This is a genomic window from Pleionea sediminis (assembly GCF_007570825.1).
Taxonomy (GTDB): Bacteria; Pseudomonadota; Gammaproteobacteria; order Enterobacterales; family Kangiellaceae; genus Pleionea; species Pleionea sediminis.
In genome coordinates this window covers 1,038,087-1,153,429 of sequence record NZ_SUNB01000001.1, presented here as the reverse complement: position 1 = coordinate 1,153,429, position 115,343 = coordinate 1,038,087, and the positions used below count along the sequence as shown (strand labels likewise).

The window sequence follows — 115,343 nt, the reverse complement described above, 5'->3', positions numbered from 1 at the left end:
AATTGGTTTAATGCTGATGCCTCAAGATATTTGAATTCAATTCATTTACCTAACGGACGTGTCGATTTAACTGACGTCGATTACGACTCTTCTAATTTTGAAGGTTCAGAATACTCTGACTCTGTAACAGGCTCAATAAATAGTGACTTTGTAAGTACCGGTGGTGGTAATGACATTGTTGAAGCGTCAGGTGGTGATGATGAAATTATTGCTGGAGCTGGTAACGATCGAATTTCTGGAGGAGCTGGTAACGACACCTATTATTTTAATATAGGTGACGGACAAGATGTTATTAGAGATTCTTCCGGGAATGATCGTATTATATTCGGAGAGGGTATAAAACCAAGCTTGTTGAAGGTATCTGAAAAGCCTTCTGGACTTTTGATTGAGCTGAATGATACTGGCAGCGATTCAATATTAATTGCAAATTGGTCAAACACATCTGACGATAAAATTGAATCTTTCGTTTTCACTGATGGAACAGTTTTGTCTTCTTCTGATATTGAAAGTTTAATTCAAGGAAACCGAGCTCCTAAATCTATTGCGATGATCGAAGATCAAACTATTGCGATGGGTGAGCAATTGGAGATCGATTTGTCTAATGGCCTTTTTTCGGATCCCGATGGTGACAAGCTTTCGTATCAAGTTAGTGCTCCAAAAGGACAAACTCTACCCACTTGGTTGCAGTTTAACTCTGAAACTGGAGTATTAACTGGTCGTCCTGATTTTGGCGACATAGACTCTTTTGATGTTGTTGTAATTGTGACCGATACATCTGGATTCTCAACATCTCAAACTTTTTCGGTTTCTGTAAGTGAAGAACTAGGGTACCTGGGTACTAATGGTGACGATGTCATTATGGGTACAGATAAAGTCGATAAGATAAACGCATTAGCCGGTAATGACATTGTTAACGGTAAAGCTGGTAATGATATTATTATCGGAGGAAAAGGTGACGATAGACTTTACGGCAACTTTGGAAATGACACCTTTATTTTTTCTCTAAATGATGGTGTCGATACTGTCACAGCGAAAGAGTGGGATTTCTCACAGTTTACCTATCATGACATAATCAAGTTCAACGAGGGTATATCTTCTGAAAATATCAAGTTGACACGAGGACAAGAAGACTTTGAATCTCTAGTTATTGATTATGGTTTTATTGGTGACCAAGTCATTGTTCAACACTTTTTTGATGGAAATAAACCGCGAAATTCAATCGATAAAATTGTTTTTTCAAATGGTGTTGAGTGGGATGTTGATACGATCATTCAAAAAGTTGAGCATACCATTAACAATGATGATAACAAGATAGTACAACTAACATCTGACTCCGTTACTATTAATGCTTTAGCAGGAGATGACCGAGTTTATGGAAACGATGGAGATGATCATCTGTTAGGTAATATGGGGGATGACTTGTTATCTGGAAGTTTAGGTTCAGATTTATTAGAAGGTGGACCTGGAGAAGACCGGCTTTTTGCTGGGTTAGGTAATGACACTTTGATTGGTGGAGAGGGTAATGATCGTATCGAGCCAAATGGTGGAAACAATCTGATTCAATTCTCGAAAGGTCATGGAATGGATCTTATCAAATACCGGCTAGAAGAAGGTCAAGATGTCATTTATTTTGATGAAACGATAGATCCTGCAGATATCGAATATTATCGATATGGCGATCACATGGTAATTTCTACTGGTGATGAAAACTATGTCATTGTCGAATACATGTTTGGTCGTTATGTTCAATCGAAAGATATTAGAGAAAACATTTCGCTTAAAATTGGTGAAAATCAACCCGTTGCTTTAAAGGAAATTGAAATAACAGGTGGTTGGTTTGACTTAAAGAAACAACAACCAGTCGATACTCGAATATTTAGTGTGTTCAATTATGAACATGGTTACATGGGCGACAGTAATATAAGCGAATTTGAAAATCGAGTTAAAACACCTGACGGCAATAGTGTGGTCTATGGTTCTGATCAAAATGATTCAATATCAACAGGTTATGGCGATGATCTCGTTAGAGCTGGAGCGGGTGATGACCGCATCGATGGAAAAGGCGGCGTAAACCGACTTTATCCTGGTGAAGGGAATGATAGGATTTCAGCCTCAGGTACTACCTATTTGTATTTGGAAGAAAATGCAGGGAATGATAGCGTAAGTCGTGCTTCTCGGGGACTGGACAATCTGTTTATTAATTTGCCAAAAGGAATTCCATTAGACTCACTGAAATATTCATTAGGTGATAATAGCGATGATATTATGGTTTCTAACTTTAATCGAGACCTGAATATTGAATATGGAAATTCTGGTGAAACAATCACATTGGATAATATGTTAAAAATTGAGGATGACAATGTCTCAATTAAGTACGAAGTATCAGTTCAAAATGAAATTGGAGCAATTTTCAACGAGCAGTTAATAGATGGTTTTTTAAGCCAGCATAACTTTGCACCGAAAGCGAATGATGATACTGGTTATTCGGTAGCTTCTGGTAAAGTTCTTGAACTAGCTGTTTCTGATATTCTTTCAAATGACTTTGATATGAATAGCGATGAGCTCTCTATCGGAAGCGATTTATCAAGTGAAAATGGAAGTGTTGAACTAGATGCAGTTAATGCTGTTATCCGATTCACTCCTAATAGCGGATTTGTTGGACAAGCAGTAATAAATTATTTTGTTACTGATGGAGAGCTTCGATCGGAAGAGTCTGCTTCGATAGCGATTGAGGTGACAGTACCACAAACGGAAGCGGATAATGATTCAGATGAAGAGACAACTGTTACAGATGGTACAGGCAGTGATTCTGGTGATTCCGGAAATGTAGATTCTGGAAATACTGGTTCTGGTGACGTTTCTAACGGTGATTCAAATCAAGGAGATGACTCAAGTACTGGCGACGATGCTAACCAAGGCACTGGAACACAAGATCCTTCAAGCTACACGCATCATATTGTTGGTTCTGATGTTGCAGAACAACTCTATCGCTCAAATGACTCTGATTATATCGAGGGACTTGGCGGTAATGATCAGTTGTTTGGACTAGGTGGCGACGATTACCTCGATGGTGGAGAAGGTGATGATTACCTGGATGGTGGCCAAGGAAGCGATATCTTGATAGGTGGTGAAGGAAATGACCAGCTTGGTGGTGATGCGGGAGATGACATTTTGATCGGCGGTAGCGGCGATGATATGTACGTTTTCAAACCAGGAACAGGTCACGACATCATACGTAACGGAATCGGTGAAGATGGTACGGACTGGCTGATTTGTTCTGGTGATATTACAGAAGACCGTCTGATATTTGTTCGAGATGGCGACAACTTGATTATTCAAGTTCAAGGTTCGGAAGATCAAATTACCGTTGAAGATTGGTTTTTAGGCGATGCTTATCGAATCGATTATATTCAACCTTCGGGAGGAACTGGAATTCCTGCTTCAGAAATTGAAAATAGACTCACAGAGTCTGATGACTCCACTGAAGAAGAGGATACTCCAGTGGAAGATAATACATCTGAAGACTCTGATTCTGAAACTACTGAAGATACGAACGAAACAACTTGGTCGATTCCTGACTCTTCGGAATTTACGAATTATGTTGAAGGTACTGAAAATCCGGAGCAGCTTTATCGAAGTCACAGTGATGATTTTCTCGATGGATTAGGTGGAGATGACCAGTTGTTTGGTTTGGGTGGAGATGATTTCTTACACGCCGGAGCTGGTAATGATTATTTAGATGGTGGTGCTGGCAACGATACTCAATTCGGCGGTGCGGGAGACGATCAACTCGGTGGTGATGTAGGTAATGACTTACTAGTTGGTGGAGCAGGAGATGATCGCTATGTTTTCAGGCCTGGAGCTGGTCAAGACATAATCGATAACTCCGTAGGAGAGGACGGAACGGACTGGTTATTGTTTACTGGTGACATAACTTCCGATCGACTCAACTTTAGTCGTTCGGGGAACGATATGGTTATAACCATTTCTAATTCTGACGATAAAGTAACTGTGAAAAACTGGTATCTAGGTAACGAATATCGTATTGATTACATTCAACCTTCAGGCGGTTCGGGAATATCTGCTTCAAGGATTGAGACTATGGTTAGTTCTTCTAAGCTGGGTTCTATTGAAATGAATCATTCAATAGATACTCTAGCTATGAATGTAGAATTGATTTCTGAGCCTGAACTAGATCAGACTGAGATGGCTTTGTCATCGATCGATGAAACTATCATTAATATTATTCATGAGCGTGCGTTGGTTTCTTCTAAGCAAGGGGATGAGTTAAGCATGCAGAAAAATGATAATGTTTCTAATGACTTAGATTGGTTCTCCGTACTTTAAGCAAGCTAAGAAAGCCCAATAGCGAGAATTTATTTTTACTATTGGGCTATTTTTTAATGAGATGAGCGTATTCCTTCATCTTAACATTAGGAAACCTTAATTCTCACTACTCTCATGATTTCCATATCAAACCCAGCGACTTGCTCTTTATCGGGGTAGTAGGTCAAATTCACACGTTGTCCTTTCAAATCTCTATACTTCTTCTGGCGTTTATACTTAAAAGGTACATCGTAGCCTTCAAGCATGATTGTATTTATAAACCACTCTCCTTCTTCGCGTTGAACGTGAGAGGCTACTTTTTTAAAGTCTGATTGAATTAAGTTTTGATGATTTTTTAACAGTTTATCGACGTCATTTTTCATAATATAGAGATTAAAGCTACTTAGTTTGAGTTATAGCAGGCTGGTTTCAGCCTGATATGGACGAGGAGTGATAATGATAAAAGGTCTGTCCGTCGTTTTAAAGGTGATTATGGTCATTGCCATTGTTGCTGTAGGCATGTATGCCACTGTGAAAAACAATTGGCTCCCTCAACCTGTTGCCGAATTCTTTGGCAAAGGAGACTCTGATTTGCGGACCTATTATCAATGGCAAGATGGTCGAGGTAATTTACGCATCAGTCGCGAACCACCCGCTGATGGCAGGGTTTATTCGACCTTTCTTGGTAGTCCTGACTTGGTCACAAATGAGGATATTGAGCGGCTTTCATCTCAAGCTGTTGAAGAAAAATCTTCAAAGCAGGACTCATTTGAGCTAACAGAGCAGCCTAAAATAAAAGTGATCAAGAGTTATCGCGATACTTTACGAGAGAGGTTGGTTCAACGTGAAGTAACCACTCAATGTCGATGGTTAATTAATCAACTATTTGAGATTGAAAGAGAGGTCATTAATTATACTCAAAGAGAAAATAAGATAGATACCAGCCAGTTATGCCGAGACTATCGGGCGCAAATGAACCTTCTTTCGGTTAAAAACTGCAAGGTGAGAGAGGAGGATATTCAGGGAAAATATTGCCGATAAACAAAAAAGATTGTCACACTTACCGACTTCATGGTGACTCAGTTATAAATTCAGTCAATTAATGGAGAAAAAAATGTTTGCTAACCTTCGTCGATTTGTGTGTAAATCATCTTTACCACTTCCCGTTTTAATAGTTTTAATCATAATAATGACGACTCAACAGTCTAATGCTGCAAAATCTTTTCAAGTAAATAAGGTTGGATCTGGAACTCCTATCATCTTAATACCTGGTTTAATGTCAGACGACCGTGTGTGGAAGCCTATAGTCGACTCTCTTGCGCAAAAATATGAACTTCACTTAATCAATATTGCAGGTTTTGGCCGAACTCCACCGATTGAAAACTTTTCATTAGAAAAAGTAAGAAATGAATTACATGGGTATATACAAAAAAATCAATTGAGCTCACCGACCGTGATTGGTCATAGCCTCGGTGGAATGATCGGTTTTTGGTTAGCAAGTATTTACCCTGAAAATATCGGTGCAGTCATTTCTGTCGATGGATTACCATTTATTGGGCCTGCTTTCACTCGTTCGAACATGACAACTGCAGAATCTTTAATGCCACAGGCACAGCAGTTTCGCATGATGTACCAAAACATGACGCCACTGCAAGTTCGTGCACAGACGGAAATGGGACTTAATATTCAAGCGGCATCTGAAGAGGGAAAGAAAACTGTTCTAGAGCTGGCCTCGCTATCCGATCCTTCGACGATTGGCTCTGCCATGTATACGATTATGACAACCGATTTACGAGGAACGATTGAAGGTTCGAACGTTCCTATGCTTCTACTGGGGGCGTCGGGAGGATTTTCAGGCGAGTTTCAACATCAACAAGCTGAAGAACTTTATAAAGCTCAGTTGGAGTCTGTTCCAAATGCCACTGTAAAGATGAATCGTCATTCTCGGCATTTTATTATGTATGATGATCCTGATTGGTTAATTGCAGAGATATTAAGTTTTCTAGGTACACCCAAATGAATTATTCAAATGTGTCGGCCTTTGAAATTGATGTATCTCTAGCACAACAGGGAGACCAAAAAGCATTTACTCGACTTATTGAGTCCACAAAAAATACGGTGTCCAGTATTGCTTTAGCAATTGTCAAAGATATTGATGCGAGCGAAGACGTTGCTCAGCAGGTTTATATTGCAGCATGGAAAGGGCTGACTTCACTTAAAAATAACGCGAGCTTTTTACCTTGGTTGCGACAAACAACTCGTTATAAAGCTTTTAATTATCTTAGAGATAATAAAGTTGCTGATCGAATAAACAGTGACGAAGCCGAACTGCTGATAGAATCTTTTTGTTTAAGCGATGACTTACCTGATGAAGCAATGCATCGCCAAAATCAAACTGTAATTTTAAAGCAAGTACTTGATGAGTTACCGGAAGAAAGTCGCGAAATAGTTCTACTTTATTATCGAGAAGAACAATCAACGCGTCAGGTTGCTGAATTACTCGAAATCCAGGAAAGTTTAGTAAGAAAACGGTTATCTAGAGTACGTGAGGTGCTAAAGTCTCAACTGCTAGAAAAATATGGACGCATGATCTTATCAACAGCGCCAACGATTGGTTTTGTTGGCGTTGTTGCTAGTGCGTTAACTGGAACAAGTCCTGTTGCGGCGGCAACCATCGCTACATCAATGGCAAGTGGGAAAACGACTCTGGCCAGCAAAGTCATTGCATTTTTAGGAGGCGCTTTTATTGGAATAGCCGGTGGTATATTGGGTGCTTGGTGGGGAGCAAAGAATCAAATTGATAGTGTTAATGATGCAGAAATAAAAGAGCAATTGATTCGCAATCGTAATGGATTAATTGTGTGGATAGTTTTGTTTGGCGCGTTGTTTTCTTCAAGTTATCAATTTACGACAGGCTGGGTAGGCCCAATGATTTCTTACTTGTTATTTTTCATTGGTCTTATCGGACTTATATGGAGAAATAATCTTTATTATGACAAGAAAAAGTACGGAAAACGTGAGTTAACAATCAAAGAGCAAAAGCGCCGGCGCTTTGAGTGGTTTTGTGGTCGCTGGGGTAGTTTGCTCGGAGGAATAATGGGATTTGGCGGTTTGATTGTCGGACTATTATCAAGCGGTCGTTTATCGTTGTAATTTATTAAAGTTTAAACGGATTGGGTCAACGGATACTTTTTGGTGATGTTATCTTTGTCGACTCCTTCCAATAGTAATGTTGATTGAAGGGAGATTTCTGCAAGATGTGCGGCTAATTCAAGTTAGTTTGATAAGAAAATCTCCCTTCGAGCTAGTTATTTGTAAATAAAGCTGTTCGGAAATCAACTCTTTAATGTCTTGATACATTTTCTTCTGTAAAGAAACATGATTTTTTAGTACTAGCGGGTAATATCTTGGGATACACCAAAATTACTTCTAACTAAAAAAACAGGAACCATTATGAGACAGCTCTTTCAATTATTGGGCCTCGCTATAAGTAGCGTTACTTTGATTAGTACCGTTAGTGCAACGGATATTCCAACCGGACAGTTACCGACATCAGTAGAGCCAACGCATTATGATCTCGAAATAAAACTGGATCCAGAAAATGAGCGATTTTCTGGCTTGGCAACAATCGACATTGTGGCGCACAAATCCCTTCCTTATTTTTATATGCATGGGCAGGAACTGAAGGTTGATCAAACTTGGTTAATGTCTGGAAATAAAAAAATACCTGCGACGACTGAAATGACCAAAGTAGAAGGGGTTATTAAAATTATTCCAAAGGAAGTGCTTAAAAAAGGAGAGTATGAAGTTTCATTTGAATACAACGCTCCTTTTAATGAGAATTTACAGGGACTTTATCGTGTAAAAGATGGCGACCAACATTATGCCTACACTCAAATGGAGTCCATCTACGCTCGATATGCATTTCCTTCTTTCGATGAACCGAGATTTAAAACTAAGTTCGATCTTGATTTAATCGTACCGGAAAAATTAACGGCAATAGCAAATACGCCAGAAGTTAAAACTGAGACACTCAATAATGGTTGGAAAAAAGTTTCTTTTGTTACCAGTAAACCTATGCCAACTTATCTTTGGGCAATAGCCGTTGGCGAGTTTGACGTTGTCGAGTGGACTGCGATTCCTAAAAATGACGTTCGGGATTTTACAATACCGTTGCGTGGTATTGCGACAAAGGGAAAAGGAGAAAAGCTTAAATATGCATTGGAAAATACAGAAGCTGTACTTTACTCATTGGAAGACTATTTTCAAAGCGCGTACCCTTATCGAAAGTTAGATATTTTAGCGGTTCCCGATTTCGCTGCTGGCGCCATGGAAAATCCTGGAGCAATTACTTACAGAGAACAGTTATTATTACTCGACGAAAATGCATCAATAGGACAAAAGCGTCGCTATATGTCGGTACACGCTCACGAATTGGCGCATCAATGGTTTGGTAATTTAGTGACGCCCGTTTGGTGGAATGACATTTGGTTAAATGAAGCCTTTGCAACCTGGATGGCCGCAACCGCTCTTGATCGCCATTTTCCGGATCAACAATGGCGCCGCAGTCAGAGTCGAAGTTCTAAAAACGCAATGAATGCCGACTCGATCCCCTCTGCTCGAAAAGTACGTAATCCTATAGAAACCAATGGCGATATTATTACGGCTTTTGATGGCATAACTTACTCGAAAGGTGGTGGCGTATTGTCAATGATAGAAAGCTTTATGGGTGAAGAGAACTTTCGTAAGGGTGTACAAAAGTATATGGATAAGTATGCTTGGAAAAATGCTGACGCCATTGACTTTTTTGAAACTATAGCAAGCGTGCTGGAGCCAAAACGTGCAGATAAAGTTGTAGCATCATTTAGAAATTTTGTGGAGCAAGCCGGAGTTCCTCTATTAGATATTGATAAAACCTGTGATGATGAACGTACAGTCTTGAATATTACTCAAGAAAGGTACGCTCCTGTTGGCACCGAGTTTAAAGAAAAGACTTTATGGAATATCCCGGTTTGTATGAGTTATGAAGTTGATGGTGAGGTTTCTCAACAGTGTCAAGTGATTGCTGAAGCGCATCAAAAAGTAAAGTTGGAAATGTCGGGTTGTGCTGAATGGGTCATGCCTAATGTTGCTGCAGCGGGTTACTACCGTTTTAATTTTGATTCAGAAGGCTGGAAAGACTTAATTGCGAATTTAAATAAAGTATCCGCTGAAGAGGCTAATGCAGTTATCGATAGTATGTCAGCGGCATTTGGTAGTGGCACTTTAAAAGTAAAAGAATTGGTTGATGTGATTCCAACAACTTTACAATCGGACTCATGGGAAGTCATGGTGTCAGGTATGGGAACATTAGGGACATTAGTTTCATACGCCGATGAAAAAGATAAACCTCTATTTCGTAAAATGGCCGGAGATATTTATAGGGACGCTGCAAATAACTTAGGCCTCGACAACAATACTGAGTTTGATAAAACAAAGCCATTAGATGCAACTCAGCTACGAACTCGCCTAGTCTCTTTTATGGCAAATACCGCTGAGGATGCTGCAGTTAGAAAAACTTTAACAGAGAAAGCTAAAGATTATGTGGGTTATAAAGGTGACAAGCAGTTTCATGATGAAGCAATTATTCCTTCTCTTCGTTCGACTGCAATGGGAGTCGCTGTTCAAGAGTTAGGACAGCCATATGTTGATTTTTTGATTGAAAAACTCAGCACCATAAATGATGGTACATTGCGAGGGCGTATTATCTCTGCATTGACTGCAACTAAAGATCCAGAAATAGCCAAGCAACTTATAGAATTAAGTTTATCTCCTGCGGTTCGAGATAATGAAAAGCCTTCCTTTTTGTTTGGGTTAATGGGTAAAAAGGAATTGGATGCAGTGATGTGGCCTTGGTTGCAAAATAATTTCGACAAGTTAATTACTGGTTTGCCATCAAACTATCAAGCTTTCGCTCCTTATTTATTTATGGGAGAGTGTAAGCAGGAAAAAGCAGAGCGCTTAGATGGTTTTTTGAAGCCTCGCCTGGATAAACTAATTGGTGCTGATAGAAATTTTGTTAAGGCTAAAGAATATTTAAACCAATGCTTGGCGCAAAAAGAGCAAGTTAAACCACAAATTGCAGATATGGTTAAAACGATGCGCTAAGAAACTTATTTAGTATCTGAATAAAAAAGGAGCCTTTTGGCTCCTTTTTTATAATAAGCGGCAATTAAACCAAGAAGCTCAAGGTAACGCAGAATGCGATGTGTTGCACAAAAAGTCAATAAATTTATTGTGGTTAAACAGGCGTTTTCAAATGAAGGGACAATTGATCCGACCTGACATACCGGTTATTGGTCCTTATAATGTGCCAAAATAAAATCTTTCGGAAATAATAATGCGCATAAATGGTCACGGGCACTTGTTGCCAAAACCCAGCCAGATTCCTGCTTTCATGCGGGAGAAGAAATATTTTTGGATTGATGATGATTGTCAGTTTATGCATCAAGGCAATTGGAAGCGTCCAATAACGGATCCCAGTTTTTTTCTTGAAAGAAAACTAGAATGGATGGCTGAAAATAACATTGCACATGAAGTGGTATTAACGCTTTCACAACTCTATTGCAATGGCCTAGCCGAGTCCGAAACAAGCGATATTCTTTGTTTTCAGAATGATTTTAATGCAGAAGTTCAACGACAACACCCTAATGAATTTACAACGGGATTTGTTGTGCAGCCTGCCCACTTGGATCTAGCGCTTAAGGAAATGAAGCGCTGTGTTAAAGAGTTGAACATGAAGATGCTCTGCCTGAGTACTCATTACCAAAATCATTCGGGAGAATGGGTTTCCGTTGCTGATGAGTCGGTAGCACCCATTTGGCAACTGGCTAACGAAATGAACTTAGCTTTAGAGATTCACCCTTATGATGCCGGTAAAATGGTGAATTTAAAGGATAAGTTTTGGCGGAATCATCTTGTCTGGATGATGGCACAAACCGCTGATACCTATTTGATGTTTACGCTTAATGGGTTTGCCAGTAAGTACCCAAACGTACGAACCTGCTTTGCTCACGGTAATATGTTAGGACTTGCTAACCATGGGCGAGTAATTCAAGGGGTTGAAGGGCGACCCGATCTGTTTCCTGGTGTACATCACCCAAACGAAACGAAAGGCCAACCGAATGTTTTCTTTGATACTCTGGTCCACGACATCCATACACTCGAATTGATGCTCAATCGTTGTGGGGCATCGCAAATGGTTTGGGGCGTCGATGATCCTTATCCACTTGGCGAAATGGATACTGTCGAGGGATGCTACCCAGGTATTTTTCTTGATGAAGCAGAAAAGTCTGGCGTCTTAACCTCTGACGATAAACAAAAAATCATGAATTCTAATGTACAACGCTGGCTAGGCATTGATTTATAAGCAGCTTTTAAAAGATATAACTTATGTTCGTAAAATGCGAACATTTCTATTTTTATAATCTATTATACAGATGGTTCGCGTTTTTCTATTATGACTCCTGAAACTTGTTAAACGTTTTTTCAGGAGTCATCCATGACACAATCAATTATTAACACAAAGCTAAAACCATTTAAATCGACTGCATTTCACAAAGGCGAGTTTGTTGATTTAACTGAGAAAGATGTCGCCGGAAAATGGGGTGTTTTCTTCTTCTACCCTGCCGATTTTACTTTTGTTTGCCCAACGGAACTGGGTGATATGGCAGATCATTATGCTCAATTGCAAGAAATGGGCGTGGAAGTATATGCCGTATCAACCGACAAACATTTCACTCACAAAGCTTGGCATTCAAGCTCCGACACCATTAATAAGATTGAATTTCCAATGTTAGGAGATCCGACAGGAGAGATTTCTCGAAACTTTGGCGTCTTGGTTGAAGAAGATGGTGTTGCTTTACGTGGAACTTTTGTGATTAATCCAGAAGGTGAAATTAAAGTGGCGGAGATTCATGACTTGGGAATCGGTCGTTCGGCTTCTGAGTTAGTTCGTAAAATTCAGGCTGCTCAATACGTTGCTGATCATGATGGCGAAGTTTGCCCTGCAGCTTGGAAGCCAGGTGAAGAAACATTAACTCCTTCTTTAGATTTGGTCGGTAAAATCTAGTTAACGGACCGACGTTAACCAAGCACATGTTTTGGGCCGGTCTTGCTTATCGTTGAGAGCTCAACGAGCAAGCATCCTCCAATTGTTAAAAGGCCGGCCCGTTTTCTTATTCACAAAAGTTTTTCGTTCAGGAGTTCGTTATGTTAGATCCAAACATGAAAACACAACTCAAGACTTATCTTGAAAATTTAAAAAATGAGATTGTTCTAACACTGACTCTTGATCAGCAGAAAACCTCTCAAGATTTGAAAGCTTTGGCCAAAGAGATAGCTGAGCTGTCTTCAATGGTCAGTGTGGAAGAAGATGGTAGCAGAAAGCGCAAACCTCTAATGACTGTCAGTCCAAAAGGTGGAAGCACAAAAGTTGCATTTGCGGGTTTACCAATGGGGCATGAGTTTACATCGCTGGTATTAGCGTTACTGCATGCGGGTGGCCACCCGATGAAGCTTGATAATGACACGATTGAGCAGATAAAAGCTTTAACGGGTAATTTCGAGTTTAAAACTTATATTTCACTATCATGTCAAAATTGTCCTGACGTTGTTCAGTCATTGAATATGATGGCTCTTATAAATCCGAATATTAAACATACAATGATTGATGGTGGTTTGTTTCAGGAGGAAGTTGATCAACTCGGTATTAAAGCGGTGCCTTCAGTGTTTTTAAATGATGAGTCTTTCTCTCAAGGCCGAATTACTTTAAAGGAAATCTTAAACAAAATAGATTCGAGTGCAGCGAAAAGAGATGCTAAAAAGTTATCAGAAAAAGACGTTTTCGATATGTTAATTGTCGGTGGTGGACCAGCTGGTGCATCTGCTGCGATTTACAGCGCGCGAAAAGGATTAAATACAGGCATTGTCGCAGATCGGTTTGGTGGTCAGGTAGCCGATACAGTCGGTATTGAAAACTTTATTTCAGTACCTTATACCGAAGGTCCAAAGCTGGTTGCGAGTCTTGAACAGCATGTGACTGACTACGATGTTGATGTTATGTCGGGACAAAAAGTCAAAGCAATTAATAGAAGTGATTTATTCGAGATAGAGACGGAGTCGGGAGCTAAGCTTAAAAGCAAATCCATCGTTCTGGCAACGGGCGCTCGATGGAGAAAAATGAACGTCCCTGGAGAACAGGAATACTCAGGAAAAGGAGTTGCTTACTGCCCCCATTGCGACGGACCTTTATTCAAAGGAAAGCGTGTTGCGGTTATCGGTGGTGGTAATTCAGGAATTGAAGCTGCAAGTGACTTAGCGAATATTGTTGAGCACGTTACTGTTTTAGAGTTTAGCGATGTGTTGCGTGCGGATGACGTTTTACAGCGGAAGGCCAATTCTATGAGTAACATTGAAATTATTATGCAAGCACAAACAACTGAGGTGTTAGGCAATGGCAATGAGGTGACGGGATTACGTTATATAGATCGAGTAACAGGAGACTCCAAAGACATAGAATTATCAGGAATCTTTGTGCAAATTGGTCTTGTCCCGAATAGTGAGTTTTTAAAAGATACTATTGAATTGAGTGAGGGTGGTGAAGTGATTGTTGACGAAAGAGGACAATCGTCACTTCCAGGATTATTTGCGGCGGGTGATGTAACGACCGTACCTTTTAAGCAAATTATTATCGCAATGGGCGAAGGTTCGAAGGCCGCCCTCAGTGCTTTTGATTACTTAATGAGATTAGAGCCCTCTGAAAAATCCAAAGAGCAAAAAGCAGCGTAATAGTTTTTAGGTTTTGATGAGTTGTATCCAACCCTGAAAGCGCTTGAACAAGGATGTTCATTTTTTATATTTTTTTAATTCTTTATTAAAAAATACTCCAATAGCCTTGCAGTAAAAACTTTACTTAGCTAACTTCTGTTTTTTCTATTTAACTAGAACTCTATTGTGGATCAAATCTTTGCGCTTATAAAAAGCGGTATTGATAGATATATCGATGCTTTGTCATTTTTAATACCAATCTCTGACATCATTTTTATTAGTGTTGGCATTCTGTGGTTGACTGCCTCTGGTATTATCCTTTTCAAATTGATGCCGCGTGGTGTTCAGCTGCCTGACCCGAGAGATAGTGAAAGCTATTTACTGTGTAAGCCTGGAAGAATCGATTGGATTGTGGCTATAACGCTATTAACCTCAGCTCTTCTTATTGTTATTTGGTTATTTTTGAATGTGGTTATCTCTCCCTATGTCTTATTGATAGTCATATCTGTATTATTCTTTCATCTCATTTTCTTTGGTTGGCATTTTAAAGTTACCGAAAATATAGAAAGAAATTATTCTAACTCGACAAAGTGCTTAGACAGTACTGGTAAAGAATTGCGTGATAAAGGTGGTTTTTGGGTCAATGCGCTCAATGAATCTTTGTCGGTGCGACTTCCATTGAGAATGCCAAAGAAAGCATTAGAGATAGATAATTTTTATGGCGAATGGTTGATTCTTGAAAAAGGAGAAGCCATTGTAAATCCAGGTAAGCTTTTGGTTAAAAATCCCGAATCAATGCAAGAGTACGACTTTAGCCAAACACGTTCGTACGCTTGGAATGGCTGTTCACCAAAGTTTCGGTTTATGTGGTTTTTGGTGGGAACACCTGATTTATGGCCAATAGTGACTGCATTTCAATCTCAAAGAAATGAAGCAAAAAAAGTAATTCGACAAAAACGTTGGCAAGCAGCTCTCCGTGCTTCATTGGTTCATGACGCTTTTTATCAATATTTAAACTACTTTAAAGAGCACTCTGAAATTAACAAACTATATATTGACCGATTATTTTATACTCACTTACTTGAAGATGGTGTGCCATCTTGGCTTGCAACCATCTATTACTTAGCTGTGAGAGTTGGCGGGGGACGTGATTAATTTTTATCTTTTTCCTTGTTTGAGCAGAACTGGCCCCGGACCATCTTTGGCGACGATATCTTCTGGGTTTCTTAAATTGCATTTCTTTATAGATAAGCAACCACAGCCAATACAATCATCAAGTTGATCGCGTAGTCGTTCTAACTGCTCAATTCGTTGTTGCAAACTTTTCCGCCAGTTTGACGATAGCTTTTTCCAGTCGGAAGTTGTTGGAGTTCGATTGTTTGGTAACGCTTGAAAAACATTTTTAATCTCTCTTAAAGATACTCCAAGTGTTTGAGCCGTTTTTATTACCGATATTCGTCTGAGTACATTGGGTTCATAACGACGCTGATTACCGGCATTTCGGCGACTGCTAATAAGCCCTTCTTTCTCGTAATAGTGCAGGGTAGAAACCGCAACACCTGTACGTTCCGATACTTGGCCTACACTCCAAAGAATTTTTTCCTTCGTCATAAAAATATCTTGACCTCAAGTTTACTTGAGGTTTTACACTGTTTCGTAAACGTTATCAAGAGAAGCAGAGAATGAAAAAGTCATATAACAATGCGAAATCAAAACATTGTCAAACAACAGATTGTCAATGTAAGAATAAATGGATAACAGGAAAGTCGATTGACAATAGTTTTAAGTCTAAATTTCAAAAAGTATTTAATTCATTAATGAAAAGTAAGTGAGAGTGTGATGATAGTACCTATGCTACAAGGCATCGATCATATCCATATCTATGTGCCTGATAAAAAGAAAGCTAAAGATTGGTATTGCGAAAATCTCGGGTTTTCTCCTGTTAAAGAATTTCAGGACTGGGACAATGAAGAAGGTCCTCTGGTAATCAAAAGCGCTACTGGAGAGATCGTTTTCGCATTATTTGAACGTGATAAGTATTCAAAAATAACGTCAATAGCTATGAAAACTGATGGAAATGGCTTTAACCAATGGCGACAACACTTAATTAACTTGGGTGTTTTAGAACGGGTCAGTGATCACGGAAAAACATGGTCGTTGTATTTTCAGGATCCTTTTGGACATAACCATGAAATTACTAGCTGGGACGTAGAGTTAATAAACGAGTCAAATATTAACTAAGGTTCAAATTTTGACAGCTCTTTTTCTAGATCTCATTGTTTTGAGATAAATAATTATAATTTAACCCAGTTGGTTTATTCACTCGTTAACAAGGATGTTTTTATTTATTAAAGAGGGCAGAAAAAATGGGAAAAATTAACTTGGGCATTCTTTTTTTATTTATGGTTTCAGAAATAAGTGCGGCACCCATAAATAAAAATATTTCGGTAACTTTTGGCTTTGGAGAAAGTACTTATGAGAATAGTTTGTATCCTCCTCATGGACAAGACACATCCGCAAAGTCGTTCGAATTTCTGGTAGATTATTCTGTTAATGAATATTTATCGGTAGGTGCCGGGTATCTTGATTTTGGGAGAGCAAAACTTGGCAGTTATCCTACATCCTATAGTGTGGGCGGAGAATTATTTTGGGGTGACTCAGATACATATACTGATGGCGATGGCTTTATTTTAAATGCTTCGTTATCAACTGGCGACTTGTTTTCTAAGGTGAAGGCTTTTATTAGAGGAGGATATTTAGATTGGTCTTTCGAGGAATTGACTAAGGGGGTTTTAGAGAGTCAAATGGGGGAAAGGAAATTATTAAATCATAACCGAAAGTATAATGGTCTAGATCCCTTTTTAGGGTATGGCATTAGCTACCAGTTATTTAATAATACATTGATAAATATTACCTATGATAAATTTGATGTTAAATTGGACGAGTTAAAATCGATTAATTCTACGGATGGCACCAGTCGGACATTTAACTACAAACAAAACTTCGAAGTTTGGGCCTTTAAATTCAGTTATTTATTTTAATAGATTAAGCTCTTAACGAGCGAGACCTTTCAAAACTTGGTTGGGAAGGTCAACTATTTTGGAATTGATTTCAAGGATAGATGAGTGTTAAACAAGGATGTTCTATGAACTTGTATACTCTTAATTAATTTTACTAAGGCAATATTTCCTTTTTGTCCTCCAATGGTAATCACCTTATATTATTGTGTGTGTAGAGCAATTTTGTAATAGAAAATGGTATTAATTGACTGGTTATTTGTTGACTTGTTTATTATTGTCGCAAGGAAAATTATAAAGAACTAGGATCGCAATATGATTTCTAACAAATTCGCGGGCATTATGTTTATAACCGCCGCATCTGCATTTGCCGTGGCGGGCTTATTGGCTGAGCAAATACCCTTTTACGGAGTGACTGCCGTCTTCTTAATTGTCGGTGGAATGTTACTTCGAAAGCGGAGAAAGCCATCTTAAAGATAAAGGGTGATGTTTTTAAATACTGATAGCGGTATTATTTAGTCGATAAAGACTACTTGTTGGATAAATAATGCTCAATTTAGTCAGTACTTTGAATATTGGATTTTCATTAGTTATTGCTGCTGTTTTATTCATTTGTTTCTTATTTTTTCTAAAAGGTGAGAACAAAACTCCATTAACTTTAACCAGTTGCGGATTATTTCTGGCTTGCAGTGCAGCCCTTCAGGTTGAACACCTGACTTTCATGCAGTTTGGCGCTGAACCTTTGGATACACTGTATTACAGAGCCTTGTTGTTTTTGGCTCCACCTCTATTTTACTTTTTTTGTCGATTCTTATTGTTCTCTGATTATCGATTCAAAACCTATAGTGTCTCGCACTTTCTTCCGTTTTGCTTTGTGTGGTTTTTGCCTCGAGAGATAGCGGTTCCGTTTGCTTTCGTTTTAGGCGCTGGCTATTGCTTGTGGATGTCGCACGTTATTTATAGTCTTAAAAGTCATCGACGTAGGTTCGAAGTAGAATTTTTCTTCTTAGTGGTATTTTCCGTATTCGCTATTGCGGTGCTTATGTTCGGATTTTCTGCAACTTATGTTGATAGTGCCTATTTCTATCACTTTTATGCCAATGGTATTGCTTTGGCGTACATGCTTGTTACCGCAGCATTAGTCATTTATCCCGATCTTCTCAATGAAATAACAGATGTGGTAAGCATGAGTTACAGTAAATCAACGCTTACTAACATCAATGTGGATAAGCAAGTAAAGCGACTTGAGGAGTTAATGCAGCAATCACGTCTTTACCAAAATGAAAACCTAAATCTTTCAAGATTGGCTGAGGCGATGGAGTTATCGAGTCATCAATTGTCAGAGTTGATTAATACTCGGTTCGGAATGAATTTTTCTCAATACCTCCGAGACATTAGAATCAAGGAAGCCAAAGAACTGCTCAAAAATGAACCTGATGCTTCGATTTTGTCGATTAGTATGGAAACGGGCTTTAAATCGCAATCTAACTTTTATGCCGCTTTTAAGGACATAACAGGAATGTCGCCAGGCGCCTTTCGAAAATCAGTAGATTAGGTTCATATACTTCTATTTATCCACTCTTGTTTTCCCAGTTTATCATTCTGGAACTTTTTATCTTATTGATTAATAAGAACTAAATAATTTTTTAGTCAAAGTTTATCAAACCGGAATTTTTGTCATTCTTTACTCGGTAATCTGCTCTTCATTCGCAGTTTAAATGGCAAAAGGATGATAAAAAGTGAGTACTGTTACAACATCAAAAGATTGGCTCAGAAAAGGTAATCAATATCATAATCCTCGAATTGTAGAGGACTCAACCTCCAATGCATTCGATGGCAGGGTGAGTCTTTCTCTTACCAAAGCAGCTTGGGTAGTTGGCCTTTATTTAGTCGCTATTATCGGCGGCGTACTGACGTTTTCTTGGGATGCTCTGGTCGTTTTTCTTATTAGTACAGCAGTTACCTTGTGCTTGGGACATTCACTGGGAATGCATCGGTTATTAATTCACCGTAGCTACGAGTGTCCCAAGTGGTTGGAATATTTCTTGGTGCATCTTGGTGTGTTGGTTGGACTCGCAGGACCTCGTGGAATGATGCATACACACGATATGCGCGACTGGGCACAAAGACAGGAAAAGTGTCACGATTATTTTGCTCACCAGCAACCCATGGCTATTGATGGTTTGTGGCAACTGTTGTTTGACGTGCATTTAGATCATTCACCTCATTTTAAACCTGAAGTCGAATTTGAACAGGACCGTGTCTATCAATGGATGGAGAAGACCTGGATGTGGCAACAACTCCCTTGGGCAATTTTATTATTTGTATGCGGCGGTTTAACTTGGGTGATCTGGGGCATTGCAGTAAGAGTTGCAGTATCAATTACTGGTCATTGGCTGATCGGCTATTTCGCTCACAACGAAGGTGAACGCGATTGGCATGTGAAAGGGGCTGCTGTCCAAGGCTTTAATATTAAGTTTGCTTCACTCATTACCATGGGAGAAAGCTGGCATAACAATCATCACGCCTATCCTGGTTCTGCGTTGTTGGGAATTAAAGAAGGCCAGCTCGATCCTGGTTGGTGGGTTCTCAAGGGACTGAGTATTCTTAAATTGGTATGGAATATTCGATTGCCTGCCGACCTGCCTCAACGAGAAGAATTAGTGCGTGTTATGAACCGCAAACAAATTATGAAATGGAGTCAGCAATGAGAGTTTTAGTGATAGGTGGTTATGGCAATTTCGGCAAACGCTTAATTAAAAGTTTGTTGCTTGATCGTCAAATTGAAGTCGTTGCAGCAGGACGTACTCGTGCGCGACTGGATGGTTTGCAAAGTGAATTGCTAAAAACGACCGGACGGACAATTGGTTGCATTACTTTGGACGTGTTTGATCAGCAACTGAGTTATCAACTTGCATCGATTGGCCCTGATATTGTTGTCAATGCTGTTGGGCCGTTCCAAAAACAAGTTAATATAGGCGTTAAAGAAAACCATTATATTGTTGCTCGGGCTTGCTTAGCTTTTGGTTGTCACTATGTGGATCTTGCAGACGATCGATGTTTTGTTTCCGGTTTTTCTAAAGAGTTAAATAACACCGCTTTAAAAAGGAATGTTTCATTAATTACTGGCGCAAGTACAGTACCTGCTTTAACGGATGCGGTACTACGTTGCTATGAACCACAATTTGCAAATATTGACTCTCTTTATTACGGCATCTCTCCTGGTAATCGTACAGAACGCGGTGAGGGTACGATAGGCTCTATTTTATCTTATACCGGACAATCATTTACAACATTAGAGAAAGGAAAAGACAAACGTATCTGGGGTTGGCAAGATTTAACACGATATGATTTTGGTTATCCGTTGGGTAAACGCTGGATGAGTAACTGTAATATTCCTGATATTGAATTACTTCCTCAAGAATTCCCTTCACTAAAAGACATTAAATTTCAAGCAGGCCTTGAAGTTACGGTATTGCATGTAGGTCTTTGGATGCTTTCTTTTTTGACTCGATGGAAAGTCATTAAGAACTGGCAGCATTACACCAAGGTTATCACAAGTATGAGTCGTTGGTTTGAGAGTTGGGGGTCTGATAGTGGCGGTATGTTCATTGATCTTAGTGGTATTGATAAAACCGGAGCTCCTAAAAAGTTGCATTGGCAATTAGTTGCTGAAAAAGGAGTTGGCCCCAACGTGCCAACAATCGCTGCTGAAATTGTAGTTAAAAAGTTGATGGCCAAATCGCTACCTTTTGGAGCACAACCTTGTATCAATTTATTTACTATGGAAGAGTTTTTCAATATCGCCAAACGATGGGGTATCTATTACCGAGTCGAGCGACATTTCGATAGATCTTCAGCGCACACTGTTAATAAGCAAGGAGAAGTGTTATGACTTACTGCCCTCCTAAACTAGCTGAAAAGAATAAATCAGAAATTAATAGTGCACATAGTTATCGCACTTTAATGGGCGAAGTCGATTGGAATCGTTTGCACCCCGCTATCAAACAACGTTTTGAAGAAAAAGTGAGTGATAGTGTGACTTATTCCGGAGTTATGCGAAATGTATATTTATCATTTGCAGGTAAAGTCTTGGCACAAGTCTGTCGACTAATTGGTACCCCTTTAGCATTGTATGAAGGAAATGACGTCCCAATGACAGTTAATGTTTATCCAGATCAAAAGCAAAATGGCATGACTTGGGATAGGTTTTATCATTACCCAACTAAGCCTGTTAATCGAGTGAAATCAACGAAATGCATTTTAAAAGATGAAGGTCTGGTGGAGTTAGTAGGATTTGGTTTTGGAATGAAACTGAAAGTATATGAGAAAGAACACGCCATGTACTTTGAGAGTACCGAGTTCTTTTTATTGGTTGGAAATAAAAAGCTGGTTATTCCAGATTGGCTTACTCCTGGAAAAACTTTGGTTTATCAACGAGCACTCGATGATCAGCGTTTTGAGTTTGGTCTTGATGTCACACATAAGTGGTTAGGAAAAGTATTTCATCAAGTTGGTGAGTTTGTTGCGAGAAATTAAGCTTGAAGAGAATTGATAAGTGAATATTTATTATAGAACAGCAGTAAATATATTTTTAATAGTAGTTTGTCTAGCACCAACGGTGTTCATCTTGAGTATCGGTTTCTTATGGGGCTTGTTGGCTATATACGGAAGTTTGAAAGAATTTACTTTATTTATTGGCGTCATTCTCTTTCCTGCTTATGCTATTTATTGTTTGCTTTGGCTGGCTTTTAAACAATGTCGATTATCTATAAATAAAATAACGTACGCTATTTGGATTGGTCTATGTATTGGACACATAGTTCTGCTTATTATTGTTGTATTAATGAGTGGCGAAATGAATTCATTAACAAGTGCAATTAGCTTGAGTTGGATAGCCGGTCTTGGCCCCGCTGTTTATAGTTGGATTTTATTAATCGACATCTATTTAAGACAGAAAAGTAGCCCTGCTAATGGAAAGGCATGTATTAAAAATCTATGAAATAGCGTAAACAATGATAGCCATTTGAAATAAAATATTTTTTATTAAATTGTTGAAAAACAATGGTTTTATTGATTGTTTTGAGTAGGTTTTCTGAAATATATATTGTTTCGGTTTACATTCAAGTCAATAAATAACGTATTTTTTTGGTTAGGGAAGTATCATAAATTAATACAAAGGGTAGTTTTGGATTAAACCTGATTCATAATTGTGGCATTTTAAAGTCAAGCCTTCAAAATACGCACTCCTTACATGGATTGAGAGTAATAATGATGCAGATACCTAAAACCGTAAAGATTCTTTATACCCTTTTTATGGTCGTGTTAGTTCCGTTCTATTGGATCACTTATGGCCCTACTAACTTTCTCTACTTTTGTGATGTCGCATTATTTTTAACACTTATCGGAATTTGGCGTGAAGATAAGCTACTCATTAGTATGGCCGCTGTTGGTATCTTACTTCCACAATTTGCCTGGGTTGTCGATTTTATTGCAGGCTTACTTGGGTTTTCGTTGTTAGGTATGACGGACTATATGTTTCAGGAGTCTATTCCTTTATTCGCTCGAAGCTTATCTCTTTTTCATGGATGGTTACCCTTTTTATTAGTCTTTTTGGTGCTGCGGTTAGGTTATGAACGAAAAGCCTTTTTATACTGGACTGTATTGGCTTGGGTATTACTTATTGTGTGTTACTTATGGATGCCAGCGCCAGGTGACCAATTAACGAATCCAAATGCTCCAGTCAATATTAATTATGTTTATGGACTAGACGATAATAATGCACAAACTTTTGTCGGAGCAAATACCTGGTTCTTTATATTGTTTTCAGGAATGCCGCTTTTACTTTTTTATCCATGTCACCTTCTCTTAAAGAAGTTCGCGGTTAAACCTGTAAAGAAAGATGATTTGATTCCGGAATAAGCCTACTAAAAAATTATGCAGAGCAGATCATAAAACTTATTATTGAATAATTTACTCACAAACTAAAAAAGGCGGTAGCCGAAGAGCTGCCGCCTTTTTCTTTGTTATCTAACTTAGTTAGATGGCTCTAACTCTATTTGACTGGTGTAAATATCAAATCCTCTGATATTACTGCTATACACACGCAAACCAATTCCTGTCACTAAAGTATTAGGTTCATCGATATTATATTGCATTTCAATGCCACTTGAACCATCTACTTGAGTCGTTTTATTGCTAGTTAAGTTGCTGCTAAAGCTATTATATTGACGACCATGAGCAGTTAATCCAATAAAATTGTTTCTTTTAGTATGTCCAGCAAATCCTGTCATCACGTACCCTTCAGGTAGAGTCACCATTTTTTCTAGTGCGCTAGGCGTTCCACACATTTTTTCCTTTCTTGGCCCTAACTCACCACTTTGCAATAACTCTCTTACTTCAAGCACGATAGTAGAAACATCTTTGTAAACTCGACCACCATAACCGCTAATTACATGACCTTCTGGCGCTTGACAAGTAAGGGTTGTATTCCATCCTTCGTGATACATTTGTTGATTTCTTAGTACAATTCTATCAGGAGCTATAAATAGATCACTTGGGGCATCATATAGGTCGTTATTTATCTGATTTGAAAGAACTACACAGGTTCCATTGGTTACTGAGAGAGGTGTGTAGCAGGTTTCAGTTGCATACTTAATGTCTTCGATATTTAATTCAACTTCGTTAATCGCATTATCCAACTGAGTCTTTTTGGTGTTTGATAAGCGAGGCGCGTAGTATTCTCGAATAAATGTTAGATCTTGTAAGTTACTTTTATTCTCGTCAAGATTTCGTCGAAGTGTTGAACGAGCATCTGCGATATCTCGTGGTAGTTGTGGAGCATCTACATTGACTCCAGCTAACAGATATGGAGAGGTGGCATACTCTGTTATGGCGGGTAAGCTATTTACGCTATTCGAAAATTCGTTTTGTGCATAATTAATCATTTGAGTGATCATATCGTTACATTGATTAATATCTTCAATTCTGCAATTTCCTGCTGCGTAAAATCCTGTCCCATTATTTTGCGCACCGAGTACATCTGCAAGTCGCTCTGGAGAGCCGCCCAACTGATAAGCAACAATGGTTAATGACGTATTCTTTTTCAATTCCTCTGAGAATGATTCAATGTCAATGCTCGCATCAAAAACTCCGGGTACCCCGCCAGATGCTTCCAGGTTAAACTGATTTTTATAATACTCAGACGAAAATTTGAACTTTAAGGCAATCGCAAGTTTTCCACCAAGCGCGCGATTATTCACAAAATGATCGCCACAGGTTCCTCGGAAGTACCCACCATTGAGAGCTCTTTGACCTGCAGTTGTTAGAGGATTTTCATCGTCAACAATAAATCTTACGTTTCTTGTATTAATATCGTAAAGGAAGTGAGCACTTAAGCTTAATCTAGAGTCTTTAGTCTCGTTCAAGTAGTCGATGGAGCCGCCCGCATTGAAGTCTCCTGTGTAAGATGCATTAACATTTATTTTTAATCTTTCTTCCATTTCTGAAGCAGATATGCGCTGTCCAAAAGTGATGATTCCTTCACCACCAGTAACTTCGGTTCCTCCTTCTCTCAAACACATGACACTCGAATATTGGTCATACCAAGTATCGTATCCACCGCCAAGTAAACCCGTTGAAATATCTGATTGACGATGGTCAGGTTCTGTCGGAAGTCCAACGATTGGACCTTCTAGCTCAATCGGTTCAAAACCGCCGAAAGAACCGGAGCCTCCCGATAAACCACCGGCACTCGAAATGCTTAAAGTGCTGCATACTATAGTTGTTAATAGACTCACTTTTTTAAGTAATGGGGATTTCATGTTTATCTCCTTTCAATCAATTCACATGATGTTTTTTAAGTAATCGACATTTGTCGTGACGGTGGAGATTCTATGAACTTTCGGAACGGAAAAACTTCAAAAATGCGTCAAGTAGGTGCTCAAATACGTCATGACGTATTTTTGAAGCAAAATTGATATGAAAAAGGAGTTTTTGACCGTTTTTATTAGTGAAAAGGAATAACAGGAGAGGTTGTTGCGAGATTCAGAATACAAAAATGAGTATACAACAACTTATTTGTATTTTGGCTTAAGTACAGGCAAGTTTTCATGTGAAGGGAGCTTAAGGCTTTAAAAATTAATAATGATTTTTTAACTGTGCTTTAGGGTGCTTAGAAGCAGATTGTTATAATTTTTCAGATGAATGAATTACACTTCGCTCGGTGAAGTACCAAAGTGTGCTTTAAAGCAGGTTGAAAAATAGTTAGACGATTTAAAGCCTACTTCAAAGGCAACAGCGGTAATTTTTTGTCCTGCCAATATAAGATCTCTAGCTTTATTTAACCGAAATACTCTAAGGTATTCATTGGGTGTATAGTCGACAACGGCTTTTAGCTTGCGTTGTAATTGCCTTTCGCTGATAGCCAGATTACTCGCCATTTGTTTTAAGTTGAGATCAGGGTCGGAGTAGATATCTTCAAGTGTTGAGTTCAGCTTTTGCAAAAAAGCTTGTTCCTTTTCATCAGCAAGAACTCTGGCTGAAGATGTCTCGTCTGGAAGTTGCGTCGGCAATTGAGGACTATTGAACAGTGCTGTAATAAACCGATGTTGTAGTATTTTGCGAATGCCAAGTAAATTCTCCACTCGAATTTGTAGTTCATCCTCATCAAATGGCTTCGTTAAATATTCATCCGCCTTGTTTTTCCAGCCGGTCATGCGACTTTGTTTATCACCTCGAGCTGTCAATAAGATAATTGGAATATGTGAGGTTCGCTCATCCTCTTTTAATATATTAGTAACTTCAAAGCCATCTTTTTCAGGCATCATAACGTCACTAACGATTAAATCTGGTATGTATTCGATGGCGTAATCAATTCCTTTTTGCCCATTTTCTGCCATTATGCAGTGAAACTGTTCTGAAAGAGTCTCTTGAATGTATGCCCGCATATCGGGATTGTCTTCGATAATTAAAACGGTATCGAGTGTATTATCGAGAGGTTTTAGCGTTTCATTAGGATCTTGTTCTATGGTAGCTGACAAGCTCTCTTGTAATGATTCGAGCTCCATACTTATCGCTTCATCAAGTAATGTGACATCTCTCTCCTGATTTCTTTGTGGCGCCTCAACAGTGGGTAGTTTTATGGTAAAGCTGGAGCCAACATTTTCTTCGCTTTTCACTACAATGGTTCCGCCATGCTCTTCGACCAGCTCTTTTACCAGTGATAAGCCGATTCCCGCCCCAGTCACTTTTTCACTGTGTTCATTCATTACACGCTGATAACGGTCAAAAATAGCCGTTAGTTTATCTTCTGGAATGCCAATACCGGTATCTGTAATGGTTAACTCACAACTATTATCTCGTAAACGTCTTGAACTTACGTTTATTCGCCCACCGGAATTTGAGTATTTAATCGCGTTTGAAAGTAAATTGAGCAAAATCTTTTCTATGGCATCGGGTGTCATGCTTAGCCAAAGGTCATCATTTTGCAGCAAGTGTAACTCAATACCTTTCTCTTCACTTAAGTCACGAAAAGATTGGCTGATATGGGTTATTAATTTTGGAAGATGGATAGACTTACGCTGTACTTGCTTTTCAACACGTGCTTTTTCCATATATAATAATTGATCGACCATTCGCATTAACCGATAACTGTTTCGTTTGACGACTTCCAGTTTGTCGCGCACTGGCTGTTCAATATTGTTCTTTAATAAAGACTTAATTGGGCCCAACACTAAAGTTAAAGGCGTTCGAAACTCATGTGAGACATTGGCAAACTCTTCATTTTTATGTTGCAGTAAACGTTCAACAGTTTGCTTTTCTAATGCTAGCTCGTGAGTACGCTTATCAACTTCGGACTCTAAAAATTCTGATCTTTTCCTTAGTGAGTGAATTCTTAAGCGATAAGCTAAATATGTGAGTGAAATAAATGTTAAAGCATAAATAACTTTTGCCCACCAGGTTAGCCAGATGGGGGGATGCATGGTGATATTTAGAGATACTTTTTTGTCAGTCCAGTTGCCATGAATATCAGAACTATTGACGATGAGTTGATAGTTGCCGGGGTTTAAGTTAGTAAAGGTTGCAAGTCGATATTTATGGCTTGTTTCAATCCAATTATCTTCAAATCCTGTTAATTTATAGCGATAACGTATCAACTCTGGCTGAAAGAAATTGGGTGCAATGAACTCGAGACTAAAGAGTTTGTCGGTATAAGAAAGCTCTAAAGAGTCAGCTGTAAAAATAGATTTTCCATTGGTATATTCTGTATTCTTTAATAGTGAAACCGGCTGGTTTGATTTCAGAAATCCGGTAAACATGGGGCGATTACTTTTAATCTCGTCGAAAGCCGTTTGAGTATCAATAATATTGATACCATCTAAACCGGCGAATACTACTTTTCCAGAATTATTTAAGGTTGTGCTCGCGGGCGTAAACTCTTGTCCTTGTAACCCGTGTACTTCATTAAGTGAAGCAAGTGAAAAATCATCAACGCTTACTCGAAAAATTCCTTGGTTTGTTGAGCCATAAATAAAGCCATCGATTTCCTCTAGTGCATAAACTTTATTGTCGATTAACCCATTGTCTAAGTTTAAATGCTTTATTACCTCGCCATTACGTATAACGAAAAGTCCTTTTGCTGATGTTCCTATCCAAAGTTGTCCTTTAGAGTCAACATGGAGGCTACCAACTTTATTATTGATGACGTTTGAGATGACATCAAATATCTCGTAGTTGCCAGTATTGTTATTAGTACGGAGTCCTTGAACCCCTGCAGCATGGCCTAACCAAAGAATTTGGTTTTCATTATCGAAATAAAGAGTCGAAATTTCATCGCTATGTAAATCAATATTGTTACCACGAGAGAAGTGTTGGGTCTGCTGGATTTCGGTATTAAACTGAGATAAACCTCCTTTGGTAGCAAACCAAAGATTACCTGAAGTATCACTTTCTATATCAAGCACATCAACATGAATTAAACTTTTATTCTTGTCTTTTGATTTAGTAATATGCTCAATAGTTTTAGAATTTATATCGTACTTAAAGGCTCCAGCCCCTGAGGTACCAAACCAGATGATTTCAGAATTTAGAATTTTCACTGAAATAATTGAGCGAACCGCGTAACGTGTAAAATCATTTTGAGCGGAGCCATCAAAAAACTCACATAAGCCATCTGGGTGAATTATATGAAATCCTTTACCCCAAACCGGAATAACTAAAATATCTTCAAAACTCTCAATTTGGTAGACGCTATTACTGGACAGGCATTCTTTTGACTGTAACTTTGCATCAACTAAGCCTAATGAGTATTGGCTTATATTAAAATAAAGTGCGCCATGAAATTCGCTACCTAACCAAACATTATTATTTGAGTCAACAAAAACGGATTTTAGTCTTGGGAGTTTCAAATTATCATTATTAAGAGGTATGTTTTTAAGACTACGGCTATCTACTTGATACTGATAGAAGCCTTCTAAGCTAGCAAGATAAATAGTTTGATTTTTAATGTATAAACTGGTGAATCTAATTTTATTCGGATTATTGTCAAGGTCTCTTACATTAACTTTAATAAGTTCTTTCGAATTCATATTAAAATCAAAAAAACCGAGATAGCCAGCAATAAATAGGCGGTTATTGTGAACAGAAATAGCCTGGATTGGCTTGCCAACAAAGTAATTCAAATGCGACTCGCTGACCAGCTCAAGACTTGCCTGACTCATCGAATCTAGGTTTGCTTTGTATAAGCCCTGATTTGTTGCTACCCAAAGGTGATTCTTATCATCGATATCAAATTCATTTATCCAGAGTGATGTCTGCAATTGATTTGAGTTTTCAATTGCGATTGTTTGTTTATCCTCAAGATTATGAATATATATTCGGCCTTGGTTAGTGCCTAAAATTATCAGGTTTTCATCAACAGTCTCCAATGCTGAAAATGTTTCGCTTTCTTTGAGGGCTATTATTAGTTCGATCTGTTGAAAACGGTCTTGATTTTTGATGTATTGATGAAGAGTTTTTTGAGTTAATGTGTATAAGTTGTTATACGTATCATTATGAACTGATACGATATGATTGTTTGCGAGAACTTCCCGTTCATAAAGAGGATAATTTTTTACCTCGAGTCCATCAAATTTATTTAATCCATTTTGGGTTCCTAGCCAGATGAATCCTGCGTCGTCCTCAGCTATTGAGGTAACGGTGAGCTGAGAAAGCCCCTTAGAATTATTGAGTTGCTTGGCTTTGACACTATAGTCAAAGCCAAGCAAACTGAGATGTGTGAAAAGAAAGACAAAGCTTATCAGTATTCGCACACTATTAATCATTTAAGTGTATCTAAAGTGAACTCGGCGCAATTGAGAAAATTGGTGTTGGCGGAGTCGATTGCCCTCGACAATATTGGCTCGAGCCATTAGGGCAACTTGTTGGCGCATCTGGCGACGGACAAGGAGGGGTAGAGCATCTTTCTTTATAGAAAATTGTTGTGCGATTACCATAAACTAAATGAGAAAATGGATTGACTGAACGGCATATTTCACGAGAACCATTGAAAACACATACCGCAGATTCTGGTAGCGTACTCTGTTTTAATATACTACCCGATGCATCAGTAAATAAAGCGTGTCGATTTGTTATCTTTTCTTCAATTGCAAAGAGACTCAAAGAAGTTTCAGGCCCCATTTTATCTTGAATAAATATAAATGTGTACCCATCGGCTGTGTCTAACTCAACTGTTAGTGGCTTGTCGGCAAAATGAAAGGGGTTAAAATTAATTGCTGATAATCTAAGGTTTGCCATACCTTTAATTCTATCAATCAAATGAGTGTTACCTTCGTAGCTCATAAAAATTGGGCCGATGAGTAAAGTTGACCAACCTGTTGTCGCTTTAAAAGGTTCTAAACCATGTCGGTCTATATGTTCCTCTGCAAGAGCGAGTTGGTTTTTATAGTTTCTTAGTTGAGTCACTAGTTCATTTTTTCTTGACGTGGAAAGAGAGCTCAAAGGAACGGCTGAGCCAGTAATTGTTGGAAAATAGTCACGGGGGCTTGCTTGACTATTTACCTCAACTATTGTCAAAAAACTGTCTAAGTTTGAGACTGTAATATTTTCAAGGTTAAAATATTGAAGTCTGGATGGTTTGAGGAATATGAAGTCCACTTGAGTTGATACATCTAGATTATTTCTACTCTTAAAAAGAAAGATTCCTCTAGCAGATGCTTCAAAATCAGAGTTGGTTATACAAGTGTCGCATGTCACGTAGTAGTTGCCGTTATAATACACGCCGGCGCTTAAAGGAATCATCAATGTTAAGGCGAATATTAAAACCAGATTCTTCATTTTTAGTTCCTAATTTGCTTGGTATTTCAGAATGAAATAATAGTTGTTTTTAGTTCTGCAAATAAGTGTAAAATTCACACATGCTCTAACTTATACCCGTTTTTGGAAGTTCTACAGGAAGAGCTCTTTTTTTAGTCGTGATTTGTAGAGATTCATTACACTATTACTAGTATCTTATTAAGCTAAGTTATTGGTGCAATTGGCTATGTGTTTGTTTTTTAGCCTTATGCCATTTGAAAATTGAATCTAAATTTGCGAGCAATTGTATCTCAAATTTTTAAACGACGCTTGTTAGATGTTCTTTTTTAATAAAAGATAATGTGGACAAAATCGTATTTGGGCAGAAAAAAGAGTTTGAGTTTATTGGTGTTTAAAAATTAAGGTTAATTGATTTCAATAAGCTCAGAACTATTCACCGATTTAAAATTTGTTCTTGGCTTTGATGTTATTGTCAAAGCCAAGCCATTCTGAATAATTGATAATGCTCGCTTAGAAAAAAATCGGACCTGGAGGCGTTTCCCTGCCTTTGCAGTATTGACTAGAGCCATTCGGACAGCTCGTTGGAGCGTCTGGATCTGGACAAGCTTCAGTTGGGCATTGTGAATAATGTATCGTCGTTCGATTGCCATATACAAAACGCCCCGCATCATTGTATGAACGACAGATTTCCCGTTTTCCATTAAACACACAGAGTGCTGACTCTGGAATTTCTGATTGTAGAGAAACATTTCCTGACTGGTCCGTAACCTGAGCATATTGGTTGGAGCTACTTTCTATTGAGAATAAGGCCCAAGGTGAGAACAGTCCCGTCGAGTCTTTTACAAAAGTAAACAGATAACCATCAGCAGACTCAAGTTCAACTGAAATAGGCCTGTTTTGGAATAAAAAGGGATTGAAATCGGTATTAACCATTAGCTTTGGTATTGCTTTTGTAAATTGTTCGATCAAATGCGTGTTGCCCGCGTAACGCATAAAAGATTTCTCTAAAACAATGGTGTTCCAATTGGTTGTTGCTTTAAAGGGCTCTTTTCGGTGTCCGCTCAGATAGCTTGCTGAAGATTTAAGTAGATCATTATATTCTACGAGCTTAGTTACCAAAGTCTGTTTCATTGAGGTTGACAACCGGAAAGCGGGAATGGCCGATGCTGAAATAGAGGGAAAAAAGCTAAACTTTCGCGCGCGACTGGAAATTCTAACAATTGTTAAGTAACGGTCTAAATTTTGGATGGTGATATTGTCTTCATTGACGTCGTGAAAATTGGGTGACGTCAAAAACACATAGTCGACTTGACCTGATTTATCAAATTGGTGATTACTTCTGGTAAAGTGGTTGCGAGCTGCGACTTCGTATTCTGCAATTGTCGAACAACTGTTGCATTGGATGTAATAATTGCTTTTGTAATAAACCTCTGCACTTAACGAAGTCATCAACGATAATGCTAATAATAAAAATGGGATTCTCATTTAAGTTCCTTTTAGGAGTTTGATCTTATTTCAATTCGTAATAATATTTGTTTTGAACACTTTTATGAAGAGAAAAATTCACAATGGAAATTGCTTTAGCGATTGTTTTTTGTATTTCGTGGTTTGTATCTTCGTGACTATGACATGAAAGACAAAGCCACGAGATCTTAACTTTTAAAAACAGAGTATCTATTTAGCTTCTCACTCACTTATTTCTACCGAGTTTGATGGATTGGGTGGTGTCGGTGGTGAGGAACTCCCCTTACAGTATTGGCTTGAACCGGGTGGGCAGCTGGTTGGCGCTTCAGGAGCAGGACAGGCTGGATCTGGGCAACCCTTTGCATAATATATAGTTGTTCGATTTCCATAAACGGTCTGACTAAAACTATCAAATGAACGACACATCTCTCGATAACCATTAAAAACGCATAGCGCTGAATTTGGTCGTTCGGTTTGACTTCCAATATTGCCAAATTCATCTGTTACGAATAGGGATTGATTAGAATTGTACTCAATCGAAAATAACGTCAGTGATGGCAAAGGAATGGTTGGGCTTTGTATAAAAGTAAAAATGTAATCGTCAGCAGACATCCACTCAATAGACAAAGGCTTATCTGCGAAAAGGAAAGGATTAAAATCTGCATCTTGCAATTGTTGGTTGACAGTTTGCTTTATCGTATCGATAAAATGTGTATTTCCTTCATATCGAAGAGGTGATTTTCCTAATATAAGAGTACTCCAGTTTGAAGTCGCTTTAAATGGTTCATCGCCATGATTTCTGACATAGTCTGTTGATGTTTGATACAAGCCTTTGTATTCAACCAGTGTGTCTAAAAGTTGATTTCTTGTCGACTCGGGAATTCTATTAATAGGAGTTATTGTCGATGAAATTATCGGGAAAAAATAAATCGGACTTTTCTGGCTTTTTACGGTAACTATTGTTAAATAATCACCTAGAGATCCGTCAGTGATATCCTCTACTCTAACATCAATAAAGTTTGTTGCCTCTAAAAACACATAGTCAATTTCCGTCGATGTATTAAACTCGTAATTGTTCCAAAAAAAGTGATTCAAAGCTGTCGATTGATATTGATAATCGTACGAGCAAGTCTCACATTTTAGATAATATTTTCCATCATAAAGTACACCTGCTCTCAAAGGAATAATAAATAAAAGAGTCACTACTAGAACTAGATTTCTCATGCACAATCCTTAATGAAATGATTTTTAATCTAAAGTTGCAATAACATTTGTTCTTGTTTTGGGAAAAGTATTTCATATTGAAATAAAATGCTTTATTAAACAAAAGCTTTAATGATAATTAAGTCGTTTTATATTGAACTTTATTACGTACATATTTATCCATGTAAATATTTACAAAATATAGAGTTGTTACTGAACAATAATAATTTATTAATTCATACTGCCAGTTACTATTTTATATACAAGCTATATTGCTTTTTTCTGAGTTGAAAAATACATTTGATTGAATAAATAGAGAGGTGAGCTACTGCGTGTACAGTAGCTCAAAGGTAAGGATTATCTTTCTAGTAAAATATTTACGGAGTTATTAATTGATTCTATATTTTTTAGTGTCGTTAAGTCGATAGATGTCAGATCATTATTAAGAACAAAGCTATCGTATAAGTCGGTAAATCTTTGACTGTTATCGTTAAGCAATTCATTAAACGCTGATTGATAAGAAAGTAAAAACATTGCGGCTCTATTTTTGTCGTAAGCTTTGTTCAGTTCTTGGGCTAATTCGCCTGATTCACCAGATGCATTGTCCCAGTCAAAAGTTAGCGCTACATAGCTATCTACACCAACCAAATCTCGACCATAGTCAAATGCTTGCCATAAGTTGTCCATAAAAGTTAATGACTCTTCACTAGCAGGTTCACCACTTTGACTGTTGGTGATAACATCGAAGCCACCTTCAATAAACGCTCGTGCGGATTTCAATTGAAAGTCAAATATGCCTTGAGACATATTTGAAACTTCGACAAAATAATCAACATTTCTACATGCTTTTAAAGATTTTAGTGTTGTAGCATTCGCATTTTCCATCCAACCGCCGAAGGTGATGAGTTGTTCTTCGCCTTGTAAATTAACAGCGTTGTTATTGAGGTCTTTGGAATTGAAAACTATGGGGTCTCTACGAAATGCATTTGGCTCTGCAATCGATGCTTTGATTGCTTGTGCTAGATAAGGCTGGCTTAGAACCACTAGTTTTTCACTGTCAATAACCGAGATAAAATCGTTCGTTTCTTCATCAAAATACTGAATAAAGCTTTGCCCAAGTTCTGCTTTTTCTTGTCTTGCTGTTAACATATCTTCTACAAGTTCACTTCCTGGGAAATAGACTTGATAAAAATTATCAAAGCCATTTTTTTCAACTAGTCTATTACCTTGGGGCTCTGCTACACGTGCGGTTGTGTGAATAATGGTTCGATTTGGAATTTGAAATCCAGATTGGCTATGGTAAGCAGCAATAACCTTTTCGCCATTAGGCAGGTAGAAAGGCTTGGAGAGAATTTCTGCTGTGTAAGAGATGAAAGGTAAGCCATCAAAGTTTCTGATGGAGCTTAAAAATATGCTTTCCCATTGTTCTTCTGAAATTAACTGGGTTAAAAATTTAAAGGTGTTCAAAAAACTATTGTATCGATTTAAAGCATTTTCGGGTGAAGCTCTTTCAGATGAATATTCAGAGTAATAAAGATCAAAATATCGCTTTTTAATTTCTTCTGAGCGTTCGGACCACTTTTCATCGGAGGGAGCGGTAACTAAAGCAAGTATAAATTCTCGTGGTGTCACTAGTAGTAAATCGGCAAACTCTATCCATTGTTGCATAACAAGTTCTTGTCTTCGAGCGAAACTTTCCTCTGCTAATGCCGCTGTAAAATCGGAAGTACCGAAGAATTCGGAGAGTAAAGCAATTTGACCGGTTGACGCTTCGATTGGGCTCAAAGCCTGATCGGGGTAGCCGATGTAAGCATTGGCAAATGCATCAGCAATTATAAAGGCGAGAGCTGAGCGAAACGTATTTCCCAATTGATTCAATGCTGGAAAAATAATAATTGTTGCATTGGGATCCGACGATGCCGCTAATAGCCGAGCCGCTTTTTGAGCTGTTGACAATTCAACGCCATCAACAATAATTCGGTTACTCTGTAAACTTTCATTGTCTAAAATCGCGCCAATCAATGATGACATTCCAGAACCTGATGAACCTCCATAAATAACTTTGGGCTCTATATTCATTTCTAACAATCTCAACACTTGACCAGACAAGGCTGCATATCTCTCGCCATTTCCTTGTAGAGTTACACAAGCTGACTTGCTAGGGTAAAAATCTTCTGCTTGTGCGATGTTGCCAAAAAACAGGACTGAAAACAGGCTATATAGTGCAATACAGTATTTAATCATGGGTTCTCTTTTTTCGTTTGAAATATTGATCGATAGATTTTTTTGAAAAGCGAACACTTGTTCGCTTTTGTAAAGTTACGAGTTTGATAAACAGCAATCTGCTTGTTTTTGTGAGCGGGCGGAATATACAGGAAAATCAAAATGCTGCAAGATACAATTCATATGAAGAATTCACACATGTCATTGATACATTATTGGTTGAGTGAAATCTCGATGTGTGGAAGCTAGGTTGAAGATAATGTCATTTATTTTTTTTAAGTTGATAGAATTCCTATTTAATAAGTCTTGAGGGCTACAAGTCGTGATTGATAATGATTTATATAGTAGGTTATATCAAAGAGAAGATTGCATTATTAATCGATTTCGGTATTTTCGTCGACGAACTCAAGTCCCAGACCATGTTTTGTAATTCTAACAACTCGTGCTTTGATAATTGGAGCCTCAACCGGAAGGTCTACTATTTGGAGAGAAACAATATCGTCAACAGCAGGCTTCTCCTGAGAAACTAGTTCTACAAAAACACCACTATCTGATATATCACCGCTATAGACAACTAATTCGCCTAGCTCATTATGAGCCATTCTTACTTTAGAGCGTACGCGTGTACGCAGATGTCTACGATCTTCTTTGCCCATAAGTGAATATTTTGAATTACAGCAGAGTTTTTAGTTTCCCAAACTTTATTAAGCATAGCAAATAGTTTTGCCGATCCAATAAATTATAAAATGAGTTTCAATTATAACTAAAGTAATAAAAATGATAATTCATAGTTGCTCAATTCAATATTAATATAGTGAACAATTAGTTTGTAGGTAATCACCTCGCACATTAGAACTTACAATTAGGTTACCGGTATTCAGGTTTCAGCGTAAAAGGGAATGTTTTTTTCTTACTGCCTTCAAAAGTAATAAGTTGAAGTTTATTCAATCTAGGATTTAAAGGAAAACCTAGTTCCCAGCGGCCTTCTTTGAAAAGTACTTGAGTTGGATAATGTCGTCCCTCTTTGGTAATAGCTATTAAGTTAAAGAATTTTTCACCGGAAACTTCAAAAATGTAGGAAGAAACAAATCCATTAGTTATTTTTTTGAATACAATTTTTACGTCATGCTTTGTAATCGATTTTCCCAATGCTGGAATTGCTAGCTGCTCAATTGAGAGTGAGTCAGGAACATTAAACACAACCTCACCCTCTAAGTTCGATATTTTTTCTCCAGCCTCTAGTTCCATAGGTAATCTAACTGTTTCTAAAACAAACTCTTTATTGTTGATTTCAAAGTAAGGTCTAATCGGGCCAATAGAACGATCAGAGTTTATTCTAAATGATGGGCGATTTTTTAAATATATTTTAGCGTATTGAGGAGAATTTACTGTTACTGATACTACAGATGGACTAAAAGAAATATCTTCAATAAGAGGATAAATCATCTTAAGCTCAGGCTTGTTGCCCCATTGAGATTTGTAATCATGAAATAGCATTACATGAACTGAAGATGGTCGCTCAGTTTTTGCAACTGTTTTTTCGTATTGATAAATATGTCTTTTTATATCCTTTTCAGAAAGTTGACTAAAGTCAGTATTACTAAATAAGGCGTCATTGATATTCAGTTCTGTATTTGTTGGTTGAGAAATAGTGTAGTAGCTAGTTGCTTTTTCGGAGTTTAGTAAATTTTTACTAGGCAATGTGAAGTCGACGGTTTTTGCGATAAATCTACTTGCCACCCAAACTTGTAAACGATCAATCTTACCTTCAAAGGTTGTATTTTGTCGGTTATTGTTACCCATTCGAAAACTTGACTGTAGTACTTGGCCATTTGCATTAAGTGCTCTGACTTCAATTAAGTGCTTATCATCCCCGATAACTTTATAAGACGCTACGCTCGGTTGTGTTGCCAATACTTTTATATGTGTATGCTCATTGCCTGCGGTTTCATTAACTTTAAAGGGAATCGTGTATGACTTAACGTCTACCGGAGCCTCAAAGTTAAGCTTTCCAGAAATTTTATGGATATCTTCATACGATTTTCCCTCTGACAGGCGTAGCTTTTTAGTTATTAATGCAAAACCTTGATTGAAAGCGACATTGTCAGCGGGCGCTCGATTCTTACCAACGAAGCGAGGCAAGTCTTTAATGCAACGCTCATCTCTTAGAATTTCGTTATCGAGTTCATCCAGAATAGAGCTTACCGAGAAGGATAAGGTCGCTTTAGATTTGTACCAAGATGAGTCAACCTCAGGAAGTTCCATTCGGGCTCTTAACTCTATTGTTGTTAGCTCAAGCTCTTCGTTATATTGAGCTTCCGATAAGCTCACAGAAAAAGGGCCTTGAGAAAATGCGCTGGATATTAATTCCTCTTTGGGAGCGAGATTGTCAATATTTAAAAGCTGATCATTTCCTGAATAGTCCCAAGGGTTTTCTTCGATCCTCTCTGCTTTTTCTTGCTGTGTTTGATTTGAACTCGGCCTTCCTCCAAACGCAGAGCTCAAGAGTTCACTAGTAATATCAGGAATTTTTTCTAGAGTGGACTGACCTAAGTCGAAGCTTAAATCTAACTTTTTTTCTGTACTCGATACTTCGATCGTGTCAATAAGGTTAGCTAAAGTCTGTGAGAAATCCTTGGTAGACGATTTTGCGTCGTTTAACGACCGATTTATTTTTTTATAGGAAGTTTCAATCCATTGTTTTTCGCCTAAAATACTAGAGCTAATTTTTAGTCCCGGTGATAAAATATTGATTTCAGCTCCTGCAAAGATTGATTCAATTTCTGGATTTTTCTTTATCGCTCCTTGAGCGATAAAGCCAGTCATACCAGGTAAGCTTTTCGATGCCTCTCCAGGAGTGAAAACTCCAAGAGCTCCGATTTTACCGTCGCGATACTCTCTCCAGGCAGATAAATCTTTTTGAGCATTTTCTTTATTCATCATCCTGGTTAACAATTTATTCAGGTGACTTTGACTAGTAGAAAGTACGAGCCAGTAGTTATCAACATATAGGTATAGAGGAGAAGATTTTTTTAATGTTTTTATATCTTCTGGGCAAGTTAAAGGGTCATTTAAAGTTTCCTGCGTTGTAGCTACTAGTTGATATTGCTGATTTCCTATTGATGTTACACTAAAGAAGTTACTAAAGATTGGTTCTAATGTTGACCACTCAAAGTGACCATAGAACATACTTGAAAGTATGCCTTTGGGATTGTCCGAGCTTAATGAAATGGAAACTAGTATTTGAGATAGATTTTTTCGAAAATCAGGGTGTTCTAGATACATTTCACGTAACAAGTTGGAATCTTGGCTTATGAGTGAATCAAGGTTATCTTTTCCAGAAGATTGAGTGATTTCTATTAACTTGGCGTGATTGATATGTCCAATAGCCACAATAGACTCGTCTGCCAGTGCGTTCTCTGCAGTATTTACAACGGGATCGGGTGCTTCCGTTATCCAGAGGTGAATTAAAATGGCGGCTGTGCCGACAATTATAAATGTAATTATAAGTAACAGTGCGCTGTAATGAACGAGTTTTTTCATTCTTTTCATCCGAAATGGCTAACTGTCGAGAACAGTTTTTTATTCATTGAGACTAGCACATGGAAATAGAATTCGGAAATGTGACGTTGATACATGATTGTATTCGAGATACGGCAGTTACCGTTATAATGGTACCGCATTATTGTTGATTTTAGAGCGAACTATTTAAGAGATATAGGAATCAATGTTCTAATATGAATACACCGCATCGGGTAATAAGTCTGCTTCTTGCAAATGGAGTTGATAAATGATTCTTGCGACAGATGTTCAGTATTGTGGAGACACCGCCGTTGTAGCAGGAGTTGCTTTTGTTGATTGGCAATCAGAAAGTTCTACGAGGGAGTATTTGAGTATTGTTGAAAATGTTGCAGCTTATGAACCTGGAAGCTTCTATAAAAGAGAGTTACCTTGTTTGCTACGGTTACTAGAAGAACACAAAATAGCGCCTGATATTATAGTCGTTGATGGCTATGTTTATTTGGATGGAGTTGCTAAGTCTGGTTTAGGAAAGCATTTGTTCGACGTGCTTAAAGAAGAAGTGGAAGTTATTGGTGTTGCAAAGAAATCATTTATGGGAATTTCTCATGAGCATGAAATATATCGAGGAAAAAGTAGAAAGCCCTTATTTGTTACCTCTACAGCTAGCTTGAAGGAAGCTAAAAATTCAATCTTAAATATGCATGGTGTGCATCGAATACCCACGTTACTGAAGAGAGTTGATCAGCTTTGTCGAGAAAAAGCGAAAGAAATTGAAAATTCAAAGGTGTAAAGTTTGAATATTCGAACGGTTCAGTCATTAGTTGACTATGTTAATCGCGGAAATAAAGTTAAGTATTTGTACTTTTGGGGGCATCAGAAAAACGGAGCAAAGGTTAGTGGCAGTTGTTTTAGTCAATGGTACGAGTCTAGTTTTATGGATGATAATTATACCTATCAAACCGCTGAGCATTTTATGATGGCAGAAAAAGCCAAGTTGTTCGGTGATATCGAAACTCAACAGAAAATTATTGCTGCATCAAATCCTGGTGCTGCTAAGGCTTTGGGGAGACAAGTTATCGGATTTGATGAGGCGCTCTGGGTCGAGAATCGTTTTAATATTGTTGTGAAAGGTAACCTGCTAAAGTTCGGTCAAAATAAAGAGTTACTTGAATTCTTATTGAATACAAAAGAAAGAGTTTTAGTTGAAGCTAGTCCTGTGGATAAGATTTGGGGCGTTGGATTAGCTGCGGATAACAGTAAAGTTGGCAACCCAAACTTGTGGAAAGGATTAAATTTGCTTGGTTTTGCACTCATGGAAGTGAGAGAGCAATTAAAAGCAGCAAATCCAACTTAGTCAATTAAACTTTTTGTTCGATGCGCTAAAAATCAGGTTGGTTGACTCAATCTGCGCTTTTGGAGTCTCTACCCATTGAGCCATATGCTCTTTGATCCAAAATTAGGACGATCGTTCTTCTATTTTATTGGGGCGATTTAAGTATAATCTGTTCTTAGAATTGGCAAGACGTTCCTCGGGGATAGCGCTCAAATAAGTGCTTAATATTCAGGTGCTTAGGTTGAACTCTAAGATCTATATCCCGTCTCAGTCAGGCAGAAATTTTGATTATATCGGTTAAAACTATTATTCTGGTTTAACTCAACCTCAAGTCTTTCTTAATCGATAATCGAGCATCTATGACATTAAAATCTAACATTAAATGGCTGGCTCTACCGATTGTTGTGTTGAATTTTCCTGCATATTCTGCTGAAAAGATTGATCTTTTTGAGCTGACAATAGATGAGCTAATGGATGTTAAAGTGGTTAGTTCAACTCAGAATGCTCAATTTGTCCGTAAAGCGCCTTCCGTTATCGATGTATTCACGCGCCGGCAAATTGAATTATTCGGTGCAGAAAGTTTAATTGAATTGCTTCAATACTCCGCTGGTATCGAAGCCAGCTTAGCTCCTAATGGATTTTATCGAGTAGCCATTCGTGGTGAGCGAAAAGACGGCAATATATTATTCTTGTTTAATGGCCAAAAGCTGAATGATTTATACAATGGTCAAGCTATATTTAACTTCCCCACCAGCTTAATAGAGCAAGTTGAAATTATTCGAGGTCCAGGTTCGGCTCTTTATGGTTCTAATGCAGTATCCGGTGTAATCAATATCATTCCAAGAAAAACAAATGATTCTATCGGCATTGAAGCTGGCAGTCATGACAAGCATGCTTTGAGTTTGCATCGTGTTTTTGATGGTGCTGCAAGAATATCAACAACATTAGGTTATCGTGAGTCTAAAGGTGATTTAAGGAGCGTTACTGCCAGAAACTTTGCAAGTTCAGAGAGTTACTCATCGACAACCAATCATTTTCTGGATAATACATATCTTTCAACGAATATTGATTATGAAAACTGGAATGCTAGCTTTTATTTTTCCAATTATGAAAATGGTGATTGGGGCGGTCCCAGTTTTAACCTAGGAACTAATTCAGACTTTAAGACAACGAGTTATCATTTAAATCTCTCCAAGCGTTTTACTTTAAGTTCTAATAGTTTTTTAACACCTAAGTTTTATATTTCATTATTTGACCATAATTTTTTATATAACGACTTACCCATCGGATTTACTTATTCTGGAAATGTTTTTGATGAAGGTGGGTTTACTAGAGAAAAGTATAAAGCCAACAGTCAGACATTTGAGTTGGATTGGACCCAATCAATATCCGATGAATGGCAGCTTATTAGTGGATTGTTATTCGAGCATCAAAAGTTGGATGACTATTCGTTTTCTAGAAACTACAGCGCAATTTCATTAACCCCTTTCGATATTTTCGATAATCATGATAACGCCTCTTTTGAACAAGATAATCGTACGAGAAAGATACAAGCACTTTATTCACAAGCACGTTATGTCAAAGCCAACTTTGAAATGACTTTAGGAGCAAGACTCGATGATTACAGTGATTTTGGAAGTAGCTTCAACCCTCGTGTTGGTGTTGTCTATGATATAAACTCGAATGTTGTAGTTAAAGCTTTGTTTGCATCTGCCTTTAGAGCTCCTACTTTAAAAGAGCTTTATGACATCACTTTGGCAGGGAATAATGGTGTTAGAGGTAATGAAGACTTGAAGCCAGAAAAAGTAAATACTTTAGAGCTTGTTACAGAGTATTCGACAAAAGATTTAATTTTTCGTGTTAATGGTTTTTTTAGTAAAACTAATAGTGTAATTGGTATATATGATCAAAATGGTTCGGGTTCTCAAGCTGTTTATGAAAACATAGGAGACAGTGAAAGCTTTGGTATTGAGCTTGAGTTGAAAATGACGGTAAATGATTACCTATCAATATATAGCAGTTTCGGACAACATCGCACCGACTTTTTCTGGTCAAAGGCTGCACTATTTAGTGAAGAAAGAATTTACCAAAATACACGAGGCCACACTCAATTAGTTCATACGCCGAGAATACGAGCTAATTTTCAAGCGTTATTTAACTTTAGTTCTTGGTCGTTATCTTTAGGTGCTCATTATGGTGGGAAAAGTGGACCGAATGATCGTACTGTTATTGAGTCTTTTCGAGGCGTTCGTGGCGATAACGTAGTTATCGATGATTATCTATTAGGAGATATTGCTCTTAATTATCAATTATCTGAGAACAATGTTTTAACTCTTAGAGCCATTAATTTAGGTGATGACAAATATTCAGATCCTGATGAATCTTCTAACATTAGCGTTTTTGGTTCTTCCGGTCTTATTCAGCCTGGTGAAGCGCTTTCCCTAAAATGGCGATATCAATTGTGATGAGCATATGAAATTACTCAACTTATTTTTATTCACTTTTTCATTACTTTTAATAACTTCTTGTGATGAAGGGAATCAGTTACTGAGTCCTCGAGAAGAAATTAATGAAGAAGTTATTGGTGTTACCAATGTCGATTTAGACGCTAATCGGAATGTGGTTCGAACTGGAGAAGCATTAATTGGAAATATGGTTAGTGATGGTATGTTTGAGTTTTTGGCAAATAATGGATATTCATTAGATTTTTCTTTGGTTAATGGCGGTAATATTCGTTACAACTCGGCAACAAATCCCGATGGGATTTATGATAGTGGTGAATTAACTCGGCAAGATGCGAGTGATATTTTTCCTTTCAATAATACGATTTACTTAGTAACTGTAACTGGCGAACAACTTAAAGAAATATTTGAACGGGGCGTTGCTTTTGCTCCAGAGCCTTTTGGTGGGTTTTTGCAAGTTTCAAGTCATATTCAAGTATTTGTCGATTTAACTCAACAACCTCAAGAGCTGGATGAAACAACTGAACCACCAACTATTGTCACAGAAGGACAGCGTGTGATACAGATTCTTATTAATGGTAATGCTGTGTTATCAAACGAAAATTATACTTTCAGTTTTAATAGTTTTGGTGCTGATGGTGGAGACGGGTTTGTAACAATGCAAGCGTTACCGGCAGCACAAAAGGTTGATACAGAGCTTTTTGAGGATGATGTTTTGGCAGGATATATACAATCAGTGTCAGTAGTAGCTCCTGTTATAGAGTCTAGAATTGTAATTTCAAATGAGTAATGTGTGAGTTGCTTAAGAAGGAAAGGAGCTGATACATCAGCTCCTTATGTGTGAAGGAATTTTATAAATCAAACCGATCGAGCCTCATGACCTTCGTCCAAGCTTTAACAAAATCATTTACGAATCGCTCTTTTGAATTGTTAAATGCATATACTTCGGCAACTGCTCTAAGTTCAGAGTTGGAACCAAATATCAGGTCTACAGGTGTCGCCGTGTATTTAACTTTACCTGATTTTCTATCAACACCCTCATAAAGGCCTTCTTTTTTTGCTTTACGCCATGTTGTCGACATGTCTAGAAGATTAATAAAAAAGTCATTCGATAAGGTTCCCGGTTTGTCGGTAAATACTCCATGCTTACTGCCGTCTGTATTAGCGTTTAATGCGCGCATGCCACCGATAAGAACCGTCATTTCTGGGACCGTCAGTGTTAGTTGATCCGCTTTGTCAACCAACATCTCTGTGGGAGAGCGATAGCTGGCTTTCGTATCAAAATAATTACGGAAGGCATCAGCGGTAGGTTTGAGTAACTCAAACGAGTCAACATCAGTCCACTCTTGAGTTGTGTCATTACGGCCGGGTACAAAAGGAACATCAACTTTAACACCGGCATCTTTTGCTGCTTTTTCGATAGCAGCGGCTCCACCAAGTACGATTAAGTCGGCTAAAGAAACTTTTCTTTTACTGCCTTTGTTAAAATCTTTTTGGATACCTTTTAGTTTCGATAAAACTTTACTTAACTCTTTAGGGTCATTTACAGTCCAGTTTTTTTGGGGCTCCAAAGCGATGCGAGCACCATTGGCACCACCACGCATATCACTTGCTCGAAAACTTGATGCTGATGCCCAAGCCGTTCTAATAAGTTGAGGAACGGTTAAACCGGATTTAAGAATTTTTGACTTCAGATTTTTTATGTCTTTATTTTCGACAAGTTTGTAGTCAACTTCAGGAATGGGATCTTGCCAAATGAGAGGTTCATTGGGAGCACTGTCTTTAACATATCGACTTCTTGGTCCCATGTCGCGATGAGTCAATTTATACCATGCTTTGGCAAATGCTAATCGATACTCTTCTGGATTCGCAAGAAAACGCGCAGCAATCTTGCGGTACTTAGGATCAAATTTTAGTGCAAGATCTGCAGTGGTCATAACAGGTGGATTTCTTTTTCCTTCAACATGGGCATCAGGAACAGCTTTGTGCAGCGACTCATCTTTCGGTATCCATTGTATCGCTCCACCAGGACTGCGTGTTTGTTTCCATTCAAAGTTTAGTAAGTTAGAAAGATACAGAGTTGTCCACTGAGTAGGTAGTTGAGTCCATGCCCCTTCAAGACCACTAGTAACCGTATCTTCCGAGTGACCTTTTCCGCATTTGTTTTTCCAACCTAAACCTTGGTTTTCGATCGGTGCGCCGCCTGGTTCTTTGCCGACGCATTTACCTGGATTATGAGCGCCGTGCATTTTTCCGAAGGTGTGCCCGCCAGCAATAAGTGCTACTGTTTCTTCATCGTTCATTGCCATGCGACCAAATGCAACACGTATGTTTTTAGCTGAGCCTTTTGGATCGGGCTTGCCTTTAGGACCTTCTGGATTTACATAGATAAGTCCCATGTGAGTAGCACCCAATGGACGCTTTAATTCTCCATCGCGTTCTTCGCGATCGCTTGCTAACATCTCAAGCTCTGGTCCCCAATAGACTAAATCGGGTTCCCAATCGTCTGCTCGCCCACCGGCAAATCCATAAATTTTGAATCCCATATTTTCCATACCGACGGTACCAGCAAGGATCATTAAATCTCCCCAAGATAAACTTTCCCCGTACTTTTGCTTTAGGGGCCAAAGTAATCTTTTGGCTTTATCCAAATTGCCATTGTCGGGCCAGCTGTTGAGAGGATCGAAACGCATTTGTCCACCATCACCGCCGCCTCTACCGTCGAGTGTTCTGTAGGTCCCAGCGCTGTGCCAGGATAGACGAATGAAGAAAGGACCATAATTACCGAAGTCTGCAGGCCACCAATCTTGCGAAGTGGTAAGCAACTTGTTGAGGTCTTTTTTCACGGCGTCAAGATCTAATTTGCTAAAGGCTTCGGCGTAATCGAAGTTTTCACCGAGAGGGTTGGAACGTTTATCATGATCTCTAAGCGTTGTCAGGTCGAGCTGATCGGGCCACCAAAACTGATTGCTTTTGGGTTGTTTCGATTTCATATCTCCCGCTGCGGTTGCGCTTAGGGAAAGCGCCAGCGCGGTAGATGACAATAGGATTTTTAATTTGTTTTTGGTACACCTTTGTTTCATGTCACGATCTCCGTAATTAGAAATTAAGTAGCATGTGTAAATTGATTTTATGCATTTAAGGTTCGATTAAAATTTCATTTTGAAATCTTCGAAGTAGATTAACATTCATATATTTAATTTAGTTCTGGTTAGTCAAGGATGACAGTCGGAAATAACTATCACCATGTTCTAAATATTAGATTGTTAGATGTTATTTAGAAATTCCTTTTTAAAATATCTCGGATTAAAGGTAACGCATTAAGAGATTGATAAGACAAAAGCTAGAAGAATTTTAAAGTGGTAAACGTATTGCTCAATATGTTCAATCTTTGTTGCAGATTTATCAAGGTACTCTACATTTAATGTAGTTTTCAATTTTACGTGAGAGTTTTTACATGTTTTTTTTTCGGTTACTTCTAGCAGTCTTTTTATCCTTTATTTTATTATCTTGCGGTGGTAGTGATTATGGCTCTTCTTCAAATAATAATTACAAAGGCGATTTGCTCGTAACAATTTCTGGCTTACCCGTTGGAAGTGACGCGAATGTCACTATAAGTGGACCTAACGATTTCAGTCAGTCAGTAACTGCAACAACAACATTGAATGATCTCGATACGGGAACTTACACGATCATAGCAGGTGAAGTTTCAGAAAATAACGAAACTTATATTCCTGATATTGAAAGTCAAACGGTAACCGTTGTTAGAAATCAACAAGCGAACGCGACTGTAAATTATGGCTTAGCTATTGATTCCGGAAATAGTTTTCCTAGTGGCCTAGCAATAACATCTCCAACGGATACTGTAACAACGGCCGGAGTTTCAAAATTTTTTCTTGCACCTTTAGCCGTTACTTGGACGACGTCGTATGCTGATGCAGTACAGCGGATTAATGACTTATTAAATGGAACGACTCCGGTTAATGATGCTTTTACGCCGCAACTCTTTTTTAATACAGGTGTCAGTGCTGAATGCTACGGACCTTCGCTACTTTATGAAGATCACCCTGATGCAGCAACTCCAAACTCAGGTGAGTTGCCAGGTGGTGATCTTATGATATGGAATGAAACGGATACTCCAACTGGACATGCATGTGCACCTGCTCAATTAAATTCGAGACTCAATGGGATAAAAAACCAGAGCTTTGCTGCATTAATGGGGTTGGCTTCGATGATATATGTAGCGATTGATAGTGGATATAGTGAACCTGCTGTCGGAAGCAGTTTAGATTTAACCAGTGATATGAATGCTTATGGAATTACCGGTGTGACTTTTACCAGTGTTATAGCGGAGCGTGTTAGTACCGACGAATGGCAGTACACACAAGAGTATTCTTATATTTATAGTGGTACAGCGAGAGAGATATCGGTCGTGATGAGCCACACTTCCGGGGCGTCTGAGTTTGAATACAATGGTTTACTTCAATTTACGATAAACGGAGACAGTTCTATACTTGGTGGTGGAAACTGCCCGGATTCCGATCGAACACTCAACGGCTCTTTCGCTTATGAACGTAGTGCCGAAACTTCGCTAAGTGTACAGTCGAGAATTGCAATTTTGTGTGGTGCTGACGCAACTGGTTTTGTTACTGACGTCATGGCTGATGATTATGGTCAGGTAGATCCCGACAACAAATACAACGCAACAACGAATCCGGATGGTTGGAGTGAAAACTTTAATATTTTTGGTATGGAAATGAATCCAAATACGCTGGAGGGAACTTACGCTTATGTTTGGCAAGCAGGATTAAATGATAGTCATTCCAGAATATTTTTAATGGGGGTTAATTATAACGAAACCGGCGGAACCTCGATTTTAGATGGGGAAGCTTATGCCGGCTTCGGCAATTCAGTAGAAAATACCGATGGAAATATTCAAGGCATGATTTGTAATTGGGCGGGCCCTAATAATTCTCATGCGTTGCAGCCATACGGCCAACGACAGTTTTTCTCATTGAATGAAACAACGGGAATATTCGAATCTGGTGGAAGTGGTTCAAATATAACTTACGCACCGACCAATAGTTGTTCATACGATGGTTCAGGATCATTTATTTATGATACCGATCTCGATGGCGATTTAACTGACGAAGTAGCGTTGGGGGCCATTGCTATTGATTTGATGAATGCCAGTGATACGGATGCGGACGGCACACCCACCATGCAGGAAGCGATTGAAGCGAGAGGTTACACTCTCCCGGCAATACCGGGTGGATTTCCAAACCCGTGAGTAGAAACGCTAATTAAACGTAAGATGGTTCATAACGTAAGCAAACTATTGCATTGAATTTTTCGTCGATACCATAGTCATAAGTTGAGAAACAAGGTACGATCACAAAATAATTTGCAGTAGGTTAAGTGATAATTCAATGAAAGAAAATGAACCAGAAGGGCCATTGCCTGAAATAGTTGCTGAACGAGAAGATTTTGGTGTGGCTAAAAAAAAGCACACTACTAACTCTTCTGATGATCATGAGCCAGATGCAGAGAAAGGTGCATCATCGAAACTTTTATTTATAACAACATTTATTGCGCTTAGCGCTGTTGGCTTTAGCGCGTGGCTATGGACTCAATTAGAAGCACAGAAAGTTGAATGGCAGTCTTCTCAGCAACGTATTACCGATCTAGAGCAGCGCTTGTCCGCTACAGGTGAAGAGTTGGATCAATCAGCTGTTGCTTTACAGGTTAAAGTAACTGAATTAGCGAAAAAGGCGGATGAGCTTTGGACACAAATGGATAAACTTTGGGCTTCTGCCTGGCGGAGAAATCAGTCAGAAATAAAGTCTTTGGAAGAAAGCTTACAAAGAGTTCCAGCAACCATTAAAAAAGAAGTGACCCCAGTATCTCGAGACGTTGCTTCACTACGTGCGAACCTGGACGTGTTTAGTACGAATATTGATATTCTTAAAGAGCAAATCGACTTACAGAAAAACTCCATTTCTTCGATGAAAAGTTCAGTCGAGCAAGCGAATAAATCGGCGAGCTCAGAAAATCAGAAAGTTCGTCAATTGCAACAAGAGCTTGTTAAGTTAAAAGAGACGCAGCGGGAGCTTATGTTGCGAATTTCAAAACTAGAGCAATGGCGCATTTCATCTGAAATAACAGTACCCACTAATTCAAATTAATTTTCATTACACTAAATAGAGAAAGCCAGTTTGAAACGGGCTTTCTCTTTTGCTCTTACGCCAAGTCCAATTACCTCTCACTTTTATCTTTCAGTTTCGACTATCATTAGTTTTATGCATAAAAAGACTTTTGAAGAGCTATTCGCTCCGCAGATAAAACCGCTATTCAAAGTGGCTTACCAATGGACTCTTAATTCTCAGGATGCCGAGGATTTGGTGCAAGAGCTGGCTTTGCGCGTTGTTGACCGAGTGGATGAAATGAACGCGATAGAGAAATTACGGCCCTGGTTGGTAAAAATTATGTATCGCCTTTTCGTCGATGAAATTCGCAAAAAGAACGCGCGCCCTCTGGCGTATGAGCACCTTGTCGATGAAGAGGTTATGAAAAATCTGTTTGTTGACTCAGGCAGTGACCCTGAAGCTATCGTCGCTATTGACCAACTTGGGCGGGAATTAATTGCAAACCTCAAACAACTGGAGCATGAGCAAGCAGTTACGCTTTTTTTATTTGAAGTCGAAGGATATTCTCTAAAAGAAATTGCTGATATTCAGTCGGTTTCTGAGGGAACCGTCAAGTCCAGATTGCATCGAGGACGAAAAATCATGAAAAAACAGCTTGATACGGGAACTTTATTGTCACTTGATCCGTGTTAGTAAATAGAGGCTGAAAATGAACTGTACTGAATTTCATCAACAATTAGAGTTTTGCGAGAAAGGTAGTGTTAATTCACTATCTAAAGCGCAAGCGGAGCACATGCGAGAATGTGAGCTATGTGAGGCTTACTGGCAAAAGCATGTGGTTTGTGGCTTTTTGCACGCAGTTTCTAGTGTTGACGCTCCGGCTGGTCTGGAAGCAAGAATTCTGGCGAAAGCGAGTCAAAAGGTTTCAGAAAACTCATCTCAGTCTCGAAAAGTGAGCTGGTTGGCTGGAGCTGTTGCAGCATCATTGGTGTTATTTTCAAGCGTCTGGCTAATCGATTTGTTCCGTCCAGAGTCTCCTGCGAGTGAGCAGATGGCTCAGGTTAAAGTTAGTCTGCCGATCAATCAGGTTAGCATACTTCCAGTGATGATTGAGTCTCCTAGTGCACTACCACAAGTGACAATTTCGGTTAATTTAGGGCCTTCTCTTTCCATTGAACACTACAATGGTTTGCGTAAGTTGAGCTGGCAAGCCGCTCTCAACGAAGGCGCAAATATTATTAATTTACCTGTTTTGGTTGCTTCGGAGAAAGGTGATAAAGTGATTGTCACGGTTGAGTCTGGAGATGAAATGAAAACTTATGAGTTTTTAGTTGAAGGGCAAAAAAACAGCTCAAAAAATGTTAATTCTATAAATGATTCAACGATTTAGATGTTATTGAGGGGAAGTTGTATGAGCACTGTTACGTATTGGATTTATTAATTTTTAAGATATGGGTTTTAGTTAGGTAATTTATAGTGAAGATAATGCGATTTTTTATATTTAGTATATCGATATTAAGTGCATCGGTGCTTCAGGCTGCCGATGCGCAATCGAGTGCTAATAATTTGGATACAAAAAAATCGGATAAAGTAGAGCAAAAGCCGACTAAAATTGAAAAAGAGTTAGGCATTACTATTAAGTTATTGGATAAATCGGCCACTCCAAGTGAAGCCGTGAGTATCATTAGTTTGCCGCCTTTAGAAAGCTTAAAAGGCAAAAAGCCAGAAAAGTCTAATAGACCCGATAATAATGGAAATGGTCAAGGCCGAGGAAGAGAAGCTAGAGAAGAAGCTTTACAGGCTGCTCAAGACCGAATAAATAATATTATTGGGTCGCGAAGAAATAATGAAAATAAACCAGATCTACCCGTGGACCTGGACGACATTATTCCCGATACGCCCAATCCTCCTAATCCTCCGGGACCGCCAGATAATGACGATAAAGATATAAAAGACGATAATTTATAGAACAATGTGAATTTAATAAAGACGAGGCAAAAGGCTATTCTCCTAGGGGTAGTCTTAACACTTTTCAATTCCCCTAATTCAAATGCAAAAACCTTTGAATTGGGTCAGAAGCTTTTTGGTCAAGGGAAATATCAAGAATCATTAGACGCATTCATTCAAGCTCGTGATCGAGGCGATAATAGCCCTCAGCTATTTTATAATCTCGGAGCTGTGGCGTTAAAGATGGCTCGCTTAAATATTGCTGAACAGGCCTTTAAGCAGTTAAAAGTTCATTCGGCTTGGCACAATGTTGCATCTTATTATCTTGGACTTGTTTATCGAGCAAAGAAAGACACCAAAAAGGCCATAAGGGTATTTCGACAGCTGGCCAAGAATGACTCTCAATTTAAGGATGCTGCGATTAAGCAACTGCAATTATTGTCGACTGATGTATCTTCTCGTCAATTTTATGCCTGGGCGAATGTGACGTTCGGCTATGAATCAAATCCAGTCGCACTTTCCGATGACTTTCAAATCAGCTCTTCTAGCTTGGAAGATAATTATCGAGAGCTGACAGTTCAAGGGGCTTACTATCTGACTCGGTCAAATGAGCAAAGCACTTATTTTTCAGGATACTATATTGATGTCGACTACGATACTTTTGAAAGTTTAAGCTCGAGTAGTATGGGAGTTGCTGGGAATTATTTAAAAGGAAGAAAAGACAATCGATGGCGTATCGATTTTGCAATAGACTCAGCCAGTATTGCCAGTCGAAAGGTGTATCTAAATTCGACTGTTCGAGCAAGTTATCAAATCTTGTATGACAAAACATTACTCAAGGGAAGCTTTAATTACACATCAATTAGTGCTTCAACTGACTTTAAGTTTCTCGGTGGAGAGCGAGCCATAATTGGAATCGAGACTCAACCTAAATCTGATAGTGGATTAAACTGGTTGTTCGGCTACAGTTTCGAATGGAACGATAGACAAGGCCTAATTAATGAAGATACTCGACGAGACTACTCTCCTGTGAGACACCAATTATCGGCCAAAGCAAAATATCAGTATGAGCAATGGACGTTTAGCCCCTTTCTTAAAACTCAATGGTCAAATTACTCTACGGACGATACCGTCATCAATACAGATGGCGAATGGATTACAAAGAGGCGCCAGTCAAAAAAGTTAACTCTTGGATTTGATATAGAATATGAAGTGCTTAAAGACCTAGAGGCATACATGAAGGTGATAAAAATAGATAACAAGGAAAATATTGAGTTATATGAATACACAAATGACGCTTTCAGCTTAGGTATTCGCTACACTTTTTAGTTAAATCGATTATTAAAATAATAGTTATCAGAATTAAAGTGTTTGCCAACAGTATTGTTTTGTGAACTTCTTCTCTTTTTTGCTTGAACATTCCATCTTTTGTAAAAAATTACCAATTATTTTGAAAAATAGGGAACCTTTCTCTAACTCTGTTCGTGTAAAGGAATAAACGTATAGAAATTTAAATTCACTTAGAACAAAGGGTAATTTTTTATGGGATTATTTTCGAAGCATCTAGTTGTCTTAACCGGCGTGGTTAGTTTCTTCACTCTTGCTGGTTGTGGATCTGACTCTAACAACGGAACAACTGGAAAATTATCTTTAAATATCACAGATGCTCCTGTTGATAATGCAACTGAAGTTGTTGTTGAGTTTACAGGCGTTTCAATTAAACCAGCTGGTGGACCTGCAGTAGAGTTTGAATTTGATGAGCCTCGTTCCATTGACTTACTTCAACTTCAAAATGGTACAAGTGAGCCATTGCTAGATTCGGAAACCGTTGAGGCTGGCGAATATAATTGGGTTCGCCTTCACGTAAATGCGCTCAATGGTGTGATGGATTCGTACATTAGCTTTGAAGATGGGAGTTCACACTCCTTATATGTGCCAAGCGGAAGTCAATCTGGATTACAGTTATCAAATGGCTTTAATATTGCTGTCGGGCAATCTTCAAATTTTACAATTGATTTTGATCTAAGAAAATCAATTACTAATCCATCTTCAGCGCAAGTGGATTATATTTTAAAACCCTCCTTAAGAATTCTTGATAATACTGAAATTGGCGATATTACTGGTACAGTTGCTAATGCCACGATGGAACAAGAAGCTTGTGCAAATGGTGGCGTCGTATATGTTTACGAAGGTCTCGATGTTGTCGCCGACGACTTAGGAAGTGCAACAGAGCCTCTAACCAGTGCGAATGTTTCCTACAATGAAGATGATAATACATATGAATTCTTCGTTGCGTACTTATCACCAACTGACTACACACTTTCATTAACTTGTGAAGCGGCTTTAGATGACCCTGAAGTTGATGATGAAATTACTTTCTTAGAGTCAATAAATGCAAGTGTAGAAGCAGACACAATAGCAGAAGTCAGTTTTAACTAGAATTTAAGACCTCGTCATTTGGCCGGCATCTCGCCGGTCTTTTTTTTGCCTGTCAAAAGGAGCGAAGCTCATCGAATATGGGATTGTAAAAGCCTCGAAGCTTTCTTCTGTTTTCATACTTATTTTTAAAACACATTTCAAATGCAGCTTCCCATAATTCAATGGCCCATTTTTTCTGGTTCTTAACCATGTCATCTAGAGAAAATGTAAAGGTCGCGCGAACTTTATTTTCAAACAGAGGCTGGTTCATTAAGCGTAAACTTTCGGTTAAAGTCACGGCGCTTTTTAGATATTTACACTCTTCGATAAATTTTTTGCTCATTTTTTGATGTTGCTCATTGGCTATCGTTTTAACTAAGAACGGAGATGAATTTGGCCATATAATAAATACTGTCTTGAGATCAAACTCTAAAGGTTCAACGCTTGTGATAGGCGCTTTTCTGGCGAATAGTAATTTTTCTCCGGATAAATCGAGCTCCAGTGTAAAGTATTTCATTGCAGAAGCTGCGGGTAACTTAAAGTCAAAAGATTGTGATTCTCCTAGGACAACAAATTTGCCACTTTTATCGACGGTACCTTTGTTGTTTGAGGTTGAGTCAACAAGGGTTAATTGCTTCATTGCTTTTAAAGATTGAATATTAATTATCTGACCTGTCCATTTGGGTGCTATGTACTCTGTTCGTATCATAGGAATGCAACCGGCAAGTGCCACTATGAAGAATAAAAAAAATACTCGAGCTAATTTTCTGCGGTAATTGGCAACCATCGATTTAGGAGCATCCTTCGACCAAAGTGGCATGTGAAACCAATCCTACTTTTATAAGTTTTATTTTTCCTTCGATATAATCTGCAACAATAGCGCTTTTTTTGTCTTTGCTGTACCAAATAAGATAGTCTCCAGTTTGATATTCATGCGGCCAAATTTCAACCGTAGGGTGTTCCTCTTTCCATTTTTTATAGTTAGTCGAGTTCTTGTTCAGAGGTTCAAAGATGGTCCCTTCAATAACATCCTGAACATTAGAAAAATCAATGCGAACTAAGATATTTTTATCAATCATTAAAGATGGATCAGAGCTATCTTTTAAGCTTAAAAAATAGCAGTCCTCAGAGCTCCCTCCGACTTTCTGAGTGAATTTTTTGTATTGTTCAATATTTTTCTTTAATTTAAAAATGCCATAGCCAGTGTGTGTTAGTTTATTGTCTATTTTCTCTAAAACATCGTAACTGCTAAAAGCTTCTTGATTTTGGGGGATAATAATAGAGCGGCGAATTTTAGATTGATCACCTGTATTTAAAGGATCAAACCTATTAAATTTTTCATGAGCACTTTTATCTATGACGATAGATGATTGGCCACTATCTATTGGTAACACGGTAAGTTCGATCGATAATAAGCGATCATCAACATACGTAGCTTGAAGAACGGTTGTATTTAGAACTTCGTGGTATGGAAGGGGGACATTTTGACTAACTGTTGAACCGATACAAGCCAAGGTCATTATCACTAAAATAAAAAGTGCCTTCAAAAATTCCTCAGTACTCTGTTTAGCTTTTGGTAAGGAGTCTCTAAGTTTAGCAATAAATTAAATAGTCTACGAGTTTGTGGTTCAAACCGTATTTAATATCCAGGCAAGGCATAAAACCTGAGGTACTGTAACCAACGGTATAAAGAGTGCAATTTTCCAGGAGCGAGTTGTATCTCGTATTATCATCATTTCGGTATAGTCTGTAGATACTCCTGTCATTAAAAAAGCAAAGCTATTGCCAGGTGCGTGAGCTCTATTGAGTAAATCTGCAGCAATGGGAGTCGAACCTTCTGAGCAGACTTCAATAATTGTTGCTGCGATGACGGTTAGAACGAGGCCAATAAGGTCGGGACCAAAGTATGAAGAGAAGGATTCGGGAGAGAAAAGAACTCGAATAATACTGGCTAATAAAATTCCAAAAAGAACCCAACGCATGACCATTCTCGATTCTTTAATGCCATCGATGATCATTGACTTGAAAAAGCTGCGATTGAAGCTGGCATCATTAAACTGTTCTTTAGCTTCTGTCCAAAATTGAAAGTCTTTGGGTAGATCAAACTTATTGGGATTATCAGGTAATATATTTTTACTCACCAAACTGTCAAAAATAAATCCACTGACAATTGCGATGAGAAGTGACAATAATATAAACAGAAAAGTCCATTTTAATCCCACTAATGCAATTAGAACTAGAGTTAAAGAAAATGAGTTCCAAGGACTTGCAACGAGAAAAGCAATGACCTGGCCTAAAGATGCTCCACGTTGATAAAGCTTGGCTCCTACCATTAGAATGCCGTGACTACAAAGATCTAACAGCACTCCTGCAAGTGTTGCACGAAAAATTCCTGACTTTTCTTTATTGCTGCCTAGAGCAGACATAACGAACTCGCGAGGAACTTTTGTAAGAACCGATAAGACTCCTATTCCGATAAGTAATCCCCACCACATGGTATTTACTAATTCAAATGATGATGAGGAGAGTTGATTGAGCCAGTCAGGTAAACTTGAGATATTTCCAAACGATAACTGAGTTGTATAAAGTATAACAACACCAGAAAGTGAACCCCACAATAAGAAATCGAATTTGCTAGACGAACCATGGCAAGAGCTTTCATGCTCACTGTGGGACTCATTTTCAGAGCTCGCTGAATGACAATGATTGTGCTTTGAACTCACAGAGAAATCTCACACTTAGAACTTACCAACATATAGAATCATTTAGACTAACAAAGATTTAACTTTAATGGGAGCTAAGTTCTATAGTTCTATTATGAGGAGCATCTAAGTTTAATATTGGACCCTCTGGAACAATTCGAGTGGGATTTATCGTGTCATGACTTCCGTAATAGTGATGCTTAATATGATACATATTGACGGTTTCTTTAATGCCTGGATATTGGTAAAGCTCTTTTAGGTACTCCCAAATATTGGGGTAATCGATAATACGTTTTAAATTGCATTTGAAGTGTCCAACATAAACAGCATCAAAGCGAATCAACGTGGTAAATAGTCGCCAATCAGCTTCTGTAATTGTGTCGCCAGTTAAGTATCGCTTTTTGCTCAGCAGCATTTCAATTTTATTCAGGCCGTCGAAAAGTTCGTTAACGGCTTCTTCGTAAGCATCTTGTTCGGTTGCAAAACCTGCTTTATAGACTCCGTTGTTAATTGTCGGGTAAATGAACTCATTGAGTTCATCTATTTCCGCTCTTTTATTCTCTGGATAAAAGTCATCAGAGCTAGCGCCTATCTCATCAAATGCACTATTAAGCATTCTTATTATTTCGGATGATTCATTGCTAACAATGGTGTTTTTCTGTTTGTCCCAAAGAACAGGGACTGTGACGCGACCTGTGTAATCCGATTTCGCTGCAGTATAAATTTGGTGCATGAATTCAGCACTATGAATAGGGTCTTTAATCACGTCAGGTCCATCATGAAATGTCCAACCATTTTCGCGCATGTAAGGATTAACGACGGAAATTGGTAGGTGGCTTTCTAATCCCTTAAGTTTTCTAAATATCAGTGTGCGGTGTGCCCAAGGGCAGGCGAGAGAAACATATAGATGGTATCGATCCTTTTCTGCTTTAAATCCAGAGTCGCCTGTTGGACCGGCGCTGCCATCAGATGTTATCCAATTTCTAAAACTACTATCTTTTCGGACGAATTTTCCACCAGTGGATTTGGTGTCGTACCATTCATCTTGCCATTGACCTTCGACTAACAATCCCATCATTTGCTCCGGTTGATATGTTTAGAGATAGTATAGAGTGTATTAACTCGCTAATGTATCGAGTTATTCGATTAGAGAGTTTTAACTAATCAATGCGATGCGGCGGGCGAAATTTTTATTGAATCATCCCATATGCGTTGCCAAAGTAGTTCCGCGCGACGAAAATCCATGTCTGTGTTAACCAATTCTGCTTTAACCGGCCGATAGTGAGGGTTGTGTTCTTCAGCAACAACAAAGTTAAACACATATTGTGGCTCTGAGCCCATTCTCAAATCAGTAATAATAAGTCTGCTTTCTTTTGATTGAACCTTGTAAAAATTTTTAGTAAACCACTGCAATCGTTTCACCGGCCAATGTTCTGACAAAGCTCTGATTTGTTCAGTACTTCTTGAATACTTCTCAAACTGAATATTGGGAGTTGAATCAAAAATAGAATAATAGCCTTCGTAATAACTTGTATCGTCGACCAGAACAATTCGCCATAAGAGTGAGTTAAATGCGGAGGGTGTTGTAAGGTATTGATCAACGTTTAGCTTATTCTCAATAATAGAGTTTTCTGTTACTGTATTTATGTAAAGTTTTACAGCGATAGTCCATCCTAAATACACTGTGCTGACTATAAGCCCAACCCGATTTGCATGGTAGCCACTCGTTTTAGGATGACGGCTGATTAGAGCCCAAATAACCCCAATTAATAAAGGTATTGTGTATAGAGGGTCAATAATAAAGATAGTTGACCATGTCATAGGGTATTCACTGATGGGCCAGAAAATTTGGGTACCATAAACGGTGAAGCTATCAAGTAATGCGTGAGTAGCCAAAGATAGAAAGACTAATATTGTCCAGCGACAATAATGTTCCCGAGTAGTCACGTGTATACGTGTGATTAGCCAACTGATAATTGGGGCCACCACTAACATTAAAACGATTGAGTGTGAAGCTGAACGGTGATAGGTAAAGTCACTAACTGCATCACCCAGTGGAATAAAGACATCAAGATCTGGCAAGGTTCCACAAACGGCACCCCAAAGTGCTGCTTTTCTACCGAATTGCTTTCCGCCAGTGGCCTCACCAACAGCGGCGCCAAGTAATACCTGAGTAATCGAGTCCATAAATTCTGAGTTGTTCGCTGTATTAAATATCTCGTTTAATAATTCTTTGAAGGTGTTTAGCCTGACGATGAGTCTGGTTAAGCCGTTATTTAGCTGAATTTATGCAAGAAAAGCAGCTAGGTGCCAAGTATTATATTGATAAACTTTATAAAGTGTTTCTTTTGATTCATCAAGCTGATGATTAGAACGAGTCGACGCAATATCGAAAACTTCGATGAAAATAATCGGTAGTCGATTGTATTTAATTTTTAAAATGCTGTTAAGCTCTACCAACGCAGTTTGATGTGACTAATGATTATGATAACTCGAAGAGTCGCCTGAAAAGGCACCAGGTTAGAGCTGGAGTGTTCTTTTTTGATGCAGAGAGGTTAGTACTTCATGCGGACCGACATTGTTTTAATCAGACAGTAACAGGCAAAAGACTTGCATGCTGATTGTTATAATGAGGCACTTTTACACAAATGACATCAGGTAAAGAGGCATTATTTTAAAAGTTATTTCTTAACGAGTAAGTTATTGTCTTGATGATCTCGAATGTAATGCGAAAAATACCGCTGCTTTACTACGGTGCAGCACTTATAACAGGATAATTTATGGATACCCATACACCGTTATCGTCGGTTCTCTTTTTTTTAGTTGCTGCTGTAATAGCCGTTCCACTTTTTCGACGCATCAAGCTCGGAGCTATTTTAGGTTATCTCGTTGCAGGTATGGCCTTAGGGCCCTGGGGATTTAACTTCATTTCAAACCCTGAGAGTATCTTGCATTTTTCAGAAATTGGCGTCGTATTACTACTCTTTGTTATTGGTTTAGAGATGAATCCTGTGAAGCTTTGGTCGATGCGGCATCACATTGTCGGATTGGGTATCGGTCAACTTTTAATTTCAGCTAGCGTTATCGCTGGCGTGGGTTGGATTCTCATTGAAAATGGATCTACGGCGATCGTTATCGGTCTGGCTTTAGGACTCTCTTCAACGGCCTTTGCAATTCAACTGATGGCAGAAAAACGAATTATTGCGAAACCTTCGGGGCGAGCTGGATTTGCTATTTTACTGTTACAAGATCTTGCGGTTATTCCTATCTTATTTTTAGTCGATTCTCTGTCCAATAAAGCGGCTGTCGAATCAGTGCCTTGGTATTGGAGTATTCTTGCCATTGCAGCTTTATTACTTGTTGGCAAGTTTTTACTTAATCCATTCTTAAAACTGATTTCTCGTTATGGCAGTCGAGAAAGTATGACCGCAGCGAGCTTGTTAATCGTTGTTGGTGCTGCTGTTTTAATGTTGAAGACCGGACTATCGATGGGTTTAGGTGCATTTATTGCCGGAATATTACTAGCTAACTCAAGTTTTAGACATCAATTAGAAAGTGATATAGAACCATTTAAAGGTTTAACTTTAGGGTTGTTCTTTATTGCCATTGGAATGACCTTAAATTTGGATTTGTTTTTGAAAAGTCCCTTTATGTTGCTTTTGGCTGCTTTAGCATTAATGGCGTTTAAGACTTCTATTATTATGGTTTTGATGACCATGGCAAAGATTCATTGGCGGCGTGGGATAAAAGTAGGGCTCATGCTAAGTCAGGGAGGAGAGTTTGCCTTTGTTGTTATGGCTCAAGCAGGAAGTAGCGGTGTTATTCCAATAGAAGTCGCCTCACACATTAACTTAATTGTTGGGTTATCAATGGCCCTTACATCTCCTTTAGTAGCAATTATTAGTCTTGCTATAAAGCCACCAGCAAAGGCGACGCCAGAGTTACAAACGGCAGATTACGATGACGAGCCTGAAGTTTTAATTTTAGGTTTTGGCCGTTTTGGGCAAACGACAGGACGAATTTTAGCGGCGAATAAAATTCCGTTTACAGCTATTGATCGCGATGCTGAGCATATTGACTTTGTCACTCGATTTGGCAATAAAGTTCATTATGGAGATGCGACACGACTCGATGTACTTGAAGCTGCAGGTATTGATTCGGTAAGAGTTGTACTCGTTGCTGTTGATGATTATCAAGAAGCTGAAACGATAGTATCTTTGATAAAAGAACAGCACCCAAAAGTGAAGGTTATCGCTCGAGCACGAAATCGTGCCGCTTTTTGGAGTTTATCGGCAGCGGGAGCGGATCAAGTCGTTCGTGAAATGTTTAAAAGTAGTTTGGATGCGGCAACATTTACTTTAACGGAAATAGGTTACAGTGATGGTGAAGCTATCCGTACAATCGAAAGATTTTCTAATCATGATAACTCAATGGTGAGAGACTCGATTAAACATCGAGACGATTTAGCTAAACTCATTGAGGTTGGTCGACAAGGTCGTGCTGATTTGGAAAGACTATTTCAACAAGATCAGGAAAAGTAATCTTGATTTTTAAAATTTAATATCGACATAAGTACAATGATAGAGCTGAATTTTAAATTTGGTTTTACATTGGTATAGTCGATTTTTGGAGGCGCATTATGTCGGTACTCATTGCATCAAAAACTCGAGACTTAGGTGGTTTTTCAGTAAAGCGTATTTTGCCTAGTGAAAATCAACGAATGGTTGGGCCATTTGTATTTTTCGATCATATGGGGCCGGCGCACTTTGAGGCGGGCAATGGAATAAATGTTCGACCTCATCCTCATATTGGGTTAGCCACAATGACTTATCTATTTAAAGGAAGTATTTTGCATAGAGATAGTTTAGGTTCTATTCAAGAAATACATCCAGGCGATGTTAATTGGATGACAGCAGGTCGGGGTATTGTTCATTCAGAAAGAGAAACTTTGGAAGTACGAGGTAATGATCATCACTTAGATGGTATTCAGTGTTGGATGGTTCTGCCCGAAGAAAAAGCAGAAGTTGAGCCTTCGTTTACTCATGTTCCAAAAACACAACTGCCCTATATTCATAGAGAGAAATTCCTAATAAGGTTAATTGCTGGTGAGGCCTTCGGTCGATCATCTCCGGTTAAAACGTACAGTCCTATGTTCTATCTCGATGTTATTGGCGAAGTAGGAGGTAAGTTAGGACGCCCATGTGGTGACTTCGAAACCGCCATTTATATTCAAATGGGACAAGTTCGTATAGGGCAAGAAGAGTTTAAGGCCGGCGATTTTGTTGTTTATGAATCAGGTGATGAAGAGCTTGAGGTTTTGACTAACTGCAGAATTCTGATGCTAGGAGGAAAATCCTTTGAGCAAGCCCCATTTATGGACTGGAACTTTGTGTCATTTGATAAAGAAAAGATCAAAGATGCAAAAATTCGCTGGCAGAAAGGGGAATTTCCCGCAATTCCTGGTGATGATGAAGAGTTTATCCCTCTCCCAGGGTGACAAAGTTTTTAGAATTTTAAGTCCATCTTTAGAGTGAGATTTAGTAAGTTTAAGAAAAATAATGGTTCGTTAGTTGGCTTTAATAATGAAAAATCAATAGTGTTTTCTATAATTGTATAATGTCGGACAATGATTTCGAAAAATTTAAATACTTGATCTCTCAGGATGAAGATCGAAGCTTATTGACTATAATAATGAGTGGTCGACTTACGCTTCCTGATCTAAATACGGTATTTTCAGAAGTTGAAAAAATATTGGAAGGCAATTACTTTTCCTACCGAATTTATGATTTAAGCGATTGTGATATTGATATATCCGTTATGGAGCAAGAAGATATTCTAACAAACGTAAAGAATAAATTAACTCGACCTAATCTTAAACATCGTGTCGCGTTAGTCTCCAAAGATCCTTTGACACAAGGCTTTTTGAAAATGCTGCAATACAATAGTGTTGCCTTCCAGATGTCTGAAATAGATATATTTTCAAATCAAAGTGATGCGATCAACTGGCTTTTTAGCTAGTAACGTTTTTCGCTAATTAATTATTTTTTTAAGCCCGAACGATAGTCTTTTATCTCAATATCAGTGCGTTTAGTTTTCGGTAACTAACCTATATTTATGCATACATCTACGGCTTGTATTTTAGAAAGCGACTCTCTTTCAGTTCTTTTTAAATGTAGCTTTTAAAAAAATTTCTGAGTATGACTAAAAAGTGTAAAAAAACTGGTGTATATTTAATAGACATATAAGACGGTAAGTGGTATTACTGAGAAAGATACACGCACAGGAGCTACTATGGGTTCGCTGGTGTTACGACTTGATAAGTCTGGTTTTCCAATGGAGTGGATAAATTTAGAGCAAGCAGCCTGTTTTTATTCCAAACAGCAGGTACTGTGGAGTCTTGGCGATGTCATGGCAACTCTGCACGGGGGAATCAGTCGATTAACGGGTAATCAGTCTTTTTTGGACATTGCTCCCGTAATAGCTATTGATGGAATTCTTCACGAACAATCCCATCGTGTTCCGGCTTTAACTAATTCTGCTTTATTTGCTCGCGATCGCTTTTTATGTCTTTACTGTGGTGAAAAACATTCGAGAACATTGCTCACTCGTGATCATGTGATTCCTAGAGCACAAGGTGGAAAAGATTCATGGACTAATTGTGTTACGGCATGCAAGACATGTAATAATCGAAAAGGTTGTCAAACACCTGAACAATCAAATATGCCTTTATTGGCAGTGCCGTTTAAGCCGAACAAGTTTGAATATATGGCGCTAGCGAATAGAAATATATTAGCAGACCAAATGGATTATTTAGCCAAAGGTTTTGTTAAACTCAACGCGTAGTGTAAGACTTTGCGCTATTCGTACTTGAAATAAACGCAGTTCGTGTGTCCGCAGAGCTAGCTGCTGAGTTTACTTTGTTTCCCTCGTTTAAAAAACTTTTCAAAATATCATTGGTAGATACAACGCCAACAATCTGATTGTCATTTTTTACAATAACATGATGAATACCTTTCTCCATCATAAGCTTTGCTGTTTCTTCAATGGAGTTGTTGGGATCAACTTGAATCACCTGGTGAGTGCATACTTCCCAAGCTTTAATTCGTTTCTCGTCAAGGTGCTTAGCATGAAAAGAAACAAGATCGGTTTTACTGACAACACCAAAGCAATCATTGTTATCATCAATCACTGGTAAGAATGATAGGTTTTTTGAACTTAAAAATTCTTCTACTTGCTCAACAGATGTATCTAAATTAATAGATATCACGGGAGAAGACATAATTGTCCCTATAGATGCGCTCATGACGTTAGACCTCCTAGCCTTTATCCAAAAACAGACTCTTAACTTTTCCGTTATCAACACGAAACTTAATTTCGAATTCCTTGTAGAAACGCATTGGTTAATATTTAAACATTAAACCCAGATGATTATTCTGTCGAGGTGAAGTGTGTATCATTTATGAGATATTTATTGAAAAGTTGAAATAAATCTCATCAAAAGATAAACAGTGCTATCTGTATATTTCTGCAGGTCATTAGAGCAATTTGATTTAGATTTTATTGAACTGGAGCGATTAAAACATTTTTGAGGCATTAATTACCATGTTAAATGAGTAAGGTTAATTAATATCGCATCAATGAGTTTTTAATGTTTGATATCACTCTATTGAGATTTAATCGGTATTTTTAAAACAACTTGTTTATCTTATTAATCCTATGCCTTGCTTTAAAGAGAGACGCGTTAGTTTTATCTAAATTTTAAGCTAATCAACAATTCGATTTCTAATTTAACTCCCCTTTAATTTGATCAAAGGTTAACTCAAACTTTGCTAGATACTTTTGTAGACGATTGGAATCATTCGCTTTAGTTTTCTTCAAGCGAGATTGGTCAAAAAGTTCTCGACCCGCCGATGCCATCGACCGATGCCTTAAGCAAGTTGCGATCACATATTTTAATTGCGCTTTATCAAAATTATCTAACTCTGAAATTTGTGCTTTCGATAAATAAAAGTTTAAATCAACATCATCATTCGAGCTTTTAATAGGTGACCATTGCTTATTGAGTCGTTCCGTTTCTAGCTTCACATCTTCAAGAGATATTCGGGCGCTTTCTGCTAGTGTACACATGCGAGTAATTGTGGCATTCAGGTCACGAAAATTGCCCTGCCAAGTTGATTCATGAGATAGAGCAAATGCTAAAAATCGCTCTCGAGCTTCGCGATTAAAATCGACTTTCTTGCCTTCATTGCGAGCAAACTGTTGTAACTCAAATTCAATATTGGGTTCAATATCTTCGCGACGATCTTTAAGTCCGGGAAGCTCATAGGTCCACAAATTGATTCTTGCTAACAAATCTTCACGAAAACTTCCTTCTGCAACCAGTTTATTTAAATCTTTATTGGTTCCGGCGATGAGTTGAAAGTCACTTTTAACTTCTTTGTCACTACCCACAGGAAAAAATGTTTTTGTTTCTAATGCATGTAATAACATAGCTTGTTCGTCGAGGCCTAGTTCACCAATTTCATCAAGAAATAAAACACCTTTATCGGCAGATAGTAAAAAACCAGCTCGTTTCGTTTGAGCGCCAGTAAACGCACCTTTATTATGGCCAAACAAGGCAGACATCGCACTGTCACCTTTAAGTGTTGCACAGTTCACGGCAACTAAATCCCCCGATACAAGATCTCGCTTCTTTTTTAAGGCATAAATACGACGCGCTAATTGTGTTTTCCCGGCACCAGTTGGGCCATTGAGTAAAATTGGAGCCGATGAACGAATCGCCACTTTTTCTATTTGAGTAATTAATTGATTAAACTTTTCGTTTTGTGTAGCAATGCCACCTTTTAAAAAAGATTCATCATCGCTTTGTTGCTGAGTAAATCGCGAAGCAATTTGATCGTAACGGGATAAATCAAGGTCAATAATCTGATGCTTGCCCACTACTTTTTCTTCACCGCGTCCCGGAGACGTTTGAACCAGCCGACCGGGAAAGTGACGGCTTTCAGTCAGTAAGAATATGCAAATTTGTGCGACGTGTGTTCCGGTAGTGATATGAAATAAATAGTCCGTTTTTTCGGTATTAAAATTAATAGAGTCACATAAATCAAAAAGTTTGGAGTAAACCTCTTCAAAGTCCCAGGGATCTTCAAAAGAAAGCAAGGTGTCGTGGACTTTGGTTTCTGGAGAAATTTCTGCAATGTCTTGAATGGTTGTATTCGCAAGTCGCTGGCTGCGCTCATCGTGCAGTAAATAAAGTTCATCAATCACCAAGTCAGATTGTGAGCACAGAGAAACATTGGGACGCCACTTACTCCAGCGATCGCCTCGTTTACCAGCATAATCCAGCTGAGTACCTAAAATACTGATAGCTATGGTTTTTGTCATGCGTTTTCTTGCATATCTATAAAAATATAAATATATCATAAATGATAGGTTGTGGCGCTAGTTTAAGAAATTACTTATCCAAACCAAAATACTGATTAGTCATAAAAATACAATAAAAACAAAAGCATAGAGGTTTTTTAGGTGTGGGCGAAAAAAGTTGGCACACGACTTGTAATACCTAGAGTAGTTTTTAGATAAATGGCGTTTCGTCAAGAACAATGAGGAGTAGCGCAATGCAGAGTTTTCAGCCGCATGCCATTGGCAGGACATTGATTCGAACTCAGTTAAATACGGATACAAAGCGTGATAGTTATAGAAAACACGATTCGAACCGTCGGCAGCAATTTATGGTGCGTTCAACAATAATGAATGAAATGAACCCTGCTGTGCTACTACAAATAACATGCCGAGCAAAAGGAGTTACACAATGAGCGACGCATTAAATAAATCAAAAAACGATTTAAAAAAATATGAAGTATTTGAAGGTCAAGGTAAAGCATTTATTAAATCCTGGACTAGAGGTGTGCCTTTTGAGGCAAAAGCAAAAGAACAGTTAAGCAATATTACGTCATTACCTTTCATCCATAAATGGGTGGCCGCGATGCCCGACGTACATTTAGGTAAAGGCGCAACGATTGGAAGTGTTGTTCCAACCTTAGGTGCGGTAATTCCAGCTGCGGTGGGTGTGGATATTGGTTGCGGAATGATGGCGGTAAAAACGTCATTAACAGCGAATCAACTTCCGGACAATTTAGCCGGAATGCGATCAGCAATAGAAGCGGCAGTACCACATGGACGTTCGGCGCGAGCGCGAGGGTCTCGAGATAAAGGTGCGTGGGGAAGCGTTCCAGATGATGTAGCGATTGCTTGGAAAGGTTTGTCTGATCAGTTTGGAGTGCTAAGCGATAAGCATGCGGTATTGAAAAATACCAATAATGTTCATCATCTTGGAACACTAGGAACCGGTAATCATTTTATCGAAGTGTGCTTGGACGAATCGAATCAAGTATGGATTATGTTGCATAGCGGATCGCGAGGTGTGGGAAATCGAATTGGAACTCACTTCATTGAGAAAGCAAAAAAAGATATGGAACGTTGGCATATCCAATTACCTGATAAAGATCTCTCCTACCTGCCAGAAGGAAGCGAAAACTTTAACGATTACGTTGAAGCGGTGGAATGGGCGCAAAACTTTGCTCGAGTGAATCGTGAAGTGATGATGCAACGAGCGATTCAAGCGGTGCGTTCGGTGATGGGGATTGAGTTCGAAGCTAAAGTAGAAGCGGTGAACTGTCATCATAATTATATTTCAAGGGAGCATCATTTTGGCAAGGATGTCCTGGTAACAAGAAAAGGTGCGGTGCGCGCACGAAAAGGCGAGATGGGAATTATTCCCGGAAGCATGGGCGCTCGTTCGTTTATTGTTCGTGGACTTGGAAACGAGGATAGTTTCTGTAGCTGTAGCCACGGAGCAGGACGTGTTATGTCGCGTACGCAGGCGAAACGTGAGGTGTCTATGGAAGAACATCTTGAAGCAACACAAGGTGTGGAATGTCGAAAAGACATTAACGTTATCGATGAAACGCCACGTGCGTACAAAAACATTGATGATGTTATGGCCGCTCAAAGCGATTTGGTTGAAGTGGTCCATACGCTGAAGCAAGTTGTATGTGTTAAAGGATGACGGCAGGAGGTTTTTTGTTAAGGAGTGATCGGGAGATTTTTTTGAAAAGGATTTCTGCTTTTATTAATAGGAAAATTGAAAGATGAATAAAAATAAAATAATTATCGATGGTTCACAAGGAGAAGGCGGCGGGCAAATATTGCGTTCTTCTTTGAGCTTGTCGATGTGTTTAGGGACACCAATAGAGGTGACCAACATTCGAGCGGGGCGCAAAAAGCCCGGTTTGTTGCGACAGCACTTAACGTGTGTTCGAGCCGCACAAGAAATTTGTAATGCACAAGTGCAGGGAGATGAATTACGTTCGCAACGAATTGAGTTTATCCCGGGAAAAATAACCGCGGGAAACTACAGATTTTCTATTGGAACGGCCGGAAGTACGACTTTAGTATTTCAAACGATCTTTCCAGCTCTCCTAATGGCTGATGGAGCATCGACCGTCACATTACAGGGTGGAACGCATAATGGTAGCGCTCCAAGCTATGACTTTTTAACGCACTGCTTTTTGGACGTGTTACGTCGTCTCGGTGTTGACGTTGAAACAGCGTTAACTTACGTGGGATTCTATCCAAATGGTGGCGGAGAGTGGACTTGCCAAGTAAGTCCTTTAACCGAGATGGAACAATTTAATTTAACTCAAAGAGCATCACTGATATCAAAGATGGCCCAAACATTAAATAGCGGCGTGCCGAATCATGTGAGTGAGCGAGAGTTGAAACAGGTGACTAAAAAATTACTGTGGACGCAGGACGAACTGAAGTCGATCAACGTTAAGTCTGTAAGTGCTGGAAATATTGTCTCACTGCGATTGAACTACGAATCACATTCAGAGTTGTTCGAAGAAGTCGGTCAACTGGGTGTAAAAGCCGAGCGTGTTTCTGGCAAAGCTATTAATCGATTAAAGCAGTTTGAAAATACTTCTGCTGCTGTCGGTGAACATTTAGCGGATCAATTAATGATTCCTTTAACGTTGTTTGCCGGTGGGAAATATAAAACTCATGAACTGAGTTTGCATTCGAAAACTAATATCGAAGTAATCAATCGATTCTTACCGAATTCGATTAGAACAGAACAAGATAATGATGAAGTTGTTATTGCCATAAAAGGACAACAACTTCAGGCCACTCAAACAAAATCGCAATCTGAAAAGACCGAGTTATTAGTCTAAAGATAGATTGGATAAAACTTGAGTGAAAAAGAGTTTAGGAAAACGTTAATTGCTTAGCGGCTCCGATTCTGAATATCGGACTGGCGCATGCGGTGTACCGTAATGTGTATCAAGTGATAAGCGAGTTCTAAACACCAACGAACGTTGTAGCTCATTGGGTAGAGCAGCTGACAGTTAATCAGTAGGTAGTCGGTTCGAATCCGACCAATGTGACCCGTCGACTCTCAATCGACACCACTTTAGGGTAGTGGCTATTTGGATAACCGAAAGGTTGGGGTTCAAATCCCTCGATAGGGCTTCTGATGATTTTTTAAGTTCGCTTTATTAGAAATCATCGGTGGTTGATTCGCCAATTTCAGCGGGTTAATGGTTCGCGTAAGTTTAACGACAGTCTGAAACGTTATTGTAAACCTAATCAAAAGGATGTTAAGCGGGTTTAAGTAGCGTAGAGGGCTCCCTCTTAATCTTTACCTGGACTGTTCAAACTGAACTTGCCGGTCTTTCACAGGGAGCCCGCTATTATTGTTCCTTAAAGGAAAGTATGTCTTAACGGACATGGAGTTTATCAAATACATAAGGAGGTTAATGTGTTTGGATTTAAAAAAGTGATTGTATCGGATAATGAACGCGTTTTGGTGTTCTTGAATAATCGATTGAATAAATTGTTAAAGCCTGGCGAGTACTGGTTAGCACTCGGTTGGCAAAAAATTCGGCTTGAATGCTATGACATTACAAAGCCTGAATTTTCGCACAATTTGGGTAAGTTTTTATTAACGACCTATAAAGAAATTGTGGGTGATCAAGTTACCAGCGTACAAACCAGCGAGAATCAAATTGGATTGGTTTACTTCGATAACGTATTAAGTGACTTGGTTGAACCGAATCAATTTAAAATGTACTGGCAAGAAGCCGTTGAAGTGCGCATTGAGTTTGTCGATATTGAAGAAAATTTCGAAGTATCTTCTAAGCTCTTGTCGACTTTGATTTATAACTCGAAGCCCGACGTTCAACACAAGGCATTGACGATGCTTTACCACACTGAAGTCAAAGACAAATTTGTCGGTTTGCTAAAGGTGAATGGAAAGTTGGTTCGAATTCTCGAACCTGGCTTGTACGGTTTCTGGCGATTTAAACGTCAAATTGAAATTGGTACGCTCGATTGCCGTGTGCAAACCATGGAAGTTAGCGGTCAAGAAATTTTGACTAAAGACCGAGTGAGCCTTCGCGTGAACTTGTCGGCAAACTATCGAGTGGTTGACACACGTAAAGTCGCCGTTGAGTTGAAAAACCACGTCGACTTTTTGTATCGAGAGTTTCAGCTCGCTTTGCGAGAAGTGGTCGGAACTCGATCTTTGGATGCGATATTGGAAGACAAAGATACCGTTAACGCTATCGTTACCAAACGTATCAAATCGAACGTTGAAGCTTTCGGTTTGGAAGTGCTCGATGTCGGTGTGAAAGACATCATCTTGCCTGGTGATATGAAAACCATTTTGAATCAGGTCGTTGAAGCAGAAAAAGCTGCCGAAGCGAACTTGATCAAACGTCGCGAAGAAACACAAGCGACACGGTCTTTGCATAACACTGCTAAAGTGATGGATGGTAATCCTACATTGATGCGTTTGAAAGAGCTGGAAGTACTTGAGCGTGTTACTGGAAAAATTAACCAGCTAACCGTTTACGGTGGCCTCGATGGCATCATGAACGATATGGTTAAGTTGACTGGTAACTCGAAGTAAAAAATGTCGAGAAGAAATTATCTTCTCGGCATTAATTTAAAGAGAAATAAAAATGGATATTAATAATTATAAAAATTATCTGATAGTCGATCTGGAAGCGACATGTTGTGATATTAAATCGATACCACGGCAAGAAATGGAAACTATTGAAATAGGCGCAGTCATAGTTGATGGAGAAAGCTTGAGGGTTATTGATGAGTTTACTACATTTATTAAACCTGTCCGTCATCCTAAACTCACATCTTTCTGTACTGAGTTAACGACAATTCGACAAGTAGATGTCGATTCAGCTCCTATGTATGCAGAAGCTATTAGCTTGTTCAAAAAGTGGCTCTATCAGTATGAAGATTTTCTTTTCTGTTCATGGGGCGATTATGACAAGTATCAGTTAGAGCAAGATAGTTCTTTTCATAATTGGCCTTTTCCGATTGGTGCATCACACTTGAATATCAAAAAGCAGTTTTCAAAGTCGCAAGGTTTGAAAAGGAAGTTGGGAATGGCGCAGGCTCTAAAACACACGAATATTGAACTCGAAGGAACGCATCATAGAGGAATTGATGATGCCAGAAATATGGCAAAGTTGATGCCATACATTTTGGGACAGATACATTTCGTAGCTAGAAGATAAGTGCGCCGTTAAAATTTAGAAAAGAAAATGCAAGCTTAAGTTGTTTTAGATAGCAATCGAAAATCGTATAGAGAATTAGAAATGGAGCACTCGAAAATTATGGAAGATCAACTAAAAAAGGCAGTTAGAAATTTCGCTAGTGAGATAAACTCAGGTATTACTGTGTCTCCTAATATGTCGGAGCTAGTAAGTTTAACATCGGAATTACCTCTTTCTGGCTTTGACTATTGGGAACGCTTAATTCGCAATGAGTATTATTTTGCAAGAAAAGATGCTGCTATACCCAGTTATAATTTATGGTCGAAACCTAATGATGTACTGACATGGCTGGATATAGTTAGTTGGGATGGGCACAAGCGTGAAAAAGCTATTCGAACTTTGTCTGGTGCTGCTCTAAACTCATTTTTTCTTTCGTTTGCGATTCGCAGGCTTAATGATTGGGTTCCTCAAGTACGCAAAGCAGCAAGAGAGAAGTTGCCTGAAATAGCACGCGAAACGACTCCGGAAATCGTTGCGGAAGCTTTATGTTCTGTGCTCTCTAACTGGAGTACGTGGGGGAGAATTGAAGAAGCTGATAAAAAAGTGCTATTACAAATTATGTGCAATGAGAAGATTGCTAAAGCTTTGTCTAAAAAATTAATATCTTCGACATGTGGTCCAATGCCTTCTCTTTTTTCTCAGTTTGGTCGAACACAAATTTTAGACGAGTATATTGAAGATATCGCTAGTAAGGCTATTCAACCTTCAGTCCGAGCTAAAGCTTATCGTGCTCTATTTGAAAGAAGAGTGATATGGACCGAAGGACGAAAATGGGTATGGACTGATAAGCGTTATTGCGAAGGAAGAATGGAGCCAATAGTTGTTGAAAGGGAACTTAATGTTAACGCATCGGTTCTTGATTTGCTGATTCGTTCATCGGTAGACCGCTCTTCCATTGTTCGTCGTATTTCTGCTGAGTTTGTTATTCGGGAGCTAACATCTTTAGGCGTTGATGGCGTAAAGCTTGCGGAAAAATTTTCATTAGATCTTTCTTCCACCGTATCCGAGCGAGGGCGGTTTGCATTAAAGAAGTTGAGAGAAATGAAAGTGACCGGTGAAAACTAGTCATTCAGTCAGGTTAAGGAGATTTATCCTGACTGAATGATTTAAAAGGTATTTATATGGACATCGAAAAATTAAAACGCAAGCGACAAAAAAATGTACAAGAGCAAAATGCTCTCAAGAAACATTACATGCGAGAGTTAGCTATCGATTTCCGTGAAAGCCCGGAAGAATATATTTGGTTGCGTAATGTTCTTACTCAAAATTCATTAGATGTTAATCAAGGCATCTTGATTTCATTGAGTGGCTGTCTAGAGCAGGGGCCTGTCGAAGAATGTAGTGCTGTATGGATTTCTTCTGATAGCCGGTTCTATGAGCTTATCGTTATTTTGAAATATGGAACTCAAGAAATTGATGAAATTGAAAGCGTTACTGAAATTACAGATTCGATAGAGATCAACGCGCATCAACGTGGTACTGGAAAGTCATTTGGGCAATTAGCAATAGAGCTAATTAGGGAACTATTATGAAAAGTGGAAAACAGCGTCGACTTGAGATAAAAGCGAAACGACGTGAAAAGGCAAAAAAGTCGAAAAACATCGATCGTTATAACTTATTGAATCGTCCGGTAAATTCTATTCTTGCCGATCATAGCGAGCTAAGTCATGTTTGCGGATGTCGACTATTACCACTATTTTATGTTGATAAACCATTTGTTTGTATTGATTGTGGAAGTGAAGAGCTTTGGACTGCCAAGCAACAAAAGTGGTGGTATGAAATCGCGAAAGGTCATATCGACTCTATTGCTGTACGTTGTCGGCCTTGTCGAAAGATAGAGCAAAGAAGAAAAGCTGAAGCGAGACGAGTGCATCTTGAAGGGATTAAGAATAAGCTGAAGAGCTAAAATGTCTGCGAATATCTTAAAGCGGACATTATGCTTACTAACAAAAAACCATAGCTCTTTGATATTTTTGATGTTTTTGAGATTTTCTGAAAGATGGATGAAAATGAATTTATAGAAGAACTTGCTAAGCTGCCCTTCAAATATGCACTTCCTATCGCTTTGTATGATACTAATGGTGTTATCCAGCCAGGAAACGCCACGACCACTCTTATAAAATATCAAGACCAATATTTCTGTGTTACAAATAACCATGTTATTGAAAAATTATTAGATGTTAATCCTTCGCAGTGTTACTGCCAAATAGGAATGAATCGAATTGATATTTGGAATGCAGAAATTATTAGAAGTAAAAACCAAGATGTATGTTTGATAAAAGTTGATGAAGAATTCGACTTAAGTTTTAAGAATATTGACGAGTTAAAGTTTAATGTAGAGTTTTATAGGTTGACTAAAAACTATGAAGTTCAAGAGGGAGACATTGTAAGCTTTGGTGGTTACCCTGGTTGCTTTAGGACTGTTGAGAATAATAGGCAAGAAATTTGCTATGGAACATACTCTCACGCGGGTTTACCATTAAACTCACTTTCGAATTTGCAAGGTAGTGTTTGGCTCAACGACAATACCGACAAAAAGGCTCTTGGTAGTTTACAAAGAGATGACCTAACTGCTTTAGGAGGAATAAGCGGAGCACCAGTATTCAAATGGGAATTTTCTCCTATAGCTGTACCTGTTTGGATTGGAGTTGTGGTGGAAGGTGATTTACATAGATTTCAGTCAGAACACAGTCAAATAATTGTCGATTTTGTCTCGGAACGAACTATTTCTGAATTGTTAAGTTGAATTTTTTGAGAGTGCAAGTTAAGTGGCTTGATTTTTAAACAAAAAATAAATAACAAATAAATTAACTACACGCAAAAGGTGCGTAGGCCCCTCCTGATGTCGGACGAGTTATTGAAGCGTTAAACTGCTTTTGTCCGGTTTCAAACTAATTCTACATATTGTACAAAAAGCCAGTTCGTAAAAATGATTGATCTGCTAGTTAAGCAGCTCTTTATATTAATAATCGGGATTTTCATGTTTCAGCTTACCTTATTCTTGTAATGCTTTGAGTCCAAGTGGATCGAGAGAATTGTCAGAGCTAACTTGAGTGCGAGTTGCTACTTTGTTGAGGAGAAAGTTTTTGCTTTGCTGGTCACTTTGGTTTTTTAGTCGTGGTGATTTGTTGAGGTTTAATTTCTTTTGCTAATGTTGTATGAAATTATATTATTTGTTTAATGAAAACAGGATTGCTGTTTAACAACCCTGTCTTTTAAGGACTACTCGCCTAATTTAAACTGCAACGTGTAGTAAACATCGGATTTATTTTTATCAACAAATGTCCACTGTGTTACTGATTCGATAGCGCTTTTATCAAAAGTGCCTTCAGGTTCCGATTCTGCCACCGTAATATTTTGTGGCTTTCCATTGAGATCTAAGTCGAAGTGTAATCGTACAAAACCTTCTACACCATTTTGGGCGGCATCTCTGGGATACGCTGGTGGCATGATTGTCAGAGGCTTCGCTTCGGCTTTCGGTTCACTGTTGCTGGCCATAGCCCAGGATCCAACCGACAGTGCTGTTACTACGACGAGTCCTGCAGCTGTTTTTATGGGACTTTTTTTGTGTTGTTTTAACATGGTTATTCTCTCCTTTGTTGAAGAAATCCCGAACCATTGAGATACGATTGCTGAACTGTTCAATGTCGACTGAAACAATAATAGCTCGCCGTATCGGGCTTTTTGTTGTGGTGAAAATGATTGGGTAGTTGATAAGTCGCATGCGAGCTCTTGGTTGATTCGAAATTGTCGATACGCCAAGTAAACTAATGGGTTAAACCAGAAAACAGAAACTATCATTAGCGCAATGATATTCCATAGGCCATCACGATGTTTCCAGTGCGCATGTTCGTGTTGAAGTATTAACTTAAGTTGTTCGTTCGAGTAGCTGCATGACTCAGGCAATAAGAGCGTGGGTTTAAATACCCCAAACACGGCTGGTGAATCGATGGGCGCTTGTCGTACCTGTGCAAATGAGAAATTATCATTGTCTGCTGGTAAGGAAACTTCACGTCCCAATCGGTTTATACGAGCATATTGACTGCTATAACGCAGGCTCAAAATTACCAATGGAACCAGCCAGATCGCAATCAATACAGTAGGCAACCAGGTAGATAAACTTTGCGACATGGGCGCTACAGCTTCAAATTTGGGGTAAAACGTCAAGGTTTGACCCAAGGTAAGCGATGAGGTTATTGGTAATGCAGAAACAATCAAATACAAAGGAACACTGAGCCAGAGTGCGTAGGCTGCCAGGCAATTTAAATAGTGTTTGACGATTGGTTGAATGGCGAAAATAACTAAAAGCAAAAGGCTTAACTCAAGCGTGGAATCCCATAACCAGGCAATTATTTCACTGATCATTCTCGAGCTCCTTGATGACTTTTTTCAATTGCTTGATTTCATCGGTGGATAAGGTTTCCTTTTTGGCAAACTGAGAAACAAATGCGCTTAACTTACCGTCGAATACCTGACTCAAAAAATTTTTTGATGCTTCTTTTTGGTATTGCTCTTGTTCGATTAGCGGTGAATATAAATATTCTCTTCCATTCTTTTCGTAGGTAATGATGCCTTTATTAAGCAGTCGATTGAGTAGCGTTTTGATGGTTTTTTCTTTCCAGTCGGAACTGTCTTCCAGTTCTGAAACGACTGTTTTCGCGCTACAGGGCGCTTGTTGCCAGAGGATTCGCATTACTTTGAATTCAGATTCGCTGATCATAGTTTTCCTGTTTATAAATGATTACAAGTGTAATCTTAGTTGAGGATTACATATGTAATCGTATTTGGCAAGCCATGAATTGAAAATTTAATGTTGCTCAAAAGGTGCATTCGTCAATATTGCGTATTGAAATATTTGGTTGGTTCGTATAAATTTCGTCCACAATTTTCCAGCTAGGCGCATTTTATGCTTCAAATTATCATTTCAGCGGCTCTACTCGTTGGTATCTTTAAATTATTCGACGCAAAAAACCAAAAGGAAGATCTTGCGGAGATCGACGTGTGGGTTGGGGCGGCAGCCGTAGCGATTCCTGCAGTTATTGTTTTTGTTGTTAACAGCATCGTGCTTATCGATGTTATGTTGCTGAATATTGCTATTACTTACAGCATTTATTTTCTTGCACCCTTTTTATACTTCAGATTTTTGATGGAGTTTCCTTGGAAGATGGCGTCGCTCTATGCTTTCTTTGTGCCTCTGGTTGTCGCAATCGTTGAGGTACTTTTTTTTGTAATACTAAAGAGTTTTAAATCAGTATGAATAATATTTATCAAGCGCCTAAGGCGGTCGATGCGAATCCAATTCCCGCTATCTCTCCTAAAATTGGTGGTGCCTTATCACAGGCTCTTGTACTAATTTTTATTTTTGCAATCATAAGTGACATAAGTTCATTATTTGTCGGGTTTAAGTATTCGATACTGCTATTTGATGCTAATGCCGGAAAAGCAGTTTCTGATAGTGAATATACTAATATCGAGGATTTATTTAGCTTAGCCATTGTATTTCAATCAATAATGGTAATTTTGTGTAGTATTGTTTTCATCATTTGGTTTCATAGAGCCTATAAAAATTTAATTGCATTTGGACTTGAAAGGTTGAGCTATTCCCCTGGTTGGTCGATTGGATACTGGTTCATTCCAATTGTTAATTTATTCCGACCTTATCAAGTTGCTAAAGAAATTTGGCAACGTTGTGCACCGGAAAAGGAAATAAAGTTGTTGGGTGAAAACTTCACTGAGGTTAGTAATATCGTTTCTTGGTGGTGGGCTTTCTTTTTATTTTCGACAATTACTGGTCGAGTTAGCAATAAATTAATGGAAAGGTCTGAGGATATCGACTCTTTTTTGACTGCTTTAAATATATCGATGATAGCTGACTTCTTATTTATTATAGGAGCGGTTTTTGCGATTTCTTTTGTTAAGGCTTTGGACCAACGACAATTAGATAAGCAGAATGAATTAGTGAATAATTCCGAACCACGGATGGTGTCTTAGTCTGTATTTTGCAAGTAAAAAGTAATCCCGAGTATATCATTTAAGAGAATGCTAATAGGTATTCTCTTAATTGATTAAATAGTGTAAATCCTTCTCCTCCAAGGTGCTCTTTAATAAACGGTTTCCATTCAGCTCTGTCTGGCCCAAAGCGATTAATAAAGGCTAGTTTTTGCTCGTCAGTTAATTCAACAATCTTGGTTCCTTGCGCTTGAAATTCTGTTGAACAGTATTTATCACAGTTAAGGTAAGCTGTTCTTTGTATTTCACTAATGCTATCGATAGCATTATTAAATTGGCTTCGAGTCTTACTATCTAAGCTTGCTAAGAATTCGTTGTTGGCAATAGCCACCCAGGCATCTTGTACAGAGTCGATGCGAGTAATCGTTCCTATTTCTAGTTTCAGATTATCAGGGCCGGAAAACAATCCTATTACTCCAGAATCTAGTGCTTCGTATCTTTTTCGTCTGGCGGTTTTTGCTGCCAAACCCCACATAATGTTTTGCACATTAGCACCTGCTATTTCATAAAACTTTGCTAAAGCCTGAGAATTGGAAACTCGAATATTAATGCCTTGCAGATCGCTGGGATTGGATAATGGCTTATTGTAGTGTCGGAGTGTAGAGGCCGTTCTGCTTCCTGTAAGATAAGGGAAAAGCAAAGTGAGATTGTGTTTTCTAAGTTGAGCATCAATATGATCTATCCAACTCGGATTTTTGAATAGTGCTAAAAACTTATTATCGGAGTTACACCAATAAGGAATATTAATTAAATCGATAGCAGGGCATATTGGAGCCAGGTTTGCGATGGATAATAATGCACCTTGTGAAAGATTAAATTTAACATGGTTAGCTAACGAGCTTCCAACGCCATGTTGCCCGCCATCTGCAATATTTACATAAACTTTATTATTAGTTTGTTCTTCGATAATTAGTTTAAGCTCTTTATGTACATGAGGTGTCGCAAGGTATTGTGATGACTTATAGGGTGACGAGAAGGTAAATAGGTACTTTGCGGATGCTTGTTTTCTCTGCTCTTCAGCAGGATCAATATCAATACCTCTATTGTATAACGTTTGCTTTTTACTAAAAGCATTATTGTTTAAAGTAAAAGGGAGTGACAAACTCACGCTTTTAATGAAGCTACGCCGGGTTATCAAAGCTAACTACTCAAGAGTGACTGCTTAGATTAAGAATAGGTGAAAACTAATAATTTGTTGAACATTTGCAGTTTGATTCTCAATAACATAGATGCGTGTCCGAGAACTTAGAGATTGTTCGAGAGGGATTGCTGGCCTATTTACAAAAAAAGGCGCCTATTGGCGCCTAAAGATGTACAAGCTATCAGAATTTGTTATTGCTCTAAAATATCGAGTACGGCAAGACGAGATTGGTCCATTAATTGAAGTTGTTTTATTTCTTCGCGTAATCCTTTCTTGGATGATAAGGGTACAAGGAAAGTATGATTGCCTTCATCAAGCCATTTGGCTGAGTATTCAATGCGGCCGGGTTCCATACGCTTGCCAGAGCCAGTGAATATCCAGCTGCGAATTTCATAACGGCCAGGCTTGTCGACATTCACGGATACTTCAGCTCCGGAATTACCGTATTTAACTTTTGCGATTCGGGCTGTTTTTTCATGTATATCAATGGCAAGCTCCGCAGTTCTTTTAACCTTGTCTTGCGAGTCTGAGTTCATGTCGAATACAACTTTCCAGAGCTCTCCTGGTTTACGCTGTGTATCAAAATCGATTTTTAAATTCGCGTTTACACCCGTTTTTCCTTTGTTGAGTGACATATCGTATTGCTCTCCTGTTGGAGAGATCAGTTTTGCATTCGACATTGCATAATCAATATTTTGATTGCCACTAAACTTCGCTTTCACTCTTAAAAGTTGACCTTGCGAGAAGCTCGATTGAGAGCTTTTAAGATCGAGAGACACGTTACTGTTTTTATCGAAAACGTGTATTAGGTATTTACTATTATCATCTATCGACTTGTTGGTTTTTAGCAAAAAGTCGCCTTTACCCATAGATTTATCAATCACAAAAGCTGAACTGTTTTTGAAGATAGATGGGTGTGCACTATTGAGTTGCTGACTGCTTGCCTGAATAGACATACCTGATTTACTAACGTTAAATTCCCCGTTGTTTCCTGATAAGACAAGGTCAGTCGGTTCTAAAGTTTTTGATAACGCTGTTTTTCCATTGACCAGAGACTTGGCTGGTGTGATTCTCACGACGGCTTTTTCAGCAGTGGTGTAAAGCCAAACACCTGATTTAAGAGCTGCGCCGTTGATAGTTTGATAGTAGCTTTTGCTCGACACAGAAAGCGATGTTTTACCCAAAGTAATATTTTCGTCGGGCATTAACTTTTGACTAAAAGTCACGGCTTTTTTGTCGAGAGGTAGTAAATAATCGTTAATTTCTTTTGAGTCTGATGGCGCTTTTTTAGCAACTGTCGCAAGTGAAAGAGCAGCAAGACTGGCAAAAGTAACGGCTTTTAATTTGTTCATGATGCGCTCCTTAAATATCGTTTCGAATGAAAACGTCGAGATTAAAACATTTGCGACGAGATTGATTATGATTGAGCGGCTCACCGCCTCTTAGCCGGTCTTTATCGTAAAACCAAACAGATCCTGCAGCATTTTGTGAGCTGCAGTTTAAGAAACCGTCGGAGCATCCATCTAACCAATTCTGGGTCACTTCTAACCCAACGGTTTCTGCATATCCACCGCAGTAACTGTCTCGATCCCACATTGCAGATTCGACATCGCTGCCCACAATGGTCCAAAAACCTTTCGGTAATGAGGGTCTGCCACCAGTGCCTAATAACCAGTTTGCATTGTAGTAGGCCATCCAGGCTTCTTGCTGTTGTCTGACAGCATCCGTTTTAAAACCTAATATCCAGCCCAAAACTTTTTCAAACATGTTTCCTTGCATCACTGCATCGGCAAGAGGTGTTCCTCCACTGGAAGGTGCGATTGCATTTACCCATCGAAGGCTATCGATAATTCTGGGATATCGGCTGTCCCAAGTCGGGTTCGACATGATCCAACGCATCACGTTGCCGCCGTTAGAGTGAGTAACAACGATTAGGTCGTCTATATTTTTGCTCGTAATGAAGTCGTGTAGTTGTGTTGCTAAGCATCCTGATGCAGCAGCATCCCACATGTATTTATCGAAGTTACAATTAACAACAATCAGGTTGGAAGAATTATCTAAACCTTGTCTTACTGATTCAACAAATTCTGATTTCCAATAGCTGTTGTATGCATCACTTGGGTTTCCTGTCCCGTGAACTAAAGCGATACCTGTATTCGCAAAAGCAGTATTGAACAGTGCCATCGCAAAAAGGAATGCTGTGAGATATAAATTACGCATAAATCCCCCTGTATTTTCATTGGGTGACTCGCGCGATGTTGTTCTCAAAAAATAAGAACCATGAACACAATTTAGTCGACTTCGATTTCAATTTGTTCAAGACGATCTGTTCTGAGGATGAAAACCCATTCGCATAGAGTTCGTTGTCGTTGCACCAATGGAATAGCACAAGAAGATGTTGCATTAAAATTGTGAAAAAATACCGAAAAATTGATTTCAAACAAACACCTGTTTCAAAAGTGCAACTAAAGTGGTCATAAAAGTTTAATAATTACAGTGTGTTAAATATCTATCTCTAAAAGAGAATTCAAACAAAACAGTGGCTTGAAATTTTTCGACAAGCTGTGCGACTTTTACGCAACGCAACAAAGTAGTGCGAGGATATGCTTTTGTGTGGTGCAGTAAGGAATGAGTGATTAGTAATCGATTAAAAAAAACAGACAAGTTTTCTGTGTATTTATTAACCGAGATTTATTCCTATTTTTGATGAATTAATTAAGATAATTGCTCATTTTATTTATTTCTATTTTTCCGCCTGATAATTGGAGATGATTAAAAAGAAAAATTGATTTTTAACTGTTTGGCTTAACTTTTTGAGATGACGATCTTCTGAAATTTTTGTTCCAGAAGATCGTTTTGATTAACTTATTCCCAAATTGCTTCAAGAGTTACATCTGAATAATCGCTATAACCTCTGAGTCCAATATAATAGGTACCGCTAGTTGGCGATTCATAGCGACAAGACTCAATGCTGCCATTTCGATAAGGTCTGCATTCGTATGAACTGGTTGTTGGTTTCAAATCTTTTTTCACATAAAGATCGGCATCACCTGAATTGCCACTGATGCTTATGTTCAGTAAAGATGTGTTCGCAGGAATCTCAATCGTAAAATATTTCCATGAACCCGCATAACCCGATAAATTATCTTCAACCAAGACTCCACCAACAGGCTCTGGCATTTCTTCGTAACTTGCAACTAAAGAAAGATCAGAAAAAGCGTTATACGCTCTTATGTTTACATAGTAACGACCAGGCTGAATATTTTCTATTAAACAAGCTTCGTCATTACCATTGAGGTAAGGCCGACAATCGTAGACTGATAATGTTGGAGCTTGAGCGAATCTAACGTATAAGTCTGCATCGCCGCTACCGCCACTTAATTGGAATTGAAGATTAGTGCTGTTTTCTGGGACATCAAAATAGAAGGATAGAGTGTCACCTTGATCCGCGGAAAGTCCGGTTTTAGCAATCCCATTTTCAAGTTTTGAGTCGTCTACTTGCTCGTCAGAATAACTGGCTATTAGAGTTACATTTTCAAATGACCGTTCATTTGGAATGAGTGAAATATACCAAGTGCCTTGCGTCGGATTATTGATTGTTACCGACTCAGTGTTATCTGAGTTTGTTGAGCTGTAATCAAAATCTTCTCTTGTTGGCTCACGATCAAAAGCAACATACATGTCCATCAGTCCACCGTCTAGATTTTCAAATCTAGTGGTATTGATAGTTAGTTCTGCTTGTCCCGCTGGAACATCGATAAAGTAGGTTTGTGGCTGTTTACTGCGTAAATCTTCTCTGGGTTTTCCATTAACCAGTACAAAGCGAGAGTTTTCATCACACACTAAATTAGAACCATTCGCGAGAGGGTTGTAGTTTAATGTCCCGCCATTTAATGCGCTCGTAAGTACAATTAACTCATTGCAAGCGTATGCGTCGAGTGGATTGCCTGATATAGATATTGACTCAATAAAAGGAGGTTCCGACCAGAGAAAATCAACGGTTTCAAAATTGTTATTGCGTAAGTCCAAATGCTGTATTCGAGAAGGAATTGCTGGCAAACTGGATAAATTTTCATTTGATGCATTTAGACTGGTTAAATATCTAAAGTATTCAATACCACCGAGTGATGTAATGTTTCCGTTTCCAGGTGTGTTTATTTCTGTGACATTGACGGCTTCTAAGGTATCAATTTCGCCATCAGCATTGGAGTCAAAGTTATTTAACAAATAGCTTTTGAAGTGCTGGTCTTCAATATCAATAATTACTGGACCGTAATGTGTTGCAGCTGCTAACTGATCGCCGCCGCTAATAAACTTACGCTGGCCGGCAATTTCCGAAAATACTTCGTAACCTGGCTTTGGTACTATGGTTTGTTCACCGTTGACTGTATAAGCTGTTAAGTGGTAATGCATTATGGATAAAAAGTCGTAACTTCCATAATCAGTGGTCGACTTTAACCGAAAGTTATACCGTTCGGTATCTTTTATATTATCCTCTGCAATAGTTACATAATTATCACGATCAGAGCGCATGTGCTCATGCCACATTCCCAAGCTATGACCTATTTCATGAACGATGACATATTTTGAATACCAATTGTTCATTGATAGTATTTGGCGTCCGCCAATCATGCCAACGATAGCGTAGTTACGGTTGTCATTTTGAACGTAGATATAATTACTTTGATTGGTACGCTCGATAAACTCTAGGTCTGCGACGCTTTCCCATTCTTGATAAGCATCAACAAAACGATCGCGATTGTCTTGAGTAACATCAGAAGCAAACTCGTAAAACACTTTACCATCGGTCCATTTATCTTTGTTAACATCGAATTTGCTAAGTTTGTCCTCTTCGAGAATTAGCATGTCGCCAACCTCGGAAAACTTTCTACCATCTATTGTGGTTGTTTTTATTGCATTTGTCTTACTAGCTAATAAATTACAGCTGAAAGCTATACTCACTAGTAATAGGAAGAATTGAGTTATCTTCATTATTTTTTATCCTCGTCAAAAATGACTGAATTGCATGTTGATTATTTGACCGGGATGATAAAGTTTTTATGTGACTGTTTGACTTGATCAGGGTCAATAAATAATTATGCTTAATCGATCACCGGTAAAAACTGCTGCCATTATTCGGAACTGAGTTGTTTAGGCAAATGAAATTATTTAGGCTTTGGAATTAGAAATACTAATGGAATAAAAAGTGAGCAGGGCAATATTGGCGCTTGTATTGACTTCTAATATCTATTGCCCTGTTAGCATGTATGTAAACGTCGAAAGATTGTATACTTAATTTTTACTTGGATTTGATGGATTCTTTTTCTTGCTGGTAAGCTCTTTGAAAAAAATCCTTAATAAAATGGTCATAAACTCTTTGAGACAAGGACTCTTCTGTTGTCAAAGCTTCTCGGAATTCATTGATATCCACAGATTTTAGGAATTCTTCTTCACTAAGATTGTCTTTTAAAGCTGACTGAGCACTTGTGATGCTATATTCAAGTAACGCGATGACTTTTTCTAACTGAGTCTTTCCTTGCTGAATTTCGCCATGACCTGGTATGACCAATTTAAAGTCGAGCTGGTTGATTTGTTGTAAGGTGTAAAGCCATTCTTTTGGAAATCCGTGTCCCGCAAAAGGAATTTGATCAAATAAGTCGCCACTGATGATTATTTTCTCGTGTGGTAAATAAATAGTCGTATCTCCCTGAGTATGTGCTCGGCCAAAATTAAGTAAGTGTATTTCATACTCTGTCCCCTCATTGAGAATTAACTTATCTTTAAATACAACATTGGGTTTTATTAAACTTATATTTTTTAATTTTTCTAAGCGCTGTTTAGTTTTATTAATCTTCTTTTCCAATTCTATATTATCGGGTGACTGTTCTAACTTCTTGTTTGCCTTGCTTATGGCTGTCTCCCAGCTACTTATTTTCTCATTGAGTTGTTCCTTAGTTTTTGTATCTATTAAATTTGGTAAGCTTTCATGACCGACAAAAGTATTCAGGTTTGAGAAATTTTGTTTATAAATATCATTCGATAAAGTGTGATCGGAGTGCCAATGGGTGTTTATGACTCTTATAACTGGCTTATTAAAACGAGTCTTAATTTCATTGGCAAGGATTTGGGCATTCTCAAAATTGTCGTAAGCATCTACGAGTGTTAATCCTTGTTTTGTGTCGATGATTACTACATTTGAATCGATAAATCGATGTGGCTGAGGCTTGAGTGCAACGTAGACATTATCATTAATTTTTTGCCACTCGAAAGGAGGTAGATTGTCTTTCGCGAAAATGCATGTGCAAGAGAACATTATTAAATAAATTATTATTTTCATATCTTGTACCTAGTCTGACCTTTTTAATTTACTTGGCTTATTAATACTATTTCAGTCGCAAGCTGATATTGCCATCTTCGTTGAACCATCAAGTCAATTCTAGTGTTTTGATGTAACTCCACGTTGAGTTTCGATGCTTTTCCTGGTTGAAAAGTAAACGGGAAAGTCGTTATTTCTGATTAATGCACGCAGAGCCGGAAGAGTATTTATCGTCGGTTAATTTTTTTAAATCAGTCAATATTTTATACTTTTCAACAAGTTGAGCAGAAGTTCTCAAACAGGTTGGTGTATATCTCGATATGATCGGTGTAAATGATTTGTGTGAAATATATTCATATAAGTCGTTACATTTTTTCTTAAAAGAGTGTGAATTTGTCACTTGTTGTGCATTTTTACCCTCTCTACACTCGAGACAAATTATATAAATACGGACCAAATATGACTGCCAAATCAATTGCCTTATCCATTGTGCTAAGCACAATGACGTCTTTGAGTATTGCCTCTAATAAGCTCTCTTCCGTTCAGCCGCAAGCTAAAGCTGACAACATGGTTGTTGTTTCTATCGGTGCTGATGTTATGAAAGAGATGTCTGTCGCTAAGAAAAAGAGTTTATCTGTGGTTTCTCTTGATGCTGCGACAAAAGACAATACGAACGATGTAAGAATTATCAAACTTCCTTCAAATCAGATCGAAGCATTAAGCGCTTATGTGCATAAAACACATCATCGTTGTGGTGGATTCATCTGGCATGAATCTGAAGAAGCTGCTCTCAAATACACCAAAAATCTTAAAGCACTACAGCCAAAAGCATTAGTTGAGTACACGATCGATAATGAAGAGACCACTGAGGTTTTACTCAATAAAGTCGTCGCATCGAATCTTACAGAAACTGTGCAGAACATGGGGGCTTATAACAATCGTTATTACACCCAAGATTCTGGCGTTCAAGCGTCTGAATGGCTTAAGTCGCATTGGGAATCTATAGCTGACGGTCGTGAAGATATTAGTGTCGAGCTTTACCAACATTCTAATTGGATCCAACCGTCGGTCATTGTCACGATTCCTGGTACCGACTTAGCGGACGAAGTGGTTGTTGTTGGAGGACACTTAGATTCGATCAACCAGAGTAATCCATCTACTGGGCGCGCACCGGGTTATGACGATAATGCGTCAGGTATAGCTGTTGTTACTGAAACACTGAGAGCTATTGTTCAAAGTGGTTACCAGCCGCAAAGAACGGTGAAGCTAATGGGGTATGCTGCTGAGGAAGTTGGTTTAAGAGGATCGGGTGATATTGCCAGTGATTACCTCTCTAATGGTGTTGATGTTGTTGGTGTCGCACAATTTGATATGTCGGGTTACAAAGGTACTGCCGATAAAGATATTGTATTTATCACTGACTTTACAAACGCTGCGCAAAATCAATTTATGAAAGATTTGATGGATCACTATTTTCCGGAGCTAGAATACGGCGACAGTGTGTGTGGATATGGTTGTTCCGATCATGCGTCGTGGCACAATCGTGGTATTCCAGCCTCTTTCCCTTTTGAGTCTGAATTTGATGACTATAATCGAGACATTCACAGTACCGTAGATAACCATTTCGAGCCGAATCATTCTGTTAATTTCCTTCGCTTGTCTATTGCTTATGTCTCAGAGCTTGCAAAAGGTACAGAAGGCGCATTCGATTATCAGTCTCGAAGTACCATTGAGTTTTCTGAAGCTTCGCAGTCTATTAACGAAGGGCAATCAATTTCTGTTTTGGTCACTCGTAGTGGTATGTTGGACGAGTCAGCGCAAGTGAATTATCGCACTGTTGACGGGACTGCTGTTGGAGGAGAAGACTATGAGTCTGCTTCTGGTATTCTTCAGTGGCCTGCAAACGATTCGACGGTCCGTAATATTCGAATTTCATCGCTCAATTTAAATGAGGATAAAGAATTTACAATCGAATTATATGAAGTCGGCGGTAACGGTGAGTTGGGGGAAAAGTCGACGTTAGCCGTTAGGATGATTAATGAGTCTGTCAGTACTGTTGAGTTTGAAGTCTCAGAACTTACGCTGGATGAATCTTCATCACGAACAATTGTAATTAAGCGTTTGGGCGATTTTGATCAAGAAGCAAGAGTGAGTTATCAGGCGGTTAATGGTACTGCGATTGCTGGAACGGATTATCAAGCAGTGTCTGGATCACTTCGATGGGAAGCTGGTGATCAAGCCGATAAAACGATTGAAGTGACTACTTTTGCAGTTAACAGCGATAAAACCTTTACCATTGATTTACGAAATGTTGGTGGAAATGCCGTGATAGGTGATGTGGCAGAAGTGGCTGTTTCGATTATTGATAAAGATTCACCGGAACCAGAAGAGCCCGACAATAACAACGGTGGTAATTCAGGTGGCGGTGTCTTATTTATTGTTTCACTGCTGTTATTAACGGTTGGTCTGCGTCGCCGTAGACGATAATTACTACTTACACACATAGAAATCCCCGCATTTGCGGGGATTTTTTTATTAAGCCATTAATTATTTCGAATCAATGCTTTACTTAAAATTCTATTGATATTCTATTAGCCAAACTCGCGCTCCAAATATCGATTGATATCTGAAGACTCGTACATCCAGCGAGCCCCTTGTTGTGTTTCTATCCGTAAGCAAGGGACTTTTATTTTGCCGCCGCCGTTGAGGAGTTCATCGCGAAAGGTACCCTGAGATTTGGCGTCTCTGATTTCTATCGGCAAATTCAGTTTATGCATTTTTCGTCGGACTTTTACGCAGAAAGGGCACAAAGAAAACTGATAAAGAGCTAAGGACTTTACTTGCCGCTCAACTTCACGCTGCTGCTCTTCTGGGCGTTTCAGTTTAGGGCCTCTGGTCAGTCTATCGGCTGACACAATTAGCCCGCCCAGAGCGAGCCTGATGAGTTTTATCATTAATATATTACTCTCTTTTAAACCGGAAAATTGTAAAGGGAATTGGTAATTCTAAGACTCGTCTGCTTTTTGAATAAGCCCAACCTCGAGTAGAGGGGATGCGTCGATGGCGTCGGCATCCATCATTTTGGCGATTCGTTGCATGGTTGCGAGCATTTGAGTTTGCTCCCACTCCTCTAGGGCTTCAAACCGTGCGATAAAATGTTGCTGCAGTGGTTTTGGCGCACTTTGGAGCGTTTCGAGCCCATCTTCAGTTGCATGTAACCCGACTTTTCGTTTGTCAGTGGTTGAGCGAATTCTTCGCACAAGCCCCCGCTTTTCAAGCCGGTCGAGTATGCTGGTTACTGTGGCCGAGCTGAGATTTATGTTTTGGGCAATCTCCTTAACCATTATGTTGTCGCATAAAACAATTTCTTGCATCACCATGAGCTGAGGCCCTGTTAGCCCTGTCTCTTTATTTAATCGCTTGGAGTGCAAATCTATTGCCCGGATCACGCGCCTTAGCGAAACCAGAAGCTCTTCGTATTTCTTCATGTCTTATAACGATCTTTCGAAAAACTTAGAACTCTATCAAAATTGATGAGGAGATACATCTTTTTGCCGTGTTTAACGCATTTTAATTCAATAAAATCACGTCAAAATAAGCACTTATTGCCCCTAAGTAGTTAGAGTACGAATATTTACTCATGGTTTTCATATATCTCATTTGCTCAAAACTCTGATTTATAAGGGGTATTTTTATCATTTTTGAGCATTTGATTTGATAAATCTCATTATTTTAATTAGAATACTAAACATTCCAGTTCAAACTATTAGTCCTGTCATCAAAACTCTTAACAGATTTAAGGTTGTCCGAATGAGCTCGAGTCGCATGCGTTGTCGATTGGAGAGGTGGTTTCGAAAATCAGTGAAAGGTCTCAGCAATCTGGTTGGTTGGGCATGTCTGTTGTTTATCTTATCGCTTTATATATTTCCTTGGTTAAAGCTCAAACTCACCGGGCAATCCTCTTCTAAGGGGCGACAGAACACGTAATTGTTTATTTTTTAAAAGGTTTTAAATTTTTAAAGCAATGACTTATCAATAAAGAAATGTAGAAATTTTTTCAAATAAAGGCGATTGCTAAATATTCGGCGGTCGTGAAATATCAAAGGTTTACGAAGAGGGTGGTTGCAAATTGGGCGGACTATCTTCGTTAGAAAGTATGAAATTTAAGTTTAATTTAAAAAGTAACTCAGAGAAAAGTGGGAAAACCATGGAAAGCAGTAGTATTCAAAGCCATCTACCTTGGCGACGTATCGTTCTAAAAGTTGGAAGCGCTTTAATTGCTCCAGACAAAAATGGTTGCAGCTCACGATATTTACTCGGAATTGCCGAGTTTATCATCAAATGTCGGATGCACGGGACGCAAGTCGTTCTTGTTTCTTCCGGTTCGGTCGCTGCAGGTTCACAAGCTTTTAATACAGAAAAAGAACGCTCCATTGCGGTGAAAAAGGCAATGGCAGCAAAAGGTCAAATGGATATGATGGCTTCTTGGGACCGTCTATTTGACTTCCCGACCGCTCAGTTATTATTAACTCAAGGCGATTTACAAATTCATGATCGTTACACGAGTATTCGAGAGACGGCGTTTGAATTATTGAATAATGATATTTTGCCGATAGTTAATGAGAATGATGCTGTAACCAGCGACGACTTGAAAGTCGGTGATAATGACAATTTATCGGCGATGATTGCCGCTGCCGTTGATGCAGACTGCTTGATCATTTGCTCGGATGTAAATGGTCTTTACACAGATAATCCGAATGTTAATAAAGACGCTGAGTTGCTGAAAGAAGTCCACAAAATTGACGAGAGTATTTTTGCCATGGCCAGCGGTCCGGATAGTAGTGTTGGTACCGGCGGAATGAAAACAAAATTGGAAGCAGCTGAAAAAGCAACTTCAAATGGTATTTTGACGTTTATTGTAAACGGACTAAAAACCGAAAGTTTTAATTATTTATTCGATGGTAAAAATCCTGGAACCAAGTTTTTACCATTTGATAAGCCATTAGAAGACCACATTCACTGGATTACACATACTTCTAAAGCAAAAGGCGAAGTTATCGTTAATAATGAAATAGGCGAAATTGTCGATGGTGATTCATTGAGTTTCGATCATAAAGACATTGTTAACGTGGTGGGTGAGTTTTCAATTGGCGATACTATTTTAGTAAGAACGGAAAAGGGTAAAAAACTGGCCAAAGCAACCAGTCAGCACAGTAGCTGTATGTTGAATCTTATGGCCAGTGAAGAGATCGACCAATCAGTGATTGACTCTGAAGACGACAACCCGATTATTTCTGAAAAATCATTAGCAATCTTGGAGAACAAATGACAGACATTAGCTTGTTAGCAAAGCAAGCCGCAGATGCGGCGAAGAAAATTTCACTTTTGAGCACAGACCAGAAGAACAAGGCATTAGCAAAAATGGCCGATGCATTATCAGAGCACCGTGCAGAAATTTTAAAAGTTAATGCTGAAGAAGTGGCTCGTGCGAGCGACAATGGTTTGGATTCTGCAATGGTTGATAGACTGACCTTAGACGAATCCCGTGTCATGGATATGGTGAATGGCATTCGTGAGATTATAGAACTCGAAGATCCTGTCGGGATGAGTCGAAGTCTTGGTACGCCTCCCAGTGGTATTGATGTTAAAAAAGTACGTGTTCCTTTAGGCGTTATTTGTATGATTTATGAAGCACGTCCTAATGTGACTGCTGACGCTTCTGCACTATGCTTTAAGTCCGGCAATGCTGTTATCTTGCGTGGCGGAAAAGAAGCTTTAGATACTAGTTTAGCCATAGCCAATGTACTGCAAAATGCTCTCGAGTCCGAAGGATTACCGAAAGCCGCCGTGACGGTTATTCCCGATCCCGACCGAGGACTGATGATGGACTTGATTCAACAAGATCAACTGATTGACTTGGTTATTCCACGAGGTGGAGAAGGTTTAATCCATTTTGTAACCGAAAATAGTAAGATTCCGGTTATCCAACATTTCAAAGGCGTATGCCATCTTTACGTGGATAATGAAGCCGATTTAGGTATGGCTTATAATCTTTTAGAAAATGGGAAAACACAGCGAACAGGCGTTTGTAATGCACTTGAGTGTTTGTTGGTTCACTCTGAAGTTGCCGATGAATTTTTACCGAAAGTTGCACAAATGGCAGCTGATAAAGGCGTTAAGATTAATGCTTGCAAAAATTCGATTAAATATTTTGATAATGCAACAGAGCTTAAAGATGATGAGTTCGGCGAAGAGTATTTAAGTCTCGAAATTGCGGTTAGAGTTGTCGACGACTTTGATCATGCTATTGCTCATATTGATCAGTTTGGTAGTAAGCATACTGAAGTGATTTGTACGAAGAATCAAGAAAAAGCCGATCTGTTCCAGCGTAGTGTTGATGCTTCGGTCGTAATGGCAAATGCGTCATCTCGCTTTTCTGACGGTGGTCAGCTAGGACTTGGGGCAGAAATTGGAATCGCGACTACCAAGCTTCATGCTTATGGTCCAATGGGACTGGAGTCGTTAACGACTGAAAAGTTTGTGGTTACTGGCCACGGAGAAGTTCGAAACTAATCTTTGTTAGAAGCTCTGCATGTGCGAAGCCCGGCTCAAGTCCGGGCTTTTTTGTTTTTTACTGATAGGTTGCCAGATGGTATCTCTTTCTAGTCACAAATCTCCTTCATACAGAACGTTTTGTGGTGAATAGCAAGGCATATTCATTAGCCGGCTCTCGTTTATTATTCGCCAGGACTTTAAAAGTAAAACTCTGCCCCCATCATATCTATCATGAAAAATACAAACCAAACCAATTTAAATTTGGGATTGATAATAACTTTCCTCTCCTTGCTTTGGGTAATCGAGTCAGCGAAGCATATTTTTAATCTCTCTTTAAGTCCTCTGGGAGTCAATCCTGGAGAGCTTTCTGGCCTGATAGGTGTTATTTTTAGTCCTCTGATTCACAGTTCTTGGGAACACTTAGCTGTGAACTCTGCATCTGTTTTAGTATTAGGTGCTGCGTTAAATTACGGTTATCCAAAAAGTCGGTATTTAACTTTAGTTATTATCTGGATTGTTTCTGGTGTTGGAGTTTGGATATTTGGTCGAGAAAGTTATCACATCGGAGCAAGTGGATTGACCCATGGCGTATTTTATTTCTTATTTTTTGCGGCCGTATTCCGGCGAGACAAACGCTCGATCGCTTTAATGTTTATTGCCGTTTTTATGCATGGAAGCATGATGCTTGGCGTGTTGCCGTGGGATCCTTCAATTTCCTTTGAGAGCCATTTGTTTGGTGGGATCGGTGGTGTTATCTCGGCGTTTCTATTCCGAAACATTGATCCAAAACCACTGCGTAAAGTTTATGATTGGGAGCTCGAAGAAAGCGAGCCTGAATTTTATGAGCCAGGTGAATATGCTGCAGACGAGGAAGCTCTAAAAGAGCCAGTTGTCGATATTATAGAGCTCGAAGAGAAGGACAGTAAATTTAAAAACATTCATTGATAAATTAAAATGTCTAAAAAATCACTCGCTATTTTTAGAAAGGTAACTGGCTTCTATTTTTAGTCGTCCAGAGTCAACTTCTTCCGTTAATTTGTTTTTAATAGTGAATAAAATATCTTTACTAACCGGCGTGTTTTCTGTGGGCTTTATACAGGCCCAACCATTTCTTCCATTTTCTTTTACTGAATAGAGTGCATGATCTGCAATTTCGACAGTGTGTTCCCAGCTAAGGCGATGGATATCGCTTTTAAAAAATGGGTACTCTGCATAGCCAATTGAGCAAGTGATTTTAAGACTCTTGTCTCGTGCAATATAGAATTCGGCTTCTTCAATCGTTTTTCTTAGTCGATCAATTATTATAGGAACGACATTCGGTGGCATGGGACGAAATACAATTATAAATTCTTCGCCGCCCCAACGTACCGCATAATCACCTTCTCTAATGTGATCGCGAATAATTTGTGAAAATCTTTTGATTATTGTGTCACCTGCTTTATGGCCATGTTGATCATTAATTTGTTTAAAGTGATCGATATCCGCCAAGGCAAAGATCATTGAGTGCCCATTGTGATGTGAGTCAATTTCGCGTTCAAAGTTGGCCAAATCTGCAGGCAATTGATTGCTCAAGTATCTTCTATTTTTTAATCCCGAGAGCTGATCGGTTTGGCTGGTTTCTTGAAGCGCCTGCACAGCATCATGTAACTTTCTATTTGAAATTTCCAACTGCTGAGTGTGTTCTCGAATTTTTCCTTCAAGTTCTTTTTTCTTTAACTCTAACGAACGAAGTCGTAGTTTATGCCATGCCGTAACCAGAGCCGCAGAAGCAATCAAGCAAATAATATAGAACCAGGTTGACTCATAAAAGAATGGCTTAATGGTAAAATTGATCTCAGCCGCTTTTGGATTCCAAAGGCCAGCATTATTCGAAGCTTTTACATGAAATGAATAATTACCCGGTGGAAGGTTTGTATAGTTCACTCGTCGTTGAGAGTGACTGTCGAGATCTCGCCATTCGTCTTGATAACCTACTAACCGATACCTGAACTGGACACTTTTCGGGTCACGAAAACTCAATGCGGTAAAATCAAAAGCAACATCTCTCTCATCTTGCGTCAGGATAAAGCGACTTTTTGAATGAACAGATTGCCATTCATCACCATAGAAAAATCGCTCAATGATTACTTGCGGTAAAGAGCGGTTAAGTTGAATGTCTCTTGTATCGAGCATCACTACACCGTCCCGCGTTGGATACCAAAGTTTATCATCTCTAAAAAATCCCTTCGAGTTGCCTGCACCATTGCAGCAATAGGCTTTTTGACTGCCAATAATTCCGCCACTCTCGCTCAATAGCATATATGCAAAAATGGAGTCACGCTTACCATTCATATAGTCAATTAAGTGGGTTACTGGTACTTGATACAAGCCCTTAAATCCGCTAACCCACAAGTGATCTCTGTCGTCAGCCAATACAGTAAAACTTTCGTTAACGGGCAAGCCTTCGTCTTCGGTAAAGTGATGCCACTGTTGGTTGTATAAAAAAAACAGCCCTTTACTTATCGTTGAAATAACCACACTGTTGTCATCAAATTGGTAAATTCCAGATACATCAATATCTTGATTAAGACCTTGCTCCAAACCAACGGGTGATAAAGAGTCATTGGTGATTTCATACAATCCTTTTTGAGTTCCCGCCCAAATTCGTCCGTCATTCAATTCTAGAATGGGACGGATAAATACCGATTTATTGTCATCCGTTTTGATTGGTTTGAGTTCTTCTTTTGAGTATTTGAATAAGCCATCGGAAGTACCAAGCCAAAGTTGCTGATTGCGATCTCTGATAATACTGTTGATCTGCATTGAGGAAAGTTTATCGCTGTGCGGAACATTCAAAACTTTACCGTTGGCGATACGATTTAATCCTTTTCGAGTACCTACCCATAACTGCTCCTCCTCCTCTAACATGGTATAGGCGGTTGGATGAGATAACTGGTCAGAAGTAAGGACTTGTTTAAACTTACCATTTTCTAATATGAATAAGCCTCGATTTGTTCCAGTCCAAACGGCATCACGCTGTTCACTCGGAATAATACTCCAGACCAATGGCTCTCCAAGACCATCCTCAACGCTGTAACGTAATGTTCGTCCATTCCAAACCCTAGCGAGACCGTCTCTGTGACTGCCGAACCATAGGTTTTTCTCGTGATCTTCATGGAAGGCTAAAATTTGTTGAAAGTTATGAGGATTATCATTTGGCGAATGTTCCACTACTGCACCGTCTCGAATTCGAAAGAGCCCTATTATTGTTCCAATCCACAAGTTATTGTCAGAGTCCATACCCAGGGAATCTATCGGGTATTGGTACAGAGGCGATGATGTTTTAAATTCTGTTATGACGTTAGAGTCTGTCTCTAAAACGAGCAATCCTTTATTGGTACCCAACCAAACATTTTTATCGAAGACGATAGCATGATTGATAATTGAGTCTTGGTAGCCTTGAGGTAAAAGCAGCGATTGAGTTTTATTATTTTTTATTTTCCACACTTTTCCTACGGTGCCGATGTAGAGTGCTGAGCGAGTACTGGTAACCGAATAAGACGATTCTGGAATCATTTCGTAGCGGTGTAATTTGCCGTCAACGAGTTGATAGGTTCCTTCTTTGGAAGTAATCCAAATATTGCCGACAGGATCTTCCGACACGTCGTTTATATTTAATTGAACTCCAGCGTTTTCTGCGGCGATAATTTTTGTAAACTCGCCGCGGTAATACATGGTGAGACCTTTGTAGCTCCCTATCCAAACGCGCCCTTTGGAGTCGGTAAATAAGGACTGAATGAAATTGCCATGTATTTCAGGTGTATTGTCGGCACTAAAAGTTCTAAATCGGACTCCGTCGAATCGCGCAAGACCCGCTTGAGTACCCACCCAGAGATAATTACTTTCGTCTTGCGTAATGGCATGGACGGTAATTTGAGGCAGGCCCTTCTCTATTGACCAGGCATCAAGAACATACTGATCGAAATCTTTGTTCGGATCGAGAGCGATGGTCTGAGTAGATATTAAAGCAATTAAGGCTATCTTTATGATTTTAAACAATAAAATCCGCATTTAGTTGTCATAACTTGTTTTTTGCCAGCTAGTTAATTGTAGGTTCAATAAGGCATGAGAACAAATAAAAGGCGGGTTATATCTAAAATGATAACTCTGATTCGTCTAAGCTTTGTATAGTGGATCTTGCGAAATTGGCTGCGGCTATCCGACTTTTGTTACCTGATACTAGAAATGTGTGTTCAATTTTAAGTCGAGCGTGATTTATTTTAGCGATGCAGGCTAAAACTGGAGTCTATAAAGACTGAAGCTGTGGATTGGCAGCACGGGTTGTAGAGAGCGAGTCGGGTGCTTTGTTCTTTATGTTCGAGAGTGTAAAAATGGTGGGCCCTCACAGACTTGAACTGTGGACCTACCGATTATGAGTCGGGTGCTCTAACCAGCTGAGCTAAGGGCCCATTTTTACTCTATGTCGCTTTTAAAGTTGGGTATTTGAACCATTAAGCTCTGAAAGGACGACTTAACCGTACAACCCAAATTAAGCGAGGCCGAAGTTTACGGCATATTGCAGGCCGATTCAATCTTGTTTTTGGTTTTAATGTCAAGTTTGTAATGAAATGTAAAACGGACTGCAATCAATCGCAACTTTCTATTATTCTTAGCCTTTTAATGCCTAGAGACCGTAGTATGCTAGAGTCAGAAAACCAACCAGAGTATCAAAAGCGTGCGCCATGGGGAGTTCACTTTATTGTTACCTGTCTAATTTTACTGGTTGCCATTGTTATATTTTTTAACATGGTTTCGAGTAAACCTGAGGGCAGAAAAAGGGGTGATCGGCCGGCTCCTAGTGTTGCCGTTGAAACTCGGGCTTTAGCACCGCAAGATTATCAAGTTTGGATAGATTCGTATGGAACCGCTGAGTCCTTGACTCGAACTCAGTTGGTTGCAGATGTCAGTGGGCGAGTTATTAACGTATCACCAAAAATACGGGCGGGTTCTTCGTTTAAGGAAGGTGATGTGTTGGTCGAAATAGATGACCGCGATTTTCGTATCGAAGTCGACATTGCTGCATCATCCGTCGCTGATGCCGAGGTCAAGTACTTGCAAGAGCTTGCGCAAGCAGAATTAGCTGAAAAAGAATGGAATATTAGACCTCAAGGGAAGGCCGCCAAGTCTTTGGCTCTGCGTGAACCTCAGGTGGCAGCGGCTAAGGCAGCATTGGATGCGGCGAAGGCCAGATTAGCAAAAGCAAGTCTCAATTTGGAGCGCACTAAAGTTCGTGCTCCATTCGACGGAAAAGTTCTTCGTCAATCAGTGGATATTGGCCAAGTTATCTCGCCATCACAGTCAATTGCTGAAATTTATTCAACAGACGCTATAGAAGTAAGACTGCCAGTTAAAATTGCTGACTTGGATCACTTGGTTGTTCCTGATGCTGGGGAAGAAATGTCGGACGGTCCTCGAGTAATTTTTGAGGGTGAATTGGGCTCTAGAACCTATCAGTGGGAAGGTGAGGTGGTTCGAAGTGAGGGCGCTTTTGATTCAGCAACTCGTATGTTGTATGTCGTTGCTCGTATCGATGAGCCATTTCAAGACACTCAAAAACGACCCGCGGTGAGAATTGGTCAATTTTTGAGAGCAAGCATAGAAGGCCGTAATTTATCGAATGTTTTTGTTATTCCTCGAAGAGCGGTATCGCAAGATTATTTTGTGAGTATTGCTCAAGAAGGTGTGTTAAAAAAACGAAAGGTGTTTCCTTTGTGGACAGACGCGACTTCTGTTGTTGTTCCTGCTGCTGCCTATTTAGATTCTAATTCGAGACGAGATCCGCTCATTTCGAATATTGAACAATCGACAATACAAGCTTCTGATGTATTGGTTTTGACTCCAACCGCCAACCTACCGGATGGAACTCGCGTCAAATCTATTGATAAACAATCGGAAGAAACTGACGCAAGTAAATTAGCAAAAAGTAAAGATGGCAACTCAAAGCAGAGTGACGGTAGCCCAACAGCTAATGCTAGCGCGAATAATTAGACTGGGAGAGACTATATGATTGCCTGGTTTACCAAAAATGATGTCGCTGCCAATATTTTATTGTTTATCGTTATGGCTTCAGGGCTTTTCGTTTTATTTACGCAAATTCCTATCGATTTATTTCCTGAGTTCGAGCAGCGTCGTGTTCAAGTTTCTATGTCATTACCTGGAGCTTCACCGCAAGAGGTTGAAGAGGGAATAACGATTAAAGTCGAAGAAGCGATTCAAGACATTGAAGGTATTCGACAGTTAACTTCACGTAGTAGCGAAGGTGCATCTTCGGTAACTATCGAAGTGGAAGAGGGCTACGATGTTCGAGAGATGTTGGATGAAGTAAAAATAAAAGTCGATGCTATCAATAATTTTCCGATCGAAGCTGAAAACTTATTAGTGCAAGTTCCTCAGTGGCGAAGAGATGCTATCGGAGTCGTCTTGTATGGAGATTATGATGCATTAACTTTGCGCCGAATGGGTGAAGATATTCGTGATGAAATTGCGAACATGAAGGAAGTATCGCAAGCGGAAGTTGATAATACTTTACGCTTTGAAATTTCAATTGAAATACCTGAATGGGCCCTTCGTAAATATGATCTTACGTTAGAACAAATAGCGACTGTTTTGCGTCAAAACTCGCGTGATGTTTCGGCGGGAAATTTGAAGACCGAAGGCGGTGAAATTTTTATCCGAAGCCGCGGCCAAGCCTATCGAGCGGCAGAGTTTAGTCGGATTCCGATTATCACGACTCAAGATGGAACCATGATTAAGTTGGGTGATATTGCGACTATTCGAGATGATTTTGAAGAGACGCCTCTGAAAACTCGGTTTAATGGCGTTCCTGCTGTCGAAGTTGAAGTGTTTCGAACGGGTAAAGAAAGTATCATAGAGGTAACGCAAGCCGTTAAAGACTACATTATCAAAAAGCAATCGCAAATTCCGCAAGGCATGAAACTTGATTACTGGCGAGACCGAAGTGAACCTATCAAAGCCCGATTAAAAACTCTTACAACGAGTGCTTGGCAAGGTGCACTCCTGGTAATTACTCTTTTAGCTTTATTCTTACGGCCAGCAGTTGCTTTTTGGGTTTGCTTGGGCATACCAATGAGTTTTATGGGCGCGTTTCTTTTAATGCCGGTCTTCGATGTTACTTTGAACCTGATGAGTTTATTCGCGTTTATTTTGGTTCTTGGTATTGTTGTTGATGATGCAATTGTAACGGGGGAGAACGTATATGCGCATCTGCAACGAGGAGATGATCCTTTGGACGCTGCGATTAATGGTACGAGAGAAGTCGCGGTTCCGGTTACTTTTGGCATACTCACTACAGTGGCAGCTTTTCTTCCATTAGCTTTTCAAACCGGTCGAGGAAGTTGGTTTACGGCAATACCTTTTGTCGTTGTTCCTGTTTTGTTATTTTCTCTTATCGAGTCCAAGTTTATATTGCCTGCTCACCTGAAGCATGTAAAAAGACGAATAGGCGATCGTTCCAAGCTAACTTTAATTCAGCAGAAAATAGCGAATTCCCTAGAAGTTTTTATTGAACGAGTTTATCAACCGATATTGGCACTTGCTATGAGGTGGCGCTATGCAACCTGGATGTTGATGTTTGCAAGTCTCCTCATAATTGTCGGAACGATCGGTGGTGGCCATACAAAGTTTGTACCCTTTCCAAGAGTTCAAAGTGAAGTAGCAACTGCGACTTTAGTTATGCCAGCAGGAACTGCTTTTGAAAGTACCGATCGAATTATTGCCTTTATGACGGACGAAGCAAAAAAATTACGAAAAAAATATACTGATCCAAATACTGGAGAATCGGTTATTCGTAATATTTATTCTATCAGCGGTGGAAGAAACTCAACGACGGGTCGAGTTCGAATTGATACGGTACCGCCAGAAAAAAGGACGTTGGAAGTAACAACTCGTGAAATCGTTAACGAGTGGCGGAAAGGTGTGGGCCAAATTGCTGGCGCTGAGCAATTAAATTATCGAGCCGAAATTGGTGGCTGGGGTGGTCCTCCAATTAATATTGAGTTAAAAGGGCGTGATACGGAGTCGCTAGAGAAGTTAGGTGAGGCATTAAAATCCAAACTTGCGCAATACTCGGCGGTTTCCGATATAGAAGATTCAATGTCTGATGGAAAAGAAGAACTCCAACTGGAACTGAAACCTGAAGCTCGGCTTTTAGGACTGGATTTAAATACGGTTGCCCGACAAGTGCGACAAGCAGTATTTGGTTTTGAAGTACAGCGGGTTCAACGGGGACGTGAAGAAGTGCGAGTCATGGTTCGGTATCCGTTAGAAGCTCGTCAATCTATCGAGACGCTTGAGCAAATGATGATAAGGGTTGGGGCTAATAAAGAGGTTCCTCTTTGGCAAGTGGCAGATGTTGAGCCAGGTTTAAGCCCGAATAGCATATTAAGAATCGATCGGCAGAGAACATTAACGGTTGGCGCTGACTTTGATAAAGAAAATGGCGACCTTTCTGCGGTTCAACGAGAACTCAACGAGTTCTTATCCGATACAGTCGCATCTTATCCTGGGACTACATTTGAATTAGCGGGAGAAGCACGCGATCAAAGGGAGTCGACGCAAAACTTGATTTGGGGAGCTATTGGTTTAGCCATTCTTATTTACGTTCTGCTAGCAATTCCATTTAAATCTTATTCCCAGCCGTTAATTGTTATGTCTGTCATTCCATTTGGACTAGTTGGCGCGGTTATTGGGCATTGGATAATGGGAATGGATCTAACCATTTTGAGTTTCATGGGAATGCTCGCTCTATCTGGTGTCGTAGTGAATGATTCTCTTGTGCTTGTTGATTACATTAATCAAAAAAGAAAAGAAGGTGTGCGTATTAAAACGGCTGTTTTTGAAGCTGGTGGTCGTAGATTTCGGCCCGTTCTGCTTACTTCGTTAACAACCTTTTGTGGATTACTGCCGCTTTTGTTCGAAAAATCAACCCAAGCACAATTTTTGATTCCAATGGCGATAAGTTTAGGTTTCGGCATTTTGTTTGCGACCTTAATCACGCTATTTATCGTGCCAATCAATTATCTAATTCTCGAGGATGTAAAAGCTTACTTCAGGAGATACTTTCATGATGTTGCAGGGCTTATTAAGAGGCAGCAGGGAACCTAATTAGTTGATTAGTAAATTGGCTTCTGAGCTTCTTCGTATTCGTCGTCTTCAAAGACATTTTTTTGAGTATTGTATCGGCGTGAAAAGATTTCTGGTTTAAGTGGTTCACTCCAAAATATTCCTTGACCAATATCGCACTTGAGTTGCTTAACAACCAGCAGCTCATCTGCGTTTTCGATTCCCTCAGCAACTGTTTTGGCTTGAATTGACTTTGAAAGTTTTGAAATTGTTGCTGTAATTGCCTTGTTGGTCTTTTTATGATTGATGTTTCTAATAAATGATAAATCAATTTTTATTTTATCGGCATTGATCTGTTGTAAATAAGATAGCGATGAATAACCCGTACCGAAATCATCAATAGCAATACTGAAACCCCTAGATTGTAATTCGTTAATTGTATTGAGAGACTTTTGAGCATTTTTCATCATTGATGACTCGGTGATCTCAAAAGCAATATTGTGTGGATGTACCTTATAAGTTTCCATCTTATTTTCAATAAAGGGTAATAGATGGTCGTCGTATAAATCTTGGGCCGAAAGGTTGATTGAGAGTAAGAATTTGTCAGGTAAGCTACTTTGCATACTTAGCCAATGGAAAGCGTGCTCGATAATTTGATGTGTGATTTTTGAAATTATACCAGTCTGCTCTGCGACCAAAACAAATTCGCCTGGATTTACATCACCTCGATTATGATGGTCCCAGCGAACAAGCACTTCTCCGCCGACGAGTTGTTGTGTAAATAAGTCAAATTGCGGCTGAATCATGATATTAAATTCATGATCAGCAATTGCTTTTTTAATATCTCTCAATAGAGCACCATGCTCTTTTAAAGAAATATCTTGTTCATTGGTATAAATATTCCATTCTCGCTCTTTGTATGAGCAGTGTAATAAGGCAATTTGAACTTTTCGATAAAGCTCCAAAGGCGATAGTTTTTTAGAGTCAATAATTGTAGCGCCTACGTGAATATCCAGAGAAACTTCAAAGTTCTTAATAATTAATGGCTCGGTAGTAAATGTGAGTAGTGACTTAAGTTTTTCCTCTAAGTCTTGGTTAACCTCAATCAAAAATAATATTTGATCTCCAGGCAAAGAAACAAAGTATTCTTGATTCTCAGAAGGTGCAGTAAAAGTCACTGCCCAAGGTGATGTGGTTAAATATTTCTCAAGTCGTGCGACATGCTCTCGATAAATAGGCTCTAATATGTTGGGGCCTAATAGTCCAACCAGCTCTTGATAATTTTTGGTATGAACAACAACTAAAGCTATAGACTCTCGTGCTTTTCTAACTTCGACCAACTGCGTTGCAAATTCATTTATGAAAAATGAGTAGTTCGGTAGTTTTCTTTGGGGATCGATATATGCTTTACTGATTGCCTTTTTCTCGGCATATCTTAGTCGGTCTGCTAGTGCGATAGAGAGTAGTAATAATTCACATATTGTTCCTGCGAAGAATGCATGAATGGTCACGTTAGTCGCCTGAATTAAATTTGTGTAAGCTGCAGCAGTAATTGCAGCTCCCACAATAACAAAAATCCATGAGAGTAAAAAATATCGTGCTGGTCGATAGTCATTTAATAGAGCCGATGTAGCCAGGGCTAAACCTAGTACGGAAGCAAATGCTTGATAAAAAAGGAATGGCATTACGGTCATGTACTCTGGTAACCAAATAACCAATACAAGCGCAATAGGTGTGAAGTAGTCGAAAAATTTTATAAACCCATGTAGAGATGGTGCATTGACCTCGGTCTGTAAAAAGGTACGAGCAAATTGTAATGCTATCCATACAATGAGTACATGCATGGGCATCAAATTTTGCCCGAGCCAGGTGAGAAATTCTTGAGGCCATATTAAGTAGCCAAATCCATGCATTGTTGAAAAATAAGTAAATACAGAAGCATGAAAAATTAGATACCAAAAGTAACTAAAGCCTGGATTTAACGCATAAATAAAAACATTATAAAGTCCAAGAGCGCAAAGTAGAGCGATAGCTCCACCCCATAAAAGATACTTTAAAAATAAAGCTTCGTTGAATGCTTCATTATCGTAGAGTGTGAGAGGAGATATATTTGAGCCATCATTTTGCTTTCGGATTAGAATCGTTAACTTCTGATTTTTATTTATTTTAAATCGAAAAGTTGGACCCTTATATAAACCATTGCTGGGTGATTCACTCAAAAGCCCTAAAGCTTGAGACTTAATTAATGTTTTATTTTCGTATAAAAATACATCAAGGTGGCGTAAATGGTGTGTACTAAAGACAAGATGAAGAGTTTTGGAGTCAAGTTGGTTTAAGTCGCCAGAAACTGAGAGTTTATACCAGTAGGCATTGTACCCAATGTCCATAGACTCATTGAAAGTCTTTTCCTCAAATCTTATCGAATGAATTATTTCTTCTGGGAGTTCAGAGTGAGTTTCTTTGAGGGTTTGAATTGGAGTACTGAAAAACAGTTTAGAGAAATTATCATCAATAACTATTTGTGACTTTGCGAATCCTTCATTGCATAGTAAAAGCAACAATAAGCCAGTGAGTCGCAGCAAAGTCATTCTATAAACAGTCACTCATAAATAAATTTATCACCACAGAAAACAATAACTCCGCCGAAGCGGAGTTTAGAGTGTCTTATTGCTCGTCTAGGAAACTACGAAGCTTTTCTGAGCGCGATGGGTGCCGAAGCTTTCGAAGTGCTTTTGCTTCGATTTGTCGAATTCGCTCTCGAGTGACATCAAATTGTTTTCCAACTTCTTCTAGAGTATGGTCGGTATTCATGTCGATGCCAAATCGCATGCGAAGAACCTTTGCTTCACGGGCTGTTAAGCCTGCCAAAACATCTTTTGTTGCTTCGCCAAGACTGGTAGACGTTGCTGAGTCAACAGGGGACTCTTGAGCGTTGTCTTCAATGAAATCGCCAAGATGTGAATCTTCATCATCACCAATAGGCGTTTCCATAGAAATCGGCTCTTTCGCAATTTTTAATACCTTGCGAATTTTATCTTCAGGCATCTCCATGCGCACGGCCAACTCTTCAGGTTGCGGCTCGCGTCCCATTTCTTGAAGCATTTGGCGAGATATGCGATTTAACTTGTTGATTGTTTCAATCATATGCACGGGAATTCGAATTGTTCTAGCTTGGTCTGCAATTGAACGAGTGATGGCTTGACGAATCCACCAGGTTGCGTAGGTTGAGAACTTGTAACCACGGCGATACTCAAATTTATCAACTGCTTTCATCAAGCCAATGTTACCTTCTTGAATCAGGTCTAAGAACTGAAGGCCACGGTTGGTGTATTTCTTCGCGATCGAAATTACTAATCGAAGGTTGGCTTCTACCATTTCTTTTTTAGCGCGACGAGCTTTGGCTTCACCAATGCTCATACGACGATTGGTTTCTTTAAACTCAGCAATTGACAGATTTGTTTCTTCTTCAATGTGAAGCAGCTTGTTCTGGCAGCGAATGACATCTTCTGCGACAGCTTCAAGGTCATCGTGATAACCAACGTCTTTGCTGAGGTGTGAGTTTAGCCATTTAATATTTGTCTCATTGCCAGGAAACTCAGAGATGAATGTTTTTCGCGGCATTTTACCTTGGTCTACGACCAATTTCATGATGAGTCTTTCTTGAGTACGTAGAGCGTCCATTTTGCCGCGCATTTTGCTGCTAAGGCGGTCAAATTCTTTAGGGATTAATTTGAACTCCATAAACAAGTCTTGCAGACCTTTTACTTGCTTCTGAGCTGACTTGTGCGCTCTACCGTATTTTTTGATGGCGGTAACGGTCTTTTCGTGCTGTTTGCGAAGCTCAGTAAACTTTTCTTGAGCTTCTTCGGGATCTGGGCCGAGATCTTCCTCTTCTTCTGATTCATCATCTTCATCATCTTTTTCGTCTTCAGGAAGTTCTGAGCCGACGTTGCTGCCAGAAATGACAATGTCTTCATCTTCGCTGCCATCGCTAAATCCAGTGATAATATCTGATAGTTTGATCTCGCCAGCCAGAAAACGATCATAATCGTCGAGAAGCGTTTCAACCGTTGCGGGATATTCTGCAATTGCCACAGCAACTTCGCGAATGCCTTCTTCAATTCGCTTGGCTATGTCAATTTCGCCTTCACGCGTTAAAAGTTCAACAGTTCCCATTTCTCGCATGTACATACGAACGGGATCTGTCGTTCTACCAAAATCTGAGTCAACGCTTGCGAGAGCGGCTGCAGCTTCTTCTGCAGCTTCGTCATCGGCGACCGAGTCAGCCATAAGAAGCGAGTCGGCATCGGGTGCTGTTTCTACGACCTGGATACCCATGTCGTTAATCATACGAATAATATCTTCGACTTGATCAGGATCGACGATATCAGGAGGTAAGTGATCATTTACTTCTGCATAGGTCAAGAAGCCTTGCTCTTTACCTGTTGCTATCAATAGTTTGAGCTGTGACTTTTGTGACTGACTGGTCATCTCATTCGACATTAAATTACGACCTTTATACTAGTTAGTAAGTGTTAATCGTTGCAAATCAGCGTTTAGGCAATAGAAAGCCTGCGCGCTGCACACGAAACACGCAATTATACACAGTGTAGCCGCACAACAGCAAATTTGCTGTTGTAAATATGTCGCAATATGTTAGCGGCTACAGCTCCAAAAGCAGGGTTTGGTACTCCTGTTTTTCCTCTGTTGACAGAGGTCCTCTTTGAGACTTCTGTTGTAATTGATTAAAACGTTGTTTTTTAAACTCTTTTTTTAATCGATTAAAGATGTCTCGTATTTCTTGAACAGCACCATCCAGAGGTGTCAGGAGCTCTTCATTTGCTAGTTTTAGTAAATGCGGTTGTACCGAAGAATCACGCCAATTTTCGATTAAGGCGCCCACTGAAATGTGGGGGCTCTCTTTCAATATTTCAATCATCTTCTTGAGAATTTCATTCCCGGGCATTTCAAGTTGACTCAACCACTCGTAATCCACAACCTCATTGATTAGTTCACTTTTGTGCAATAGCAGGGCTATGGCTCTGCGAATAGGGGTTAGTTGGCTAATGTTGGTTAACGGGACACCCTGACTTTCACTGACTAACGGTTTGCTCTCATCTTCGGTTGACTTAGACTCGAGAAGTAAATCAGTTAGTTTGCGCTCACTCAGTCCGACTAGCAGTGATAACTGCTGAATAAACCGTTCTCGATGAATAGCGTCGGTCATTAACTCAAGGTATGGCTTGGCTAAATTAGCGAGCTTTCCTGGACCCTCAAAGCTATCCATGTCAACTTGTGAACGTAAATGATCCATCAAAAAGTCGAACAAAGAAGGCGAACCTTGAGCTGTTTTGGCAAAGGTTTCTGCGCCGATTTTCCGTACCTGAGTATCTGGGTCTTCACCATCGGGCAAAAACATAAACCGAATTTCCCGGTTGTCTTTTATTTGTGGGATGCTTTGTGAAAGCGCTCGAAGTGCTGCATCTCGACCTGCTCGGTCACCATCGAAGCAAAAAACAATTTTGGAACAATAGCGAAACAATTGTTGAATATGATGGCTGGAAGTCGCTGTGCCAAGGGTGGCTACAGCATTACGAATGCCAAACTGAGCTAAAGAAACGACATCCATATATCCTTCTACCACAACTACCCAATCAATTTTGCGTTGGTGCTGTCGCATTTCATACAAGCCGTAGAGTTCGCGACCTTTGTGGAAAATATCTGTTTCTGGTGAGTTGAGGTACTTGGGCTCACCCTTATCAATGACACGCCCTCCAAAGGCTATCACTCGTCCGCGTTTGTCGCGAATGGGAAACATCACTCGGTCTCGAAAGCGGTCGTAACGATTGCCATTCTTCTCAATTAACATGCCGCAGTTTACCAACGCCTTGTTAATACTCTGGTCGTGTCCAAAGAGAGCCTGTAATGAATGCCACTCATCTGGGGCATAACCGAGGCCATAATCTCGCGCTATTTCACCACTTAAACCTCGGCCTTTTAGATATTCTACGACTCGTTCGCCATTCGATTTGAGTTGCGCTTGATAGTAGCGCGTCGTTTTCTCCATAAGCTGATAATAATCGTGTTCCCATTGCTGAGCTGGCTTAATTTGAGTCATTGCTTCACGAGGCACTTCGACGCCTTGGGCGTGAGCAAGATCTTCTACGGCTTCGACAAAGTCGAGGCCGTCATATTCCATAATAAACCCAATAACATTGCCACTGGCACCACAGCCAAAGCAGTAATAGAACTGTTTATCTGGGCTTACGGAGAAGGAAGGAGATTTTTCATTGTGGAACGGACAACAGGCCTGAAAATTCTTACCTGCTTTTTTGAGCTGAAGTCGGCGTTCAATAACTTCGACGATATCACTGCGTGCAATCAGGTCATCGATAAAGTGTTTTGGAATACGTCCAGCCATTGAGTATCCGTCAAGAATCAAATGTTTATAATAGTATGCAGGAGTGTATCCAGAATTGGAAAACCAACAAGGCGATTAACGCTAATGTTATCAAGTTTGTGAAAAGCGTACCGCAAGCACGCTTTTCAAGTCGCAACTGGGTATTTATCCCAACTTTGCTTTTATTTTGCCGCTAACGGCACCCATGTCAGCGCGGCCTTGTAATTTGGGTTTTAGTACACCCATTACTTTGCCCATATCGCGCATGGTTTCGGCGCCTGTGCTCTCTACGGCTTTATCAATCAACTGAGCAATTTCTTCATCACTCAATGGTTGAGGTAAAAATTCGGTAAGAACATCAATTTCAGCTTGTTCTTTGTCGGCAAGTTCTGTCCGACCGGCATCATTAAATGCCTTAATAGACTCGCGTCGCTGCTTTACCATTTTATCTAAAATAGCAAGCAAGGTAGCATCGTCTATATCATCGACTCGGTTATCAACAAGATGTTGTTTGACGGCTGCGGTGACAAGTCGAATGGTGCCAAGGCGGTCTTTTGCCTTGGCACGCATCGCATCTTTCATCGCATCGTTGATCTGATCAAGTAATGCGGCCATATGCTAAAGGTCCTAATCGAAATTCGGAAACGATCGCTTAGTACATGCGTTTACGCTGGATGCTCTCGCGAGCTACCTTTTTAGCGTGACGCTTAACAGCTGCTGCTTTTTTGCGCTTGCGAACTGAAGTTGGTTTTTCGTAATGCTCACGACGTCGAACTTCAGCCAGAATTCCGGCTTTCTCGCAAGAACGCTTGAAACGGCGTATTGCCACGTCAAACGGCTCGTTTTCCTTTACCTTTATGCTTGGCATGAAAAATCACCACCTTAAATAGTTGGATTGTTGATAAAATACTCCGAATGCCCGCATTTTGGGAGATTCAAAGCCCTCCAAGAGAGAGGGGCGCCGATCATAATGGGTTTCCAGCCAGAATGCAAAAATAATGGCTAATTTGCACACAGTTATTTATTCAAGTTGGAGCGAATAATTCATTACGGTTGCGAAAGAAAAGAGAGTTATACTCAGTGATGTGAATTCGATACGCTTAAAGCATTGATTATGAGTCAAAAATCGACATCTTGGGAAACTCGAGAGAGAGCACGATTGTGCAAACTGTCGGATGAATTACTTCAAGTAGGCAAAAATATTCAGGTTTTGTCGCTCGTTGGTTGGCCAATAAGCGCGAAGCAAGCTTTTTTTGACGCCAAGGCAGAGAAATTGCCCGAAGTGACTTATGAGCCATTTGAGGGAAAGCCGGCAAGAGATGCACTTAATAAACTAAAAACTCAGTTGGGCGATACCCCTGCAGATAACTGGATGGAACAGGTATGTGACATCTTGCTTACGACCATTGATATGTTGGATTCACGAGGTACCTCCGGATTTTTTGAAAACTCCAAAATGTTGTATGGTGAACCTAAAGCTTTACTGAAAGATGAGAAAACGAGCGCTCTTGATCTGGCACGACGCTATTTGGAGCTGTTGAAGCCTATTTCTAAAATGGATTTGGGAGAGCCGCCAGAGGCCTGCATATTGGCATCGACTTTAGCGGAAGAAATGCGACAAGTGACAAGCGCGACGTTTGGCAATGAAGCTCCTGAAATTCTTGTTGTTGAAGACTTATCTGCCAATGCTCTTGCTAGTGCAGAAAAAGTGCGAATTCGACGAACAGCGTGTTTTTCAGACAACGATATTAAACAACTCATTGAACATGAAATTTACATTCACGTCGCGACCATTTTAAATGGTCGAACTGAGGGAAATTTAAGTTTATTGTCGTTAGCACACCCTGGAGCCACTAAAACTCAAGAAGGTTTGGCTGTGTTCGCGGAATATATTACGGGAACCTTGGATCTCGATCGAATGACTCGTTTAGCAGACCGTGTTGTAGCTATTCAAATGGCGATCGATGGAGCCAACTTTATTGATGTTTACCGTTACTTTTTAGAGCGCACAAATGTTCCCGATCAATCTTATGAGTCAACGCGGCGTGTTTTTCGCGGCGGTGTGATATCCGGTGGGGCACCGTTTACTAAAGACATTGTGTACTTGGATGGATTACTGCGTGTTCACAACTTTATGAAAGCTGCTGTTAATCATGGAAGGGCTGATGCGATACAATTATTATTTGCGGGTCGATTAGACATAGAAGATTTACCGACGCTTTCTTATTTGCGCTCATTAGGACTGTGCCGCCGTCCACGGTTTTTACCAAAATGGGCCTCGGATTTGCGATTCTTGCTGTGCTATCTGTCTTACTCGTCTTTTCTTAACTCTATTGATATGTCCAAGGTATATCAACATTATCACCACTTACTCAGTAATGTCGGAGAGGTTTATTAAATAATCCATCCTAATTACACTCAGGCATAGCTTTGGGAATGTCATCAGTTGCTCTATAATGTCGCCTGAGATTTTCAACATGTTTACCAAGGGGTGCGGCCAACTTTATTGTCCGCTGAGACGTCTAGCGAACCCTTTGAACCTGAACCGGTTAATACCGGCGTAGGAATGGTCAGTCAGTTGCTTTCACATTATCCTATTCTGGTGTCTCCGGTATTAAAATTTGTGAGGCATATTTTTCTATATGAAGTTTTCAACTAACCCTATATTGACTGTGGTTATAGTATCTTTTTTTACTGGTTCAATTATGTCCGAAGAGTTGGATGAATCAGAGAAAAATCAGAGCAATGAAATTAAATCGAAAACGGAAATGGCGTCGAATGATAACGTCTTAGTCGTTCGATCTGACTGGAAGATACAACCAATTAATAAAACACCTTCTAGCTTGGTAGTTATTCTTGATGAAAAAATTAAAGAGCGAAATGCTCAGCATCTGGATCAGTTATTAAGAAGCGTTGGGAACGTTAACTTTAATTCTGGAGCTAGCCGCGGTCGTTTTGTACAAATTCGCGGAATAGGTGAGCGATCTCAATTTCAAGACCCGATCAATCCAAGTGTCGGATTTTTTATCGATGGCATTGATTTTTCTGGCGTGATGGGCAGCGCGACGTTATATGATTTGTCGCAAGTCGAAGTTTTAAGGGGACCTCAAGGCACACGTTTTGGAGCTAATTCTCTTGCCGGAGCTATCTATCTGGAAACAGAATCTGCTCGTTCAGAAATTGATCGGTTCGACATTTCCTTAGCGGAGCAAAACTCTTTGTCGACGGGTATTGCCGTTGGTGGTGAAATTTCTGAAGCAGCGGCGATGCGATTTGTATTACACCAGTCGGTAAGTGATGGTTTTATTAAAAATCAATTTTTAAATAGAGATGATACCGATAATATTGATGAACTGAACGCACGAGTAAAAACTGACTGGCAAGTTAATAAAAACTTTAATTTAAAGATCGCGTTGCATCATTGGGATATTGATAATGGTTATGATGCATTTTCTCTCGACAACAATCGAATGACATTATCTGATGAACCTGGATTTGATCGTCAAGCAACTGATGCAGTGAGTGTACAAGGAAATTATTTGAGTTCGTTAGGTAGCGAATTTGAATTTTCCGTTGCTGTTTCAGATTCTCAACTCGATTATGGTTATGATGAGGACTGGACATTTGATGGATTTCATCCAGATGGTTATTCTTCTTTCGATCGCTATTTGAGGGATAAGGATACAATCAATCTAGATCTTCGTTGGCTTCCAAATTCACTGTTCAATTTATGGGGAAAGCAAACTGATTGGATATTTGGGGTGTATGCGAAAAAAGATGACGAAGCTTTAACTCGGCAATACACTTATTTATCTGGCGATTTTCAATCAATTTTCGAGACCAAAACGGTTGCATTGTACGGAGAAGCACAATCTTCAATTTCTGAAGATACTCGTCTTGTAATCGGCGCCCGTGTAGAGTCTCGAGAAGCAGATTATCAAGATGTTGGATTTGGTGAAACGACGGATGAAACAATGATTGGCGGGCGTGTTTCTCTACAGCATGCACTTTCTGAGCAATCTATGGTTTATGGCCTCATTGCTCGTGGATTCAAAGCGGGTGGTGTCAATCCACAATCTGAACTCGATTTAATCAATCGAACGTTTGATAGCGAAACCAGTATCAATTATGAACTAGGTTATAAATCAACATTGTTTGATGATGCAGGATCATTACGATTAGCTGCTTTTCATATTACTCGAGACGACCAACAAACAAAAAATTGGCAAGTGATAACTCGAGATGATGACACTCAAGGATTCATTGGTTATGTCGGTAATGTCGATAATGGAACGAATCAGGGTATTGAACTTGATATTAATTGGCGTGTAAGCCCAAGTTTCGAATTAAACAGTTCTATAGGTTTACTCGAAACAGAACTCGATCAAATTTTGCGACTCGAAGATGATCAAGTCATTACCATTAATGGGAGAGAGCAAGCGCAAGCACCCAGTTACAATTATCATCTTTCCGGTAAATGGGTGCCAACAGACCATTGGTTTTCTGTTCTTACGTTAGAAGGAAAAGATAAAGAATTCTTCTCAGATAATCATGAACTCAGAAACAAACATACAGACCTCGTTCACTTTCAAGTTGGCTATCAAGCTATGGATTGGCGGCTGACCGTGTGGGTAAAAAATATGACCGATGAAACGACATATATCCGAGGGTTTGGAAGTTTCGGAAATGACCCAAGAAATGGCTATGCGACGGAACCCTACTTTCAGTTAGGAGCCCCCAGACAAGTCGGTGTTAGTTTTAATACTCAATTTTAATAGGTGTGCATTATGCAATTGGCTGTTGAAATAAGCTTATATCCATTAAAAGATGGTTATAAAGTTGATATTTTAGGTTTTATTAATAAGTTAAATCAGTACGAAGGACTTGCAATAAATACTAATGCAATGAGTACACAGATATGCGGGGAATTTGATTTAGTCATGGATGTACTCAAGAATGAAATGAAAGAAGTTTATCAAGAGCAGTTCAAAGCTATCTTTGTCTGTAAGTTTTTAAATTCTGATATCACAGAATTTAAACTGTAATGGAGTTCTTTCAAATTTTGGCTGAGCAGTGGCGGGCACAAAATACCTGGGAAGTGATCGCTGTAGCTCTTTCAATTGCATATATTATTCTTGCCGCAAGGGCCAGTAGTTGGTGTTGGCCTTGTGCTTTTGTCAGCACTGCTATATTTAGTGTTTTATTTTTTGATACTAATTTATTACAGGAAGCAGCATTAAATATTTATTATTTAATCATTGCTGTTTATGGCTGGTATCACTGGAGGTATAGCAAAAATGAATCATCTGACAAAGAAGCTCATGAGCTGCCAATCTCAAGATGGTCCGTGAAGCGACATTTGAAATGGATTGGTATAGTAACGATCGTTGCTTTGATTTCTGGCTTTTTCTCTGATTCCATTTTGAAGGCAGATATGCCATACATTAATGGGTTTACGGTATGGTTTGCGGTATTTACCACTTATTTGGTCGCTCAAAAAGTTCTTGAGAATTGGTACTATTGGCTGGTATTAAATCCCATTTCATTCTATATATTTTATCAACAAGAATTGTATGTTACTTGCCTTTTGATGGTGGTTTACTTTGTTATGACCTTGTATGGAATTTATGAGTGGAAAAAATTATGGCGTCAACAAAACAATGAAGTCAGTCGAAGAACTTCTTCTGCTGTTTAAGCAGGAAGAAATATTTAGCGATGGTGTTGAAGTTGTCGCGCCGTTACCAAGCGATACTAATGAATGTTGGTTGATAAAAGATGAAGCATCCTCTTTATCAAAAAAGAATGTGAGTAAGGGTGTCTCACTTTGGGTTCTTAAGTGTCTACGACAAGATGAGTTGTCGATTAGTTACGATGTGTTTATTAAGAATACTCAACAAGCTGAAAATTTAAATCTAACACCTCCTTTATCGTATCACGATGAGGAGTCCCGTTGTTTGATCGTTCCGTATCGAGAGTCGGGTAATTTATCTAATGTATCCTGGTCGAAAAATAAGAAAATAGAACTGGCGGCCAAGTCTTTATCTTTAATCCATGATTCGAATATGAACTTTCAACCGATGGATCTCTATCAAGAAGTTGAGCAATATCTTTCGATGTTAGAAAACATAAGTGATCAAACTAAATACATGGCCAAAATCGCCGAACTACCAGCGTTACCAGAGCGAAATTATTTTGCAAATATTGACACGCACTGTCCTTGTCATATGGATTTGTCATTTGAAAACTTATTAGCTAATGGTGAGATATTGGACTGGGAATACGCCAGACAAGCATTGCCTTTGGTCGATATTGCTTCTTGCGCCACGATAAATGAGCTAACGAATGATGAAGCAAACCTACTGTTTCAGAAATATTGTAGTTACCGTAATATTAATGCATCGTCTGAGCATTTTACTATATATTGTCAGTGGACAAAGCTACTCAATCAAATCTGGTATCAAGTCGCTGACCAGGCGACAGAAAGACAATTCTCCTAGTAATTTCTGATATTGCCAAGCATCGCTTGATTTAAATTATGATAAACTGACCTCAAGAATTAGTAACTAGAATTATCTATGGCAACTCGAGTATTAGGTATAGAAACGTCTTGTGATGAAACAGGAATTGCAATCTACGATTCCGAACATGGAATCCTTTCGCATGCGCTTTACAGCCAAACTGAAACTCATGCTGAGTATGGCGGTGTCGTGCCAGAGTTGGCTTCACGAGACCATATTCGCAAAACTGCCCTACTTACGGAGCAGGTGATTCAACAAGCCGGCCTTAAAGGTCAAGACATTGATGCTGTTGCTTTTACTCAAGGGCCTGGTTTGATTGGCGCTTTATTGGTTGGATCGACTTTTGGACGTTCATTGGCCTATGCCTGGGGTGCTGAGGCAGTGGCTGTCCATCATATGGAAGGGCACCTACTTGCTCCTATGCTTGAAGAAGAAAAACCTGATTTTCCATTTGTCGCATTGTTAGTTTCTGGCGGACACACACTTTTAGTCGATGTAAAAGGTATTGGCAACTACACCATTCTCGGTGAATCGATCGATGATGCTGCAGGTGAAGCCTTTGATAAAACAGCAAAGATAATGGAGTTAGGTTACCCCGGAGGTCCCATGTTAGCGAAGTTAGCAGAAAAGGGACGTCCTGGCCGTTACAAGTTTCCTCGACCAATGACTGATCGACCTGGATTAGATATGAGTTTTAGTGGTCTTAAAACTTTTACCGCGAATACGTTAAGGGACAGCGATCAATCGGAGCAGACATTGGCTGATATCGCTTTTGCATTTCAAGAGGCTGTTGTTGATACTTTAATGATCAAGTGTCGCCGAGCGATTCAGCAAACAGGACATAAGCAGCTGGTGGTTGCTGGTGGCGTTAGTGCAAATGTTTCCTTACGGGACGGGCTTGCAACACTAATGCAAAAAGTGGGTGGTAAGGTTTTCTATCCTCGTCCTGAGTACTGTACCGATAATGGCGCAATGATCGCTTATGCAGGATATTGCCGGTTTAAGATGGGTGAAAGAGAAACTTTGCAAATAAAGGCTCGGCCGCGATGGCCAATCGATGAACTAACTTGTTAGTTCATCGTCAAGGATAAAATTTTATTTTTGTATTTCTCTTTTATTTCTTGCTCATAAGACATATCAATCGCTTTGTTAAAAAGCTTTTTGGATCCGCGAATATCTCCTTTTAAGAATTCAATGGCAGCTAAGCCGGCGTAAGTTTCGTGTAAATAGGGCGCTGACTTTTGAGCTTTCAAAAAGTATCGCTCTGCGCGACTTAACTTTCCTTCTTGAAGTGCTTCGTAAGCTGTGTCAATCCAGTCAAAAGGATTAGGCTCATTCAGAGCACGCATTTTCTCTTCTACTCTTAATGCTGCAAACTGTCGGTTTTGCTTCATTAATAAACTGTGATAGTTTCCCAATAGTTCGACTTTCTTATCGGAGTGCTCGATTCCGAATAAGTAAATTCTTTCCGCTTCGTTGTTTAACCCTTGTTTTTGATATAATAATGCAAGCATATTAAGAGATGCTTCATTAATATAATGATATTGCATAGCTTCGACTGTGTACCAATAGGCCAATTCAATGTCGTTATCTATAAAAGACTCTGCAGCTTTATTGTTGTAAAAAATAGCAAGAAATTGATCGTCATTAACACGTCTTCCACCTAGTGAAAATAAACTGGGATAGTAATCGATGGTTACATAAGGCTTAGTGAGTGTGAATGTTCCTGGTTTAGGGCTGAAAGTAGGATCATAAAGTTTACTTTTGATGTGCTGTCCCCTAATAACTACTCCATTTTGTTTCTGATAAATGGGAGCTTCGGTTACTAGTTGATAGCTAATCTCTATATTTTTTGCTTTGGCAAATGCTGTCGTTAAAACAGCTAATGACATACAGTTACCATTTAAGTTTTCTAATGTTTCTCTTGCAGTTAAAGTTTTCCCTTTGTAAGAAAAGTTTTCTGAAATCTTTTCAAGATATGCGCCAACAATTAAATTTTCTGGTGTATCCACGCGTATTCGAGAATTTATAACTTTATCTTTACCTTTAAACTTAATATCTTTTAAATAATCTTGTTTGAAAATTTCGTATTTTTCTTTCTGTTCTTTTGTGAGAGAAAATATAGATTCGGCATTAACAAGTTGAGGTTTTTTTGTAAAAAGAGGTTGATCGATAGAAAGTTTCGGTGGTTTTTTTTCAATTATCTTTGTTTTTGACACTTGCTTAACAGAGGTTGCGCAGCCAGCGAAAAGAACTAAGCTAGTGAGTATAAAAACAACGTTTTTCATGGCTTTAATAGAGAACACAAGCTTTTACCCTTTTACCAACACTACTTTTTCAGTCTAGTTATTTTGATTTAGGTAGACAAGCACTTTTCTATTGAATTAATAGAATGTTTCAACTTCGTTGCATAATTTAGTTTTTAATTCTAATTTCTGCTATTAAAATCTCAGTAAATACAAAAAGTTAATTATCATTTATTGTGAAGTAAGCTCTAATATTACAGCTGTATACATTTTGAGCGTCAACTCGAAGGTTTTTCTGGTCATGAACTCATACTCTGAGTGTCCTGTGTATTCTGCATCTGGTAATGAAGGGCCAAAACTAACTGCATTTGGAAAGAGTTTTGCGTTGGTTGAGCCTCCAATTGCAGCCGGCTTGGGATTTTGAGTTTTTGTAAAATAAGAGTAAACATTCAATAATGTTTCGGTGTGAGGAGCGTCTTTAACCCATAATGGATCGCCGACATATATGTCTTTAA

The 115,343-nt window shown here is 39.1% G+C and carries 91 protein-coding genes, 1 tRNA gene and 1 riboswitch (2 of these 93 cut by a window edge); of the genes, 56 read left to right on the top strand and 36 right to left on the bottom strand.

Annotated elements, in window-relative coordinates; genetic code table 11:
• Nucleotides 1–4,347, top strand: partial view of a calcium-binding protein gene (locus tag FAX86_RS22590; RefSeq protein WP_144392159.1) — the 3' portion only. It extends 3,948 nt beyond the left edge of the window; 4,347 of the gene's 8,295 nt are visible here — the last part of the coding sequence; its start codon lies beyond the left edge, outside the window; it ends in the stop codon at nt 4,345–4,347.
• An 86-nt stretch (nt 4,348–4,433) separates the two neighbouring features.
• On the opposite strand, the gene FAX86_RS04570 is transcribed toward FAX86_RS22590, so the two are convergent.
• Nucleotides 4,434–4,709 (bottom strand): hypothetical protein, encoded by a 276-nt coding sequence (locus FAX86_RS04570; protein WP_144392158.1) that lies wholly within the window; start codon nt 4,707–4,709, stop codon nt 4,434–4,436.
• Between the two features lie 73 nt (nt 4,710–4,782).
• Between FAX86_RS04570 and FAX86_RS04565 the strand changes: the two genes are divergently transcribed.
• From FAX86_RS04565 to FAX86_RS04530, 8 genes are all read left to right on the top strand, one after another.
• Entirely contained in the window at nt 4,783–5,367 is a 585-nt protein-coding gene (locus tag FAX86_RS04565) for a hypothetical protein (protein WP_144392157.1), read from the top strand.
• Between the two features lie 73 nt (nt 5,368–5,440).
• Nucleotides 5,441–6,346, top strand: coding sequence for an alpha/beta fold hydrolase (locus FAX86_RS04560; RefSeq protein WP_164503456.1), 906 nt, complete (start codon nt 5,441–5,443; stop codon nt 6,344–6,346).
• Nucleotides 6,343–7,479, top strand: a complete 1,137-nt coding sequence (locus tag FAX86_RS04555; RefSeq protein WP_144392155.1) for an RNA polymerase sigma factor — start codon at nt 6,343–6,345, stop codon at nt 7,477–7,479. Before FAX86_RS04560 ends, FAX86_RS04555 begins: the two co-directional genes overlap by 4 nt.
• 300 nt (nt 7,480–7,779) lie before the next feature.
• Nucleotides 7,780–10,473 carry a M1 family metallopeptidase gene (locus FAX86_RS04550; RefSeq protein ID WP_144392154.1) on the top strand — a complete coding sequence of 898 codons (2,694 nt, stop codon included), beginning with the start codon at nt 7,780–7,782 and terminating at the stop codon, nt 10,471–10,473.
• 232 nt (nt 10,474–10,705) lie between these two features.
• The gene (locus FAX86_RS04545; RefSeq protein ID WP_144392153.1) at nt 10,706–11,734 is read left to right on the top strand and encodes an amidohydrolase family protein; all 1,029 of its coding nucleotides are present in this window, start codon (nt 10,706–10,708) and stop codon (nt 11,732–11,734) included.
• Nucleotides 11,735–11,866: 132 nt separating this feature from the next.
• Nucleotides 11,867–12,436: an alkyl hydroperoxide reductase subunit C gene (gene ahpC / locus FAX86_RS04540; protein WP_144392152.1), complete on the top strand. Its 570-nt coding sequence runs from the start codon at nt 11,867–11,869 to the stop codon at nt 12,434–12,436.
• A gap of 140 nt (nt 12,437–12,576) precedes the next feature.
• On the top strand, nt 12,577–14,154 hold the full coding sequence (ahpF, locus tag FAX86_RS04535; protein ID WP_144392151.1) for an alkyl hydroperoxide reductase subunit F: 1,578 nt from the start codon (nt 12,577–12,579) through the stop codon (nt 14,152–14,154).
• A 165-nt stretch (nt 14,155–14,319) separates the two neighbouring features.
• Nucleotides 14,320–15,288 carry a DUF1353 domain-containing protein gene (locus FAX86_RS04530; RefSeq protein WP_144392150.1) on the top strand — a complete coding sequence of 323 codons (969 nt, stop codon included), beginning with the start codon at nt 14,320–14,322 and terminating at the stop codon, nt 15,286–15,288.
• A 3-nt stretch (nt 15,289–15,291) separates the two neighbouring features.
• On the opposite strand, the gene soxR is transcribed toward FAX86_RS04530, so the two are convergent.
• Nucleotides 15,292–15,744, bottom strand: coding sequence for a redox-sensitive transcriptional activator SoxR (gene soxR, locus FAX86_RS04525; RefSeq protein ID WP_164503455.1), 453 nt, complete (start codon nt 15,742–15,744; stop codon nt 15,292–15,294).
• A gap of 228 nt (nt 15,745–15,972) precedes the next feature.
• Between soxR and FAX86_RS04520 the strand changes: the two genes are divergently transcribed.
• The 9 genes from FAX86_RS04520 (at nt 15,973) to FAX86_RS04485 (ending at nt 23,072) form a co-directional block, all read left to right on the top strand.
• Nucleotides 15,973–16,374, top strand: a complete 402-nt coding sequence (locus tag FAX86_RS04520; RefSeq protein ID WP_246128545.1) for a VOC family protein — start codon at nt 15,973–15,975, stop codon at nt 16,372–16,374.
• Between the two features lie 125 nt (nt 16,375–16,499).
• The gene (locus FAX86_RS04515; protein WP_144392148.1) at nt 16,500–17,174 is read left to right on the top strand and encodes a hypothetical protein; all 675 of its coding nucleotides are present in this window, start codon (nt 16,500–16,502) and stop codon (nt 17,172–17,174) included.
• 291 nt (nt 17,175–17,465) lie between these two features.
• On the top strand, nt 17,466–17,624 hold the full coding sequence (locus FAX86_RS22155) for a hypothetical protein (protein WP_164503454.1): 159 nt from the start codon (nt 17,466–17,468) through the stop codon (nt 17,622–17,624).
• A gap of 73 nt (nt 17,625–17,697) precedes the next feature.
• Nucleotides 17,698–18,705: an AraC family transcriptional regulator gene (locus FAX86_RS04510; protein WP_144392147.1), complete on the top strand. Its 1,008-nt coding sequence runs from the start codon at nt 17,698–17,700 to the stop codon at nt 18,703–18,705.
• 184 nt (nt 18,706–18,889) lie between these two features.
• The gene (locus FAX86_RS04505) at nt 18,890–19,861 is read left to right on the top strand and encodes an acyl-CoA desaturase (RefSeq protein WP_144392146.1); all 972 of its coding nucleotides are present in this window, start codon (nt 18,890–18,892) and stop codon (nt 19,859–19,861) included.
• Nucleotides 19,858–21,045 (top strand): saccharopine dehydrogenase family protein, encoded by a 1,188-nt coding sequence (locus FAX86_RS04500; protein WP_164503453.1) that lies wholly within the window; start codon nt 19,858–19,860, stop codon nt 21,043–21,045. Before FAX86_RS04505 ends, FAX86_RS04500 begins: the two co-directional genes overlap by 4 nt.
• The gene (locus tag FAX86_RS04495) at nt 21,042–21,689 is read left to right on the top strand and encodes a DUF4166 domain-containing protein (RefSeq protein WP_144392144.1); all 648 of its coding nucleotides are present in this window, start codon (nt 21,042–21,044) and stop codon (nt 21,687–21,689) included. The genes FAX86_RS04500 and FAX86_RS04495 overlap by 4 nt, the downstream gene beginning before the upstream one ends.
• 19 nt (nt 21,690–21,708) lie before the next feature.
• On the top strand, nt 21,709–22,152 hold the full coding sequence (locus FAX86_RS04490) for a hypothetical protein (protein ID WP_144392143.1): 444 nt from the start codon (nt 21,709–21,711) through the stop codon (nt 22,150–22,152).
• Between the two features lie 269 nt (nt 22,153–22,421).
• A complete protein-coding gene (locus FAX86_RS04485; protein ID WP_144392142.1) occupies nt 22,422–23,072 on the top strand; it encodes a hypothetical protein in 651 nt (216 codons plus the stop codon).
• A gap of 113 nt (nt 23,073–23,185) precedes the next feature.
• Here FAX86_RS04485 and FAX86_RS04480 read toward each other — a convergent pair whose 3' ends face one another.
• The 8 genes from FAX86_RS04480 to FAX86_RS04445 form a co-directional block, all read right to left on the bottom strand.
• Complete coding sequence (locus FAX86_RS04480) at nt 23,186–24,973, bottom strand: hypothetical protein (RefSeq protein ID WP_144392141.1); 1,788 nt, start codon at nt 24,971–24,973, stop codon at nt 23,186–23,188.
• Between the two features lie 387 nt (nt 24,974–25,360).
• The gene (locus FAX86_RS04475) at nt 25,361–29,473 is read right to left on the bottom strand and encodes a hybrid sensor histidine kinase/response regulator transcription factor (RefSeq protein WP_144392140.1); all 4,113 of its coding nucleotides are present in this window, start codon (nt 29,471–29,473) and stop codon (nt 25,361–25,363) included.
• Between the two features lie 10 nt (nt 29,474–29,483).
• On the bottom strand, nt 29,484–30,485 hold the full coding sequence (locus tag FAX86_RS04470) for a hypothetical protein (RefSeq protein WP_144392139.1): 1,002 nt from the start codon (nt 30,483–30,485) through the stop codon (nt 29,484–29,486).
• A 489-nt stretch (nt 30,486–30,974) separates the two neighbouring features.
• The gene (locus FAX86_RS04465; protein ID WP_144392138.1) at nt 30,975–31,949 is read right to left on the bottom strand and encodes a hypothetical protein; all 975 of its coding nucleotides are present in this window, start codon (nt 31,947–31,949) and stop codon (nt 30,975–30,977) included.
• Nucleotides 31,950–32,150: 201 nt separating this feature from the next.
• Nucleotides 32,151–33,152, bottom strand: coding sequence for a hypothetical protein (locus FAX86_RS04460; protein WP_144392137.1), 1,002 nt, complete (start codon nt 33,150–33,152; stop codon nt 32,151–32,153).
• A gap of 336 nt (nt 33,153–33,488) precedes the next feature.
• On the bottom strand, nt 33,489–35,375 hold the full coding sequence (locus FAX86_RS04455; protein ID WP_144392136.1) for a hypothetical protein: 1,887 nt from the start codon (nt 35,373–35,375) through the stop codon (nt 33,489–33,491).
• A 353-nt stretch (nt 35,376–35,728) separates the two neighbouring features.
• Complete coding sequence (locus FAX86_RS04450) at nt 35,729–36,010, bottom strand: PilZ domain-containing protein (protein ID WP_144392135.1); 282 nt, start codon at nt 36,008–36,010, stop codon at nt 35,729–35,731.
• A gap of 211 nt (nt 36,011–36,221) precedes the next feature.
• Nucleotides 36,222–38,897, bottom strand: a complete 2,676-nt coding sequence (locus FAX86_RS04445; protein WP_144392134.1) for a hypothetical protein — start codon at nt 38,895–38,897, stop codon at nt 36,222–36,224.
• 247 nt (nt 38,898–39,144) lie between these two features.
• Here FAX86_RS04445 and FAX86_RS04440 point away from each other — a divergent pair, with 247 nt between their 5' ends.
• From FAX86_RS04440 to FAX86_RS04425, 4 genes are all read left to right on the top strand, one after another.
• Nucleotides 39,145–39,666, top strand: coding sequence for an endonuclease V (locus FAX86_RS04440; protein WP_144392133.1), 522 nt, complete (start codon nt 39,145–39,147; stop codon nt 39,664–39,666).
• 3 nt (nt 39,667–39,669) lie between these two features.
• On the top strand, nt 39,670–40,230 hold the full coding sequence (locus FAX86_RS04435) for a riboflavin biosynthesis intermediates N-glycosidase (protein WP_205859101.1): 561 nt from the start codon (nt 39,670–39,672) through the stop codon (nt 40,228–40,230).
• A 338-nt stretch (nt 40,231–40,568) separates the two neighbouring features.
• Nucleotides 40,569–42,674 (top strand): TonB-dependent receptor plug domain-containing protein, encoded by a 2,106-nt coding sequence (locus FAX86_RS04430; RefSeq protein ID WP_144392132.1) that lies wholly within the window; start codon nt 40,569–40,571, stop codon nt 42,672–42,674.
• 7 nt (nt 42,675–42,681) lie between these two features.
• Nucleotides 42,682–43,461 (top strand): 5'-nucleotidase C-terminal domain-containing protein, encoded by a 780-nt coding sequence (locus FAX86_RS04425; RefSeq protein WP_144392131.1) that lies wholly within the window; start codon nt 42,682–42,684, stop codon nt 43,459–43,461.
• A gap of 61 nt (nt 43,462–43,522) precedes the next feature.
• On the opposite strand, the gene katG is transcribed toward FAX86_RS04425, so the two are convergent.
• A complete protein-coding gene (gene katG, locus FAX86_RS04420) occupies nt 43,523–45,754 on the bottom strand; it encodes a catalase/peroxidase HPI (protein ID WP_144392130.1) in 2,232 nt (743 codons plus the stop codon).
• A gap of 374 nt (nt 45,755–46,128) precedes the next feature.
• Here katG and FAX86_RS04415 point away from each other — a divergent pair, with 374 nt between their 5' ends.
• The 7 genes from FAX86_RS04415 (at nt 46,129) to FAX86_RS04385 (ending at nt 53,203) form a co-directional block, all read left to right on the top strand.
• Entirely contained in the window at nt 46,129–47,961 is a 1,833-nt protein-coding gene (locus tag FAX86_RS04415; protein ID WP_144392129.1) for a hypothetical protein, read from the top strand.
• A 139-nt stretch (nt 47,962–48,100) separates the two neighbouring features.
• On the top strand, nt 48,101–48,856 hold the full coding sequence (locus tag FAX86_RS04410; protein ID WP_144392128.1) for a coiled-coil domain-containing protein: 756 nt from the start codon (nt 48,101–48,103) through the stop codon (nt 48,854–48,856).
• Nucleotides 48,857–48,970: 114 nt separating this feature from the next.
• Entirely contained in the window at nt 48,971–49,510 is a 540-nt protein-coding gene (locus tag FAX86_RS04405) for an RNA polymerase sigma factor (RefSeq protein WP_144392127.1), read from the top strand.
• 16 nt (nt 49,511–49,526) lie between these two features.
• Complete coding sequence (locus FAX86_RS04400) at nt 49,527–50,207, top strand: DUF3379 domain-containing protein (RefSeq protein ID WP_144392126.1); 681 nt, start codon at nt 49,527–49,529, stop codon at nt 50,205–50,207.
• Nucleotides 50,208–50,302: 95 nt separating this feature from the next.
• Nucleotides 50,303–50,785 carry a hypothetical protein gene (locus FAX86_RS04395; RefSeq protein ID WP_144392125.1) on the top strand — a complete coding sequence of 161 codons (483 nt, stop codon included), beginning with the start codon at nt 50,303–50,305 and terminating at the stop codon, nt 50,783–50,785.
• 222 nt (nt 50,786–51,007) lie between these two features.
• Nucleotides 51,008–52,093 (top strand): hypothetical protein, encoded by a 1,086-nt coding sequence (locus tag FAX86_RS04390; RefSeq protein WP_144392124.1) that lies wholly within the window; start codon nt 51,008–51,010, stop codon nt 52,091–52,093.
• 213 nt (nt 52,094–52,306) lie between these two features.
• The gene (locus FAX86_RS04385) at nt 52,307–53,203 is read left to right on the top strand and encodes a DUF4382 domain-containing protein (protein ID WP_144392123.1); all 897 of its coding nucleotides are present in this window, start codon (nt 52,307–52,309) and stop codon (nt 53,201–53,203) included.
• A 52-nt stretch (nt 53,204–53,255) separates the two neighbouring features.
• On the opposite strand, the gene FAX86_RS04380 is transcribed toward FAX86_RS04385, so the two are convergent.
• From FAX86_RS04380 to FAX86_RS04360, 5 genes are all read right to left on the bottom strand, one after another.
• Entirely contained in the window at nt 53,256–54,002 is a 747-nt protein-coding gene (locus FAX86_RS04380) for a hypothetical protein (protein WP_144392122.1), read from the bottom strand.
• Nucleotides 53,974–54,729 carry a hypothetical protein gene (locus FAX86_RS04375; RefSeq protein WP_144392121.1) on the bottom strand — a complete coding sequence of 252 codons (756 nt, stop codon included), beginning with the start codon at nt 54,727–54,729 and terminating at the stop codon, nt 53,974–53,976. Before FAX86_RS04375 ends, FAX86_RS04380 begins: the two co-directional genes overlap by 29 nt.
• 81 nt (nt 54,730–54,810) lie before the next feature.
• A complete protein-coding gene (locus FAX86_RS04370) occupies nt 54,811–55,905 on the bottom strand; it encodes a permease (protein WP_144392120.1) in 1,095 nt (364 codons plus the stop codon).
• A gap of 64 nt (nt 55,906–55,969) precedes the next feature.
• Nucleotides 55,970–56,959: a glutathione S-transferase family protein gene (locus tag FAX86_RS04365; RefSeq protein WP_144392119.1), complete on the bottom strand. Its 990-nt coding sequence runs from the start codon at nt 56,957–56,959 to the stop codon at nt 55,970–55,972.
• A gap of 89 nt (nt 56,960–57,048) precedes the next feature.
• Complete coding sequence (locus FAX86_RS04360; protein ID WP_144392118.1) at nt 57,049–58,071, bottom strand: metal-dependent hydrolase; 1,023 nt, start codon at nt 58,069–58,071, stop codon at nt 57,049–57,051.
• Between the two features lie 593 nt (nt 58,072–58,664).
• Here FAX86_RS04360 and FAX86_RS04355 point away from each other — a divergent pair.
• From FAX86_RS04355 to FAX86_RS04340, 4 genes are all read left to right on the top strand, one after another.
• Nucleotides 58,665–60,425, top strand: a complete 1,761-nt coding sequence (locus FAX86_RS04355; RefSeq protein WP_144392117.1) for a monovalent cation:proton antiporter-2 (CPA2) family protein — start codon at nt 58,665–58,667, stop codon at nt 60,423–60,425.
• Nucleotides 60,426–60,523: 98 nt separating this feature from the next.
• Nucleotides 60,524–61,381: a pirin family protein gene (locus FAX86_RS04350; protein ID WP_144392116.1), complete on the top strand. Its 858-nt coding sequence runs from the start codon at nt 60,524–60,526 to the stop codon at nt 61,379–61,381.
• Between the two features lie 194 nt (nt 61,382–61,575).
• On the top strand, nt 61,576–61,902 hold the full coding sequence (locus FAX86_RS04345) for an STAS/SEC14 domain-containing protein (RefSeq protein WP_144392115.1): 327 nt from the start codon (nt 61,576–61,578) through the stop codon (nt 61,900–61,902).
• 273 nt (nt 61,903–62,175) lie between these two features.
• Nucleotides 62,176–62,727 (top strand): HNH endonuclease, encoded by a 552-nt coding sequence (locus tag FAX86_RS04340; protein ID WP_144392114.1) that lies wholly within the window; start codon nt 62,176–62,178, stop codon nt 62,725–62,727.
• On the opposite strand, the gene FAX86_RS04335 is transcribed toward FAX86_RS04340, so the two are convergent.
• Nucleotides 62,717–63,187: a CBS domain-containing protein gene (locus FAX86_RS04335; protein ID WP_144392113.1), complete on the bottom strand. Its 471-nt coding sequence runs from the start codon at nt 63,185–63,187 to the stop codon at nt 62,717–62,719. The genes FAX86_RS04340 and FAX86_RS04335 overlap by 11 nt on opposite strands.
• Nucleotides 63,188–63,666: 479 nt before the next feature.
• Nucleotides 63,667–65,268 carry an RNA repair transcriptional activator RtcR gene (gene rtcR / locus FAX86_RS04330; RefSeq protein ID WP_144392112.1) on the bottom strand — a complete coding sequence of 534 codons (1,602 nt, stop codon included), beginning with the start codon at nt 65,266–65,268 and terminating at the stop codon, nt 63,667–63,669.
• A 233-nt stretch (nt 65,269–65,501) separates the two neighbouring features.
• Between rtcR and FAX86_RS04325 the strand changes: the two genes are divergently transcribed.
• The 9 genes from FAX86_RS04325 (at nt 65,502) to FAX86_RS04280 (ending at nt 73,269) form a co-directional block, all read left to right on the top strand.
• On the top strand, nt 65,502–65,699 hold the full coding sequence (locus FAX86_RS04325; RefSeq protein ID WP_144392111.1) for a hypothetical protein: 198 nt from the start codon (nt 65,502–65,504) through the stop codon (nt 65,697–65,699).
• Nucleotides 65,696–66,952, top strand: coding sequence for an RtcB family protein (locus FAX86_RS04320; protein WP_144392110.1), 1,257 nt, complete (start codon nt 65,696–65,698; stop codon nt 66,950–66,952). Before FAX86_RS04325 ends, FAX86_RS04320 begins: the two co-directional genes overlap by 4 nt.
• Before the next feature lie 82 nt (nt 66,953–67,034).
• Nucleotides 67,035–68,117, top strand: a complete 1,083-nt coding sequence (gene rtcA, locus FAX86_RS04315; protein ID WP_144392108.1) for an RNA 3'-terminal phosphate cyclase — start codon at nt 67,035–67,037, stop codon at nt 68,115–68,117.
• A gap of 587 nt (nt 68,118–68,704) precedes the next feature.
• Complete coding sequence (locus tag FAX86_RS04305; RefSeq protein WP_144392107.1) at nt 68,705–69,856, top strand: slipin family protein; 1,152 nt, start codon at nt 68,705–68,707, stop codon at nt 69,854–69,856.
• A 52-nt stretch (nt 69,857–69,908) separates the two neighbouring features.
• Nucleotides 69,909–70,484: a 3'-5' exonuclease gene (locus FAX86_RS04300; RefSeq protein ID WP_144392106.1), complete on the top strand. Its 576-nt coding sequence runs from the start codon at nt 69,909–69,911 to the stop codon at nt 70,482–70,484.
• 81 nt (nt 70,485–70,565) lie between these two features.
• Nucleotides 70,566–71,588, top strand: coding sequence for a hypothetical protein (locus FAX86_RS04295; protein ID WP_144392104.1), 1,023 nt, complete (start codon nt 70,566–70,568; stop codon nt 71,586–71,588).
• Nucleotides 71,589–71,644: 56 nt separating this feature from the next.
• Nucleotides 71,645–72,055, top strand: a complete 411-nt coding sequence (locus tag FAX86_RS04290) for a hypothetical protein (RefSeq protein WP_144392103.1) — start codon at nt 71,645–71,647, stop codon at nt 72,053–72,055.
• Nucleotides 72,052–72,429, top strand: coding sequence for a zinc-ribbon domain-containing protein (locus FAX86_RS04285; RefSeq protein WP_144392101.1), 378 nt, complete (start codon nt 72,052–72,054; stop codon nt 72,427–72,429). Before FAX86_RS04290 ends, FAX86_RS04285 begins: the two co-directional genes overlap by 4 nt.
• 93 nt (nt 72,430–72,522) lie before the next feature.
• Nucleotides 72,523–73,269: a S1 family serine peptidase gene (locus FAX86_RS04280; protein WP_144392100.1), complete on the top strand. Its 747-nt coding sequence runs from the start codon at nt 72,523–72,525 to the stop codon at nt 73,267–73,269.
• A 476-nt stretch (nt 73,270–73,745) separates the two neighbouring features.
• Here FAX86_RS04280 and FAX86_RS04275 read toward each other — a convergent pair whose 3' ends face one another.
• Nucleotides 73,746–74,888 (bottom strand): M56 family metallopeptidase, encoded by a 1,143-nt coding sequence (locus FAX86_RS04275; RefSeq protein WP_144392098.1) that lies wholly within the window; start codon nt 74,886–74,888, stop codon nt 73,746–73,748.
• Nucleotides 74,878–75,243, bottom strand: coding sequence for a BlaI/MecI/CopY family transcriptional regulator (locus tag FAX86_RS04270; protein WP_144392097.1), 366 nt, complete (start codon nt 75,241–75,243; stop codon nt 74,878–74,880). Before FAX86_RS04270 ends, FAX86_RS04275 begins: the two co-directional genes overlap by 11 nt.
• Nucleotides 75,244–75,429: 186 nt before the next feature.
• On the opposite strand from FAX86_RS04270, the gene FAX86_RS04265 reads away from it, so the two are divergent.
• Both FAX86_RS04265 and FAX86_RS04260 read left to right on the top strand, forming a co-directional pair.
• Nucleotides 75,430–75,780 carry a hypothetical protein gene (locus tag FAX86_RS04265; protein WP_144392095.1) on the top strand — a complete coding sequence of 117 codons (351 nt, stop codon included), beginning with the start codon at nt 75,430–75,432 and terminating at the stop codon, nt 75,778–75,780.
• Nucleotides 75,777–76,514, top strand: coding sequence for a DUF4328 domain-containing protein (locus FAX86_RS04260; protein WP_144392093.1), 738 nt, complete (start codon nt 75,777–75,779; stop codon nt 76,512–76,514). Before FAX86_RS04265 ends, FAX86_RS04260 begins: the two co-directional genes overlap by 4 nt.
• Nucleotides 76,515–76,554: 40 nt before the next feature.
• On the opposite strand, the gene FAX86_RS04255 is transcribed toward FAX86_RS04260, so the two are convergent.
• The 5 genes from FAX86_RS04255 to FAX86_RS04235 form a co-directional block, all read right to left on the bottom strand.
• Nucleotides 76,555–77,634 carry a TRAP transporter substrate-binding protein gene (locus FAX86_RS04255; RefSeq protein ID WP_164503452.1) on the bottom strand — a complete coding sequence of 360 codons (1,080 nt, stop codon included), beginning with the start codon at nt 77,632–77,634 and terminating at the stop codon, nt 76,555–76,557.
• Nucleotides 77,635–77,864: 230 nt separating this feature from the next.
• Nucleotides 77,865–79,025, bottom strand: coding sequence for a DUF4785 domain-containing protein (locus FAX86_RS04250; protein WP_144392090.1), 1,161 nt, complete (start codon nt 79,023–79,025; stop codon nt 77,865–77,867).
• 10 nt (nt 79,026–79,035) lie between these two features.
• Nucleotides 79,036–79,893, bottom strand: a complete 858-nt coding sequence (locus tag FAX86_RS04245) for a hypothetical protein (protein WP_144392089.1) — start codon at nt 79,891–79,893, stop codon at nt 79,036–79,038.
• Nucleotides 79,894–80,538: 645 nt separating this feature from the next.
• A complete protein-coding gene (locus FAX86_RS04240; RefSeq protein WP_144392087.1) occupies nt 80,539–82,665 on the bottom strand; it encodes a pre-peptidase C-terminal domain-containing protein in 2,127 nt (708 codons plus the stop codon).
• 307 nt (nt 82,666–82,972) lie between these two features.
• Nucleotides 82,973–84,010, bottom strand: a complete 1,038-nt coding sequence (locus tag FAX86_RS04235; RefSeq protein ID WP_144392085.1) for an MBL fold metallo-hydrolase — start codon at nt 84,008–84,010, stop codon at nt 82,973–82,975.
• Nucleotides 84,011–84,448: 438 nt separating this feature from the next.
• Here FAX86_RS04235 and FAX86_RS04230 point away from each other — a divergent pair, with 438 nt between their 5' ends.
• Nucleotides 84,449–86,476, top strand: coding sequence for a M20/M25/M40 family metallo-hydrolase (locus FAX86_RS04230; RefSeq protein WP_144392084.1), 2,028 nt, complete (start codon nt 84,449–84,451; stop codon nt 86,474–86,476).
• Between the two features lie 104 nt (nt 86,477–86,580).
• On the opposite strand, the gene FAX86_RS04225 is transcribed toward FAX86_RS04230, so the two are convergent.
• The gene (locus FAX86_RS04225) at nt 86,581–86,943 is read right to left on the bottom strand and encodes a glutathione S-transferase N-terminal domain-containing protein (protein ID WP_144392083.1); all 363 of its coding nucleotides are present in this window, start codon (nt 86,941–86,943) and stop codon (nt 86,581–86,583) included.
• Nucleotides 86,944–86,994: 51 nt separating this feature from the next.
• On the bottom strand, nt 86,995–87,477 hold the full coding sequence (locus FAX86_RS04220; RefSeq protein WP_144392081.1) for a MarR family winged helix-turn-helix transcriptional regulator: 483 nt from the start codon (nt 87,475–87,477) through the stop codon (nt 86,995–86,997).
• Between the two features lie 668 nt (nt 87,478–88,145).
• Here FAX86_RS04220 and proB point away from each other — a divergent pair.
• From proB to FAX86_RS04205, 3 genes are all read left to right on the top strand, one after another.
• The gene (gene proB / locus FAX86_RS04215) at nt 88,146–89,318 is read left to right on the top strand and encodes a glutamate 5-kinase (RefSeq protein WP_205859100.1); all 1,173 of its coding nucleotides are present in this window, start codon (nt 88,146–88,148) and stop codon (nt 89,316–89,318) included.
• Complete coding sequence (locus FAX86_RS04210) at nt 89,315–90,562, top strand: glutamate-5-semialdehyde dehydrogenase (protein ID WP_144392080.1); 1,248 nt, start codon at nt 89,315–89,317, stop codon at nt 90,560–90,562. The genes proB and FAX86_RS04210 overlap by 4 nt, the downstream gene beginning before the upstream one ends.
• A gap of 213 nt (nt 90,563–90,775) precedes the next feature.
• Entirely contained in the window at nt 90,776–91,489 is a 714-nt protein-coding gene (locus tag FAX86_RS04205) for a rhomboid family intramembrane serine protease (protein WP_144392078.1), read from the top strand.
• Between the two features lie 21 nt (nt 91,490–91,510).
• Here FAX86_RS04205 and FAX86_RS04200 read toward each other — a convergent pair whose 3' ends face one another.
• A complete protein-coding gene (locus FAX86_RS04200) occupies nt 91,511–94,594 on the bottom strand; it encodes a ligand-binding sensor domain-containing protein (RefSeq protein ID WP_144392077.1) in 3,084 nt (1,027 codons plus the stop codon).
• 321 nt (nt 94,595–94,915) lie between these two features.
• Nucleotides 94,916–94,992: transfer RNA gene (locus FAX86_RS04195), tRNA-Ile, on the bottom strand.
• Nucleotides 94,993–95,221: 229 nt separating this feature from the next.
• On the opposite strand from FAX86_RS04195, the gene FAX86_RS04190 reads away from it, so the two are divergent.
• Entirely contained in the window at nt 95,222–96,571 is a 1,350-nt protein-coding gene (locus FAX86_RS04190) for an efflux RND transporter periplasmic adaptor subunit (protein ID WP_144392075.1), read from the top strand.
• A 15-nt stretch (nt 96,572–96,586) separates the two neighbouring features.
• Nucleotides 96,587–99,706 carry an efflux RND transporter permease subunit gene (locus tag FAX86_RS04185; RefSeq protein WP_144392074.1) on the top strand — a complete coding sequence of 1,040 codons (3,120 nt, stop codon included), beginning with the start codon at nt 96,587–96,589 and terminating at the stop codon, nt 99,704–99,706.
• Nucleotides 99,707–99,714: 8 nt separating this feature from the next.
• Here FAX86_RS04185 and FAX86_RS04180 read toward each other — a convergent pair whose 3' ends face one another.
• The 5 genes from FAX86_RS04180 to rpsU all read right to left on the bottom strand — a co-directional run bounded on the left by FAX86_RS04180 (nt 99,715) and on the right by rpsU (nt 106,932).
• Nucleotides 99,715–102,252, bottom strand: a complete 2,538-nt coding sequence (locus FAX86_RS04180; RefSeq protein ID WP_144392073.1) for an EAL domain-containing protein — start codon at nt 102,250–102,252, stop codon at nt 99,715–99,717.
• Between the two features lie 76 nt (nt 102,253–102,328).
• On the bottom strand, nt 102,329–104,167 hold the full coding sequence (gene rpoD / locus FAX86_RS04175; RefSeq protein ID WP_246128496.1) for an RNA polymerase sigma factor RpoD: 1,839 nt from the start codon (nt 104,165–104,167) through the stop codon (nt 102,329–102,331).
• Between the two features lie 160 nt (nt 104,168–104,327).
• Nucleotides 104,328–106,085 (bottom strand): DNA primase, encoded by a 1,758-nt coding sequence (dnaG, locus tag FAX86_RS04170; RefSeq protein WP_144392072.1) that lies wholly within the window; start codon nt 106,083–106,085, stop codon nt 104,328–104,330.
• A 144-nt stretch (nt 106,086–106,229) separates the two neighbouring features.
• Complete coding sequence (locus FAX86_RS04165; protein ID WP_144392071.1) at nt 106,230–106,679, bottom strand: GatB/YqeY domain-containing protein; 450 nt, start codon at nt 106,677–106,679, stop codon at nt 106,230–106,232.
• Nucleotides 106,680–106,716: 37 nt separating this feature from the next.
• Nucleotides 106,717–106,932: a 30S ribosomal protein S21 gene (gene rpsU, locus FAX86_RS04160; protein WP_144392069.1), complete on the bottom strand. Its 216-nt coding sequence runs from the start codon at nt 106,930–106,932 to the stop codon at nt 106,717–106,719.
• 246 nt (nt 106,933–107,178) lie between these two features.
• Here rpsU and FAX86_RS04155 point away from each other — a divergent pair, with 246 nt between their 5' ends.
• From FAX86_RS04155 to tsaD, 6 genes are all read left to right on the top strand, one after another.
• Nucleotides 107,179–108,462 carry a peptidase MATCAP family protein gene (locus FAX86_RS04155; RefSeq protein WP_144392068.1) on the top strand — a complete coding sequence of 428 codons (1,284 nt, stop codon included), beginning with the start codon at nt 107,179–107,181 and terminating at the stop codon, nt 108,460–108,462.
• Between the two features lie 79 nt (nt 108,463–108,541).
• Nucleotides 108,542–108,648, top strand: a riboswitch (TPP riboswitch).
• A 121-nt stretch (nt 108,649–108,769) separates the two neighbouring features.
• Nucleotides 108,770–110,839 carry a TonB-dependent receptor gene (locus FAX86_RS04150; RefSeq protein WP_164503451.1) on the top strand — a complete coding sequence of 690 codons (2,070 nt, stop codon included), beginning with the start codon at nt 108,770–108,772 and terminating at the stop codon, nt 110,837–110,839.
• A 12-nt stretch (nt 110,840–110,851) separates the two neighbouring features.
• Nucleotides 110,852–111,109, top strand: coding sequence for a YkoF family thiamine/hydroxymethylpyrimidine-binding protein (locus FAX86_RS04145; protein ID WP_144392065.1), 258 nt, complete (start codon nt 110,852–110,854; stop codon nt 111,107–111,109).
• Nucleotides 111,109–111,759: a nicotinamide riboside transporter PnuC gene (pnuC, locus tag FAX86_RS04140; RefSeq protein ID WP_144392064.1), complete on the top strand. Its 651-nt coding sequence runs from the start codon at nt 111,109–111,111 to the stop codon at nt 111,757–111,759. The genes FAX86_RS04145 and pnuC overlap by 1 nt, the downstream gene beginning before the upstream one ends.
• Nucleotides 111,725–112,561, top strand: coding sequence for a phosphotransferase (locus FAX86_RS04135; protein ID WP_164503450.1), 837 nt, complete (start codon nt 111,725–111,727; stop codon nt 112,559–112,561). The genes pnuC and FAX86_RS04135 overlap by 35 nt, the downstream gene beginning before the upstream one ends.
• Nucleotides 112,562–112,639: 78 nt before the next feature.
• Complete coding sequence (tsaD, locus tag FAX86_RS04130; protein WP_144392062.1) at nt 112,640–113,656, top strand: tRNA (adenosine(37)-N6)-threonylcarbamoyltransferase complex transferase subunit TsaD; 1,017 nt, start codon at nt 112,640–112,642, stop codon at nt 113,654–113,656.
• Here the strand turns inward: tsaD and FAX86_RS04125 are convergent.
• Both FAX86_RS04125 and FAX86_RS04120 read right to left on the bottom strand, forming a co-directional pair.
• Nucleotides 113,653–114,888 carry a tetratricopeptide repeat protein gene (locus FAX86_RS04125; protein ID WP_144392061.1) on the bottom strand — a complete coding sequence of 412 codons (1,236 nt, stop codon included), beginning with the start codon at nt 114,886–114,888 and terminating at the stop codon, nt 113,653–113,655. The two genes, tsaD and FAX86_RS04125, sit on opposite strands and share 4 nt — an antisense overlap.
• A 171-nt stretch (nt 114,889–115,059) precedes the next feature.
• Nucleotides 115,060–115,343: the 3' end of a dipeptidase gene (locus FAX86_RS04120; protein ID WP_144392060.1), read on the bottom strand. Its footprint extends 1,216 nt past the window's final position; 284 of the gene's 1,500 nt are visible here — the last part of the coding sequence; its start codon lies off the right edge, out of view — the gene reads right to left on this strand; its stop codon occupies nt 115,060–115,062.

Bases quoted from the DNA above. Each gene is read 5' to 3' on its own strand.
- FAX86_RS04570 (WP_144392158.1), bottom strand. From the start codon at position 4,709: ATGAAAAATGACGTCGATAAACTGTTAAAAAATCATCAAAACTTAATT.
- FAX86_RS04565 (WP_144392157.1), top strand. From the start codon at position 4,783: ATGATAAAAGGTCTGTCCGTCGTTTTAAAGGTGATTATGGTCATTGCC.
- FAX86_RS04560 (WP_164503456.1), top strand. From the start codon at position 5,441: ATGTTTGCTAACCTTCGTCGATTTGTGTGTAAATCATCTTTACCACTT.
- FAX86_RS04555 (WP_144392155.1), top strand. From the start codon at position 6,343: ATGAATTATTCAAATGTGTCGGCCTTTGAAATTGATGTATCTCTAGCA.
- FAX86_RS04550 (WP_144392154.1), top strand. From the start codon at position 7,780: ATGAGACAGCTCTTTCAATTATTGGGCCTCGCTATAAGTAGCGTTACT.
- FAX86_RS04545 (WP_144392153.1), top strand. From the start codon at position 10,706: ATGCGCATAAATGGTCACGGGCACTTGTTGCCAAAACCCAGCCAGATT.
- ahpC (WP_144392152.1), top strand. From the start codon at position 11,867: ATGACACAATCAATTATTAACACAAAGCTAAAACCATTTAAATCGACT.
- ahpF (WP_144392151.1), top strand. From the start codon at position 12,577: ATGTTAGATCCAAACATGAAAACACAACTCAAGACTTATCTTGAAAAT.
- soxR (WP_164503455.1), bottom strand. From the start codon at position 15,744: ATGACGAAGGAAAAAATTCTTTGGAGTGTAGGCCAAGTATCGGAACGT.
- FAX86_RS04520 (WP_246128545.1), top strand. From the start codon at position 15,973: ATGATAGTACCTATGCTACAAGGCATCGATCATATCCATATCTATGTG.
- FAX86_RS04515 (WP_144392148.1), top strand. From the start codon at position 16,500: ATGGGAAAAATTAACTTGGGCATTCTTTTTTTATTTATGGTTTCAGAA.
- FAX86_RS22155 (WP_164503454.1), top strand. From the start codon at position 17,466: ATGATTTCTAACAAATTCGCGGGCATTATGTTTATAACCGCCGCATCT.
- FAX86_RS04510 (WP_144392147.1), top strand. From the start codon at position 17,698: ATGCTCAATTTAGTCAGTACTTTGAATATTGGATTTTCATTAGTTATT.
- FAX86_RS04500 (WP_164503453.1), top strand. From the start codon at position 19,858: ATGAGAGTTTTAGTGATAGGTGGTTATGGCAATTTCGGCAAACGCTTA.
- FAX86_RS04495 (WP_144392144.1), top strand. From the start codon at position 21,042: ATGACTTACTGCCCTCCTAAACTAGCTGAAAAGAATAAATCAGAAATT.
- FAX86_RS04485 (WP_144392142.1), top strand. From the start codon at position 22,422: ATGATGCAGATACCTAAAACCGTAAAGATTCTTTATACCCTTTTTATG.
- FAX86_RS04480 (WP_144392141.1), bottom strand. From the start codon at position 24,973: ATGAAATCCCCATTACTTAAAAAAGTGAGTCTATTAACAACTATAGTA.
- FAX86_RS04475 (WP_144392140.1), bottom strand. From the start codon at position 29,473: ATGATTAATAGTGTGCGAATACTGATAAGCTTTGTCTTTCTTTTCACA.
- FAX86_RS04470 (WP_144392139.1), bottom strand. From the start codon at position 30,485: ATGAAGAATCTGGTTTTAATATTCGCCTTAACATTGATGATTCCTTTA.
- FAX86_RS04465 (WP_144392138.1), bottom strand. From the start codon at position 31,949: ATGAGAATCCCATTTTTATTATTAGCATTATCGTTGATGACTTCGTTA.
- FAX86_RS04460 (WP_144392137.1), bottom strand. From the start codon at position 33,152: ATGAGAAATCTAGTTCTAGTAGTGACTCTTTTATTTATTATTCCTTTG.
- FAX86_RS04455 (WP_144392136.1), bottom strand. From the start codon at position 35,375: ATGATTAAATACTGTATTGCACTATATAGCCTGTTTTCAGTCCTGTTT.
- FAX86_RS04450 (WP_144392135.1), bottom strand. From the start codon at position 36,010: ATGGGCAAAGAAGATCGTAGACATCTGCGTACACGCGTACGCTCTAAA.
- FAX86_RS04445 (WP_144392134.1), bottom strand. From the start codon at position 38,897: ATGAAAAAACTCGTTCATTACAGCGCACTGTTACTTATAATTACATTT.
- FAX86_RS04440 (WP_144392133.1), top strand. From the start codon at position 39,145: ATGATTCTTGCGACAGATGTTCAGTATTGTGGAGACACCGCCGTTGTA.
- FAX86_RS04430 (WP_144392132.1), top strand. From the start codon at position 40,569: ATGACATTAAAATCTAACATTAAATGGCTGGCTCTACCGATTGTTGTG.
- FAX86_RS04425 (WP_144392131.1), top strand. From the start codon at position 42,682: ATGAAATTACTCAACTTATTTTTATTCACTTTTTCATTACTTTTAATA.
- katG (WP_144392130.1), bottom strand. From the start codon at position 45,754: ATGAAACAAAGGTGTACCAAAAACAAATTAAAAATCCTATTGTCATCT.
- FAX86_RS04415 (WP_144392129.1), top strand. From the start codon at position 46,129: ATGTTTTTTTTTCGGTTACTTCTAGCAGTCTTTTTATCCTTTATTTTA.
- FAX86_RS04410 (WP_144392128.1), top strand. From the start codon at position 48,101: ATGAAAGAAAATGAACCAGAAGGGCCATTGCCTGAAATAGTTGCTGAA.
- FAX86_RS04405 (WP_144392127.1), top strand. From the start codon at position 48,971: ATGCATAAAAAGACTTTTGAAGAGCTATTCGCTCCGCAGATAAAACCG.
- FAX86_RS04400 (WP_144392126.1), top strand. From the start codon at position 49,527: ATGAACTGTACTGAATTTCATCAACAATTAGAGTTTTGCGAGAAAGGT.
- FAX86_RS04395 (WP_144392125.1), top strand. From the start codon at position 50,303: ATGCGATTTTTTATATTTAGTATATCGATATTAAGTGCATCGGTGCTT.
- FAX86_RS04390 (WP_144392124.1), top strand. From the start codon at position 51,008: ATGGCTCGCTTAAATATTGCTGAACAGGCCTTTAAGCAGTTAAAAGTT.
- FAX86_RS04385 (WP_144392123.1), top strand. From the start codon at position 52,307: ATGGGATTATTTTCGAAGCATCTAGTTGTCTTAACCGGCGTGGTTAGT.
- FAX86_RS04380 (WP_144392122.1), bottom strand. From the start codon at position 54,002: ATGCCACTTTGGTCGAAGGATGCTCCTAAATCGATGGTTGCCAATTAC.
- FAX86_RS04365 (WP_144392119.1), bottom strand. From the start codon at position 56,959: ATGGGATTGTTAGTCGAAGGTCAATGGCAAGATGAATGGTACGACACC.
- FAX86_RS04360 (WP_144392118.1), bottom strand. From the start codon at position 58,071: ATGGACTCGATTACTCAGGTATTACTTGGCGCCGCTGTTGGTGAGGCC.
- FAX86_RS04355 (WP_144392117.1), top strand. From the start codon at position 58,665: ATGGATACCCATACACCGTTATCGTCGGTTCTCTTTTTTTTAGTTGCT.
- FAX86_RS04350 (WP_144392116.1), top strand. From the start codon at position 60,524: ATGTCGGTACTCATTGCATCAAAAACTCGAGACTTAGGTGGTTTTTCA.
- FAX86_RS04345 (WP_144392115.1), top strand. From the start codon at position 61,576: ATGAGTGGTCGACTTACGCTTCCTGATCTAAATACGGTATTTTCAGAA.
- FAX86_RS04340 (WP_144392114.1), top strand. From the start codon at position 62,176: ATGGGTTCGCTGGTGTTACGACTTGATAAGTCTGGTTTTCCAATGGAG.
- FAX86_RS04335 (WP_144392113.1), bottom strand. From the start codon at position 63,187: ATGAGCGCATCTATAGGGACAATTATGTCTTCTCCCGTGATATCTATT.
- rtcR (WP_144392112.1), bottom strand. From the start codon at position 65,268: ATGACAAAAACCATAGCTATCAGTATTTTAGGTACTCAGCTGGATTAT.
- FAX86_RS04325 (WP_144392111.1), top strand. From the start codon at position 65,502: ATGCAGAGTTTTCAGCCGCATGCCATTGGCAGGACATTGATTCGAACT.
- FAX86_RS04320 (WP_144392110.1), top strand. From the start codon at position 65,696: ATGAGCGACGCATTAAATAAATCAAAAAACGATTTAAAAAAATATGAA.
- rtcA (WP_144392108.1), top strand. From the start codon at position 67,035: ATGAATAAAAATAAAATAATTATCGATGGTTCACAAGGAGAAGGCGGC.
- FAX86_RS04300 (WP_144392106.1), top strand. From the start codon at position 69,909: ATGGATATTAATAATTATAAAAATTATCTGATAGTCGATCTGGAAGCG.
- FAX86_RS04295 (WP_144392104.1), top strand. From the start codon at position 70,566: ATGGAGCACTCGAAAATTATGGAAGATCAACTAAAAAAGGCAGTTAGA.
- FAX86_RS04290 (WP_144392103.1), top strand. From the start codon at position 71,645: ATGGACATCGAAAAATTAAAACGCAAGCGACAAAAAAATGTACAAGAG.
- FAX86_RS04285 (WP_144392101.1), top strand. From the start codon at position 72,052: ATGAAAAGTGGAAAACAGCGTCGACTTGAGATAAAAGCGAAACGACGT.
- FAX86_RS04280 (WP_144392100.1), top strand. From the start codon at position 72,523: ATGGATGAAAATGAATTTATAGAAGAACTTGCTAAGCTGCCCTTCAAA.
- FAX86_RS04275 (WP_144392098.1), bottom strand. From the start codon at position 74,888: ATGATCAGTGAAATAATTGCCTGGTTATGGGATTCCACGCTTGAGTTA.
- FAX86_RS04270 (WP_144392097.1), bottom strand. From the start codon at position 75,243: ATGATCAGCGAATCTGAATTCAAAGTAATGCGAATCCTCTGGCAACAA.
- FAX86_RS04265 (WP_144392095.1), top strand. From the start codon at position 75,430: ATGCTTCAAATTATCATTTCAGCGGCTCTACTCGTTGGTATCTTTAAA.
- FAX86_RS04260 (WP_144392093.1), top strand. From the start codon at position 75,777: ATGAATAATATTTATCAAGCGCCTAAGGCGGTCGATGCGAATCCAATT.
- FAX86_RS04250 (WP_144392090.1), bottom strand. From the start codon at position 79,025: ATGAACAAATTAAAAGCCGTTACTTTTGCCAGTCTTGCTGCTCTTTCA.
- FAX86_RS04245 (WP_144392089.1), bottom strand. From the start codon at position 79,893: ATGCGTAATTTATATCTCACAGCATTCCTTTTTGCGATGGCACTGTTC.
- FAX86_RS04240 (WP_144392087.1), bottom strand. From the start codon at position 82,665: ATGAAGATAACTCAATTCTTCCTATTACTAGTGAGTATAGCTTTCAGC.
- FAX86_RS04235 (WP_144392085.1), bottom strand. From the start codon at position 84,010: ATGAAAATAATAATTTATTTAATAATGTTCTCTTGCACATGCATTTTC.
- FAX86_RS04230 (WP_144392084.1), top strand. From the start codon at position 84,449: ATGACTGCCAAATCAATTGCCTTATCCATTGTGCTAAGCACAATGACG.
- FAX86_RS04225 (WP_144392083.1), bottom strand. From the start codon at position 86,943: ATGATAAAACTCATCAGGCTCGCTCTGGGCGGGCTAATTGTGTCAGCC.
- FAX86_RS04220 (WP_144392081.1), bottom strand. From the start codon at position 87,477: ATGAAGAAATACGAAGAGCTTCTGGTTTCGCTAAGGCGCGTGATCCGG.
- proB (WP_205859100.1), top strand. From the start codon at position 88,146: ATGAAATTTAAGTTTAATTTAAAAAGTAACTCAGAGAAAAGTGGGAAA.
- FAX86_RS04210 (WP_144392080.1), top strand. From the start codon at position 89,315: ATGACAGACATTAGCTTGTTAGCAAAGCAAGCCGCAGATGCGGCGAAG.
- FAX86_RS04205 (WP_144392078.1), top strand. From the start codon at position 90,776: ATGAAAAATACAAACCAAACCAATTTAAATTTGGGATTGATAATAACT.
- FAX86_RS04200 (WP_144392077.1), bottom strand. From the start codon at position 94,594: ATGCGGATTTTATTGTTTAAAATCATAAAGATAGCCTTAATTGCTTTA.
- FAX86_RS04190 (WP_144392075.1), top strand. From the start codon at position 95,222: ATGCTAGAGTCAGAAAACCAACCAGAGTATCAAAAGCGTGCGCCATGG.
- FAX86_RS04185 (WP_144392074.1), top strand. From the start codon at position 96,587: ATGATTGCCTGGTTTACCAAAAATGATGTCGCTGCCAATATTTTATTG.
- FAX86_RS04180 (WP_144392073.1), bottom strand. From the start codon at position 102,252: ATGACTTTGCTGCGACTCACTGGCTTATTGTTGCTTTTACTATGCAAT.
- rpoD (WP_246128496.1), bottom strand. From the start codon at position 104,167: ATGTCGAATGAGATGACCAGTCAGTCACAAAAGTCACAGCTCAAACTA.
- dnaG (WP_144392072.1), bottom strand. From the start codon at position 106,085: ATGGCTGGACGTATTCCAAAACACTTTATCGATGACCTGATTGCACGC.
- FAX86_RS04165 (WP_144392071.1), bottom strand. From the start codon at position 106,679: ATGGCCGCATTACTTGATCAGATCAACGATGCGATGAAAGATGCGATG.
- rpsU (WP_144392069.1), bottom strand. From the start codon at position 106,932: ATGCCAAGCATAAAGGTAAAGGAAAACGAGCCGTTTGACGTGGCAATA.
- FAX86_RS04155 (WP_144392068.1), top strand. From the start codon at position 107,179: ATGAGTCAAAAATCGACATCTTGGGAAACTCGAGAGAGAGCACGATTG.
- FAX86_RS04150 (WP_164503451.1), top strand. From the start codon at position 108,770: ATGTCCGAAGAGTTGGATGAATCAGAGAAAAATCAGAGCAATGAAATT.
- FAX86_RS04145 (WP_144392065.1), top strand. From the start codon at position 110,852: ATGCAATTGGCTGTTGAAATAAGCTTATATCCATTAAAAGATGGTTAT.
- pnuC (WP_144392064.1), top strand. From the start codon at position 111,109: ATGGAGTTCTTTCAAATTTTGGCTGAGCAGTGGCGGGCACAAAATACC.
- FAX86_RS04135 (WP_164503450.1), top strand. From the start codon at position 111,725: ATGAAGTCAGTCGAAGAACTTCTTCTGCTGTTTAAGCAGGAAGAAATA.
- tsaD (WP_144392062.1), top strand. From the start codon at position 112,640: ATGGCAACTCGAGTATTAGGTATAGAAACGTCTTGTGATGAAACAGGA.